This window comes from Flavobacterium lacustre (assembly GCF_027474525.2).
Taxonomy (GTDB): domain Bacteria; phylum Bacteroidota; class Bacteroidia; order Flavobacteriales; family Flavobacteriaceae; genus Flavobacterium; species Flavobacterium lacustre.
In genome coordinates, this window is sequence record NZ_CP114882.2 from 1440892 (window position 1) to 1556234 (window position 115343).

A 115343-nucleotide genomic window follows, 5' to 3' on the forward strand; every position below is an offset into this window, starting at 1 on the left:
AAAAGGAAGGTGCTAATTGTGCAATAACCACAAAGGAAACCAATCCGATGGAGACTAAAGAATAGTCTAAAATGAATATTCTATAGATGGCATACGCCAAAATTATCAACGAAAAAATACCTATTTTTCTGCTGATAACAATTCGTTTGTTGTTTTTTTCCTGAGAGGTATTTTGTAAGGAACCAATGAAGCCATATGGAATCAAAAGGTTGTTACTCAGCATGGTTGCCAATGCAATCGAGGAAACGATAATCATTGATATTGCAGCCGAAAATCCACCAAGAAAAACTATAACAGTTAGAAAATTATTATTAAAAAATTGAGGAATTAACAATGAATAGGTATCAGAATTGAGTCCTTTTCCTTCAAAAAGAATATTTCCGCCCCAAGCAATAGGAAAAACAAAAATATTGAACAGTAATAAATATAATGGAAATAACCACATCGCAGTTCGAATATGGGATTCTTTATTATTCTCTACAATTGCGGTATGAAATTGTCTTGGTAAAAGAAAAATCGCAAACATGGACAAAATACAAAGAAAAAACCAATTGATTCCGCTGCTGAGATCGCCTATTGAATTCTTTTTGTCAAAATTTTCAAGAACAGCTGCTTTGGTGTAAATATCATCAAATCCGTCGTAAACGAAATAAGTTACATAAACGCCAATGATTAAAAAGAAAACTAATTTCAATATCGATTCCATCGCCACTGCGGTTACAATTCCACGTCTTTTTTCGGAAGCATCCACATATTTTGTTCCGTAATAAGAAGCAAATAATGCCAGCGCCAGACAAACATAAGTTGTTGTATCATTGAAGATATTAGAACTCGACTGCGTTTTTGTTACAATATGAAACGTATCCGAAATTGATTTTAGTTGTAATGAAATGTAAGGTAAGATTCCGAAAATACAAATTACAGTAACCAAAGCGCCAAGAAATCGGCTGTTTCCGTATCTCAATGAAATGAAATCAGCAATACTCGAAATTTTGTTTACTCTTGAAATTCGGATAATTCTTTTAAGGATAATCATCCAAGTCGGAATGATTATTATGGGACCTAAATAAATGGGAATGTAACTTAAACCAGAGTTTGCGGCAAGACCAATGCTGCCATAATACGTCCAGGCTGTACAATATACAGCTAATGAAAAGGAATAAATGTAAGGGTTATTCGTCCATTTAGAATGACTCCTTTTTTCGGCCCAATAGGCGATGTAAAAGAGAATTGACAAATAAAGTCCTAAAATCAATAAAAGTCCTATGCTACTCATAATATTTTTTTATGATTAGGTAGGTGATGGCAATAGAAAACAGCCATGCAGAAAACAGATAGATGTATATAATCGGGAAACCAAATAATGGTTTAGAACTGTCAAATAATAGCAAAAGCGGAATGTTCAATGCTAATAACATTAGCATTGAAAGGATAACCAACTTTTGTTCATGTCTTTTTTTCATACTAAAATTCTACTTGCTTTTCAGCGGGATATGGATCGCCTTTTACTTTGTTTTTTTATCCTGGCGATTTCATGGTAATTAAAATAAGCAATCTCTACAAGTAAATGTAGAGATTGCCTATTAGAAAATTTATTTGTGACCTCTTTCGTCATAGTCGCCCATTAAGGCGTAATAACCAAAGGTTCCTAATCCTAAAACGATTAACGGTGTTAGTATAAAAAGGATGATAATCCCAAATACCAAATCGTCTTGTTTGCCCGATGCAAATTTTGGTAATCCAAATTCGAAAATGCAAAAATAAGCAGCGGCAATGGCTAAGGCTATCCAAACCAATCCTAAAACTCTTTTTATCTGATTCATATCTATATTTTTTAAATGTGAGCGTTTTTATCTTTATTCTTAATGTAAACCATTCCTACTATAAACGAAACCGATGCGATAACAATTGGATACCACAATCCTTCCAAGTAGAACTCTGCATCTCCGGCATCTTTTGCATGCGTTACAAAGTAAGTAGATATAGCTGGAAGCAATCCTCCAAAGATTCCATTTCCTACGTGATAAGGCAAAGACATCGAAGTGTATCTAATTTTTACCGGGAACATTTCTACTAAGAATGCTGCAATCGGACCGTAAACCATCGTTACAAAAATAACTTGGATGAATACTAAAAAGATAAGCATCCATTGGTCATTAGTATTAATGCTTACTGTTGTTTTAGTTTCTACTTTTGGTTTCCCATCAACAATCTTAGCTACTCCATTCTCTAAAGATACGGTTTTAACTTCAAGATATTTAGTTCCGTCAGTATACTCTTTATTCGTAGTATAAATTGAGTCCATGGTTTGTTTTTTATTCTCTTTCAGTTCAGCAACTAATTTTGTGTTCGCAACAATTTCTGTTTTGTTTTTTACATTAGTTGTTTCATACATGCTTTTGTAAATAGGTCTGTACAATAATATTGCACACAACATACCGCCCATCATAATGTATTTTCTACCTACTTTATCACTTAACCAACCAAATACAATGAAAAATGGTGTTCCAAGGATTAATGCAATCCCAAGTAATGTATCTACTTGAGAAGAATCAATAGACATTACCGTTTTTAAGAAACTCATGGCGTAAAATTGACCGGTATACCACACAACTCCTTGTCCCATTGTTGCTCCAAATAAAGCTAATAAAACGAATTTCAAGTTGTAACGGTTTCCAAAACTTTCTTTTAATGGATTAGTACTTGTTTTTCCTTCACTTTTTGCTTTGGCAAAAACAGGAGATTCATCCATGTTTTTTCTAATTAAATACGAAACACCTACCATGATAATCGAAACCCAGAACGGAACTCTCCATCCCCATTCGTCAAATTGCTCTGGTGTAAGAACATTTCTTGTGGCCAAAATAACCATCAAAGAGATGAATAATCCAACAGTTGCAGTAGTTTGAATCCATGAAGTCCAATATCCTCTTTGTCCTACCGGAGCGTGTTCTGCTACATAAGTTGCCGCTCCTCCGTATTCACCACCCAGCGCAAGACCTTGTAGTAAACGTAATATAAGCACTAACAAAGGTGCCATGAATCCTATGGTTTCGTAACTTGGTATACAACCAATCAAGAACGTGGCTCCACCCATTAAGATTAGGGTAACCATAAAAGTATATTTTCTTCCAATTAAATCTCCCAGTCTTCCGAAGAAAAGGGCTCCAAATGGTCTAACTACAAATCCGGCTGCAAACGTAGCCAATGTAGATAAAAATGCTGCTGTAGGATTGTCTGACGGGAAAAATTTAGTTGAAATTACTACGGCTAAACTTCCGAAGATGTAAAAGTCATACCATTCAATCATTGTACCCATTGAGGATGCGGAGATTACTTTCCAAATTCCTTTTGTTGATTTTTCTTTCATAAAATTATTTTTTTAATTGTTTTTGGTTTTTTATTTAAAAGGCATACACACAAGAAACCATGGCTCTAAAATTGCCAATTTCTTTTTTATTACCTCCAGCCGTTGCATTGCTTTTGATTAAATCGCCCCAAGTTGCAGCAGTGTATTCTAATTCTGGTGAAATTCTGAATTTATTTTTCTTAAAATCTATTCTGGCAGAACCTCTCCAAACATTGTCAACAATTCTTGATCCGCTGGTACCTCTCATGTAGTTTACAAAAGTGGCTGTTGTAGTATCATCGCTTGATCCGTTGTTTTTTGTGTATCCAAAGAAAAATCCTGGAGCAATTGCTTTTCCGTTACTGGCAACGTCCAACCAGAATGAAGTGGTTTTAGTTGGGTCATAAGTTTCAACTCCGCCAGCGATTGTTTTTCCTGTAAATCCGCCTAACATAACTAAGTTATTTAAGTTTCCACCCGAAATTCCATATGCTTTAATAGAAACTTTGTCATTCGAATATTTTGCATATCCAAAAACAGAAGAGCTATTTATTTTTTCATTTGAAACCAAGTTATTAGAAACAGTTAAAGGTTGTAATGATTTGTATTCTGCACCAACTCCTAATAATACAGTTTTAGTTTTGTATTGAATTTGAGCATTAAGTGAAGGTAAAGCAGCGTTTATAGCAGCTGAGTTTTGAGTTCCTGGACCAGCAGTAGTGAATTCTCTTTCTTTATAAGCTACAAATGTTGCAGAAACCTCTTTGCTTAACATTTGTTTTAATTTTACTTGAGTAGCCCAGCCAAAAGGGTTGAACATAATTCCTGTATTGAAGTTTGCAACTCCGGGAAAAACTTCAGGTATAAAAGTTGGATACCAGGTTTGTCCCATTGTCAATGATGTTTTAGACCAATCTAAGTTTACATAAGCATGTCTTAATCGGAACAATCCTATAGAAGATCCTTCGAAATTCCCAAAAAAATCAGCTTCTATAACAGAAGATGTTTTGGCTCCCCATACGTTCGGGCCTTTCGCTTTTACGCCCAATCTTGAAGTTACAGAAAGAAAATTAGATTGTCCTGCGGCATTAATATCCTTCCCGTTAGCATCTAACACTTCGTCTAAAGGATAGAGGTTTAAATTATCTTCTCTTACTTGAGCGGATTTTCGGGTATCCCAAATGTAATCGGTTCTAACAAATCCATAAATACTTACATCCCATTCTTTTTCGGGAGCAGCAGGAACCGCTGGAGCCGGAGTTTGAGAAAATCCTTTTAAGGAAACAATTCCCAGCATAAGGATTAAATAACGTTTTTTCATAATAAATTAGATTTTTGGTTGGTAATTTTGGTTGGTTTAATACCGCCAAATTCTAATTTTTTATCTAATAAAAAAATATTGATATATAAATGCGTAAAGTGGTATAGTTAATCCTTAAATCTTTCCCATTTTATAAGCATAAACTTGTCTCCAAGCTCGGTTATTATCATACCTGCACCAGAGAGTAATTGCTTGTTTTTTAAATACTCAACTAGTTCTAAATGACTAAAAATCTTATAAGTAGGATGGTAATTTGCATGAGATGGTTTTTTGATGTTAAAGGTTTTTACCCAGTTGCTGACCGTTACATGAGAAACCCCGATAATTCGCTCTATTTCACGATAACTTAAGCCTTCTAAATACAATTGTAATGCTTTGGTAACATAGTAATCGTCTATCTTTTTTCCGATTTTGTTAACCGTAAAAAAATAATTACATTTTTTACATAAGTACCTTTGTTTACTGTTGATTACGCCGCTTTTTACGATGTGTGTATCTTGGCATTTCGGACAGGATAAAATCTCCATATATATAAATTTTGCATAAATATAGTAATTTTGCAATTATATAAAAGAGAATAATATAAAAAATATGTTTAAAATTTACGAAAGCCCTATTTTTATTGAAACTTTATTGAGCTTTTGGTAAACATTGCGAATTTTTTCAAAAATGATTTTCTAAATTACAATACTTTTAGAAAAGAAGGAGTGTTGTTTTGGGCTCAACTTAATATTGTGGAGTGTTTAGGAAAGATATAAAAACAAAAAACCCGAATATTTCTATTCGGGTTTTGTGGTACCTCCAGCACCAACCAAAAACGCTGTTAAGTGCCGTAAACAAAGAGTATTTTGATATTTTTAGTTTTCTGGTAGAATACTGGTAGAAACGCCTTATTTATATTAATTCTAAGATTAAATTGATGGTTTATCGTTCTTTAGACCTTTTGTTTTGTTGCTTTTGGTTTAAACAGACAGGCTAAATTATAATAGGGGTTTTCTAAAATATGTTATATCTATTAAATAAAAAAACCACCTAAAAGGTGGTTTTACTATAGGTTTATAAAATCAACTATCCGTACCATGTACTACCCTCGATAACTTTATTTGTTGTTTTCATTTTTTTGTCTTTTTTGCGTTTTCGTTTTTTGCGTTTTTTCGTTTTTTGTTGTAGTGCTGGGTAAATATATTATTTTTTATTGATTTCTGTAAAAAAACATTGTAAATTTTTCACCCGATAATAAAACGTCTCTATTTATATATGCCATTTTATCTTTTTGGTAAGTTCCATTATGATAGAACTTATTACCATTTAAAGGTACAAATGTAATATTAATATTTTCATTATGTTCTATATTAATTGTTAAATCATCTATTATTCTTGCACTCCCGAACGTGAAAATTCTATCTAGTTCTATATTTTGTTTCATAATAGTGATACTCTCTATATGATACTCCAAATGTCCCGCCATTTTTTTTGAGAGCGTTAGTGTAGTAATATTCTTGTCTTTTGTTTCTGCAATGTTAATTTCTATGAAATCCATTTCATCATTATTCTTTGAATAAAATTTAATATCAACATTTGCGTCTGCATCCGAATTATCATAGTTCGACTTAAAATCAAATTCAAATTCTTCCTTATTTGGACGCATTATTGTAAATGACGACCTCTCGGTTACTGCTACGTATTTGTTATCTATAAGCTCAATATAATAATTTACCTGAAAATTCTTGTAATAGTATGATATGTTATTCTTTTTAAATAAATGGTTTTCAATTTTATTTTCAAGTTTATCATATAGTTCCGGAAATTCTTTCTTGTATTTACACAAAGTAACAGTTTGCCAAATCTTATCTAAATTACTTTGTTTGTTTAAATGATCTTGTGAATATGCGAGAGCATCTATTTTTGTAGTTAATAGGTTGTCAAACTCATCTGACATTATGATGCTTTTGAAATTTTTCTTAAATACATTTAGTGAATCCAAAAAATTTAATGTAGTTGTGAATATACCGGCACTGAATAATATTTTACATAAATCTTTTATAAACTCATAGTTATGAATATGCTTAAATTCTATAAAAGCAAAATCAATAAATAAAAATGATATTGCAGGAATTAAAAAAATAATAAACATGTAGTTTTTTAAATAGACTAAATATTTTCTAAAAACTGGAATGAGTTTAAAAAAGTCACTGATGAAAAATAATATAAGAATTGAAATTATTATTATAAAAAGTGTGCTTATTATATTTAATGCGGGGCTTTCAAAAGATTCTATCATAATTATTTTTTTTTCTCAATTTTATAAAAATAGTAAATTATACTAAATTTCTTCTTTTATTCGCACTTATTTATGTTTTTGGGTTGTTTTTTATTTTTACCATGACTTACTGTATGTCTCCTATAGATCGGTTCACATTGGATCAGTAAATCAGGACCAGCATATCACTCCAGCAGATAGGCCCGCATTGGATCATTAGATCAGGACCAGCATATTACTCCAGCAGATAGGCCCACATTGGATCATTAGATCAGGACCAGCATATTAATCCAGCAGATAGGCCCGCATTAGATCAGGACCAGCATATCACTCCAGCAAATTACTCCATCAGATAGGCCCGCATTGGATCATTAGATCAGGACCAGCATATTACTCCAGCAGATAGGCCCGCATTGGATCAGTATGTCAGGACCAGCAGATCACTCCAGCAAATTGGGCCGTATTGGATCAATAAATCAGGTCCAGCAGATCACTCCAGCAAATCGGACCGCATAGGATCAATAGATCAGGTCCAGCAGATCACTCCAGCAAATCACTCCAGCAAGTTGGCCCGCATTGGATCAGTATATCAGGACCAGCAGATCACTCCAGCAAATCGGACCGCATTGGATCAATAGATCAGGTCCAGCAGATCACTCCAGCAAATCACTCCAGCAAGTTGGCCCGCATTGGATTAGTATATCAGGACCAGCAGATCACTCCAGCAAGTTGGACCGTATTGGATCAATAAATCAGGTCCAGCAGATCACTCCAGCAAATCGGACCGCATTGGATCATTATATCAGGACCAGCAGATCACTCCAGCAAATCACTCCATCTGATTAAAGTTTTGGTTTTGGTCGCTTCTTGAATATCATGTCTTTTTTAATGTTTTTAATAATGCTTAACACTATTAAAATAATACTTCCAGCTTCTTTGATAAAAATTAAGGTTTCCATAATTTGAAATGTTTTAGGAAAGGTCCAAAACGCCTTAATAAATAAAAAGGACACGATTTTCAGACTTTTTTTCAAAGGTCTGAATGTGTTTTATTTTATGCTGTGACATGTAATTTACACATACTTTATGTGTCACATTTAAACTTAAATTAAAATCGTATATGATCAAATTAATGTCTGAATTTCTACCAGTTTTCTACCAACAATACAAAGAAAACATGTAAAGTGTTGATTTTATTAGTTTTACTGTATTTGTTTCAAGTCCTATACAGACCATGCCATAAAAAAACCGCCTGTTATAGCGGTTTTTGGTTGTTGTTTATCTGTGGTAGAGTTAATCTGTTTGTATTTGCTTTTGGGCTTCCAGTTCAGCTAATAACTTATTAACTGGAGTTGTTAAAATGGTGTATAGTGTAGTTCTTGAAATTGGATAAACGGGAACTATGTATTTTCTCAAAATTACGGTATCTGGAATGTCCTCCGTTTTGTGTTTATTGTATAAATCTACTATTAATTTATACCTTTTCAACTTATTGGTTTGAATCCCTATATTTTGTTTTGTGTTTCCCATTCTGTAAAAATAAATTATTTATTAATGGTTTGCAACCCGATTTTTTTTAATCATCAAAGCCCTTTATACTTGTTTTTGTTCGCTTTTCTTAAAGGAATTTGAATTTTTGAACCTAAATTTTTTAAGGTTTCATTTGTTTTTTTGTTCTTTTCGGTGGCGGTGGGTGGCGTTGGTTCAAAGTCCATAAGTTGCAAAAGTCCGTTTTCTTGATCCTGTAAACATTCATTTATTAATAGTGATAAATATTTGTTTATGGTGTTAATTCCATTTCTTACCGTGTAACCGTTTACTTTGCTTAATTGGGCTTTGCTTTGGCTTTTATTAAATGGTTGTAACCATTCGACAAATAAATTAAATCCTGTATTGTTATGGTGGAAATAAATAAACCCTCTTTGCTTTGCTATTTGGTTTAAATGGTCTTTAAACCAAAAATTTTGTGTATTTATTTTTTTAGGTACTTCAAAATATAATCTTATAGCGTTTATTATTTCGCTTTCGGGCGGTGCCGTGTGCTGTATTCCAGTACTGGCATACTCTAAATTATTATAATCAAAATCCTTATTGTTTCCATTCAAAAACAGTGTTTTGCCGTTTCTTACTGGTATTTTTTTAAAAGTTTCCAAAATTAACTTTGGCAAATTGTATGTTTTGCCGTTTATTATTGCTTTTCCTGTCTTTGTGGGGCTTATAGCATTGCCAGTGGTATAATTGTGAATCTTGCCTTTATTTGTTAAATACAGCCCTTTTATGGTTGTTTTTCTATAACCTTTGCTTTGGAGTTCTTTAATTGTCATTTTCATTTTTTGCGGTTTTAATGTAACGTGATACGGTGCTAACACTTTTATTCAAAGTAACCGCAATTTGTTTGTAACTCATTCCCGAATTAAACAGATCGTTAGCTTTATTTTTTATCGGGGTTGTTTCCCTTTGGGCTTTCCAGTTTTCGGCAACATACCATTTTTCAATTGTCCTAAATGGTGTATCCGTTATTTTTCCGATCTCTACCAAAGACAAACCTATTAAGTAATATTTTTTTGCTTTGGCTTTGTCGTCTAAGGTGTACGATTTTCTTTGTATTGGTTCGGGTTGCTTTTTTTTGATTTTTGTCATTATGGGTGTTTTTGAAGTTTATAGAATTATGGTAGTAGTATAATGGTAGTAAAATGTGTTTTTAAACTAAAAATTTGCCTGTTTTAGTTAAGGGTTGTTTTTGACTTTTTTTAATTTGTTTTTGGTTAATTATTTTTCAAATAGCCCTTTTGTTTTTTTTCTGGTGGCTTGTGCCTTGCTTATTGATTTTGAGCCCTTTTTTTAAGTAATCGTGTCTTTTTGGTGTTTTGGGTGTTGGTTTTGGCTTGTTTATCCAGTATTACAGTGATTTAAGGGTGTTTTATGAATAATTGCCGTTTTTACTACCTTTTTTACTACCATTTCAGACCTTTTTTTGTTTTAGCCTTTATTCTTTGAATTGGTAACACTTTTGTAACTCTCTAACTATTACTTAAACTCAATACTGGTGCGGGTGTGCTCCCTATCGGGAGTATATTACAAGTTTCCACAAAAAAAATATGGGAATATACGTGTGTCATTTGAACCGTTTTTTTTATCATTATGTATCATTTGAAATTTAATTTTAGTTTAAATTATTGTTTTACAGTGATTTAAAGAAGTTACACAAGTGTTACTTTTTATAAATGTGCTTTTCAATCCTTTTATTTTGTCATTAAGTATCAATTGATATTAAATTTTTATATAACTATTTGTTTTTCAGAATTATAAGCGTTTTTCCAAATGGGTACTATTTTACTGTTTTTAATGTCAAATTCGTGGCGAATAGCTTCCCAGTTGTTAATAAACTCTTTTACTGTGTAAAATTGTCGTTTAGAAAGTGCGTTGTTTTCGTACTGGCTTCTATATTGATTTAAAACACATATTTTGCCGTTATAAATAATATTCCTTATTAGATCTATTTTGCCCCGTGTTGTTCCCTTTGGGGCGGTTATGTCATTGTAAAAATTAAGGTTTTCCCATTCATTGAAAAACAAATTTTGCAACCTGATTAAATTATCTAAATTCAAAAAATCCTTTAAAAATGCTTTTTCGCAACGCCTGTGTACTGTTTCAATTCTAATTATATTTAGTCCAGTGGGGGTGCGCCTGTTTTGTTTGTCCAGCATTTCAAAAACTTTATCGTAAATCTTAAAATAAAGCCTATAATCTCGGTGTCGTTCGGTTGTTACTTGCCTATTGTCTTTGTGATTTGCATCTATTAAAAAGATTTTTTCTTTATGTTTTCCGATGCTGTGTATAGCTTCCAAAACTGTTTTGGGTTCAATGGGTAATTTTACATTTATGCCTATTTCAAAAAATGTAATTTCTACTTTATCGGGATTTATTCCAGTGTTGAAAATAAGCCTTTCAAATGTTGCTTTGGCTTGTTGCATCGTAAAGCTGTCAAAGTTTGTCAGGCTTCCAGTTTCTAAATAAGAATAGTATTTGTGTAAACTTCCAGTTATTTTTAACCGATTGTTAGGATCAATTTTTATAAACAAACCGCCTGTAAAGTTTTTAGTAGTTCGATTGTCATAATAGATTAAGCCGTTTAATGAATTACGCATTAAACGGCTGTTTTTTATGATGTTCTTTATTTCGGTTTCTGATAAATTTTTATTTACCATTGTGATATTGTCAATCATTTTATATATTTGCAAAGTGCTAAACGTTAATATTTGCGTATTTTGTTTTAGTTACAGTATAAAAGCCCCTTTCAAGGGGCTTTTTTATGCCCTACTTTCAATAAAATAACTTATATCGGCTCGCTTAATTAGTACCTTACTATACTTCTCTGACTTCATTTTAATGACACTAAAAAAGCCTTTATCTACATAGCTTTGAAATGTGTTTCTACTACATTTTAGCATTTCCATAGCTTCCTTGGGGGTTAACATTTCCTTTTGTCCTATGGTTTTCATTTCGTGCAATGATTTTGCTATACTGGTTAAATTAGTTTTCATTTCTTCCCATTCATTTAATGGCACTGTAATAACTGCTATACCCGTTTGCATATAAATTATTTTAAAGGTTATTTAAATAGATTTACGCACGTTAATTTTGGTGCAAATTTGCTGTCTTTAAAGGTTAGCAAGGTTTCAAATAAATCGTCTGGCGTAATGTTTCCCGATGTTTTTAATTCATTTATTCGTGTCATTTTTTCTGAAATTTCCTCCAGTAATTTAATGGCTTCGGTTTGCTTTTCGTTTTCTACATACAAAGAGCATTTTTCGTGTATGTGTTGTTTTACCTTTTGGCAAACTTCTAAATTATTATTATTTCCAATAACAAAACTATCAGTAAACCAGTGGTTTTGACTTGCAATTTGTTGGCTTGCTTTGTCGGTAATTATTTGGTTTATTAACTCGTCTGTTCCTACTGGCTTTTCAATTATTTCGAAAAGCTTTTCGGGGTTCATTTTTAAACCTCCAATATTAAGGCTTTCCCCGTGTGTAATTTGTTGAGTTAAAAACGCTTTAGGATTGTCAAAAAGTGGGTTTAGGTCTTTAGCTTCCAATGGCTTTAAACATAGTAAGGCGTATTTGTTTAAATACTCCTGAAAGTATTTTTGTTTAGGCAAATAAAACCCTAATTCGTTTTTAATCTGTGCATCGTTGGTGTGTAATAACACCTTTTCAAAATTTTTCATAATGGTGGTTTAAATGGATTTTTTATCTAAGTATTTAAAATACATTTCTATTTTTTGCTCTTTGGTGGCTTTTGAATTTTGGGGTGTAATTTCGGATTTAAACCAACTTATGTACTTTTCCTGTTGGCTTTGGTAATCGTTCCAAAATTTGCTTTCTTTGGCTCGGTTAACCTCGAATTTGTTAGCTTCTAAAAACTTCAAACCTTTTTGAACGGTAAGCGTTTTAAATTCCTGTTGCGTGGTTTCGAACTCCTTTAGAATGTCATTGCTAAAATTCTTTAGTAGTGCTTCCATTTCTTTGATTTTCATGTTTAAATAGTGTTTAATTTTGGGCTTGAGCAATAACTTATTACTGTATGACCAAAGAGTTTAATTCTAATTTGTGCGCCTGTAAAATCCATATTTTCATTGTGGATCAATACCTTTTCAACTGTAAATATTTGTTTCATTTTTTTGTGTGATTTTGGTTAATTATAAAAAAATCAATCATCATAAAATGTATAGGTTAAACCCTCATTTGTATTTTATATCAACATCATTTATAAAAAGCACTGAAAAAAATCGGTTTTGATAGTGTGCTTGGGGGTCTGTAATTAAATCCTATTGGCCCCCTAAATGATTGATTTTGTTTTTATAGGTCTTTTATTTTTAACGCTATGTTTTCGACTTCTTTTTCAATTAGTAGTTTATCTAAAAACTCCAGTTCAACGTCTGGAACTAATTTTTTGCCAATGGTTGCCAATCCTCCACAAGTTGCCAAATCCGCTTTATCTCCATAAAGCCCTATCGTTTCAATAGCTGAAAAAATGGCAGAAAGAGCATAACCAATTTCTGAATAATTAGAAAATGTCATTTCTTTTAAAACTGGCTCTTGCTCAAACTGACTAAATTCTAAATAAGTTGAAATATTTTTTAATGCTTCGGGGCTGTATTCTGTAATTGTTTTTGTACTCATAGTTTTTGCGTATTTTGATTTTTAATTAATTATTTATTCAATGCAATAGCATTATTTTTTTAATCGGATTTATTAGGGTTTTGTAGTTCGTTCGTTGGTGTAGCGTTCCATTTGTCGGCTTTTGATTTTGCTTTGACAATAGCATAAACCATTTCTTTGGGTTCTTTGTAATTAGGTTCTAATTGTGCCAAAATTTCTGTTTGTATAGACTGGAGACTTTCCTCTAATCCTTTTAACTCTATTTCTTTTTGTTGCTTTTCAAATAGCACTGAATTTGCTATTTTTCCCAATCGTTTGGTGTTGTGGGTTTTTTTGTCTAAAAATTCGATCCAGTGTTTCATTTTATTTAATTATTAGATTATAATCGAAGTCGCTAAATGCTTTTATTTCGTATGCCTGTACATTTTCGCCTTTTGTAAATGGGAAGCTAAACTCTTCTATTGCTATTTTGTTTATTCCCAAAAGTTCTAAAAGGGGGCAAAAAACCCAAACATCTTTTGTTACTTTCAAGAAATTTAATAAGAGTCTTAGTTGTTCTTTTGGGTAACAGTCCTCGTGCTTTCCTTTTAGTTTTTTCCCAATTAATACGCCTGTTATCGTAATTTCATAGTCTTTGGGTGCTATGCGTTGTTTTATTGTTCCGATTAATTTGTTCCCTGATGTGTCGTTAATTCTAGCAACCTTTGTTTTTCCAATTTCATTACCTCCTAAAACACTGATCAACGGCTCGTATGGAAATAACCATTGAGTACCTTTTTCCGTAAAACTAAACGACAAAGGAAAAAACTGTTGTTCTTTGCTTTGTTCGGGGTCTGCTTCCCAAATATATTTTTGTTCTGCTTGGTTAACTTCTTTAATTCCCGTTATATTTCTAAATGGTAAAAACTGAATAGGCGGAAAAACGTGTTTTGTTATTTCGTTCTCTACAATGTCAAGCCGTTCAAGTGTTTTAATGGCTTTGCTCCCCATTAATGATGCAAATAAAATATCCTGATTATTCATTTTATAATAGTTAGTTTTTTAAATCCAGTTTTTGCGGTTCGCTTTCAGTGGTATAATGCAAAATCATTGTTATTTGGGTTTTTTCCTTTGCTCTCAAATCTTTGATTTTTTGAGTTATACGCTTCAATAAGTTACTTTGTTCTTGCAAATCTTTTTTTGTTTGATCCAGTTCCAAACACGTTTTTTTGATTTTTTCAAAGTCCATTTTATAAAGTTTACAGTTAATTTATACGCTCGCAACCGCTTGCAGTTCCATTATGGCACTGGCTTTGGCTTCCTTATATTCTTTAAGGTATTGAGCCGTTACTTGCATTAAATTTAAATTCTCTTTGGTTTCTTCTCCACGGAAAAACCTTTGCACTGTGGCGTAATTAATCCCGCTACGTTTAACGATTTCTTTAACTGCGCCAAGTGGTAACTGGGTTCTAATTTGTTGAATGTCCATTTGCTTGTTTTTTAATGAATGATAAATAAAGCATAAATTACTTTTATGCACGACAAATGTATATAAAAAAACGTGCATAAAATAATTCTATGCACGTTTTTTTTAATTATTTATTAAAATAATATCTATTTAATTGTAATACAGTCTATTATGTAGTCTTGAAAAATCCACGGTTTCATTATTTTTGGGGGTAATATGTCGATGTTAGGTAATTTAAAACGAAATTTCTTTAGTACAACTTCAATATAAAAATCAATAAATGTATATTTATTTAAATTATAAACTGGATTAATATACCAATTTATTGAGTCTTTTTCTTTGTCATCTACTTCGTACAATTCAATATTTATTTTTAATAATTCCCTAATTTCTTTTACACTTCCCAAATACAATTCATTATTTATATAGTTTTTATTATTGTAAACCTCTTTTTTTAATTTTGCAAAGCAATCTAAATAATTTTCTGAATTTTGCCTTTCGTAACGTGTTTCCTGTCCTAATTTAATTCTATCGTTTGACCATTGTATAAATTCATCAAAATTCTCTAATATTGGGTATTTTGCAAATTCATAAAATTGCATAAATGTTTTTATGTCAAATGTATAGCCACATTTTTCTATTGCTTTAATTATGTTTTCACAAAAAACAATTTCCTTTTTAATCCATTCGTTTAATATATTGTCTTTTTCAATTTTTAAAAATTCGTCTTCTGTAAATGTATTTGATATTAAACTTTTTATTTTTGTGTTTTGGTTTAAGTATCTTAATAAAAAATACACTTTGTATTCATTACCAAAAGCCCCTTTTATGGGCTTTAAGTTAGTATTTAAGTAATGCTTTACGGTTATTTTACTCGTTTTACTCATTGTGTTTTTTGCGTATTTAATTACTCGGTGTTGCAAATTAACAAAAAAATGCAGTTGTTTTGTTTAAAAATTCACTGCTATTAATTCATTTTCTATTGTCTTATCCATTATGTGACCATAAATTTGAGTAGTTGCAATTTTCTTATGTCCTAAAATCTTTTGTACTGATGTAAGACTTACGCCTTTATAAAGTAAATATGTGGCGGTGGTGTGTCGGGCGGTGTGAAATGTAATTAACTTATCAATTTTAGCCAGTCCCGCCAATGTTTTTAATGTGCGGTTTGCGTACTGGTTTGTAATCTGTTCAAAACAAAATACAGTATCAAAACGATTGTATTTGTTAATAATCTCAATCGGCTTGCCGTTAAAAATTGCGTAAATTGGTATTCTCACGCTTTCGTCTGTCTTTTCCATTTTCTTGATTAACCAAGTATTCCCGCCAATGGTTACAAGTTCCCGTTTTTGCATGCTCAACACATCACTAAAACGCAACCCAGTATAAATGCTATACATAAATAAATCCTTTATGTATTGTAATTTTATATTTTCGCCTGTTAAAACTAAATCTTGCATTTGGTCTATTTCTTCGGGTGTAAGAAATATTTTTCTGCTTTCCATTTGCTTAATTTTAAATTTCCTAAATGGGTATTGTTGTACATTCATTAAATCCTTGTTAATTGCCAAATTCACATAGCTTTTCAAGTTCTTGAAATACTTAAAAATCGTGTTTTGGCTTAATTTTTTAGGCGGTAAATTTTTGTAAGTAATGTTTATTTTTCTTAAAAATGTTTCGAAGTCGTGCAGAAATTCAAAGGTTATATCTTCATAGTAAATCACTTTTTTAAATTCCTTTAGCCTTTTTAAAGTCATTTCGTGAGTTTTTCGGGTTGCACTTGAAATGGAATTATTTTTAATTTCCAGCTCCATAAACTCTGTAAAGGTTTTTATTTCGTTACCGTTCAAAAAGTCGTTTAACATTCCCAAATTAAAAGGCTTCCCCGCATTAATTTTGTCCAGTTCGTAGTTTTCAAAATCCCGCATTGTTTCGGCAATTTGTTTATTTAACTTAATGGCGTTGGGGTATTCCGTTTTAATTGTACGGTTTTTATAGTTCCAGTAGATCGGTTCTATATAAATTTGGGTAGAAAAATATTTGTTTCTCCCGTTCAAATAACACTCAATTTGTATGAGTGCTTTGCCTTGTGTATTTAACTGGTTTTTCCTGTCAAACACAGGCGTGTAGCGTGTTTTGTTCATAATATTTGCGTATTTAGATAGCAAATGTATGTAAACATTTTTGATAAATCGGGTAGAAATCGGGTAGAAAACTGGTAGAAAAAAGATTGATATTTAATGATATTCTTTTTTGTCAAAAAAATGAAAAGCCCAGTAAAATAAGGACTTTAAACAAAAAACCCACTCGTTATGAGTGGGTTTCGTGGTACCTCCAGGGATCGAACCAGGGACACATGGATTTTCAGTCCATTGCTCTACCATCTGAGCTAAGGTACCGTTCTTATTGCGGGTGCAAATATAGGATGATTTTTAATTTATCCAAAACAATTTTTAAAAAAAATCAATTCGTACCTTCGCATCGTCAAACAATAAATTATGATTCTAACAATTGATGTAGGGAATACCAGGATTAAAGGTGCTGTTTTTGAGGGGAATATCCTTGTTGAGGATTTTGTTTTCATGAAAACAGAGCACGAAAAAAAAATTCAAAATATTTTAAATAAATATAAAAAAGTAACTCATTTAGTCATTTCGTCTGTCGGATTTCTCGAAAAAGAGTCTTTTTTGCATTACAATGAGGAGTTGAATGTTCATTTTATGTCGCATAAAGATGCTTTTCCGTTTGTAAATAAATATGCAACGCCACAAACTCTCGGAATTGACCGAATGGTTCTTGCGGCGGGCGCAACGCTTCAATATCCAAACCAAAACAGATTAGTTATTGATGTAGGGACTTGCATTACCTATGATTTCATAGATGAGAACGACACCTATTTAGGAGGTGCTATTGCGCCAGGGTTGCGGTTGCGGTATGAATCACTTCATAATTATACCGCAAAACTTCCTTTATTAACATCGCAAAATCCGGATTATTTTATTGGTAAATCTACTGCGGAGTCCATTCATTCTGGAGTTGTAAATGGATTCGTCTATGAGATTGACGGTTTTATCGATGAATATAAAGCACACTATTCAAATTTTATAATAATTTTAACGGGTGGAGACACAGATTTTTTGGCTAAACGATTAAAAAATACCATATTTGCCAATTCAAATTTCCTTCTCGAAAGTTTGAACCAAACATTTCAATATAAAATCAAAAATGATTAAAAAAATTATAGTAAGCACTTGCCTGCTTTTGTCATTCGTATCTTTTGCTCAAGAAGGAACTGCGTCTCCTTATTCTTTTTTCGGAATTGGTGATGTGAGATACAAAGGAACGACTGAGGTACGTTCTATGGGAGGAGTTGCAGTTGAGCAGGACAGTATTCATATTAATTTAGATAATCCGGCAGCTTATGCCAATTTAAAATTGACCACTTTTGCCATTGGCGGAAGTTATAATGCCACAAAATTAAAAACGGAAAGCGAGTCAGCAAGTACACGAAGAACAACATTGGATTATTTGGCCGTTGGTGTGCCTTTAGGAAAATTTGGTTTTGGTTTTGGATTAATTCCTTATTCTTCGGTAGGCTACAAAATAGAATCTATTGCTGCCGATGCTTCAGAAAACAGCACTCGTTTTAAAGGATCCGGTGGTTTAAATAAAGTGTTTTTAGGTGTTGGATATAGCATTATTCCTGGTTTGAGTATTGGTGCTGATGCACATTATAATTTTGGAAAAATTGAAACTAGTAGTTTAGAGTTTGTTACAGGGATTCCAGTTGGGACTAGGGAATTAAATAAAATTGATTTATCTGGAGTTAATTTTAATGCAGGAATGATGTATCAGACTAAAATAACTAAAAAATTAACTTTTTACAGTAGTTTGAATTATACGTTAGAGAGCACTTTGACATCTACTAATACAAGAAATATTTCGACGGGATTGTTGAATTCTAATTTTGATATTACTGTAGTTGATACTACGGATGATGTTGTCTATAAATCAGATTTGACTTTGCCAAGTAAAATTACATTTGGCGCCGGTATAGGAGAGTCTAAAAAATGGCTTTTGGGAGCTCAATTTAGTACACGTGACGCGGGTAGTTTAGCAAATAACTACAATGATATGGCAAATGTCACATACGAAAAACAACAAAAATTCAGTGTTGGGGGGTATTATATTCCAAATTATAATTCATTTACAAGTTATACTAAACGAATTGTTTACCGAGCTGGTTTGAGATATGAAAAAACAGGTTTGATTGTTGACTCTGAAGCTATAAATGATATTGGATTTACTTTAGGTTTGGGAATGCCAATTACGGGTTCTTTTTCTAATGTAAATTTCGGTTTTGAATTAGGAAAAAAAGGAACTACAAATTCAAATCTTGTTCAAGAAAATTACGCTAACTTTAGTGTAAGTTTATCTCTTAACGACAAATGGTTTGAAAAGAGAAAATTCAATTAATCTCCGGAGAGCATAAATAACTCCACTTTGTTACGTTTGTATACTATGACTTTTTTTAAACAAAATATACTATTTCAAGGAATCACGGTCTTCGCCGTGATGCTTTTTTTTGGGTGTGAAAGTAATTTTAAAGAAGTACAAAAAATAAATTTTTCTGATTTTGTGCCGAGTACAGATGCGGATGATGTGAATGTAAAATATACCGATTCAGGTCGCATTACCGGAATTTTGGTAAGTTCAAAAATGTTAGATTTTTCAAGTGTGGATTTTCCGTTTACAGAGTTTCCAAAAGGAATTGATGTTACTTTATATGATAAAAAAGGAAAAAAAACATTTATCAAAGCCACTTACGCAATTTCGTATAAACCAACAGGTATTATAGATTTACAAGGAAAGGTGAAAATCACTTCGGATGACGGAAAAATTCTTGAAACCGAACAATTGTATTTCGACCAAAAAAATGATTGGTTTTATACCGAAAGAAAATTTAAATTTACGGATCCAAAAGGCGTTTCAAACGGTCAGGGAATTGATTTCAGTAAAGACTTTAAAGTTATAAATTCGCAAAGAATAACCGGCGAAATTGATTCGGCCGATTAAATTAAAAAATATAAATTATGAGTTACCTTAAGTTTACCCCTTACATTTATCTTGTTTTTGGAATTTACCTTATATATGATGGATTTACTAAAATCAGTGATCCAAACGAAAACCCTTGGTTTAGTTTTGTATTCGCAGGATTAGCCGTTTTTATGTTTTTCTTCAGAATGAAATTCGCTAAAAAATTCGAAGACCGAAATAAAAAAGCGTAATTCATGGAAATAAGTATCATATTATTGTGCTTAATACTATGTGCCTTTTTCTCGGGAATGGAGATTGCTTTTATTTCGTCAAATAAAATTTACCTCGAAATCGAAAAGAAACAAGATAGTTTTGTTTCAAAAATCCTGACTAAACTTACCGAAAAACCTTCTAAGTTTATTGTTGCAATGCTTATTGGTAATAACATAGCATTAGTTATTTATGGGTTTTTTATGGGGGAATTATTAATGCATTGGGTTGATGGGTTGGGCTATCATTTCTCTGGCGTTTTAAATTTAATTGTTCAAACCTCACTGTCTACTTTTATCGTTTTGATTACGGCAGAGTTTTTGCCTAAAGTTTTCTTTCAAATTTATGCCAATTCTTTATTGAAATTTTTTGCGCTTCCGGCGTATTTTTTTTACAGACTATTTTACTTTGTCTCAACTTTTTTTATTTGGATTTCTGATTTTGTGCTAAGAAAATTTTTCAAAACTCAGGGCGATCAGATACAATTGTATTTCAGTAAAGTAGAATTAGGGAATTATATCACCGAGCAAATGAGCACGGTGGAAGATAATGAAGAAGTCGATTCTGAAATACAAATTTTTCAAAATGCATTAGAATTTTCGGGTGTAAAAGCCAGAGATGTGATGACGCCCAGAACCGAAATTTCGGCAATAGACTTGTACGATTCGGTTTCAGAATTGAAAGAATTGTTTATAAAAACGGGTTATTCTAAAATTGTAGTGTATCAAAACTCACTCGATGACATTATTGGATACGTGCATTCTTTTGATTTATTCAAAAAACCAAAAACAATTAAAGAGATTCTGATTTCGGTTGAATTTGTGCCAGAAACCATTTATATCAAAGATGCGATGAGTTTGTTGACCAAAAAAAGAAAAAGTGTCGCAGTAGTTTTAGACGAATATGGTGGAACTTCGGGAATTATAACTATCGAAGATATTGTGGAAGAGCTTTTTGGAGAAATTGAAGACGAACACGATTCGGACGAAGAGCTGATTGAAAAAGAATTAGAGGAAGGAACTTATCTTTTTTCAACACGATTGGATGTAGAATTTTTAAACCAAACCTATAAGTTTGATATTCCCGAAAGTGATTCGTATAGTACTTTGGGAGGATTTATAGTCGATTTTACTAAAGATATCCCTCAAAAAGGCGATTTAATCACCATCGATAACTATCGATTTGTAATTGAAGAAGCCACAAATAAGAAAATAGAATTGGTTAAAATGACTGTAGTGGAGTAATTTTTTTAGAAAATTAAAATTTCTTGAAAAATAAAACGCTACTAGTATTATTATTAATTAGATAATTGTATTTTCGCAAACTGAATTTAAAATTAACAACAATAAAAATGGCAGTTTTAGCAAAAATTAGACAACGTTCCGCTTTATTGATAGCAGCTATTGCAATTGCATTATTTGCATTTATAATACAAGATCTTATTGGTAAAGGTGGCTTTAGCCAAAACACAAAAGATGTAGGAAGCATCGATGGAAAAGATATTTCATTTGAAGACTTTAGACTTAAAGTAAGCAATGTTGAAAAAAGTGGTCAAGGGATTACTTCAACAGCGGCAGCAAACAGAGTTTGGGATCAAGAAGTTTCTATTGCTTTGCTAACAGCCGAATTTGATAAATTAGGATTGAGAGTTGGAGAGAAACACATTATCGAAGTTTTGAAAGCAGATCAAAATATTGGAAAAAACCCAATGTTTTTGAACGCAGCAGGAATGTTTGATTTGGCAAAATTCAAAGATTATTTCAAAACTAATCCAGAGCAAGCTCAATATTTGAAAGACAGAGAAAAAGATGCAGAACTAAATGCTAAATTTCAAATCTACAACACACTTATCAAAGCAGGAGTTTACACAACGGAAAGCGAAGGTAAATTGAAATATGAAATGGAGTCTAACAAAGTAAACTTTGCTTATGTTGCCGGTTTATATTCTACCATCAAAGACAGTGATGTTAAAGTTACTGATGCTGAGATTGTAGATTTCATGAAGAAAAATGAAAAGAAATACAAAGCGGACGAATCTAGAGAAGTAGAATACGTTTTGATTGAAGATAAAGCTTCTAAAGAAGATGAAAATGAAGTGAAAAATAAAATCACTGCATTGTTATCAGGAAGCGTAGTTTATAACCAAGCAACAGGTAAAAATGATACATTGCAAGGGTTTAGAACAGCAACAAATACAATTGATTTTGTAAATTCAAATTCAGATGTGCCTTACGATTCGTCTTATGTTGCCAAAAAAGATTTGCCTGCAATTGATGCGGAGCAATTATATAACTTAGCTCCTGGAGCGGTTTATGGACCTTACAAGTTTGGTAGTTACTACTGTATTTCTAAATCTTTAGGAAGAAAAGCAGGCGTTAATGCGAAAGCAAGTCATATCTTGATCAGTTACCAAGGAACACAAGTTCCAAACCAAAAAGAAAATAGAACGAAAGAAGAAGCTAAAGCAAAAGCAGAGTCTATCTTAGCTCAAGTAACAGCAAATCCCGATAGTTTTTTAATGTTAGCATTTACTGCTTCTGATGATTCTTCTTCTCAACAAGGAGGTGATTTAGGTTATTTTGGTCCAAACCAAATGGTAAAACCTTTCAATGATTTTGTTTTCAATAACAGTATTGGAAAAGTAGGTTTGGTTGAAACTCCTTTTGGTTTCCACATTATCAAAATTACAGACAAACAAGACGGAATTCGTTTAGCTACTGTAGCTCAAAAAGTAGAAGCTTCTGAAGCAACTTCTGACAAGATATTTACAGAAGCAACCAAATTTGAAATGGATGCTGTTGATAAAGATTTTAATAAAGCAGCAAAAGAGATGAAATTGACTATTGCAGCTCCAGTAACTGTAAAAGCAATGGATGAAGCTTTTGGACCTCTTGGAAATCAAAGAACAATCGTAAGATGGGCTTTTGAAGATGATACTAAAGAAGGTGCTGTGAAAAGATTTGAAGTAGCTAATTTAGGTCACGTAATTGCAAAACTTAAAAAAATTGATAATTCAGGGTTAGTAGCCGTTAGTTTAGTGAGACCATATGTTGAGCCAATTCTTAAAAACAAGAAAAAAGCCGAATTGATTAAAGCTAAAATGACTGGAAGTTCTCTTGAAGCAATTGCAAAAGCTACAGGTTCAACAGTACAACAAGTGACTGGTGTAACTATGGAAAATCCGGTTTTGGCTGGAGGAGTTGGTCAAGAGCCAAAAGTAGTTGGAAATGCATTTGCATTATCAGCTAATAAATTATCAGCACCAATCGAAGGAAATACAGGCGTTTATGTTGTTAAAAATGTAAGCATAGTAAAAGCACCAGCTTTGAAAAATCATGCGCCTTATGTTGCAAAATTAAAAGCACAAAGCGCTTCTGATGCAAATAGAGTTGTTCCTGCATTGAAAGCTAATGCTACAATCGTAGATAACAGAAAACTATTTAATTACTAAAAATTGTAATTTAAAAGTTCAACAATAAAAAATCCCGATGCATTTAATGTATCGGGATTTTCTTTTATAAAGCAATTAGTAAAATAACGTAAGCAGTTTTACAGTATCATTTCGCTGTAAGGAATAATGGTTTCATATCCTTTGGAAGCAAAATAATCTTTTGGGTTTTCCTTTGAAATCGCTAAAATAAAATCGCCACCCCAAGCTCCAAGACTTTTTAGAACCCCTTTAAAATCAGGAAATAAAGCTTCTTTTACTGTTTTCATCTCGAGAATGTTACTCATGGCAATTTCATGTTTTTCTATTGCTGCGGCAAACGATTTAAGCGTCGTAGCCTCAATTACAGCTTGAGTAATTGTATTGTTTGTGGTTATATTTTTTTCTAAATGATTGTTTTTATTATTGTAATACGAAGCAATTGCCACTTTACTGCTTTGTTTTTTATTGAGATAAACGAAATATAAGTTTTCGGCAAAATCAGGGTTGAAAATTACTTTTTCAACAATTGGCTTGTCTTCTACTATAGCGTACAAAATAGGAGTGTTATTTTGCGCACAGGCGATGTCGTAGCCGCTACCGCCAAAACTATTTTTGAGTAATATAAAAGCGTCAATTTGCAGCCATTGTGCAATGTTGTTGATTAAGGTCGATGAGGTTCCTAATCCCCATTTTTTAGGAAATCCCAGTTCGGTTGTGATTAAATATCCTTCTGATTCATTGATAAACTTTGGGTTTAGTAAATAAGCTTCGTGCAAAATGGCTATTAATGTGTTTTTTACCGATTCGATTTCTGAATCTAACGGGTTTGTGATTTCAGAAAAAGTAAGGGTTTCTTTGAACCATATACTGTGGTCAACATCATAACTTTCCCAGTGTATTTCTTGGTTGTTTCCTTTTTCAATGATTAGGTTCTGACCAAATTTTGTTGGTAATGCAAAAGCTTTGGCTCCGTCAAGAACCAGATATTCGCCTGTTATTAAAAGTTTTCCGTTGCTGTAGAATGTTTGTTTCATTTGTATATTTTTAGCCCCGATGGAAACGGCATCCTCTTGTGGCGGTGTTCGCCATAAGAGATATAGTGTACAGCGGGATTAAGCTCCTGGTGGGTATTATTTTCTTAGATTTTCAATGTAGTCGACAACGGCACTATGCGAAACGACATGATGTTTGAAATGTTTCCGAATTAAAACACGTTCATCCTCATTGGCCTCAAACTGATTCAGGATGTTGTTCAGGTGCATTTTCATGTGTCCGTCTTGAATTCCTGTTGTGGTCAAGGAGCGTAATGCGGCAAAATTTTGAGCTAAACCTGCCACAGCCACGATTTGCATTAGTTCTCTAGCCGATGGTTTTTCAAGCATTTCTAACGAAAGTTTGACCAATGGATGCAAGGAAGTTAATCCGCCAACGGTGCCTAATGCTAAAGGAATTTCCATCCAGAATGTAAAAATTCCGTCTTCAATTTTGGCATGAGACAAACTGGAATATTGTCCGTTTCGCGAAGCATACGCATGGATTCCGGCTTCTACGGCTCTGAAATCATTGCCCGTTGCCAGAACCACGGCGTCAATTCCGTTCATGATTCCTTTATTGTGAGTTACAGCACGGAAAGGTTCGACTTCGGCAATTTGAACGGCTTGCACAAATTTTTCTGCGAATTCTTGCGGGTCGTTTATGTGTTTTTCTTCTAAAGCATTGATAGGACAAGAAACTTCGGCTCTAACGATGCAATTGGGAACATAATTGGAAAGGATGCTCATTACGACTTGAATGTCTTTTTCAGAAGCTGAAAACAATTCATAATCAAGTGCTTCTTCTTTTAAAGTTTTAGCAAATTGCTCTAAACACGAATTGATGAAGTTCGCGCCCATGCTGTCTTTGGTTTCAAAAGTAGCATGAAGCTGAAAATAATTGGGAATTAATTTAGTTTTGTCTTTTAGAACAATATCTAAAATTCCGCCTCCTCTTTTTTGCATATTTTTAGTGATACTTTCTGTATCAGCAAAAAATTTAGCTTTGGTTTGGTTGAAAAAGGATTCCAGTTTTAAAGCATCTCCTTTGAACATAAAATGTACTTGTCCGATTTTTTCGGTATTGATAACGGTAGTTTTAAAGCCACCGCGAGTAGACCAAAATTTTGCAGCTTTTGCGGCAGCGGCCACTACGGAACTTTCTTCAATAGCCATCGGAATGGTGCTGTATTTTCCGTTAATTAGAAAATTTGGAGCGACTCCAAGCGGAATATAGAAATTTGATATCGTGTTTTCTATAAATTCATCGTGCAGTTTTTGTATTTTTTCATCAGAATTCCAATAGTTTTTAAGCAATTGTATGGCTTCCTGTGGTGTTGAAAAGTAGGCAGTTGCAATCCAGTTTATTTTTTCTTCTTTGGATAATTTCGAAAATCCAGAAACGGCGTTATTCATTCTCAATTGATTATAAGATAATTGTTGGCAAAGATACAATTTTAGCGGTTTTGTTTTTACTGTAGGATATTCAATAAATAGTTTTGTTTGATATTGTTTTTAACATTTAACATATGAAATGTGAAATAATTGTAAATTTTTCACTAAAATTGAACGTTTTTATATTTACCATACTATCATGAAATTAAACACGTTTACGGCCTTATTTTTATTGTTGTGTTTGACTGTTACCGGACAGCAAAAAATCACAATTGAGCAAATCTACAACGGTACTTTTCGTGCCCAAGGAATGGACGAATTGCAGTCCATGAAAAATACCAACCAATATACGGTATTGAATCCGGACCGAGTTTCCAGAAGTATGCAAATTGATTTATACGATTTTGCTACTTTAAAGAAAACGGCGACACTTATTGATACTAAAAATTTCCCTGCATTATCGGATGGTATTGACAGTTATACTTTTAGTTCTGATGAGAAACTGATTTTGATTGCGAATAATTCCAATCAAATTTTCCGTCATTCCTTTACTGCCGATTATTATTTATACACGATTGAAAGTAAACAATTAACTAAATTATTTGATTTTCAGGTGCAGGAACCTACTTTTTCCCCAGACGGAAAGAAGATTGCTTACGCCAAAGAAAATAATCTTTATGTATATGATTTAGCTACAAAACAATCTACACCAGTTACAACTGACGGTAAGAAAAACAGCATCATCAACGGAATTACGGATTGGGTTTATGAAGAAGAATTTGCTTTTGTAAAAGCATTCGACTGGAGTGCTGACAGCAAAAAACTGGCCTACATTCGTTTTGACGAAAGTGAGGTTCCGGAATTTTCGATGTCTATTTTTCAAAAAGAACTGTATCCAACAGTTGAAACGTTCAAATATCCGAAAGCAGGCGAGAAAAATTCAGCCGTTTCCTTGCACATATATGATGTGAATGCTACAACTGTTAAAACAGTAAATCTAGGAAACTACAATGATTTTTATATTGCCAGAATGAAATGGACGAACGATGGCAATGTTTTATCCGCACAGGTATTGAATCGTCATCAGGATAATTTAGATTTGTTGTTTATTGATGGAAATTCCGGAGCTGCAAAAGTAGTTTTGAATGAAAAAGACAAAGCTTATGTTGATGTGACTGATAATTTGACTTTTCTAAAAAACAACAGCTTTATTTGGACCAGCGAAAAAGATGGATTCAATCATATTTATTGGTATGATAAAAATGGGAAACTAAAAAATCAAGTCACCAAAGGAAAATGGGAAGTGACTTCTTATTATGGTTTTGACGAGAAAACGAATACTATTTTTTATCAATCGGTAGAGAATGGTTCTGTTAACAGAGCTATTTACAGCATAAATTTAAACGGGAAAAACAAGTTGCTTTTGTCCAAAAACATAGGGACAAATGCCGCTACTTTCAGTCCGAATTTTGAATTTTATATCAATACGTTTTCTACGGCCAATCAGCCAACAACGTATACTTTGAATGCCGTTAAAACCGGAAAACAACTTCAGGTTATCGAAGATAATCAAGCATTGGCTTCGAAACTAAAAGATTTTAACTTGCCTTCAAAAGAGTTTTTTGTTTTAAAAACAGAAAAAGGGAATGAGTTAAATGCTTGGATTATCAAACCAAAGGATTTTGATGCTTCAAAAAAATATCCTGTTTTTATGTATCAATATTCTGGTCCAGGATCACAGCAAGTCAATAACGAATGGAACTCTGCAGATGATTATTGGTTTATGATGCTGGCGCAACAAGGCTATATCGTTGCTTGTGTGGATGGTCGTGGAACAGGTTTTAAAGGTGCCGATTTCAAGAAAGTAACGCAAAAAGAATTAGGAAAATACGAGGTGGAAGATCAAATTGATGCCGCCAAAGTAATAGGAAATTATCCGTATGTGGATAAATCCAGAATTGGAATTTGGGGTTGGAGTTACGGAGGGTTCATGGCTTCGAATTGTATTTTGAAAGGTGCTGACGTTTTCAAAATGGCAATTGCTGTAGCACCTGTAACCAATTGGCGTTTTTATGACAGTGTTTACACCGAAAGATATATGCAGACGCCACAGGAAAATGCTAGTGGTTATGACGAAAATTCACCGATAAATCATGTTGATAAATTGAAAGGGAAATTCCTGTTGATTCATGGTTCAGGAGATGATAATGTGCATGTGCAGAATTCGATGCAAATGATGGAAGCTTTAATCCAAGCTAATAAACAATTTGATTCTCAAATTTATCCGGATAAAAACCACGGAATTTATGGAGGAAAAACCAGAGTGCAATTGTACACTAAAATGACTAACTTTATCAAAGAAAATTTATAATTTAACCGTATTTAAACTAACCAACCAAAAATAAATAATATGACAGAAACTCAAGTAAAAACAGGACATCCAAAAGGACTTTGGGTATTATTTGGAACCGAAATGTGGGAACGTTTCAATTTCTATGGTATGCGAACCTTATTGGTTTTATTTCTAGTAAATTCTTTGATGATGAAGGAAGAAGATGCTTCTATCATTTACGGAGGTTTTCTAGGATTGTGTTATTTAACACCAATGTTAGGAGGTTTTATAGCAGACCGTTTTTTTGGAAATAGAAACTGTATTTTATTGGGAGGTTTGATGATGGCTGTTGGGCAATTGTTGTTGTTTACAAGTGCCACCGTATTTCCGGCTAATTTGAGTTTAGCTACTACAATTATGTATGGCGGTTTGGGGGCAATTGTTTTTGGAAACGGTTTTTTTAAGCCAAATATTTCCAGTATGGTGGGTAGTTTATACCCAAAACAAGAAAAAAGTAAATTAGATACTGCTTTCACTATTTTTTACATGGGAATCAATATTGGTGCTTTTTTAGGACAGTCAATTTGTCCTTTGCTAGGTGATGTAAAAGATACAGGTGGAATTAGAGATATTTATGCTTTCAAATGGGGATTTCTTGCCGCATCGATAGCTATGCTTATTGGAACGTTAGTTTTTTACTTTCTAAAAAATAAATATGTTGTTACTCCGGAAGGAAGACCATTAGGAGGATTGCCATCCAAAAATGTTGCAGCTGATTTTGAAGAGGGAGAAGCGCAAAAAGCTAATTTTTCTCAATTATCATTGATTATTGCTGGAATTGTGTTTCTAGTTTTAGGTGCTATCGTTCATTTTGTTTTTGAACAAAATCTAATTTACACCTTAATTTATTCCAGTGGATTAACTTTAGCAGGATTAATCATTTCAGATTCTTCTTTGACAAAAATTGAAAGAGATCGAATTATTGTAATTTATATAGTTTCCTTTTTTATCATCTTCTTTTGGGCTGCTTTTGAACAGGCAGGTTCTTCTTTAACATTTATTGCTGATAATCAAACCGACAGGAGTTTCTTTGGATGGCAAATGCCAGCTTCGATGGTTCAAATTTTCAACGGATTATTTGTGGTTGCTTTAGCGATTCCTTTCAGTGTATTATGGGATAAACTAAGAGCCAATGATAAAGAACCAATTTCTCCGGTTAAATTGGCGGTAGGTTTATTGTTAATTACAGTTAGTTTCTTTATGATTGCTACTCAAGTAAAAGATCTTGGAAATTCGGGACTTTTAGCTGTTAAGTGGTTGATATTATTGTATTTATTGAATACTTGTGCGGAACTTTGTTTGTCACCGATAGGTTTGTCGCTGGTAGGGAAATTATCTCCAAAACGTTTTTCTTCTTTATTGTATGGAGTGTTTTTCTTATCGAATGCTTCTGGCTATGCATTAGGTGGTACTTTAGGATCTATTTTGCCGGCAACGGGAGATAAGTTCAAAAAAGCATCTGATTTAGGGATTGATTTACAAGGAATTTTAGACAAAACGATAACGCCAACTGCAGCACAACTTAAAGTTTTGGCCGATAATAATATAAGTGATCATAATAATGTTTTTGCAGGATTTGAAATTCATAATTTATTCGAATTTTTTATGGTTTTTGTAGTCTTGACAGGAATTGCTGCTGTGATTTTATTCGCATTGACTCCATTTTTGAAAAAAATGATGCATGGTGTTCGTTAATCTTTTTATAGTATAAAATTAAAAAAACACTATCTTTTTGAACCTTCAAAAAAATGGTGTTTTTTGCTATTATACCCCTTTTAAATTATCTAAAATTATCAATATAAATGGAACAAAATTTAAGCATAGAAGAAATTCAAAATTTTAAAGGAAAGTATCCGAAACAATTGTGGTACCTGTTTTTTAGTGAAATGTGGGAACGTTTCAGTTTTTATGGAATGCGCGGTATGCTATATATTTTCATGGTGCATCATCTTATGATGAGTGATGTTGTTGCGAACTTACAATATGGCGCCACGCAGGCATTCGTTTATGCATTTACCTTTGTGGGAGGTTTGTTTGCAGATAAAATATTAGGATACAGAAAGTCTCTTTTTTGGGGAGGGATTTTAATGATTGTAGGAAGTTGTATTTTGGCTTTCGATCCCAAACAGTTTTTCTTTCTTGGGGTAAGTTTTACAATTATTGGTACCGGTTTTTTTAAGCCCAATATTTCTACAATGGTTGGAAAATTATATAAAGACGATGATAATCGAAGAGATGCAGGGTTTTCATTATTCTATGCGGGAGTAAATCTTGGAGCGTTAATTGGAGGTTATATTTGTATTGCTGTTGCAAAAGGAGCGATGTTAAGTTCCATAATACCTGAAAATTTGAGATGGAACGTTGCCTTTGGTTTCGCTGCGGTTGTGATGATGATTAGTTTGCTGACTTTTGTTCGAACACAAAAAAGTATGGGCGAAATAGGAATTTCTCCTTTATTAAATTTAGAAGTTAAAAAAAGAAAAACATACGAATACATCACTTATATTGGATCTCTTGCTATTATTCCGATTATTATTTTGCTGGTTTCTAATTCTGAGTATACGAATCTGTTTATGTATATCATTGGTCCTTGTTCTTTGTTATACTTGTTTTATGAAATGAGAAATTTCTCTTTAAACGAAAATAAAAAATTATTGGCTGCCTTGGTTTTTATTCTGTTTTCAGTAGTCTTTTGGGCTTTTTTCGAACAGAGCGGAGGTTCTTTGAGTGCTTTTGCAGCAAATAATTTAAATAACACGGTAGCAGGGTTGAAGTTAGACCCTAATGGTGTAAACAATTCTGCCAATTCCTTTTTTGTAATCACTTTTGCAGCTTTGGTAGGATTGGTTTGGTTTTGGATGAGCAAAAGAAAAATTGAGCCCAATACAGTTGTCAAATTTGGACTTGGATTTTTATTTCTTGCCGGTGGTTTTTACGTGTTTTATTACACTAAATTCTTCGCCGATGCTAACGGAGTTACCTCTTTAGATCTTTTTACTTTTGGTTGGTTTATAATTACTTTTGGAGAGTTGTGTTTGTCGCCAATTGGAATGTCAGCTATGACAAAATTATCTCCTCAAAAAACACAAGCCGTAATGATGGGAATGTGGTTTCTGGCCAGCGCTTACGGACAATATTTTGCGGGATTATTAGGGGCGAATATTGCAAGTGCTTCTGAAAATGCAACAAATTTTGAGAAATTAACAGTCTATGCCGATGGCTATAAACAACTGGCTATTTATGCGCTTATTGCGGGACTGATTTTAATTATTATTTCTCCTTTGGTAAAAAAATTAATGCAAGAAGTAAAATAAAACAGTATTTTAGGCCTTGTTTTTGATGAATAAAAAATAAAATTTAAAAAATATGAATAAAATTGTTCTCCTGTTCTTATTGGTTTTTGGATCAATGACAACTCAAGCGCAAGAATTAACTTGGGAAACGAATATCAATAAGGCGATTGAGGTTTCTAATAAAACGAACAAACCATTATTGTTGTTCTTCACTGGGAGCGATTGGTGTGGTTGGTGTATCCGATTGCAAAAAGAAGTACTTAAAACTCCAGAATTTACAAAATGGGCAAATGAAAATGTTGTTTTGGTAGAATTAGATTATCCTAGAAGAACGCCTCAAACAGCGGAAATCAAGAAACAAAATGCTGAGTTGCAACAAGCTTTTGGTATACAAGGATTTCCAACGGTCTTTTTTGCAAAGGCGATAACTACAGACGGAAAAACAAATTTTCAAGGATTAGGAAATACAGGTTATGTAGCTGGCGGTCCAACGGCTTGGTTGGCTGTAGCTGATGGAATTTTGAAAATGAAATAATCCTAATGTATGGTATAGAATCCCTTTTCGGCAGTAGCGTGAAAAGGGATTTTTTGTTTTAGGCATGTAGTTTTCCATAGTTTTTGAATCGTTTTGAAATTAGATGCATCAGCAATGACTATGTTCGGTTTCGTGGTTTGCAGCAATCGTTCCATATTTATTTTTGGAGATTGCCTTAGAATCAAAATATCTGGAATTGTGTTTTTTGGATATATTCCGGAACTGTCAATAATTAATATTTTATTTCCATTAAAAAAAAGAATATTTGGAACCAATTTTTTAGCACGAACACTACTGAAATTACCAACTAAGTACGACTTTAATACTTCCTCTTTTTCTACTGTTTTCAAAAGATTCTCAGTAGTATAAAGAATGACATTTTCGGCTTTTCGTTCTGCAATCAACGTATTTTTTTTAGAATTAAATAGTATCCATTCTTGCTGATTTTCAATGTTCCAATAATTTTTAAAACAGGAAAGTTGTACTGTAATAACGGAAAGTAATACCACAGCCAACTTGTTGAAACTTGGTTTTTTGAACCAAATAACAGCTGCTACAATCAACAAATAACTGCTAAGAAATAAATACGTATTAAACGGAATATCTTTAATTATAAATTGTTCCAGCGAGGCAATCCAATTGATTATTTTGTTCATATACAAAATACTCCATTCTAATATTTTTGAAAGGAAAACAGGCGTAGAATCTAATGCTGCTAAAATCATCACCAAAACCCCAAAAATCATTATGATACTCAGTAGCGGTATGATGATCAAATTAGTTACAAAGAACAATCCCGGAAATTGATGAAAGTAATACAAACTCAAAGGGAAAGTACCTATTTGTGCTGCAAAAGAAACGGTGAGAATATCCCAAATGTACCTTGCAATTTTGTTTTTTGGTATCCAAAGAGAAGCTAAAAGAGGCTGCAGCCAAATAATAAAGAACAACGCAATATAACTCAATTGAAAACCCACATCAAATAAAAACGAAGGTTGTACCAATAAAATCAGCAATATAGAAATCAATAAAGTATGGTAGATATTCACGCTTCTGCGCAAATGGGTTCCAATGGCCACAAAGGAAAACATAGTGACGGAGCGAACTACAGATGGCGCCAAACCGGCTAATATTCCAAATAAGGATAATGAAAGTAAAATGATGATTAGTTTGAGTAAAGAACCGTTTCGGGTATTGGGAAATGGCTTCAGAATGAAAGTAATAAAGAGTAAAATAAACCCGATGTGTAAACCTGAAACTGATAAAATATGTACCGCTCCCGCATATTGATAATCCCGAATGATTTCTGGAGAAATATCTTGTTGTTGCCCGAGAATTAAGGCAATTGCTACGTTTAATTCTGTTTTGTTGAAGTCATTTTTTTCTAAATTAGAGATGATTTTTGTTCGTAATTTGGAGGTATAATACCAAATATTCTTTTCAATAACAGGATTTATAGCAATCTCGTCAACATCAGCGTACAACTGTGCATAGATTTGTTTGTTCTCTAAATATTTTCCGTAATCAAATTGGTTTGGGTTTTTTGGAGCGCTATTTTTATACAAAACACCTTTGATTTGCAATTGATTTCCAATTTCAAAGGTGTGATTTAAACTGTCTTTTCGAATATTCAGGATAATTCTGCCGGATCGTTCGTGTTTATCAATGCGATTCACAAGAGCAATATAGCGTTCGTTGAATGGTGTGGTTTTTAATTTTTCTCTCAATGTTATGGTAATCAAATGATTTTTCTCAAAAATCGTTTGATGATGTACATAATTACTTTTTTGATAAAAATCGGTATGAACAATTTGGGTGCTAACACCAATCGCAAATGAAAGTAAATAGGTCGTAATACCAAAATAGATTGTTCTACTGAATTTTTTTCGCAATAAAAAGTAGGCTGTACAAAATGTACAGATAGTGATACCAAGAAAAACAAAAGCAAATTCGGGATTAGGTTTCAAGTAAAACGCTAGCAGAATGCCCAAGACAAAAACTATTGTGATTCTCGCTAAAGGAAATTGTAACACTTTCATGTTACTAAAGTACAAAATTTTAGTAAGAAATAACTTTGTTCTTTGTAGGAGGTTTTTTGTGCTACAAAAAATAAATTACTTCAAATCTGCAACAATTAACTTAGCTGTTTTCTCACTGGCGCCAATGCCGCCCAGTTTTTCTTCCAATAAGTCGTAATTAGCCAATAGTTTTTTACGGTGATTAGGCTCCAGGATTTTTTTTAATTCTTGACGAATGCGTTTTGTAGTGCAATCTTCTTGAATTAATTCGATGACCACTTCTTCATCCATAATCAGGTTTACTAATGAAATGTATTTTAGTGTAATAATGCGTTTTGCTATTTGATACGAGGCCCAACTGCCTTTATAACAAACTACTTCGGGTACTTTGAAAAGAGCGGTTTCGAGTGTTGCAGTTCCGGATGTGACTAATGCTGCAGTAGCGTTGCTTAATAAATCGTAGGTTTTATTAGAAATGAATTTTATATTTTCATTAGAAATAAAACGTTCGTAAAAGGAGAAATCTTGACTTGGAGCGCCAGCAATTACAAACTGATATTCCGGAAAATCTTTTACAACACTCAGCATAACGGATAACATTTTGGTGATTTCCTGTTTTCGGCTGCCGGGTAAAATGGCAATTATAGGTTTTTCGTTCAATTGATTTTCGCTTCTAAAAACGATTCCATCGATGGTCGGTTGGTTGTGAATGGCATCAATTAAAGGGTGCCCGACAAATGAAACGGGATAATGATGTTTGTCTTCATAAAAGCTTTTTTCGAAAGGAAGAATCACATACATTTTATCTACATCGCGTTTGATATCGGTAATTCGGCTTTCTTTCCAAGCCCAAATTTGAGGGGAAATGTAATAATGTGTTTTCATTCCCAATTCTTTCGCCCATTTTGCAATACGTAAATTAAAGCCGGGGTAATCAATAAAAACCAGAACATCAGGTTTAAATTCCAGGATGTCTTTTTTACATATTTTGATATTATTCAAAATGGTTTTTAAATTAAAAATCACTTCAATAAATCCCATGAAAGCCAATTCGCGATAATGTTTTACTAATTTGCCACCAACATTTTGCATCAAATCACCTCCCCAAAACCGAATGTCAGCTGATGGATCTTCCTTGTATAATGCCTTCATCAAATTAGATCCATGTAAATCACCGGATGCTTCACCTGCTATAATATAGTATTTCATTTTTCTTTTCTTTAGAACCTTCTGCTGCATTTAAATGTAAAAATAATTACATTTCTTATATAAACAAAGTGATAATCGTAAGTACAATAACTGCTAAAACAACGCCTCTTGCCATTAGTTCTTTATTGCGTTTGAGTAAAACAGCAAAAATAATTAAATCAAGAATGGCACCTAAAGTTATTATTTTGCCAAGATGTCCTTGTGCTTTCATTGTTTGTATTCCAGTTATAAAATCATAGTTGGTAAATCCGGTAATGAAAATAAAACTACCCAAAATACAACCCAAAATCCCGATGGTAAAACCCAATATTAAATCTGTTTTATTCATTCCATTTCCAGGTATTAAGTTGTTGCATGCTGTGATGTGCGGTTAAATCAAATTGCACTGGGACTATCGAAATATAATCATTTTCCAATGCCCATTCGTCTGTATCTTCGCCTTTATCTTGATTGACGAATTCTCCTGCAAGCCAATAATAATCTTTTCCTTGAGGTGTTTTTCTTTTGTCAAATTTCTCTACCCACATCGCTTTTGCCTGGCGGCAAACTTTTATTCCTTTGATCTCTTCTTTCTTTAGTTTAGGGAAATTTACATTCAAAAGAACGCCTTCCGGCAAGCCGTTTGTCAGGACTTCAAGACATATTTTTCTAATGAAAGATTTAATGGGTTCAAAATCGGCATTCCAATCGTAATCTAATAATGAAAAACCAATTGCTGGAATTCCTTCAATTCCTGCTTCAACAGCAGCACTCATTGTTCCGGAATAAATCACATTTATAGAGGAATTTGATCCGTGATTAATACCAGAAACACACAAGTCTGGTTTTCGTTTCAGGATTTCATTTACGGCCAGTTTGACACAATCTACTGGCGTTCCAGAGCAGCTGTATTCAGTAATAGCATCGTTTTCTTTTGAAATTTTATTCAGATACAAAGTGCTGTTTATCGTAATGGCATGTCCCATGGCACTTTGTGGTTTGTCAGGTGCTACAACTACGACGTCGCCAATTTCTGCCATAACAGCAATAAGTGCTCTGACTCCCGGAGCCGAAATCCCATCGTCATTGGTAACTAATAGTAAAGGGCGAACTTGTTTCATTATTTTTATTTTCAAAAAGATTGGTATTCTATGAATTTATTGGCAAATGTAACGACTCAAAAGAGTAATTTTCAGACAAAGAAAACAAATTTATCAACTACAAACATTAATGTTAGGACAAAAAGAACAATTTTATATCTTTAACAAAAAATTATGCAGAGCCTATAATTGTTGGCATAGTTTTTACCGTAATTTAGATTAAAAAATTGATGAATACTATTATTGACTATATGAAAAGAAATTATAAAATACTTCTGGCTGTTGTATGCCTCTCGGTAACCTTGTTTGCATTCAAAATGAATTCAGGGAATGAAAACGACGCAGATCCTGATAAAGACAAATTACTTTTGGAGTTATTGACTTTTGTTTTAGAAAAAGGACATTATAGTCCTGCGGTTATTGATGATGCTTTTTCTAAAGGAGTTTACAAAGATTTTATTCAGGCATTAGATCCTTCAAAACGATTTTTTCTACAATCGGATATTGATGAATTTGCAAAGTATGAAACCGATTTAGATGATCAATTAATCAATAAAGATTTGACTTTCTTTAATCTTGCATATGATAGATTGATGCAGAGAATGGAAGAAGGAAAATTGATTTACAAATCAGTTTTGAGCAAACCATTTGATTACACTATTGACGAAAGTTTCAATACGGATTATGAAAAAGCGCCTTATGCAAAAACTTCAGCCGAACTAAAAGATAAATGGCGTAAACAGATTAAATTATCTACACTTTCTTCATTGGTAGACCGCATGGAAATGCAAGATAATAAGAATAAAACCGGGGTTGACAAATCGGTAAAAGAACCTGTTGTACAAGTAAAAGAAGGGGAACAATTTGACCAGAGTTATTATGATAAAACTAAAAATACAGCTGTTGAAACCGGTAAAACTAAAACTTTTGTAGAATTAGAAAAAGAAACCAGAGAAAGTTCTGCTAAATCATTGGATGAGTATTTTGGTTTTATAAAAGATTTAGATCGAAATGATTGGTTTTCGGTGTATATCAATTCAATTACTGCTCGTTTTGATCCGCATACAAACTATTTAGCTCCCGAAGAAAAAGAGCGTTTTGATGTGAGTATCAGCGGAAAACTGGAAGGAATCGGGGCGCGTCTTCAAAAGAAAAATGATTATACTGAAATTTCAGAATTGATTTCCGGAGGGCCGGCTTGGAGAGGAAAACAATTAGAATCGGGTGATTTGATTATGAAAGTGGCTCAAGGCGACAAAGAACCGGTTGATGTTGTTGGAATGCGTTTAGACGATGTGGTTAAAAAAATTAAGGGACCAAAAGGTACTGAAGTTCGTCTTACTGTAAAAAAAGTAGACGGAACTATAACGGTGATTTCTATTATAAGAGACATCGTTGAAATTGAAGAAACGTATGCAAAATCAAGCATTGTTAATAAAAACGGATTAAAGTACGGCGTGATTTATTTGCCTAAATTTTATATCGATTTTGAAAATAAAGATGGAAGAGATGCCGGAAAAGACATTGCTATTGAAGTTGACAGATTGAAAAAAGCAGGTGTGAACGGAATTGTACTTGATGTTCGTGATGATGGTGGAGGATCTTTATCGACTGTGGTAGATATTGCCGGTTTATTTATTGAAGACGGACCAATTGTACAAATCAAGTCAGCCGGTAAAAATAAAGAAGTTTTATATGACAGAGATAAAAAAATCGAATGGGACGGACCGTTAGTGATAATGGTTAATAGTTTTTCTGCTTCGGCTTCAGAGATTTTAGCGGCAGCGATTCAGGATTACAAAAGAGGAATCATTATCGGAAGTAAACAAACGTATGGTAAAGGAACGGTTCAAAACGTAATTGACTTGAATCAATTTGTGCGCAGTAGTTCTGTGGGCGATTTAGGTGCTTTAAAAACTACGACTCAAAAATTTTATAGAATAAACGGTGGTTCAACACAATTAGAAGGTGTAAGCAGTGATATTGTTATGCCGGACCGTTATGCGTATTTGAAAATGGGAGAGCGTGATGTTGAAAATGCAATGCCGTGGGATAAAATTGATCAGGCCGATTATAAGGTTTGGACTAAGAACTCGAATTTTAATCAAGCGATTACCAATAGCAAAAACAGAATTGCTCAAAATCAACAATTTCAATTGGTTGAAGACAACGCAAAATGGATTGATAGCCGAAGTGAAGAGAATGTTTATAGTTTGAATATTGACAAATTTAAATTGGCTCAAACTGAAATTGAAGGAAAAGCAAAAAAATATAAACCAATATTGGATTATAAAAATGAATTGAAATTCACTTCTTTGCCTTCTGAACAAGAAATAATGGCTAAAGATGCTGCTTTAAAAGAAAAAAGAGAACGTTGGCATGAAGCTCTATCAAAAGATATTTATGTGGAAGAAGCACTCAATGTATTGGATGATTTACAAGCGAAAGGGATTGTGAAAAAAGCAATTCCAGTTAAATTTAAAAAAGATAAATTAGCTAAATCATAATTAGTTTTTCTTTAAAAGAATAGAATAACAACAAGCTAAACGCTCCATAAATTCAAATCGAATTTATGGAGCGTTTTTATTTAGAACACATTAATTTGTCTAAAATAAAGTGATTTAGGAAATTAAAAAGGCAATGGTAAAGGTGGATTGATGTGTAGCCCTGATAGCAATGGAAAGCATTTGAAGGCTCGTTTATTAGTTTTTATGTTTTTTCAAAGCGACCAAAGGAAGCTCTTGAGAAAATAATAAAAACTTTAACGAGTCAAAAAACTTGAAATGAATAGCAGGATTTAGCTCTAAAGAAAGGAAGTTAGATAGATTCTACCATTCATTTACTTTATTTGCATCCATTTTTAGGAATATAAAAAGGAGTATTGTAAAACCCCAAAGTCCGGAACCTCCATACGAAAAGAAGGGTAGTGGTACTCCAATCGTTGGAAAAATCCCCACTACCATGGCAATGTTTACAAAGAAATGAATAAATAAAATTCCTGCAACACAATAGCCATATACGCGGCTGAATTTTGTTTTTTGCCTTTCGGCCAAATAGATAACACGAAGAAATAAGCCCACAAATAGCGCAATAACGATTAAAGAGCCGATAAATCCCCATTCTTCGCCAACGGTCGTGAAGATATAATCGGTGTGTTGTTCGGGCACGAAACCGCCTTTGGTTTGTGTTCCTTCCAAAAAGCCTTTTCCAATCCAACCACCGGATCCGATGGCTATTTCAGATTGATTGGTATTGTATCCAATCCCTTTCATGTCTACCGTTTTTCCTAATAAAATATTGAAACGGTCTCTGTGATGTTGTTTGAAAACATTTTCAAATACATAATTTACCGATAAAACAAAGCTGGAAATTAAGACGAAAATGATTCCGCTCAAAACAATATTTCGATCTCCTAATCTGGATTTGAAATGAATGATAACCAATGCTAATAAAGCAATTAGAATCACATACTGAGGTTCTAATAATAGCGTCATGACAAATAAAAGAATCGTAATAAAACCCGTCCATACATACCAAGCAGGAAGACCTTCGCGGTATAAAACAATAATGAAAACACTATAAATCAATGCGCTTCCCGGATCGGGTTGAGGTAATATGAGTAATACGGGCAAAAATACAATAGCCAAAGCTTGAATTTGTCTGTTGACGTCTTTAAGATTGATTTGTGTATCACTTAAGTATTTTGCTAAAGCCAATGCGGTTGCTGCTTTTGCAAATTCTGAAGGTTGTAATGTGAAACTTCCAAAACCATACCAACAACGTTGTCCCGCAATAGTCTTTCCGAACACAAAAAGGCCGGCCAAAGATAATAATGATATTCCAAATATGATGGAGGCATATTTTTCATAGAATTTACCATCGACATAAAGTACGATCAAAATTAACGGAATAGTTAATATGATAAATATAAGCTGCTTGTCCGAAGTTCCTTCCATAGAAGAAAGTGAAGAAGAGTAAATGTTTAACCATCCTAATAGTACCAATACACTATAGATAATGACACATGTCCAGTCAAGATTATTCGTTATGCTTTGGTTTTTCATTTGAAAGAATAGCTTATTGTTGTTTTTGTTTTGTTGTGTCTATTTTTACTTTTCGAATAACAGTTTTGCTTTTCAAAATAGAATCTTGTTTTCTCATTTGTGTTTTTACAGTTTCAGAGAGACCACCGAGTTTAGCATACTCGCCTTGTAAACTTTTATTTAAGATTCTGGTTTCTAAATCGGTTCTGGTGATTTTATGTCTTAAGTATTTTTCAATCATTAAACTCGCAATCGGACCTGCAATTGTAGCTCCAAATCCACCATTTTCTACCATGATAGCGATTGCAATCTTGGGATTATCTTTTGGTGCAAAAGCTACAAATATAGAGTGGTCTTCTAGTTGTGTTCTTTTTCCATCAATTTTAGCGAAATTTTCAGCAGTTCCTGTTTTTCCACAAATATCAATTCCTTCGACTTTCAAATAATAAGCAGTTCCTAGATTATAAACATCAAATAGACCACTAATCATGGGTTTGAAATATTTTTTATCAATGGTAGTGACATGCTTTGTTGTGAACTTCTTGTCAATTTTTTCTCCCTCTATTTTTTTTATGATGTGAGGCGTATAATAATATCCTTCATTAGCAACTGTTGCCATCATATTGGCGAGTTGAATAGGTGTCATTAACACTTCTCCTTGCCCAATAGCATTAGATACAATTGTTGTGCTTCTCCAACCACCATTAGGATAAATACGTTTGTATGTTTTTGAATCTGGAACTTTTCCTTTTTTACCTGTTGGTAAGTCATAGCCCATAAATTGGCCCAGACCAAAACTTTTAACGTGATTACTCCAAACATCTACCGCATAAGCAGGTTTGGCGTATTTATTTATGGTTAACATGTATGCGCTTGCAAAATAAGTATTACAGGAATTATAAATTCCATTATGTAATTGATGTGGTCCAAAGCCGTGACATCCCATAAAACGTCCTCTGGCATAGCTAAATCCGTGATGACACATGAAAGTTGTTTGCTCGTTGACAACTCCTTCTTGTAAAGCAACCAGACCTGTTAATATTTTAAAAGGGGAACCAGGAGGATATTCGGCTAACAATCCACGATCATAAAGCGGTTTAGCAATAGAATCGCGATACAATTCAGTATAATTTTTTGATCTTTTTCGTCCTACTAATATCGAAGGGTCGTAAGAAGGAGCGGTAACAAGTGCTAATATTTCACCTGTTTTAGGTTCAATAGCAACTATTCCACCTCTTTTATTAATCATTAATTCCTCACCATATTTTTGAAGTTCGGCATCAATAGTCAGGTTTATATCTTCTCCTTGTACAGCAATTGTATCGTATTTCCCTTCCTTGAAAGAGCCGATTTCTCGGTTGTATTTGTCTTTTTGAATGTATTTAACGCCTTTTATTCCTCGCAAAATTTCTTCGTAGCTTTCTTCAACCCCTTGTTTTCCTATCAAATCACCACTGTTGTAGTATGGATTTTTTGCCACGAGTTTTTCATTAACTTGAGTGATGAAACCAAAAATGTTGGCGCCAAAATCTACTTCATAATCACGAAGCGAACGCTTTTGAAAATAGAAGCCTTCAAATTTTCTGATTTTTTCCTGAAAAGCGGCAAATTCACTTTTATTTAATTGTGGTAAAAAAACAGAAGGCAATCTTGGGCTGTAGATTTTTGCTTTTTCTATTTTTTTAATAAAATCTTCTTTAGTGATGTTTAATAATTGACAAAATTCTAAAGTATCGGTATTCTTTACTTCACGGGGAATTACCATGATGTCATAAGAAGCCTGATTCGCGACTAATAATTTTCCGTTACGATCATATATATATCCTCTTTCTGGATAATCATATTTTATTTTAATGGCATTATTGTCTGATTTTAATTTGAAGGAATCATTAATAACTTGCAAATAAAATATCCGTATCACGAGCAATGATGCTGCGATGATAATTAAGGAAGGCAGCAAGACTTTTCTCATCTTTTGTTTGGCTTAATAAGATATATTATAATGATACAAATAATAATTGTGAAAACTGTACTCAGTACCGTTCTTAGTAAAATGTCCCAGAAAAAGCTAAATTGAAAAGCTTCTAATATGAACAAAACAAGGTGATGTATGACAACGGATAGTAAAATAAACGAAAATCGCTCCGGAGTTAAAACATCGTTTAATTTTACAGTTTGGTACTCATAACTTAGACCGAAGGAGAATTTAAATAAAAAAGGTCTGAAATAAGCTAAAGCTAAACAAGCTGTAGCATGAATTCCTCCTGAATTACTAAACATATCCATGATAAGACCTAACAAAAAACTTGCCAAAAGAAGTCCTGATTTGTTTCCGTTTACAGGATATAAAATGATAAATAACACGTAAGGAAACGGACTTATGAATCCAAAAAAATTCATGTTGTTGAAAACAATAATTTGAGTTGCCAAAAGCAAAACAAACCGAAAAATATTGACTAACAATGCGCTATTCATCTTTTTCTCTCTTTTCTAAATTAATAAGTTCTTCACGATTCTTGCTCTTGATGATATATACATGACCCAGATTAGTCATGTCATTAAATAATTTAACCTCTATTTTATAATAATGAGTTTCTTCGTCTGTATAAATTCTTTCAATAGTTCCAATATTAATATTTTCAGGAAAGATAACAGATTGACCTCCAGTTACAATAGTGTCTCCTTTTCGGATGGTGGCTAATCTAGGAACATCGATTAGTTGTACATAACCGGTACTTTTTCCGTCCCAAGTTAAAGAACCAAAATGGTCTGATTTCTTAATCTTAGCGTTAATAAGGGATTTTTTATTTAAAATACTGATAACAGTAGCATAATGAGCCGAAGTATTGTCAACAATCCCTACAATTCCTAAACTATTAATCACTCCCATGTCAGGTTTTACGCCTTGTAGTTCTCCCGAATTTAAGGTTAAATAATTTTCATAAACATTATAAGAATTGTGTATCACTTTTGAAACAATAATGTCTGAAGGTTTTACTCCTTTTAAACTGTCTAATTTTTTTATTTGAGTAGTATCTTTTTTATTAAACAGAAGGCTTTTTAAATTTGCATTTTCTAAAGCAAGCGCATCATTTTGTGTTCTTAAATTTAAATATTCATTGATGTTATTTGCTTTTTCATAAACACCACCGCTCAAAAAATTAGCAGAACTAATTATTTTACTTCTGTGAAAAGAGTGGGATTGAATAGTAAGGGCTAACGAAATGCCTAAAAGCAGCAAAAACAGTAAACGATTACTGTTTTTAAAAATAAAATTAAATATTTGCTGCATTTCTTAAATGTATAATGTAAATGATTGTTGTTTTTATTTAGAATCTAATTGTTGTATTGGGCCTTAAATCTAATGCCAAACGAACTTAGAAAAACGCATTACTTAATCAAAATACTTTTAAATTTCACAATGTTTTTAAGTGCCATTCCGGTTCCTCTAACTACTGCTCTTAATGGATCTTCGGCAATGTAAACAGGTAAATCTGTTTTTTGTGAAATTCTTTTATCAAGTCCTCTTAACATTGATCCTCCACCTGCAAGATAAATTCCTGTATTGTAGATATCCGCTGCTAACTCCGGAGGTGTTTGAGATAAAGTTTCCATTACAGCATCTTCAATTCTTTGAATAGATTTGTCTAATGCTTTTGCAATTTCTCTGTATGAAACTTCAACTTGTTTTGGTTTTCCTGTCAATAAATCTCTACCTTGGACTGACATGTCTTCTGGAGGGGTTTCTAAATCTTCGATAGCAGCTCCAATTTGTATTTTTATTTTCTCAGCAGTACTTTCTCCAACAAAAAGGTTGTGTTGGGTACGCATGTAATATACAATGTCATTTGTAAATACGTCACCGGCAATTTTTACCGATTTGTCACATACAATTCCGCCTAATGCAATTACAGCAATTTCAGTTGTTCCACCACCAATATCTACAATCATGTTTCCTTTAGGTTGCATGATGTCAATACCAATACCAATAGCCGCAGCCATAGGTTCGTGTATCAAATAAACTTCTTTACCGTTTACTCTTTCACAAGACTCTTTTACAGCTCTCATTTCCACTTCGGTAATACCGGAAGGGATACAAACAACCATTCGTAATGCGGGAGTAAACATTCTTTTTTTCAATGCAGGTATGCTTTTTATAAACATACTTATCATTTTTTCGGAAGCATCAAAATCTGCAATTACACCATCTTTCAAAGGTCTTATCGTCTTAATGTTTTCATGTGTTTTACCCTGCATCATGTTGGCTTCTTTACCAACAGCAATGATTTTTCCCGAAACTCTGTCTCGGGCAACTATAGATGGGCTGTCAATTACAACTTTATCATTATGAATGATTAAAGTGTTAGCGGTACCAAGGTCTATCGCAATATCCTCGGTCATGAAATCAAAAAATCCCATAAGTCTTTTAAGGGTTTAAAAAGTTATAAATAAGTAAAGCACAAAGTTAAACAAATTAATGTTTAAAATGACGCGTTCCAGTAAATACCATTGCAAGTTTATTTTCGTTACAATAATCAATGCTTAATTGGTCTTTAATAGAACCTCCAGGCTGAATTACAGCTGTTATTCCTGCATTTTTTGCAATCTCAACACAGTCAGGGAAAGGGAAGAAGGCATCACTTGCCATTGAAGCACCATGTAAGTCAAAACCAAAAGTTTTTGCTTTTTCAATCGCTTGCAACAGAGCATCAACACGAGAAGTTTGTCCTGTTCCAGATGAAATTAAGGTTCCGTTTTTTGCAAAAACAATCGTATTCGATTTGGTGTTTTTACAAACTTTCGAAGCAAAAATCAAATCTTCAATTTCTTGTTCAGTAGGAGCTGTTATAGTAACGGTCTTTAAGTCTGCTTTATTGTCGGTGATATTGTTTCTTTCCTGAACTAAAATTCCGTTTAGGCAGGTACGAACTTGTTTTTGTGGTAAGGCTACTTCATTTTGAATTAAAATAATTCTGTTTTTCTTTTCTTCCAAAATGGCAATAGCTTCAGCATCATAAGATGGCGCGATAACTACTTCGCAGAATAATTTATTTATTTCGGTTGCTGTTGCAACATCAATTTTTGTATTTGCAATCAAAACACCACCAAAAGCTGAAGTTGGGTCACAAGCCAAAGCAGCTAAATAGGCTTCGCTAATCGTATTTCTGCTGGCTAATCCACAAGCATTGTTGTGTTTCAAAATAGCGAAAGTTGGACCGTCGTTTTTGAATTCATTAATTAAATTCACGGCAGCATCTACATCAAGTAAGTTGTTATATGATAATTCTTTTCCGTGTACTTTATTAAACATAGCTTCAAAGTCACCAAAGAAAAATCCTTTTTGATGCGGGTTTTCTCCATATCGTAAGATTTGACCATTAGCAATACTTTGTTTATAAATAGTTTCGTCTGTGTTGAAATAATTAAAGATAGCGCTGTCGTAATGAGAAGAAACATGAAAAGCTTTTGTAGCTAATAATTTTCTGTCTGCAAGAGTTGTCGCTCCGTTTTGATTGGTAATTAAGTCCAAAAGTAAACTGTATTCATCAACTGAGGCTACAATTACGGTGTCTTTAAAGTTTTTTGCGGCAGCACGAATTAAGGAAATACCACCAATATCTATTTTTTCAATAATAGCTGACTCACTTGCTCCTGAAGCAACTGTTTTTTCGAATGGGTATAAATCAACAATTACTAAATCAATCTGTGGAATGTTGTATTCCTGCATTTGTTGCACATCACTTTCGTTGTCTTGACGGTTTAATATTCCTCCAAAAACTTTTGGGTGTAATGTTTTTACTCTACCCCCAAGAATAGATGGGTAAGAAGTAACGTCTTCAACTGGGATTACAGGAATTCCTAAGTTTTTTATGAAATCTTCGGTTCCGCCAGTAGAATATAAAGTAACGTTTTGTGAATGTAGTTTTTGTACTATTGGCTCAAGACCTTCTTTTGAAAATACTGAAATTAATGCGGATTGAATTGTTTTAGTTGTACTCATCGTGTAGTTAAAATTATAAAGTGCAAAAATAGTTTTTTTTTGATTATAAAATTCAATCAATTTGTGTAACATTATTTTAAAAAATCACACCAATGTGTATGTGGATTTTTATTAGGTTTTTGAATAAAATTTATAGAAATTTACCTTAACACAAATTTAAAGTATATGTTGGTCTATCTTCGATTATTAAAAGAGAGTTTTGGTTTTGCAATGAATGCATTACGCAACAATAAATTGAGAACTTTACTTTCTTTATTAGGAGTTACCATTGGTATTTTTTCGATTATAGCAGTTTTGGCTGCAGTTGATTCTTTAGACCGAAAAATAAAAAAAGACTTGAGCAGTTTAGATAAAAACACTATTTATTTGATGCGATTTTCTTTTGGTCCTTCCGAAATTCCGCAATGGAAAAGAGAACAGTTTCCGGATGTTAAATATGATGAGTATGAATACCTGAAAAGTTCTGTTAATGATTTAGACCAAATGGCATTTCAGTTTTTTGTAAACAGAGAATCCATGAAATTTGAATCTGAATCCGTTAGTGACGTAAATATTGTTCCTGTTTCTCATGAATTTATAGAAATTCAAGGTCTTGAGTTTGAAAAAGGAAGATTTTATAACGAATCCGAGTCAAATTCCGGGGCTGCCGTAATTGTTTTGGGATACGAAATTGCCAAAGGACTTTTTGGCGAAAGCGAACCAATAGGTAAAAACATTCGGTTGTATGGACAACGGTTTACGGTTATTGGAATGTTGAAAAAGCAAGGGGCTGGAATGTTTGGCGATAGTAATGACACGTCTGTTTTTTTACCGGTTAATTTTTTAAGAAGATTATATGGAGATAATAATGATGCGATGACGCCAGTGATTCTCATAAAGCCTCAAAAAGGGATTGACATGGATGCCTTTAAAGCTGAAATTGCCCAAAAATTAAGGAATTACAGAGGAATGAAAACGGATGAAATTGACAATTTTTTCATCAATGTCTTGTCCGGATTCACTGATTTGATTGACGGTATTGTAGGGCAAATGAATTTAGTAGGATGGGTAATCAGTGGTTTTTCTTTGCTTGTAGGAGGTTTTGGGATTGCTAATATTATGTTTGTTTCTGTAAAAGAACGTACAAATTTAATAGGAATTCAAAAGTCGTTGGGTGCTAAAAATCGATTTATATTGTTTCAGTTTCTGTTCGAAGCAATAATACTTTCTGTAATTGGTGGAATTATTGGTTTGTTTTTAGTTTGGATAATCTCCGTTGTTTTGACAAAAGTATTAGATTTTGAATTTGTTTTGGGAATGGGAAATATTCTTTTAGGAACGGGATTGGCCGCTATAATAGGATTAATATCAGGAATATTACCAGCGATAACCGCTTCGAAATTAGATCCTGTTGAGGCCATCAGGACCGGAATGTAATGATATAAGAAAAATAAAAATGCTCCAGGAATACAATTTCTGGAGCATTTTTATTTTAATATTGAAACCAAAAAAAATCCCGATTGCTCGAGATTTAAATTTATCTAATATTGTTGTTTTGAATTAAATCAATATACAAGTTAATCTTGTCTTTTAATTCTTTTCTTGGTGTGATAAAGTCTAAGAAACCATGTTCAAGAAGAAACTCTGCAGTTTGAAATCCTTCCGGTAAATCTTTTCCTGTGGTATCTCTCACAACTCTAGGTCCGGCAAATCCGATTAAAGCACCAGGTTCAGAGATGTTTATGTCTCCAAGCATTGCGTAAGAAGCGGTTGTTCCTCCTGTTGTAGGGTCTGTACACAATGAAATATAAGGTAATTTAGCTTCGGCAAGTTGTGCCAACTTAACAGAGGTTTTTGCCAGTTGCATCAAAGAATTAGCAGCTTCCATCATACGAGCTCCGCCAGATTTTGAAATCATTACAAAAGGCATTTTGTTTTTGATAGCATGGTCAATTCCACGTACTATTTTTTCTCCAACAACGCCTCCTATTGAACCTCCAATAAAAGCAAAATCCATACAACAAATCACAACGTCTTTACCTTTAGATTTGCCAACTCCAGTACGCACAGCGTCTTTAAGTTTGGTTTTTTCCATGACATCTTTTAATCGATCTGCATATTTTTTGGTATCCACAAAATGCAAAGCATCTTTAGAAGTCATGTTTTTGTCTAATTCCACAAATTCATTATTGTCGAATAAAATTTCAAAATAAGTGTCACTTCCAATTCTAACATGAAAATCATCCTCAGGGCTTACATACAAATTGCGTGCAAGTTCATCGGCATCAATGATTTTTCCAGTTGGAGACTTATACCACAGACCTTTTGGAACATCCATTTTGTCTTCGGTAGCAGTAGTAATTCCTTTTTCTTTTCTTTTAAACCAAGCCATTTTTTAAATTTTAGAATGTAGATTTAGATTTTAGATTAAAAAATAGATTTCAGAACGAATCCAAAATCTATTTTTTAAAATGGATTTAAAATTTAAAGTTTGACTTCATTATAAAATCAAAACTCTAAACACTTAAATCTAAAATTATAGAGTATTTACGTTATTCAAGTCAGCAAAAGCTTGTTCAAGTCTTGCGTTGAATGTAATTTCACTTTCACGTAACCATTTTCTTGGATCGTAATATTTTTTGTTTGGAACATCAGATCCTTCTGGGTTACCAATTTGAGTTTTTAAGTACTCAATGTTTTTAACCATATAATCACGGATACCTTCAGTAAATGCAAATTGTAAGTCGGTATCAATGTTCATTTTTACAACACCGTAACCAATAGCTTCTCTAATTTCTTCTAATGTAGAACCTGATCCACCGTGGAAAACAAAATCAACTGGATTTGATCCTGTTTTGAATTTGTCTTGAACGTAATCTTGAGAATTTTTTAAGATTTTTGGAGTCAATTTTACATTTCCTGGTTTGTAAACACCGTGAACGTTTCCAAAAGAAGCTGCAATTGTAAATTTAGGACTTACTTTTGATAATTCTTCGTAAGCATAAGATACTTCAGAAGGTTGAGTGTATAATTTTGAACTGTCAACATCAGAGTTGTCAACACCATCTTCTTCACCACCTGTAATTCCAAGTTCGATTTCTAATGTCATTCCCATTTTGCTCATTCTAGCCAAATATCCTTTACAGATTTCGATATTTTCTTCGATTGGCTCTTCTGATAAATCAATCATGTGAGAAGAAAACAATGGTTTTCCTGTTTCAGCAAAATGTTTTTCAGATGCATCTAATAAACCGTCAATCCAAGGTAATAATTTTTTTGCACAGTGGTCAGTATGTAAAATTACAGTTGCTCCGTAAGCTTCTGCCAATGTGTGAATATGTAAGGCTCCAGCGATTCCACCAGCGATAGCTGCTTTTTCACCTGCATTAGAAAGTCCTTTTCCTGCATTAAATTGTGCTCCTCCGTTAGAGAATTGAATAATAACTGGAGCATTTAGTTTTGCGGCTGTTTCAAGAACACCGTTGATTGTGTTTGATCCTGTAACATTTACAGCTGGAAGTGCAAAACCTTTTTCTTTTGCATAATTGAAAATTTCCTGTACTTGGTCTCCTGTAGCTACGCCCGGTTTTATGTTGTGTGCCATTGTAATTTATTTAAATTGTTTTTTTAGTTTTTAGTTTGCAAAAATAAGAATTAATTAGCATTAGAACGGATAATTTATTCCAAAATTTAAAACTGAATGCCCAAAATTATATTCTTTAAACCATCGGTCTCCATTTTCATAGGCTGGATTGTAGGTTTTAAATCCTAAATCAAAGCGAATGACAAAAAAACTTAAATCATAGCGCAAACCAAATCCAGTTCCTAATGCGATATCTTTTAAATCTTTAAATCCTGTAAAAGTTGCTTTTTCATCCACAACATTATCAAGTACATTCCAAATATTGCCTGCATCGGCAAATAATGCTCCTTTAAGACTGCCAAAAACTTTAAATCTAAATTCTCCGCTGATAGCAATTTTCATATTAGCCTCATTAAAGTCGTTGATGGCGCCGGTACTTCCTGGACCTAAACCGTAAGGTTGCCAAGCTCTGTTGTCATTTGAACCTCCGGAATAGTAACTTCGTGAAAACGGAATATAATCTGAGTTGCCAAAAGGAATTGCAATTCCAAAAAAGGTTCTTATTGCAAATACTTTTTCTTTGGTCAAATCCCAATGTTTAATGTAATCAAATTCTGTTTTGAGGTATTCTGAATATTCTAAATTGAATATTTCATAATTCCCGTTTTGATTCTTTGGAAGGTTTCCTGTATTCGAAATTAAGGATAGTAAAGAGCCGGCTGACTCAATTTTGGTTCTAAACAAATAAAAATTATTGTCTAATAAATCTTTTTTGGTTGTTTTGGTAAAGGTGAAACTGCTGGCGAGAATAAAATCATTTTCGGAAAGTCGAATTCTTCTTTCTTCTATACTTTCTACTGATTGGTATTCTGCATCTGTTGGTTTTAAGGCTGTATTTCCTGACAAAACATCGCTTGTGAAACCTTTTGTTCCTGATTCTATAATTAAATTTTTATCATCAATGTTGTCAAAATAAAGAGCATTTTGATTGTAGGATTTTCCTATTTTGTTCAAAGCATCATAGGAAGAACTGTATACGTTGAAATAGTTTTTAGGGTTCAGATTCCTAACAAATTGAGCGTTGAAGAGGTCAAATCGGGCCGTGTTATTTCTCTTAGGATTCCAATTATACGATAATGCGCCGGTAAAATTTTCTTTATCTAAACCAATATTCCTTTGTTTGGCAAAACCGGTTGTAATGAGCGTTGACGGAATCATGCTTTTTGGAATGATTTTTTCGGTTTTGAAAGGCATAAAAATCCTAGGAAAATTTAATTTTAAATCAACTCCGTATTCTGAAACGTTAAAAAAAGTATTGTTCGGATTGGCTAAATCTTTTGAGGATCCAATATTTACACGTGTAGCAATTTCTAATGTTTCGGCTCCGTTGAATATATTTCGAACAGTTTCGGAAACACTCGCTCCGATTCCAAAATCTTGGATGTTAGAATGTGTGACGTCAAATGTGGTATTGAAGCTGTATTTTTTTCTGGGTGTTAAATATATTTTTGCAATCAGGGATTGAGCCGTTGTGTCTCTTTTATCCACTTCATATTGTATCGACGGATAATTAAAAACTTTAAGATTGTTCAAATAACGGGTTGTCAGCACCGTTTTATAATCAGCAAATAAGGTTCCTTTGGTAATAAAAATAGCGTCCGTAATAGCGTGTGGTTTGTATTTTAATTTTTCTTTGCTGTAGAGATTAAAGTTATTAAAAGTTGTGCTGTCTGTGATTTTTAAATCTTTGTCCGAAGGAGAATAATCAGTATAGATATTCACATCACTTATTTTATACATTTTAAAAGGTTCTGTTCTGCTGGAATCCCTTTCCTGATACGTATAATTGTTTATAATTAAATCAATATTAGCCTGATTCACTTTTTTGATTGTGTCAATATCAAAAGTCACATAATTGGGTTGAAAATAATAAACACCGTTGTTTCTGAAATTAGTGGTGATTCTATTTTTTTCTTCTTCAAAATCTTCTGTTTTGTACTGATTTCCGGATTTCAAAAACGTATTAGATTTATTAACTTCATACAAGGAGTCTAATACTGGAGTTGCAATAGTTGTTTTTATTGTATCTAAAGTATATGCTTTTCCGGTAGTTATAGCATATTTAATTTTTGCTTTTTTGGCACTTATCGAATCCATTTCATAATTGGTAGTGACATTAAAAAAGCCGTTGTTAAAATAATAATATTTTAATCGTAAAAGGGATTTTTCCGTTTTTGTTTGATCAATAATTACGGGAGGTTCTCCTGTTTTTTTTAGAAAATCATGAATGCCATGATAAAAAAAAGATTTCCCTAATCGATCCACTTGTTTTGATGAAAGCCATTTAGATTGACGTTCATATTTGCCAGGATTATTGGTAAATTTTGCTTGATAAGTAGAATCCGGATTTAGATTTGCCATGTTGTACATGTTCAATCGCAAACGAAATCCTAATAAGGTTCCATTCGGTTTTTGATACAACTGATTGAAAACATTTTCGTCGGTAATCTTTTTATTATTTACTGAAATTTGGTTTTTAATGAGCAGTTTTTTGCCATCAGGAACTCTTTTTACAGCATTACATGCGCAAATTAGTATTGCAATTAGAAGAAATGCTGTTATTTTTGTGGAATTCTTTTTCAAGTTTCTAAAATATTTAATTCAAAAGTACATTATTTTATGCTTAGTAAAAACCAAATAAAGTTTATATCAGGTTTACATCAAAAAAAACAGCGAATTGCCAATCAATTGTTTTTTGCTGAAGGCGTAAAGTGTATTCAAGAGTTAGTGCAATCTAACTTTGAACTGGAACATTTGTACACTATCCAAGACGATTTTGAAGAAGTTATTGCTGCCAATAAAACGTTGATTTCTGATAGTGAATTAAAAAAAATCAGTGCGTTGACAACTCCTAATTCTTGCTTGGCAATTTTTAAAATGCCACAAGAAAAAGCAATAATCGAGTCAGGATTAATCGTGGCTTTGGATAGTATTCGCGATCCGGGAAATTTAGGTACCATATTGCGGTTGTGTGATTGGTTTGGTATAGAGCAATTAATATGTTCTAAAGAAACGGTTGATATTTATAATCCAAAAGTAGTTCAAGCTACTATGGGTTCCATTACGAGAGTCAATGTAAATTATGTTGATTTGAATGGGTTTATTGCTCATGTAAAACTTCCGGTTTTTGGCACTTTTATGGATGGTGAAAACATATATAAATGTGATTTGCCTCAAGAAGGAATCATTATTATGGGGAATGAAGCCAATGGAATTTCGAGTGAATTAGAGCAATTAGTTCAAAATAGGCTTACGATTCCTCGTTTTGGAAATCTTCAAAAAACGGAAAGTTTAAATGTAGCTACAGCCACTGCAATTATTTTGAGCGAATTTAGAAGGTAATTTGCTTTTTATCAGAATAAAAAACGGTTATGAATCCTTTTAGTGAAACGTAAAATTGATAAAAATAGCCCTCGATTTCATCGATTCGATGTTGCCTGTCCAAGGACTTGCCGGATCTTTATCCCGAATTAATTCATCATTAAGTCCGAAAACACCTCTGATTGATGGTGATAAAATAAAATATTCCGAGAAAATATCAATGCCAAATCCCAACTCATAATTGGGTGTCCAGGCTTTTACTCTAAAGCGTTGCTCTAAATTATCATCTAAAGATTTTGAATTGCTGGATAAATTTAAAGTTGCCGAAAGTCCGCCTAACAAATATGGACGAACGTTTCCTGTTCTTAAAGAGGAGAATTTTAATAATAAAGGAAAATGAATATAAGTGCTGTTTACTTCTCTCAATGCATCATTTTCGGTGGTGAAATTTGGGTAAAATAAATCTCTTTTTGTGTAATAAAGTCCAGGCTCAAACCTCAAGTTGATGTATTCCTGAAGTTTCAAATCAGCAACAAGTCCTACATTAAATCCAGTTGTTTTTTTTACCTGAATATCGGGTCCAACTGTTTTGTAATCCATCTTAAAATCATAGGAATTAAATCCTAAATAAAATCCAAAATAAAGCCTTTGCTGCTGCCACGTTTCCAGATTGATAATTGGATCTTTGCTGAATATACTTTTAGTAAACTGAGCATGTCCTTTTATTGTTAAGGAAAGCAGGAGTAAAAAGACAAATTTTTTCATATTATTTCTTGGAAGCTGAATAGATTGTAGCTACGCCAAATGTTTGTGGCAACGCAATAACATCTATAAACCCAATTTTTCTCAAAATATTGTTTAAAGCTTCTCCATAAGGAAATGCAGCAGCCGATTCCGACAAATAACCATAGGCTACATTGTCTTTAGAAAATAATTTTCCAATAAGTGGAAGGATGTTTTTACTGTAAAAAGAGTATCCTTGTTTGTACGGCGTTTTATCCGGTACCGAAGTTTCAAGTATTACAAAAAGGCCGTTTGGTTTTAACACTCTTAAGATTTCAGCTAATCCCTTTTCAAGTGTTTCAAAGTTTCTAACACCAAAAGCGACAGTGATTGCATCAAAATAGTTGTCTTCAAAAGGCATTTTTTCAGAATCTCCAAGAACCATTTCTATGGTATTAGATAGGTTTTTTGCATCAATTTTTTTCTTTCCTACTTCAAGCATTCCTGCAGAAATATCTAATCCAATAATTTTTTCTGCATTAGTTTGTGCCATCAATATGGCTAAATCTCCAGTTCCGGTAGCGATATCCAAGATTGTTTTTGGATTCGTTTTAGAAACCATTTTCAAGACTTTTTTACGCCATTTTACATCAATCCCAAAAGAGATAACGCGATTTAAATTATCGTAATTTCCGGAAATGGTATCAAACATTTGAGCTACTTGCTCTTTTTTTCCTAGAGAGGAATTTTTATAGGGAGTAATTTTTTCAGACATTTTTTTTATTTGTACAAATATACTATAAACTGTATAAATTATAAATGGGTTTTGTTGCTTGGGTGCAACTTTATTTTAAATAGCAAGTAGTTGTTTTTGCGTGAAAAAAATAAAAATGAAAAATAAATGAAATATCACTAAAAGTGGGTATTGTGAGTGAAGTTTTTATTGTTCAATTTTACCACATAGAAATTTAAAAATTCTTCAATGATTAATAGGGAGTCAATAGCTCAAATCAAATGGATAGTTCTTGCGTTACTTATCTCATTTGTTCTTGTAAGCTGTTTTGAGGGTATTATTTTTATGAATAGTACTTTATTTAAAGCGCAAAATACGTTCTTAGGATTAAATTTGTTTTTGGAAATTTTAATTTTTTTCGTCTTTAGTACCTTCGTGGTATTTGGTATTAAAGGCTTCTTTGAGATGTATTCTCAAAGAGTTTCAAATCTGATAATCTTCAGTTCTGGAGTTTTATTAGTATTTGTAATTTTTATTTTATGTTATCAAATACTGTTTCAAGAGTAAGCTGATTCCCAAATCATTGTAAAAACATCCTTTAATTAGGATGTTTTTTTTATTTTCTAACGAAAGTTTCGTAGGTGTAATCATGAAGATGTTTTTCATCTTTAGCGTTAAATACAGATTCTATTATTTCCCACTCTTCAAGATTGATTTCTGGAAAAAAAGCATCGGCTTCAAAAATGCCATGTACTCTGGTAATTTCGATTTTATCTGCAAACGGAAGTCCTAATTTATAAATTTCTCCTCCGCCAATAATATAAGAAATTTCATTTTCAGGGCAAACAGCAACTGCTTTTTCCATACTTCCAACAATAATACAGCCTTCTGGATGATACTCTTTTTGTCTGGTGATTACGATATGGGTTCTGTTTGGTAATGGTTTAGGGAAACTTTCAAATGTTTTTCTTCCCATGATGATATGGTGTCCGGAGGTAAGACCTTTGAATCTTTTGAAATCATTTGGAAGGTGCCAAACTAATTCGTTATTTTTTCCCAAGGCATCATTTTCAGCAACTGCCGCAATCATTACAATCATATTCTCTTGTGTTTATATTGAAGTTTCTTCGTTTATTTTTGTTTGTAAATGGTCAATTTTTTTTTGTTGTAAAGTAACAAGGCGGTCAATTTGATCTCTTTCCCAGTTTTTATTCATAAAACGATCTGTAATATACACTTTTATAAAATGTAAAATGAATATAAAAAACCATAAGGTAATCAGCCACAGGTGCCAGTCTGAATTGATGCCAAGATCAAAAAAATTATGAGCTATAAATAAAAATAAACTCCCAATGAGTAACAAAACAAAATGAAAATAAAGTCGTTTTTTTTGTTTAATTCGTCTTCTGGCATACTCATACTGTTCGTGTTGTTCTTTTTCCATTCCTGTTATTTTAGTCTATAAAGGTAAAATTTATTTTGAAAAGACATTCTTTTGATTATTAAATATTTAGTCCGAAAAGGATTTCTTATTTCGGAAACCAAAATAATAAAGCTATAAAGTACGAATACAGCTAAAAATTAAGGAAGTTTTTGTCATTATCCTAAAACTTCTGTCGGTTCTTTGTGGGGTCAAATGATTTTGTTTCCTTTGTCCCATAAATCTAAAAATGAAATAGTTATGTCAATAAAGAAACAATTTATAAAAACAAAACCAGTTTGTAAAGTTACGTTCTCAGTAGATGCAAAGGATGCTGCCGCAGTATCTGTTGTTGGAGATTTTAATAACTGGAGTGCAGAAGCAGGAGCAATGAGCAAGTTAAAAAACGGTACTTTTAAAGTAACGTATGATTTAAACAAAGATACATCTTACGAATTTAAATATATTATAGATGGAGCTTTTGTAAATGAGCCAGAAGCAGATTCTTATATTTGGAATGATTTTGCTGGAGCAGAAAATAGTCTTTTACTATTGTAATCATAAAAAAATCCGCTGCAAAGCGGATTTTTTTTTATTAGTTATTTCGATTAATTTTTTGGATGCAATGATTATACTGCAACGCTGCCTTTAATGCCAGCATGTGGGTCATATCCTTCTAAAGTGAAATCATCAAAATCAAAATCGAAAATGTTTTTTATTTCCGGATTCAAAATCATCTTTGGAAGTGGTTTTGGTTCACGTGATAATTGTAATTCGAGTTGTTCAAAATGATTGTTGTAAATATGTGCGTCGCCAAAAGTATGGACAAATTCACCTACTTTTAACTCGCAAACTTGAGCGATCATCATTGTTAGCAGTGCATAAGAAGCGATATTAAAAGGAACTCCCAGGAAAATATCGGCACTACGTTGATACAATTGGCAGGACAATTTTCCGTCAGCCACATAAAACTGAAAGAACGCATGACACGGTGGTAAAGCAGCTTTATTATTGGCTACATTGTCATCAAATGATAGTTTGGTATCAGGCAGAACGGATGGGTTCCAAGCTGAAACCAGCATTCTTCGACTGTTTGGATTCGTTTTTAATTCGGTAATTAATTCGGTGATCTGATCAATTTCTTCACTGTTCCAATTGCGCCATTGGTGACCATAAACTGGTCCTAAATCGCCATTGGCATCAGCCCAAGCATCCCATATTTTAACGCCGTTTTCTTGAAGATACTTGATATTTGTATCACCTTTCAAGAACCAAAGCAATTCATAAATAATAGATTTTAGATGTAATTTTTTGGTGGTTACCATTGGAAAACCTTCATTTAAATCAAAACGCATTTGATAACCAAAAACACTTTTTGTTCCCGTTCCTGTCCGATCTCCTTTTTGAAAACCGTTTTGCATAACGTGTTGTACTAAGTCTAAATATTGCTTCATTTATGTTTAATCGTTAAGCTGTTTAATCGTTAAATTTATCAATTTGTTTAAGGAATAAAATTATTAAACAAATCACGGGATTAAACTATTATGATTCTCTTTTTGAAATTTCGTCTCGGATTTTTGCTGCTTTTTCGTAATCTTCATGCTCAACAGCTTGCGAAAGTAGTTCGTTCAATTCAATTAAACTGTGTTTAGAATAGGTGCTGCCAGATTCATTACTTTCTACTTCTTGTCCAAAAGTTTCAGGGTTAGAAAGCACGTCGTCAATTTCTTGAGAATCTTTATTGCTGTCGTTGAGGTTTGTTTTTAAATAAATTCCTGCTTTGTCCAATATGTTTTTATAGGTAAAAATGGGAGCATTAAATCGCAAAGCCAAAGCAATAGCGTCAGAAGTACGAGCATCTATTATTTCTTCAATTTTATCTCTTTCGCAAATGATGCTGGAATAAAAAACACCGTCTACTAATTTGTGAATAATCACTTGTTTTACTACAATATCAAACCGGTCAGCAAAATTTTTGAATAAATCATGTGTCAAAGGGCGAGGAGGTTTTATTTCTTTTTCTAACGCAATAGCAATAGACTGCGCCTCAAAAGCACCGATGACAATGGGTAATTTTCTTTCGCCGTCAACTTCGTTCAAAATCAATGCATAAGCTCCGTTTTGAGTTTGACTGTAAGAAATTCCTTTTATAGATAATTTAACTAAGCTCATGTTTTTTATATGAAAAGTATTTGGTGCTTTGTTTAGGAGTTTATGGTTTCTGAGAAAAAGTGCAATTTTAATCAAAAAACAGCAAACAAAAAAGCTACCTAAAACAAAGATACGATTATCTTCATTTTTGGCAGCTATAATTGGTAATAAAAATATTTTAAATTAAGAATGCTGAGCCTTAAATGCTTTTAATTTTTCAATTAATTTAGGCACAATTTCAAAGGCATCACCTACTATTCCGTAGTCGGCTACTTTGAAGAAAGGTGCTTCAGGATCACTGTTAATGACTACTTTTACTTTAGATGAATTCACTCCTGCAATGTGTTGTATTGCTCCTGAAATTCCTATGGCGATGTATAAATTGGTAGCCACTGGTTTTCCGGTTTGCCCAACGTGTTCTCCGTGAGGTCTCCAGCCTAAATCCGAAACTGGTTTTGAACATGCAGTTGCAGCTCCAAGTACTGATGCTAATTCTTCAATCATTCCCCAGTTTTCAGGACCTTTTAATCCGCGTCCGCCAGAAACTACAATATCTGCATCGGCAATAGAGACTTTTCCGGAACCTTTTTCTACTGATTCTACTTTTACACCAAAATCATTCTCTCCAATTGTTGGGTTGAAATCTTCCTGAGTTAAAGTAGATGCGTTTTCGAAAATACCATATGAGTTTTTGGCCAGACCAAGAATTTTTATATCGGTTGTGATTTCTGTTGTGTTAAAAGCTTTGTTTGAAAAAGCAGTTCTTTTTACCTGAAAAGGAGAAGTGCTGACTGGTAATCCAACCACGTTCGATGTAAAGCCAGCTTCTAAAGCTACTGCTACAAGTGATGAAAGGTATAAGCTATCTGTTGTTGATGACAGTAAAATTAGTTTTGAGGCTTCTTTTTGTGCTGCTTGTTTAATTACATCTGCATAAGCTTTGGCCGTAAAACCGGATAATTTATCATTATTTACTTTTAGAACTTTATCAACTCCGTATTTTGACAATTCAGAAACGTCTCCAGCATTGATGGTTACAGCTGTCACTGTTGTTCCTAAAGTTTCAGCTACTTTTTTTGCATAAGATGCTAACTCCAAAGCTACTTTTTTGAATTTTCCTTCTGCGTATTCTGCGTATATTAATATTGACATAATTTTTTATTTTAAACGTTGAATTATAAATTTTAAATGTGTTTGAGAACGTTAATTTAAAATTCATAATTTAAAATTATATTACTTTAGCTTCGTTGTGTAATAAGTTGATTAGTTCATCTAAATTGTCTGAAGATATTAACTTCACCGCTGATTTTGCGGCTGGTTTTTCAAATTTTACCGCTTTTGTGTTTACTGCAGCAGCAATAGGTTCTACTATTGAAAGTGTTTTTGTTCTAGCTGTCATAATTCCTCTCATATTCGGAATACGTAAATCTTTTTCTTCGACAAGTCCTTTTTGACAGCCAATAATTAAAGGTAAAGTAGTACTAACAGTTTCTTTTCCGCCATCTATTTCACGAACTGCTTTTACGTTTGTTCCTTCTACGGTTAGGCTTACACAAGAATTTAAAAAATTATATCCTAAGATTCCTGCTATCATACCGGGAACCATTCCTCCGTTATAATCTAAAGATTCTTTTCCGGCGATAATGATATCATATTCACCATTTTTAATGACTTCGGCTAATTGTTTTGCAACAAAAAAACCATCAGCCGGATTGGCATTTATACGAATTGCTTCATTAGCTCCAATTGCTAATGCTTTTCTTAAGGTAGGTTCAGTTTCTGGTCCTCCAACATTTATAACTGTAACTGTTGCTCCTTGTTGTTCTTGAAACCAAATGGCACGGGTTAAGCCAAATTCGTCATTGGGATTTATCACATATTGAACACCAGTGGTATCAAATTCAGAATCGCCATTGGTAAAATTGATTTTTGAAGTAGTATCAGGAACGTGACTGATGCAAACTAATATTTTCATAGATATATATTTTGATATTCATAAAATGCTTGACAAATTTAAAATAATAATTCGAATAATATACTATGCATGCATAATAATTTTAACAACTATTTCGATTTCGTAAATACTAAAATCATAACATTTTTAATTCAATTTCTATGAGTGCAGACAGATATACTCAATAGTTGAGCAGATAGCGGAATTATTTTAAAGTAATTTATGCTTTTAAGTGGTTTAAAATATTTATTTTTGCTTTTCGAAAAATACACACACTTACAATATAAATATGAGAACGATACAATTTAGAGAGGCCATTTGCGAAGCGATGAGTGAAGAAATGCGTCACGATGAGTCGATATACTTAATGGGTGAAGAAGTTGCAGAATATAACGGAGCTTATAAAGCATCTAAAGGAATGCTTGCTGAGTTTGGTGAAAAAAGAGTAATTGATACTCCAATTGCTGAACTTGGATTTACAGGTATTGCTGTAGGTTCTGCCATGAATGGATGTCGTCCGATTGTTGAATACATGACCTTCAACTTTTGTTTAGTTGGAATTGATCAAATTATTAATAATGCAGCCAAAATGCGTCAAATGACAGGAGGACAGTTTAATGTGCCTATCGTTTTTCGTGGACCAACTGCTTCTGCAGGACAATTGGGAGCAACACACTCGCAGGCTTTAGAGAATTGGTTTGCCAATACTCCAGGTCTAAAAGTAGTAGTTCCATCAACAGTTTATGATGCTAAAGGACTTTTGAAATCAGCTATTCGTGATAATGACCCTGTGATTTTCATGGAATCTGAGCAAATGTACGGTGACAAAGGTGAAGTTCCAGATGGTGAATATACAATTCCGCTTGGTGTTGCAGATATCAAACGTGAAGGAACAGATGTAACGATTGTTTCTTTTGGAAAAATTATCAAAGAAGCTTTTATTGCTGCTGATGAATTAGCAAAAGAAGGAATTTCATGTGAAATTATCGATTTGAGAACAGTTCGTCCTTTAGATTTCGAAACGATATTGACTTCGGTAAGAAAAACAAACCGTTTGGTAATTCTTGAAGAGGCTTGGCCTTTTGCAAGTGTTTCTTCGGAAATTACTTATTTAGTTCAAGAACGTGCTTTTGATTTCTTGGATGCGCCAATCCAAAGAATTACAACAGCTGATACGCCTGCGCCATACTCTCCGGTTTTATTGAAAGAATGGTTGCCTAATTCAGAAGATGTAATTAAAGCAGTTAAAAAAGTACTTTACAAAAAATAGGTGTTTGAGATTTAATTTTTGGGCTAACTTTAACAGTCTGAATCTTTAAATTTGAATAATCTAAAATATCTAATTACTATATTTGAAACTTCATCAGAATAGCTCTGATGAAGTTTTTTTTTGAATGATTATGAAAATGAAAAATGCCCCTTTATTTATATTATTTTTTTTCGTTGTCTCTGCAAATTTTCTTTTTGCACAAACCAAAGTCAGCGGTATTGTTGTTGATAAAACGAATCAGCCTATTCCGTATGCCAATGTTGTTTTTAAAGATTCTAATATAGGAATTGTCACTAACGAAGACGGTCGGTTTTACATAGAATCTGAAAAAACATTCACTTCTTTAATAATATCATCGGTAGGATTTTCTGAAAAGGAAATTGCGTTGGATAAACCCGTTAATTACAATTTCAAAATTCAGCTTAGCGAGGCAGAAACGTTAAATGAAGTTGTGGTATTTGCCGGTAAAACTTCAAAAAAGAATAATCCTGCGCTGGATATCCTTAGAAAAATATGGGAGAGAAAGCGTAAAAATGGATTGTATCTTTTTGATCAATATCAAATGGAAAAATATGAAAAAGTAGAGTTTGATATGAATACGATTGATAGTGCTTTTATGAAAAATAAGATTTTCAAAGGCATGGAATTTATCTTTAATCAAGTAGATACTTCGCGAATTACCGGTAAAACGTATTTGCCAATCTTTATCAATGAAGCTTTGTATGATGTATATGGCGATAACAAAATCAAAAAGCAGAAAGAAAACATAAAAGCGAATAAAACGTCTGGCTTTAATGGGAATCAGCAAATTTTGTCTTTTGTAAAAGATTTGTATTCGGACTATAATATTTATGATAATCACCTTACTTTTTTTGATAAAAGTTTCACCAGTCCGTTGTCAAAAACCGGTATTGATGTTTATAATTACGTTTTGAGAGACAGCGCTTACGTTGATAAAAAATGGTGTTATAATATTGTTTTTTATCCAAGACGTAAAAACGAATTGACTTTTAAAGGTGATTTTTGGGTAAATGATACCACTTATGCCATCAAGAAAATTAATATGGCTGTTACCAAAAGTGCCAATATCAACTGGATAAAAGACATTTATATTGAGCAGGAATTTGAAGTAATGAACGATTCCGTTTTTCTATTGACCCGGGATTATATGATGTCGGATTTTGCTTTAAACAAAAAAGAAAAATCAAAAGGCGTTTATGGAAAACGTACTACTTTATATAGAGACCATAAATTCAATGCCGAAAAACCTACTGCTTTTTATAAAGATGAGGTTAATTATAGCGATAATGAAGTCTACAACAAATCCGACGAATATTGGGAGAAAAACCGATTTGAAAATTTAAGTAAAGACGAATTAGGGGTTTATAAAATGCTGGATACCTTGCAAACGGTCAAGAAATTTAAACAATTATACAGCTTAGTTTCGATACTTGGCAGTGGTTATGTCGAATTTAAGAACTTTGATTATGGGCCTATATTTTCTTCTTTTGGGTTCAATGAAGTCGAAGGCGTTCGTTTGCGAGCAGGCGGAAGAACGTATTTTGGACCTAATGATCCTTGGCGAGTTCAAGCGTTCACCGCATATGGTTTTGATGATAATAAATTTAAATATGGAATTTCGGGAAAATGGATGGTCGATAAGAAAAATCGAATCATTCTTTCGGGAGGAAATAGACGCGATATCGAACAAATAGGCGCCAGTTTAACCACAACAAACGATGTCATGGGCAGGAGTTTTGCTTCCTCGGCATTATTTTCTACCGGCAGTAATGGCAAATTGACGAATATTAATTTGAGCAGTCTTACTTTCGAGATAGAACCTGTAAAAAATCTGATTTTCCAAACGGGATTCTCCTATCGAACATTGGAATCTGCTTCGCCCATTTTTAGTTTAGATTATTACACTACTTTACCAAGCACAACAAATCCTGCAGGAACGGTTAAAAGTGACGTAAAACAATCCGAAGCGAACATTCAAATTGAGTACATGCCCAACCGAAAAACAATTGGTTTTGGCGTCGAGCGCGATGTGGTAGACAGTCCATACAGTCGCTTTTTTGTGAACTACAGTCACGGATTCAAAGGAGTTTTAGATTCAGATTTTAAATATGAAAAACTGCAGTTGTATTACAAACAACCTATAATAATAGGGCCATTGGGACGTACAAATTTTATTCTTGAGGCTGGTAAAACCTTCGGGACCATTCCTTTGGGATTAATGAGCGTGATTCCAGGAAACCAAACGTATTTCAGTATCGAAAACACATTTAGCAATCTTAATTTTTATGAATTTGTAACCGATCAATACGCGACTTTGCAATGGAATCACAATTTCAACGGAAGACTTTTTTCGAGAATTCCATTTATGCGAAAATTAAATTGGCGTGAAATTATAGGAGTCAAAGGCGTTTACGGAACCATTTCGGATGCCAATCGAGCTATCAATGCGTCAGGTTTGCCGTACAACGCGCCCGAAAACGTTTATTGGGAATACAACGCCGGAATAGGAAATATTTTCAAAGTCTTTCGTATCGATTTCTCTTGGAGAGGCAGTTATTTGAATACGCCGGACACACAGAAATTTGCTATCAAAGGTTCGTTTGGTTTTTATTTCTAGGAGCTATTTCCAGCTGTACACTATATCTTTTTATTAGGCGATAAAAATCGCCTAATAAAAAGGATGCCGTTCCCATCTGGGCTAAAAAAACAGTAGTTTATGCAACAAGCTATCCATTATCTTTCGGAAAAAGACCCTATTTTTAAGACCATCGTCGAAAAATACGGATTGCCGGTCATTCCAGTTCGGCCGCAAGGTTTCGAGACTTTAGTATTGCTTATTTTAGAACAGCAAGTTTCTATCGATTCGGCGAAAGCCACTTTTTTGAAATTAAAAGCTAAGCACAATCATTTTATACCGGAAAAACTACTTGAATCCTCCGATGAAGAATTTAGGAATCTGGGAGTAAGCCGACAAAAAACGTCTTATATCAAAGCTTTGGCGACAGCCTTGTTAAATAAAGACCTTGATTTAGAAAGTTTGCCAACTAAATCAGCACAAGAAGTTCGGGAAGAGCTCATTAAAATCAAAGGAATTGGACATTGGACGATTGATATTTATTTAATGTTTTGTTTACAAGCACCAGATTTAATTCCACTTGGCGATATAGCTGTAATAAACACCATAAAAGAATTGCTGAATATTCATGACAAAGAGGAAATGGAAAGGTATGCTCTGCAATGGAGTCCGCATCGTTCCGTGGCTACTTTTTTGCTTTGGCATTATTATTTAAAGCAAAGAAACAGAACCGTTGTGTATTAATAAAATCAAGAAAAAACTTAATAAAGAGATAACCTGCGTTTTTAATTGTAAAAACGTATAGATTTCTTATTTTTGCAAACAAATTATAGAAAAGACTAAACAAAAATGACTGCAGACAAATTAAAAACTTTCGATGTATTAATCGAAATACCAAGAGGAAGTAGAAACAAATACGAATACGATTTTGCAATAAAAAGAATGCGTTTTGACAGAATGTTATTCTCATCGATGATGTATCCCGCAGATTACGGCTTTATTCCTGAAACTTTAGCATTAGATGGAGATCCATTAGATGTTTTGGTATTGGTAAACGAACCAACTTTTCCTGGATGTGTGATGGAAGTGAAGCCAATTGGAGTTTTCCACATGGCAGATGACAAAGGACCAGACGAAAAAGTAATTTGTGTACCGGTTTCAGACCCAATTTGGAATTCATTAGAAAATTTATCAGACATCAATCCTCACTTGTTAAAAGAGATTGAGCATTTCTTTCAAGTATACAAAGATTTGGAAAACAAGGTAGTAGATGTTGAAGGTTGGGGAGATGTAAATGAGGCATATGCTATTATTAAAGAATGCACGGAGCGTTTCAATGAAATTGAAAACAAACCGGAAGGATTATTTAGCATAAAATAAATTTTACCCATATATTTTTACAAAAAAAGCAATATTCTACAATGAGTATTGCTTTTTTTGCTTAAATTCGTTACATAACATTATAGTAATACTAATCAAAACCAAAATTTTTTTATGAATACAATTATGATTTATTTGCCAATTGTAATGGCAATTATTGGACTTTTGTTCATGTGGGTTAAAAGAGCTTGGGTACTCAAACAAGACGCCGGAGATGGTAAAATGAAAGAGATTTCAGATTATATATATGAAGGTGCTTTGGCTTTCCTAAAAGCAGAATATAGGTTACTTGCTTTCTTCGTAGTAGGAGCGAGCATCGTATTGGCAGGAATTTCATTCGTTGTTCCTACAACACATATTTTAATAGTTGTTGCTTTTGTATTTGGAGCATTTTTCTCGGCTTTAGCAGGGAATATGGGAATGAAAATCGCAACAAAAACAAACGTTAGAACTACACAGGCGGCTCGTACGAGTTTGCCGCAAGCGTTGAAAGTTTCTTTTAGCGGGGGTACCGTGATGGGATTGGGAGTTGCTGGTTTAGCCGTTTTAGGGTTAACAGGATTCTTTATTGTTTTCTTTCAGTTTTTTATGAATGGAGTTTGGACTTCTTCAGAGGATATGACTAAAGTATTAGAAACATTAGCAGGATTTTCTCTTGGAGCAGAATCTATTGCTTTGTTTGCCCGTGTTGGTGGTGGAATTTATACTAAAGCTGCCGATGTTGGTGCTGATTTAGTAGGTAAAGTAGAGGCTGGAATTCCAGAAGATGATCCACGTAATCCAGCTACAATTGCTGATAACGTAGGGGATAATGTAGGGGATGTTGCCGGTATGGGTGCCGATTTATTTGGTTCTTATGTAGCGACAGTTTTGGCTGCAATGGTTTTAGGAAATTATGTAATCAAAGATATGGGTGGAAGCATTCAGGATATTTTTGGTGGAATCGGACCTATTTTATTGCCAATGGCGATTGCCGGTTTCGGAATTCTATTCTCTATCATTGGAACTTTACTGGTAAAAATATCTGATGATAATGCTAAAGAGGCACAAGTTCAAAAAGCGCTAAACATTGGGAACTGGGTTTCTATTGCTTTAACTGCGATTGCTTGTTATTTTTTAGTTCAATATATGTTGCCGGAAACAATGAAAATGAGTTTCTTCGGTGAAGGAGCTAAAGATATTTCATCAATGCGCGTTTTCTACGCAACATTAGTAGGTCTGATTGTTGGAGGAGCTATTTCTTCAGTAACCGAATATTATACAGGATTAGGAACAAAACCAGTTATGGCTATTGTACAAAAATCAAGTACTGGTGCGGGAACGAATGTAATTGCAGGATTGGCAACAGGAATGATTTCTACTTTCCCAACAGTACTTTTATTTGCTGCTGCGATTTGGACATCTTATGCATTAGCAGGATTCTACGGAGTTGCTTTGGCTGCTTCAGCGATGATGGCAACTACAGCAATGCAATTAGCAATTGATGCTTTTGGACCAATATCAGATAACGCAGGTGGAATTGCAGAAATGAGCGAATTACCTAAAGAAGTGCGTACCAGAACCGATATTTTAGATTCTGTTGGAAACACAACTGCTGCTACCGGAAAAGGTTTTGCAATTGCTTCTGCAGCATTAACTTCATTGGCTTTATTTGCAGCTTATGTGACTTTTACAGGAATTGACGGAATCAATATTTTCAAAGCACCAGTTTTAGCGATGTTATTTGTGGGCGGAATGATACCGGTGGTTTTCTCTGCATTAGCAATGAATTCTGTGGGAAAAGCAGCTATGGATATGGTATATGAAGTGCGTCGTCAGTTTAGAGAAATTCCAGGAATTATGGAAGGAACCGGAAAACCGGAATACGCAAAATGTGTTGATATTTCTACTAAAGCCGCATTACGCGAAATGATGTTGCCAGGAATTATGACGATTGGTTTCCCAATTGCTATTGTTCTTTTGGGGAAATTAGTATACGGAGACAATAACCAATTAATTGCAGAAATGTTAGGAGGGTACATGGCCGGAGTTACTGTTTCTGGTGTACTTTGGGCAGTTTTTCAAAATAATGCCGGAGGTGCTTGGGATAATGCAAAAAAATCTTTTGAAGCTGGAGTATTAATCAACGGAGAGATGACTTACAAAGGTTCTGATGCACACAAAGCTGCCGTAACCGGAGATACAGTTGGAGATCCATTCAAAGATACTTCTGGACCATCTATGAATATTTTGATTAAATTAACTTGTTTGATTGGTTTGGTAATTGCACCAATTTTAGGAAATGGCAATCATGATTCAGTGTCGGGTATGAAAGCGGGCGTGAAAATGGAATGCTCAGCAGGAAATATGATGGGTAAATGTGATATGACCAAATGTGCCACCATGACCAAAGACGAATGTGCTAAAATGTGCGATGAAAAAGGATGCACTCCTGAGCAAAAAGAAATATGTATGTCTCATTATGATGCAGACGGAAAATTTATTGAGCCAAAAGGAATGTCTTGTTGTGCTAAAAAAGGCGAACTCAAAAAAGAAGTTAAAGTTCAAATTATCAATAGTGACGGAAAAGCAAAAGCTACTGTAACTACCTCAGAAAACGGAAATGAAAACACGCAAGTTTTTGAAGGTTCACTTGAAGAAGTAAAAGCTAAAGTTGAAGCTTTGAAATAATAGTTTTAACCTTTGCCAAAGTTTCTAATTTTGGTAAAGGTTCATAAAAAAAATGCCTCATGAAAATGAGGCATTTTTTTTGCTTTATATTTTTTCTAAAATAATCCGTTTAATTCGGCATCAATTCTATTGAGAATAGTTCCTAAATCCTCTGGATTATCAACGAAATTTATATTGTCAACATCAATAATTAATAATTTTCCTTTGCTGTAAGTATGAATCCAAGCTTCATAACGTTCATTTAAACGGCTTAAATAATCGATAGAAATGGAGTTTTCATATTCACGGCCTCTTTTATGAATTTGCCCTACTAAATTAGGAATAGAACTTCTTAAATAAATCAATAAATCCGGTGGTTTTACTAAGGATTCCATCAATTCAAAAAGAGAAGAATAATTCTGAAAATCACGGTTAGTCATCAAACCCATTGCGTACAAATTAGGTGCAAAAATATGGGCATCTTCATAAATCGTTCGATCTTGAATGATTTTTTTGCCGCTTTCGCGAATTTGCATCACTTGACGAAAGCGACTGTTCAAGAAATAAATTTGTAAGTTAAAAGACCAACGTTCCATTTGATGGTAGAAATCATCTAAATACGGATTGTCAACTACGTCTTCAAAATGGGGTTCCCATTTGAAATGTTTAGCCAATAAACGTGTTAATGTTGTTTTTCCTGAACCTATGTTTCCTGCTACTGCTATGTGCATTACGGTGTTGTGATTTTATAATTTGTAATTCCTTCAGATGTAAAAATAGATAAAATTTGGTCTTTGAAGCAGAATTTTTCAAACGTTTTTTCTAAAACATCAATTTCAAATTTCAAATCTTTTTCTAAGTCTTCAAAAACGAGTATGTTATTTTTGCTGTAAATAAATTGATGGTCATTATTGATTGCTATCTGATCAAAATCAGGAATTATTCCTTTCAACGTAATTTTTCCAAATACATCACAGGAATACCAATTATTCGCTTGGTCTATCCAATAAAAAGTATTGAAGTCAGATTGGTAATATTCAATACTTTCCGGAAATGAAGTGGAAATAGATTTATAACTGTTTTTTAAATAATCATAAAGTCCAATTTGCTGATTTAAGCTGTCGTAAATCCACAACTTATTTTGTGCTGCAATTCCTGTTTTTGAAACCATGATTGGAATCTCATTTTCTGAAAAGTTTATTTTTTGAGCTTCATTTAATTGATTGTCTAATAAAACAACGCTATTAAAATTTTCGTAGAACACAACAATCTTAAGCGGATTCTGCAAATCTACCTTTGTGATTTCTCCCAAAGAAGGATTTTTGTATTCAAAGGATTCTTTGTCTTTTATTTTTGATAAAGCATTATTTTTTACCGAATAATAAAAACCAAATTGATCGTATCCTAAAAATTGATCACCATTAATAGTTACGCTATTAATTCTTAAAACAGGTAACTTTTGGTGTTGTCCAAATGCAATCGAAATTGTAGTGAAGAAGAAAAATAGAATTAGCTTTCCCATAATTTTAGCAAATTACAAAAAAAGTGCAAAACTATTAGTCTTTGATAGTAGTTGTTTCTTTCTGGTTTCTGCGTTTGTTGGTATCGCAAAAAATAAAAACCCAGTTCAATCTGATTGAGCTGGGTTTTAAGACAAATAAAAAATTTATTTTTTACAATCCAAAAGCAGTTTTAACCTGCTCTACAAAATCTAATTTTTCCCAAGTAAACAATTCAACAGTAACCGTTTTTTCGTTTCCACCTGGAGCAGAAAAAGTTTTAGTAACCGTTTCTGGTGTACGTCCCATGTGTCCGTAAGCTGCTGTTTCGCTGTAAATAGGATTTCTCAATTTCAAACGTTGTTCGATAAAGTAAGGACGCATATCAAAAATAGCTTCTACTTTCTTAGCAATTTCACCATTAGTCAAATTCACTTTTGATGTTCCGTAAGTATCAATAAAAATACCCATTGGTTTAGCCACACCAATTGCATATGAAACTTGAACTAAAATCTCATCGGCAATTCCTGCTGCAACAAGATTTTTGGCAATATGACGTGTAGCATAAGCTGCACTTCTGTCTACTTTACTTGGATCTTTTCCTGAGAAAGCACCACCACCGTGAGCTCCTTTTCCACCGTAAGTATCTACAATAATTTTTCTTCCTGTCAATCCTGTGTCTCCGTGAGGTCCTCCAATTACGAATTTTCCTGTTGGGTTGATATGGTATTGAATTGCATCGTTGAATAGATGAGCGTGAGTTGGATTTTTTGCAATGATTCTTGGAATCAATATTTCGATGATGTCTTTTTTGATTTTTGCAAGCATAGCTGCCTCTTCGTCAAAATCATCATGTTGCGTTGAGATAACAATCGCGTCAATACGAGTTGGTTTGTTATCGTCGCTGTATTCTAATGTTACCTGCGATTTTGCATCCGGACGTAAATACGTAATTTCGTTGTTTTCACGTCTCAAAATAGCTAATTCTTGCAATAATTTATGAGATAAATCAAGTGCCAATGGCATATAATTCTCTGTTTCATTAGTGGCATAACCAAACATCATTCCTTGATCACCCGCACCTTGCTCTTCAGGATTTGCTCTGTCAACACCTTGGTTAATATCGGCTGATTGTTCGTGTATAGCTGAAAGAATTCCGCAAGAATTGGCTTCAAACATGTATTCGCTTTTCGTGTAACCAATTTTTCTGATTACATCACGAGCGATTTGTTGTACATCTAAATAAGTATTTGATTTTACTTCACCTGCCAATATTACTTGACCAGTAGTTACCAAAGTTTCGCAAGCTACTTTCGAATCCGCATCAAATGCTAAAAAGTTATCAATTAATGCATCCGAAATTTGATCTGCAATTTTGTCTGGATGTCCTTCGCTTACAGATTCTGACGTAAATAAATAGGCCATAATAATTATAGTTTTAAAATTAAGCGAGGAAAAATTGCTGGAAAATAAACTAAAGGAGAGTTTCTGCTTTAGCATTTTTTCTACTGAAAAATTTTCAGCATCCATAATGAATTAGTTTCATTATGAAGAGGTTGCAATCAGTTCAAATTTTTCCTCTTGTATTCGGGTGCAAATGTATGAAACCATTTTGAATTGCAAATTAATCTTAACTTTTTTTTGGTGTTAAAAATTAGAATCATCTCATGAAGAATTAAATTGTTGTTTTAAAATCGATTTTTTTTAAATTATTTTTCTGAATTTGATTTGGAAAATAAAAAAATAATTAGCATATTTGTTCTATCAAAAAGTAAAAAAATGAATTTTAATGTATGCAATATGATGTCTAAAGCCATTCAGGAAAAATCCTGTGGGTTGTTTATTGCTTAAATTAAAATCAAAATAATATAGCAAAAGCCTCCCACAAAATGGGAGGCTTTTTTTTATAAACATATTAATCACAAACAATACTTAAAATGAACAATCTAAAACAAAAACAAATGAACACGTGTAATGTCAAATCGATGATTTGTGCAAAAGCCATGATGTGTATTTGTGTCTGTTGATTCCGAAAGTATAAGTTTATAACACAACTTAAAACCCTTTTGGATACGTTTCTAAAAGGGTTTTTTGTTTTTATATTCCGAAATTCGGGATGTTTCAGAATCAGGAAATCAACAATTTAAAAATAAAGGAACTGAAACGAATTCAGTTTAAAATATAAATTCAATTATCTAAAAATTAAAAAAATTATGAGCACTCAAAAATTTGCCACAAATGCATTACACGCAGGACACGACGTTACAAAAACAGCAGGAACCAGAGCGGTACCTATTTATCAAACCAGTTCTTATGTATTTAATAACTCGGATCATGCAGCCAATTTATTCGGTCTTGCTGAAGCTGGATTTATTTACACTCGATTAAATAATCCAACAAACGATATTCTGGAACAACGATTGGCAGCTCTCGAAGGAGGAATTGCCGCTGTGGTTACTGCTTCAGGAACGGCAGCCATCGCTACTTCATTATTAGTGTTGCTAAAAACAGGAGATCACATCGTTGCCTCCAATAGTTTATACGGTGGAACTTATAATTTATTGAGTGTCACTTTGCCAAGATTGGGAATCACGACGACGTTTGTAGATCCATCTGATGCTTCCAATTTTACTAAAGCTGCCAATGAAAATACGAAAGTGTTTTTTGCAGAAACTTTAGGAAATCCAAAATTAGATGTCTTGGATTTGAAAGCCATTTCGGCGGAAGCCAAAGCATTAAAAGTTCCATTTATTGTGGATAATACCGTTCCTTCTCCTTATTTGTTAAACCCAATTGAATATGGAGCCAATATTGTGATTCATTCCTTGACTAAATATATTGCAGGAAACGGAACGTCGCTTGGTGGTGCAGTTATTGATGCAGGAACATTTGATTGGAGTAGTGGAAAGTTTCCTGAATTTACGGAACCATCAGCAGCGTATCACGGATTGGTTTATCATGAAGCGCTAGGAAATGCCGCTTTTATTGCTAAAGTTCGAATTGAAGGATTGCGGGATTATGGAGCAGCTTTGAGTCCGTTTAATGCGTTTCAGATTATTCAGGGACTAGAAACCTTACCCATTCGCGTCCAGAAGCACAGCGAAAACGGATTGGCTTTAGCGCAATGGTTAGAAAAACAAGATGCGGTTGCTTGGGTGAATTATCCAGGATTGAAGTCCAGTAAATATTACGATTTGGCAATACAGTATTTACCTAAAGGGCAAAACGGTTTGTTAACTTTCGGTCTAAAAGGAGGTTTTGAAGCCGCCAAGAAAGTGGCCGATGAAACGAAATTATTTTCGCTTTTGGCCAATATTGGAGATACAAAATCATTGATTATTCATCCGGCGAGTACCACGCATCAGCAGTTATCAGATGCAGAACAGGTCGCAACTGGTGTGACCAAAGATTTAATCAGACTATCGGTTGGGCTGGAAGATATCGAAGATTTGAAAGCCGATTTACAAGCCGTTTTCGAAAATTTAAAAGTATAAGCAGAAACATATTTGAACTTAGGGAAACTGAATTCAATATGTTTTATAAAAAAGTAGAACATCTAAAAATAAAACATCATGAAAACATTAAAATATATTTCAAAAGCAATTCAGTTTCTTACAAGTTGGAATGGAAAAACAAAAGCAAATGCTGCAGATCAACCTCACTTTGAAATAACACGTACAAGGTTTGGCATCAATCTAAAACAAGCTTCGGCTCCTGATAAAGTATCTAATTCTTTGTTTTTTCACATGTATTCTGAAGAAAATGAAGCGTTATTTATCTAAAAAATTAGATTAGAAAATAACTAAATTTAAAAAAAAACAGCAACGGATAGCGTCTGTTTATAAGCGCTTTTCGATGCTGTTTTTAATTTTAAATAAAAAACCAACAGCTGTAAAATTTGGTTGTTTAAAAAAATAGTGGTTAATTTGTGCCTTTAAGTTCAGAAACGTATTGAAATGTTATAAAGAAAGGCAGAGGGATTAGACCCGATGAAGCCTTAGCAACCCTTCGGTAAATCGAAGAAGGTGCTGCATTCTACCTTTATTTTGATTTTTTTCAGAAACTAAAGGAAAGATAACTCACAAGAATTCTTCTAGTTCACTTCTAGCTTTCTTTCTAATATTTCCAGACACAAATCAAAAATCACAAAAGATTTGAAATTGGAAAATAAACCAACTCATATTGCCTTACAAAATTTCACTACCGAAAGTGGTGCTTTTTATGCTACCGTAAACTTAAGTTTTCAAGTTTTTGGACAGGCATTACATACAGCTCCGATAGTTTTGGTCAATCACGCCTTGACGGGTAACTCACAAGTAGTGGGCGCAACCGGCTGGTGGAATGATTTAATTGGCGAAAATAAAACTATCGATACCCAAAAATATACCATTTTAGCTTTTAATGTTCCAGGAAACGGATTTGATGGTTTTCTAATAGAAAAGTATGCAGATTTTACCGCCAGAGATATTGCCAGAATTTTTATTGATGGAATAAAATGTCTTAAAATTAGACAACTTTATGCTATTATTGGTGGTTCTGTAGGAGGAGGGATTGCTTGGGAAATGGCCGCATTAGAACCAAGAATTACCCAACATTTAATACCAATTGCAACCGATTGGAAATCGACAGATTGGCTGATTGCTAATTGTTTTTTGCAGGAGCAAATACTCAATAATTCTTTAAAACCTATTGAAGACGCCCGCATTCACGCCATGTTGTGTTACCGAACTCCAGAATCTTTCAAAGCAAAATTTCAAAGAACAACGAATGAAGAATTAGCCATTTTTAATATAGAAAGTTGGTTGGGGCATCACGGAAATAAATTGCAAAAACGGTTTCAACTTTCCTCTTATAAACTGATGAATCAATTGTTGAAGACTATAGATATTACAAGAAATAAAGGCACTTTTGAAGAAATAGCTGCTAAAATTGAAGCCAATATCCATATTATAGCCATTGATTCTGATTTGTTTTTTACAGCACAGGAGAACAAAGCAACTTATGAAGAGTTGAAAAAATATAAAAATAATGTTTCGTATCAAGAAATAAAATCCATTCATGGACATGATGCTTTTTTGATAGAATATAAACAATTAGATAATTTGTTGTCGGCTATTTTTTAGTCACAACCTTATAAAAGACACAAAATGAAAGTATTAAAATTTGGCGGTAAATCGTTATCCAACGGAGAAGGTTTAAATAAAGTGATTACGATTATTACGGATAAAGTAAATCAAGGTGAAGAAATTGCTATTGTAGTTTCGGCAAGAGGAAATGCAACGGATGAATTAGAAGAAATTTTAGGAATTGCAGCTATAAACGGGGATTACAAACCGTTATTTGAAGATTTTAAAACCTACCAACAATCCGATTTTACTGAGGTAGATTTGTCTAAAGAATTCAGTGTATTAGAAAAACTTTTTGAAGGAGTAAGCCTGATTGGAGATTACAGTAAAAAAATAAAAGACCAAATTTTATCGAAAGGGGAATTGATTTCTGCAAAATTGCTAACGGCTATTTTAATAAAAAATGGAGTAAATGCTAAATTTGCCGATTCAAGAGAATTGATAAAAACCGATTCTAAATTTGGAGATGCACAGCCATTAGAACAAATTTCGAAGAAAAACGTGATTCAGTTTTTCAAGCAAAATAATGAAACTGTAAATATAATCACTGGATTTATTGGTTCAAATACCAATAATGATACCACAACTTTAGGAAGAAACGGAAGTAATTATACGGCTTCTTTGATCGCTAATTACCTTGACGCCGAAGAGCTTCAAAATTATACACACGTTGACGGCATTTATACCGCAAATCCGGAATTAGTAACCGACGCTAAAAAAATTGATTTTTTATCTTTTAATGAAGCGAATGAAATAGCTAATTTTGGTGCGACCATTTTGCACGCCAAAACGATTATTCCTTTATTGGAAAAAAATATTCCGCTTCGTATTTTAAACACATTCAATCATGAAAACAAAGGAACATTAATTCGTTCTAATGCCAGTAAAGAAGGAATCAAAACGCTTTCGGTTCTCGAAAATGTTTCTTTGGTAAATTTAGAAGGACGAGGATTGTTAGGAAAAACTGGTGTTGACGCCCGTATTTTCCGTGTGATGGGAGATAATAATATTAGTGTAAGTATCATTTCGCAAGGTTCTTCCGAAAGAGGAATTGGCTTAGTAGTTGACGCTGACAAAGCCACTTTAGCGATGATTGAATTAGAGAAAGAGTTTGAAAATGACTTTTATTCTAAAGATGTAAATAGAATTACAATTACCGATGATGTTTCGGTAATTTCTATTATCGGTCAGGATTTGAGCACTTTTCATAAGCCATACACCGCCTTAATTAAAAATAAAATTGTTCCAATTCTTTTCAATAATACTGTAACAGGTAAAAACGTGAGTTTGGTGGTGAAAAAATCACAATTAAACAGAGCGTTAAATGTAATTCATGGAGAGATTTTTGGAGTTTCAAAGAAAATAAACATTGCTATTTTTGGACACGGTTTAGTGGGCGGAACTTTGATTAATCAAATCTTAGAATCAGCGGCGACTATCGAAAAAAGAAAAGATATTAAGTTGAATGTTTTTGCGATAGCCAATTCTAAAAACGTGTTGTTGAATAAAAATGGAGTAACACCAAATTGGAGAAATGAAATTCAAAATAATGGTTTCTCTTATACAATAGAAGATGTAATTGCTTACGCCAATGAACACCATTTAGAGAATTTAATTGCAATTGATAATACAGCAAGCGCCACTTTTGTTGAGAATTATATTCCTTTAATAGAAAGCAGTTTCGATTTGATTTCGTCTAATAAAGTAGCCAATACATTAAGCTATAGTTTTTATAAAAAATTACGAAAAGTACTAGCCGATAATCAAAAGAGCTATTTATATGAAACGAATGTGGGTGCAGGATTGCCATTGATTGACACAATAAAATTATTGCATCTTTCAGGTGAAAATATCACGAAGATTAAAGGAGTTTTCTCCGGAACATTGAGTTATTTGTTTAATAATTTCTCTGCAAAAGACGTTCCGTTTAGTGACATTTTAAAAGAAGCTATTGATAACGGATATACGGAACCAGATCCAAGAGAAGACCTTTGTGGGAATGATGTAGGTCGAAAATTATTAATTTTGGCAAGAGAATTAGATTTGCAAAATGAATTTGAGGAAATCGAAATTCAGAATTTAATCCCGGAACATTTACGTGAAGGAAGCGCTTCGGAATTTTTGACAAAATTGAAGGAATTTGATCCTATTTATACTGCTATAAAAGAAAATCAAGCGCCTAATCACGTGTTGCGTTACATTGGTGAATTATCCGGAGATTTACAAGGAGATAAAGGAAATCTAGAAGTGAAATTAGTTTCAGTGCCATCAGATACCGCTTTAGGCGGATTAAAAGGTTCTGATTCATTCTTCGAAATTTATACGGAATCGTATGGCGACAGACCAATCGTAATTCAAGGTGCCGGTGCCGGTTCTGCTGTAACCGCGAGAGGTGTTTTTGGAGATATCTTGAGGTTGTCAGATAAAGGGTAAGGATTTTAGATTTAAAAAAAAAACAATAATGAAAATAACATTAGACAGAGTAAACGAAAATTTCCATTTTCAATTAAAAAATGAGCGTGGACATATTGTAAATGTAGATGCCAGACCTGATTTTGGAGGGAATGATATGGGACCAAGCCCAATGGAATTAATTTTAATGGGAGTTGCTGGTTGCAGCGGAATTGATATGATTTCAATTTTAAAGAAGCAACGCCAGGAAATCACTTCTTTCAAAGCTGATGTTGAAGGAGAGCGCGTGCAAGTTGGAGAAGCAAAACCTTTTAAAGATATTTATGTGGTTTTTTCTCTGGAAGGAAATATTAAAGAAGATAAAGCAGCAAAAGCGGCCCAACTTTCTTTCGAAAAATACTGCTCAGTTTCAAAAACATTAGAACCAACGGCAACAATACATTATAAAGTAGTTTTGAATGGAGTGGAATTAGCCAAAATCTAATTTCATTATTTTAAATCTTATACTTTACACTTTTTAATAAAAAAAAATGAACGAACAAGAATTTGGTTTTGAAACCCTAGCTATACGCAATCAATTAGAACGCACTCAATATTTAGAGCATTCCGTGCCTTTGTACTTAACTTCTAGTTTTGTATTTGAAGATGCCGAAGACATGCGTGCTTCATTTGCTGAAGAGAAAGACAGGAATATTTATTCCCGTTACAGCAACCCGAATACGAACGAGTTTATCGATAAAGTTTGCCAAATGGAAGGGGCAGAATCTGGTTTTGCTTTTGCATCCGGAATGGCAGCAGTATATTCTACCTTGGCTGCATTGTTAAACTCGGGAGATCATATCGTTTCTGCAGGAAGCGTTTTTGGTGCAACACACTCTTTGTTTGTTAATTATTTTCCAAAATGGGGGATTGAAACCACTTATTTTGATATTAATAAACCCGAAACTATTGAAAGTTGTATCAAACCAAATACTAAAATTCTTTTTGCTGAATCGCCTACGAATCCAGCAATAGATATTATTGATTTGGAATTACTAGGAGCTATTGCTAAAAAACACAATCTGATTTTGGTTATCGACAACTGTTTTGCAACACCTTATTTGCAACAACCTATTAAATGGGGAGCGCATTTGGTAGTGCATTCAGCAACAAAATTAATGGATGGTCAAGGTAGAGTTCTAGGCGGAATAACTGTTGGTGATGCTGAATTGATTCAAAAAATCTATTTATTTTCTCGACTTACGGGTCCTTCTTTATCACCGTTTAATGCCTGGGTATTGTCTAAAAGTTTAGAAACTTTGGCAATTCGTTTAGACAGACATTGTGAAAATGCGATGAAAGTAGCTGAGTTTTTAGAACAACATCCTAACGTAAATAAGGTAAAATATCCGTTCTTGAAATCTCACCCACAATATACAATTGCTCAAAAACAAATGAAATTGGGTGGTAATATTGTTGCTTTCGAAATCAAAGGTGGTCTTGAAGCAGGAAGAGCTTTCTTGGATAAAATAAAACTGTGTTCGTTGTCACCTAATTTAGGAGATAGCAGAACTATTGTAACACATCCCGCATCTACTACACACAGTAAATTATCTGTTGAAGAACGTTTGGCAGTTAGTATTACCGATGGATTGGTTCGTGTTTCAGTAGGTTTAGAAACCGTAAAAGATGTAATTGCTGATTTGGAACAAGCACTTTCATAAAAATTCAAATTTCAGAATACCGATTTTTGATTGTAAATTTGATGTCAATTAAAAATCGGTATTTTTTTTATATCATTTATAAATCTTTTTTTAAAATGCTCTCAAAGAAAACAAAATATGGAATAAAAGCATTGAGTTTTTTGGCTCGCCAAGAAGACCAAACTCCTGTGCAAATTGCTGAAATTGCAAAAGCAGAACATATTTCGATTAAGTTTTTAGAAAGTATTTTATTGCTGTTGCGCCACTCTGGTTTTTTGGGAGCCAAAAAAGGAAAAGGCGGAGGCTACTATTTGATAAAAGATCCAAAAGAAATTAATATGGCCCATGTCTATCGAATTCTCGAAGGACCAATTGCATTATTGCCTTGTGTGAGTCATAATTTTTATGAAAAATGTGACGATTGTGCAGATGAGGTGAATTGTTCGGTACATAAATTAATGACAGAAGTGCGTGATAATACCTTAATGATATTAGAAAATAATACTCTTGCAGACATCTCTTTTAAGCAATAAATTTAAAATTAAGTTTTGTAGTTAGTAAAAAAGTATTATTTTTGCACTTTAATCCACTATCCCGATAGGGTAATAGATTTAAAAATAAATTAATTAGTTGAAATTAAAAAAAATGAGCAAAGAATTGAAGGAGAATAATATTGCAATAAAAACGCAAACGACTTTTGCAGAACGTTTGTGGGTTTTAATCCCTGTAGTTTTGTTAGTAGGATTGTTATCAACACTAGTATTTAACCATTATGATGAGTTTTCTTGGAGTGGATTTATAAGCGGATTTAATCAGGAATTTTTAATCTTTTTCTGTATCGGTGTTTTTGCTCAATTAGTTGACGGAACTTTAGGAATGGGATATGGAGCGACTTCAACTTCGTTTTTATTGGCATATGGAGTGCCTCCGGTTATTAGTAGTACGGGTGTTCACGTTGCCGAAATGTTTACTACAGGAGCTTCTGCTCTTTCGCATCACAGATTTGGAAACATCAACAAAAAATTGGTGAAACACCTTTTGATTCCGGGTGTTTTAGGTTCTATAACAGGAGCTTATTTGTTATCGGATGTGATTGACGGAGATGTGATTAAGCCATTTATAGCCGTATATATGATTGTTTTGGCGGTGATTATCATGAAGAAAGCATTAAAAAAGAATATCGTTAAAAAGAAAACTAAAAGTTTAGATCTTTTAGCTTCTTTCGGTGGATTTATGGATGCTGTTGGCGGTGGCGGATGGGGGCCAATTGTAACGTCTACTTTATTAGGACGTGGACGAAATCCTCGTTATACAATTGGGTCTGTAAATGCAGCAGAATTTGCGGTTTCTTTTGCAAGTGGAATCACATTTATGCTTTTTGGTGGAATCCACGGATGGCAGGTAATTATTGGTTTGATTTTAGGAGGAGTTATAGCGGCGCCACTTGGGGCTTATTTAGTAAACAGAATCCCAAGAAAACCAATGATGATTGCAGTTGGGGTACTAATTATCATTTTGAGTTTAAAAACCTTATCTAAATTATTATAATGAGCACAGCAATTGTAAATACTTTATTAGAAAAAACAGCTGCTTTCAGTATTGAGGAAACGCTTTCGTTTTTAGCTAATGAATACAAAGATAAAGTAGTTTTTTCGACTTCTTTTGGACAGGAAGATCAGGTGATTACGGCGTTGATAGGTCAGAATAATTTACCGATTACTATTTTCACATTGGATACCGGAAGATTATTTCAAGAGACTTATGATGTTTTTCATAAGACGTTGAAAAAGTATAAAACAAATATTAAAACCTATTTTCCAGACACAACAGCTGTGGAGGAATTATTGAATAAAAAAGGTCCAAACAGTTTCTATGAATCGGTTGAGAACAGAAAAGAATGTTGTTTTATCCGAAAAGTGGCGCCTTTGACTAAAGCGTTGAAAGGAAATGCGATTTGGATTACCGGTTTGAGAGCGGAACAATCAGAAAACAGAAGTGATTTAGCTTTTTTTGAATATGATGCCCATTTTGATATCATCAAATTCAATCCCTTATTAAAATGGACTTTAGAAGAGGTTCAAAAATATATAGACGATAATAATGTACCACAAAATACCTTGCACAAGAAAGGTTTCGTGAGCATTGGTTGCGCGCCTTGTACTAGAGCAATCGCTCCCGGAGAGGATATTCGAGCAGGAAGATGGTCATGGGAATCGAGTCATAAAGAATGTGGTTTACACCAAAAATAAAAGTTTAATCGTTTAGACGAAAACAGATTAACAAAAAAACAAATTACCAAAAAAACAAAGAATGATGAGTTCAATATTGAAAACAAATGCTTTAGAAAGCGAAGCGATATACATTTTTAGAGAAGTAATTTCTCAATTTGACAAACCAGTATTGCTTTTTTCTGGTGGAAAAGATTCGATTACTTTAGTACGCTTAGCGCAAAAAGCATTTTTTCCTGCTAAAATCCCTTTTCCATTGTTGCATGTAGACACGGGACATAACTTTCCGGAAACTATTGAATTTAGAGACAAATTAGTTGCTGAATTAGGATTGGAATTAATCGTTCGTAATGTTCAGGATGCTATTGACGAAGGTAAGGTAGTTGAAGAATCTGGGAAATATTCCAGCAGAAACAGTTTGCAAACAACTACACTTTTGGATGCCATCGAAGAATTCAAATTTGATGCTTGTATTGGTGGTGCGCGTCGTGATGAAGAAAAAGCAAGAGCTAAAGAACGTATTTTTTCCGTTCGTGATGATTTTGGTCAATGGGATGAGAAAAACCAACGTCCGGAATTATTCGATATTTTAAACGGAAAAATCGAAAATGGTCAAAACGTTCGTGTTTTCCCAATTTCGAACTGGACAGAGCTTGATGTTTGGAGTTATATTGAGCAAGAGCAAATCGAAATTCCATCGATTTACTTTTCACACAAACGTAAAGTATTCTTGAGAGACGGTATGATTTGGTCCCATTCACCATTTGTGTACCAAGAAGAAGATGAAGAAATCGAAGAACGAATTGTTCGTTTTAGAACTGTTGGAGATATGAGCTGTACAGCAGCTGTTGATTCTTATGCGGCAACGATTCAAGAGGTGGTTGGCGAAATCAGATCTTCAACTATTTCAGAAAGAGGAGCCAGAATTGATGACAAACGTTCTGAAGCCGCGATGGAGAAAAGAAAACAACAAGGGTATTTTTAGAATTTGATTTTAGAAATTAATAAATAAGTATAAAACATAAGAAGTTGACAAGCATAGCTTTAAACTTTAAACTCAAAATAAAAATGGAAGTTTTAAAAATAGCAACAGCAGGAAGTGTAGATGACGGAAAGAGTACCTTAATCGGGAGATTATTATACGATACAAAATCATTGACTACGGATAAGATTGAAGCAATAGAAAAAAGCAGCAAACAAAAAGGATACGATTACTTAGATTTTTCATTAGCTACCGATGGGTTGGTTGCTGAGAGAGAACAAGGAATTACGATTGATGTGGCGCATATTTATTTTTCGACAGCCAAGAAAAGTTACATTATTGCCGATACTCCGGGTCACGTAGAATATACACGTAACATGGTTACGGGAGCTTCGACTTCGCAGGTTTCGATCATTTTGATTGATGCTCGTAAAGGAGTTATTGAGCAAACTTACAGACACTTTTTTATCAATAATTTATTGAGAGTAAAAGAAGTGATTGTTGCGGTAAACAAAATGGATTTGGTTGATTATTCGGAAGAAGTTTACAACAAAATCAAAGCTGATTTTCAAGCGTTGAACAGCAAAAGTTCATTCAAAGAGCAAAACGTAAGTTATATTCCGTTGAGTGCTATTAATGGAGGAAACGTTGCTGATAAATCAGAAAATATGCCTTGGTATACAGGACAAACTGTATTAGAGCATTTAGAAGCTTTAGAGCCAGAAGATGTTTTTGAAACAGGAAAAGTGCGTTTCCCGGTTCAAACAGTCATCAGACCAAAAACGGAAGAGTACCATGATTTTAGAGGATATGCCGGAAAATTATACGGGAACAATATCAAAGTTGGTGATGCGGTAACGGTTCTTCCTTCTTTGACAGAATCTAAAGTGACTAATATTCACTTTTTTGATCAGCAATTTGATGAAGCGACAGCAGGTTCTTCGATTACTTTGGAACTGGAAAATGATATCAATGTGACAAGAGGCGACATGATTGTAAAATCGAATGAGCTTCCTAAAATCGAAAAAGACATCAATACAACGATTTGTTGGATGGACAGCAAAAAATTAGTTGCTGGCACAAAATATTTGGTACAACACAATACCAACAGAGTTTTGGCAAAAATTGAAAGCGTGAAAAACGTAATCGCTACAGATTATTCTGGAGTTACACCAGCAACTCAATTGGCTATAAATGAAATAGGCGAAGTAAATATTAAATTAAGCAAAGCTTTGTATTTTGATGCCTACAATGACAACAAATCAAACGGCGCTTTTATTTTAATTGATGCTGCAACCAACACAACTGCTGGAGTTGGATTTATAAACTAAATCTAACTTTTGCCAAAAACAACACACAGATGGAAAGTTTTAGAACCGAAATAGAAAACCCGATTGTCCAAAAAGACATTATCGATTTAGAAAGAAAAATTGCTTTATTCCGTGACGGAAAAATTGATGACGAACGTTTCCGCAGCCTTCGTTTGGCGAGAGGAGTTTACGGTCAACGTCAGGAAGGCGTACAAATGATTCGTATCAAATTGCCTTTTGGTAAAGTGACCAGCGAACAATTGTTGCGTATTACTAAAGTTTCTGATGAATATTCAACCGGACGTTTGCACATTACAACGCGCCAGGATATCCAAATTCACTATGTAAGTTTGGACAGAACACCGCAACTTTGGGCTGAATTAGAGAAAGATGATGTTACTTTGAGAGAAGCTTGTGGAAATACCGTGAGAAACATTACGGCTAGCGAAACAGCAGGAATTGATTCAGAAGAACCTTTTGATGTGTCGCCTTACGCGCACGCTATGTTTCAGTTTTTCTTGAGAAATCCGGTTTGTCAGGAAATGGGACGTAAATTCAAAATGTCATTTTCGTCTTCAGATAAAGATACGGCATTGAGTTATTTACACGATTTAGGATTTATTCCAAGAATTGTAAATGGCGAAAGAGGTTTTAAAGTTATGCTAGGTGGAGGATTAGGTTCTCAACCAAGTCATGCCGAATTATTATCAGAATTTATTCCGGTAAACCAAATTATACCAACAACCGAAGGCGTTTTGAGAATTTTTGACCGCTACGGCGAAAGAGCAAAGCGTTTGAAAGCACGTATGAAATTCTTAATCAAAGATTTGGGAAGAGACGAGTTTTTAAGATTGGTGGAAGAAGAGAAAAAAGCGTTGTCTTACCAAACAGTTGAAATAGATACAACAGCTTTTGATGCTGAAATTCCAGCTACTTTATTGGAAGTTCCAAAAGTAGTAATCGAAGATACAGCTGCTTTCGAAGCTTGGAAAAAATCAAATGTAATCGCGCAAAAACAAGCCGGTTATGTAGCGATTGGAATCAAAGTTTTATTGGGTGATTTTTATACAGATAAAGCGAGATTATTAGCTGATTTGATCAAAAATTATGCAGCGAATGAATTGCGTTTTTCTTTGAGACAAGACATATTAATTCGTCACGTAAAAGAAGAAAATTTACCTTTTTTCTACCAAGAATTAGCCAAATTAGATTTTGTGGCTTTGGGTTACAATACCATTTCAGATATTACAGCTTGTCCGGGAACAGATACTTGTAATTTAGGAATTGCAAGCAGCACCGGAATCGCAGTAGAACTGGAAAGAGTTTTAGAAACAGAATATCCACAATACAGCAACAATCAAGAAATCACGATTAAAATCAGTGGTTGTATGAATGCTTGTGGACAACATAATATGGCCGAAATTGGTTTTCAGGGAATGTCAATTAATTCAGGAAAATTAGTGGCGCCAGCATTACAAGTATTATTGGGCGGAGGAAATTTAGGAAATGGAAACGGAAGATTTTCGGATAAAGTAATCAAAATTCCAAGTAGAAGAGGACCTGATGCCTTGAGATTGATTTTAAATGATTTTGAAGCAAACGGAAACGGACAATCATTCTTGAATTATTATGATGCCAAAGGCGAAAAATATTTCTACGAATTTTTGAAACCATTAGCTGATTTGACTAATCTTACCGAAGCTGATTTTGTAGATTGGGGAAATGCAGATAATTACGTAAAAGCAGTTGGAGTAGGAGAATGCGCCGGAGTGGTTATTGATTTAGTGGCTACTTTAATCTTTGAAGCCAAAGATAAAATGACTTTCGCACAAGAAGCTTTCGAAGAAGGAAAATGGTCAGATGCAATTTATTTGGCGTATGCCGGATTTGTAAACGGAGCTAAAGCATTATTGCTTGCAGAAAACCAAAAAACAAATCACCATGCGGGAATCATCGATTTATTTGATACGGTTTTTATCGAAAGCAATAAAATCGAGTTGGATTCAACATTCAAAGATTTAGTGTACCAAATTAAAGCGAATGAGCCTTCTGAAGCGTTTGCACAAAAATACATTCAAGAAGGAATCGCCTTTTTTCAAAATATAGAAAAATACAGAGCAAAAGATTTAGCTGATGCATAAAACAATTCAACCCAAAGTAACTTTAGTAGGCGCTGGTCCTGGCGATCCGGATTTGATTACTCTGAAAGGAGTAAAAGCACTTGCTGAAGCAAATGTGGTTTTGTATGATGCTTTGGCCAATGAGGAAATAATGAATCATGCACCAAAAACGGCCATAAAAATATTTGTTGGTAAACGAAAAGGATGTCATGAATATACGCAAGACCAAATTAATCAATTGATTGTTGATAATGCGCTTACGTATGGAAATGTTGTTCGATTGAAAGGTGGCGATCCGTTTATTTTTGGTCGTGGAAGTGAAGAAATTGAATACGCAGAAAGTTTTGGAATCCCTACATTTGTAGTGCCTGGAATTTCATCTTCGATTGCAGTTCCCGCTTATCAAGGAATTTCTTTGACAAAAAGAGGAACTTCCGAAAGTTTTTGGGTAATTACGGGTACAACATCTGATAGAAAATTGTCAAATGATGTGGCGTTAGCTGCTCAATCATCCGCAACTGTTGTGATTTTGATGGGAATGAGCAAATTATCACAAATTGTTTCATTATTCCAAAAAGAATCCAAAGGAGAAACGCCTGTTGCAATTATTCAAAATGGAACCACTGCAAACGAGAAAATTGGAGTTGGAACTATAAATAATATTCAAAAAGTTGTTGCCGAAAATAATTTGAGTTCACCAGCAATAATAGTTATTGGAGAAGTTGTTAAAGAAAGCAATAAGTTGAAAGGATTTTACGAAGAATTTCTTTCAAACGAAATACGATTATAATGGAAAGAAATGAATTATATCCTGTTTTTTTGAAACTACAAAACCTGAATGTGTTGATTGTAGGCGGAGGAAACGTGGGTTTAGAAAAATTATCTTTCATGTTGAAATCGAGTCCAAATGCAAATGTTGAGGTCGTGGCGCCCAGGTTTTTACCAGAACTGGAAAGCTTGGCTGAAAAACATCCTTCGGTACAATTGACCTATAAAAAGTTCAATCGCTGGATGCTTCGCAAACGCCACATGGTAATTGCCTGCACTGATGATTTGAAAGTAAATAAAAGAGTATTCGACTTGTGTCGAAAAAGACATTTGATTTGTAACATTGCCGATACACCAGATTTGTGTGATTATTATTTGGGCGGAATTGTAACCAAAGGGAATGTGAAAATTGCTATTTCAACCAACGGAAAATCACCAACAACTGCCAAAAGATTACGGGAATTTTTTGAAGAAATCATTCCGGACGATATTAATAAAATGGTCGAAAACCTAAATGAATATCGCAAAACGCTAAAAGGGAATTTCGAAGAAAAAGTTCAAAAGATGAACGAAATCACCGAAGCATTAAAAAACAAAGAATAAAGACCTAATAGTATAGACGAGTGATATTTATCACTTAATGAAACAAAAATCATTCGTTCATTTGCGGGTAATAAAAGATAAAGCATAATTATAAAAGAGTAAAATTAAAAATAATGGTTAAAACAGACATACTTATAATAGGAGCAGGTCCGACTGGATTATTTGCCGTTTTTGAAGCAGGATTATTAAAATTAAAATGTCACATTTTGGATGCCTTACCACAACCGGGAGGACAACTTTCAGAATTGTATCCAAAAAAACCAATCTATGATATTCCTGGTTTTCCAGAAGTATTAGCAGGGGATTTGGTTGACAATTTAATGGAACAAATCAAGCAATTCGAGCCAGGATTTACTCTTGGAGAACGTGCTGAAACTATTGAAAAACAAGAAGACGGAACTTTTATAGTAACTTCAAATAAAGGGAAAAAATTCCATGCGCCAGTAATCGCTATTGCCGGTGGATTAGGAAGTTTTGAACCAAGAAAACCACTTATTGAAGATATTGAGTTTTATGAAAATAAAGGAATCAAATACTTTATCAAAAACCCGGAAAAATTCAGAGACAAAAGAGTAGTAATTGCCGGAGGTGGTGATTCTGCTTTAGACTGGAGTATTTTCTTGTCTAATGTAGCTTCAGAAGTAACTTTGATTCACCGTAGAAACGAATTTAGAGGCGCTTTAGATTCTGTAGAAAAAGTACAAGAATTAAAATCAGCCGGAAAAATCAAAATGATTACTCCTGGAGAAGTCGTAGGAATAAATGGAGCAGAACATATAGAATCTGTTGTTGTAGCTGATGACAATGGAGCAAAAAGAACCATTGAAACAGATTATTTCATTCCGCTTTTTGGATTAACTCCAAAATTAGGACCTATCGGAGACTGGGGATTAGAGATTGAAAAAAATGCAATCAAAGTAAATAACGCTTTAGATTATCAAACCAATATTCCGGGAATTTTTGCCATTGGAGACGTAAATACCTATCCAGGAAAACTAAAATTGATTCTTTGTGGATTCCACGAAGCGACCATAATGTGCCAGGCAGCCTACCAAATCATCAATCCAGGAAAAAAATATGTACTAAAATACACAACAGTTTCTGGTGTAGACGGATTTGACGGAACTCGTAAAGAGGCTCCAAAAGCGGTTGTGAAAGCTATCGTATAACAACTTATACTAAAAGTAATCAAAAAATGTAGCGCTAATACTTGCAAGTATTAGCGCTATGTGTTTACTTTGCACTGTTCCTATTTGTATTGAACGTTATCACGAAAGGCGGAGGGAAAGACCCGATGAAACCTTAGCAACCCTTTACCTTAAAGAAGGTGCTACATTCTACTTTATTCCAAATTCATTTCGGAAACAAAAGATAGATAACACAAGAATACTGTCGAAGTATTTCTTAACCCTTTTTCTGACAACATTTTAATATTTATATGCTGAATTTATTTCAGTATCAGAAGCGAATAATTTGGCATTTTTTTTGCCGAAAATTTTCCTGCTGTACGCTATATCTTTCATGCCAAACACTGGCATAAAAGGATATCTCTTCCATCAGGGCTAAAAGTAAAAATTTGTGATTTTTTGGTTTGATTTTAATCATCAACACACAACAATTCAAAAATATAATATGTCAACAATTCAAGAAGCCATCAAAAAAAACATACTCGTACTCGATGGAGCTATGGGGACCATGTTGCAACGCTACAATTTCTCGGAAGAAGATTTTCGTGGCGAACGTTTCAAGGATTTTCCACATTCTCTAAAAGGGAATAACGATTTATTATCACTTACCCAGCCAGAAGCTATCAAAGCAGTGCATGCCGCTTATTTTGAAGCTGGATCCGATATTGTAGAAACCAATACATTCTCCGGTACCACAATCGGAATGGCTGATTATCACTTGGAAGATTTAGTTTACGAACTCAACTACGAATCGGCAAAATTAGCCCGTGAAGTAGCCGATGAATTCACCGCAAAAAATCCCGAAAAACCGCGTTTTGTAGCCGGTTCAATCGGACCAACAAACAGAACAGCAAGTATGTCGCCAGATGTAAACGATCCAGGGTACAGAGCCGTAACTTTTGATGATTTGCGTATTGCATACAAACAACAAGTCGAAGCCTTAATGGACGGTGGTTGCGATTTATTATTGGTAGAAACTATTTTTGACACTTTAAATGCCAAAGCAGCACTTTTTGCCATCGAAGAAGTCAAAGACGAACGTAATATTGATATTCCAATCATGGTTTCGGGAACCATTACCGATGCTTCAGGAAGAACACTTTCCGGGCAAACAGTAGAGGCGTTTTTGGTTTCGGTTTCACATATTCCTTTGTTGAGTGTAGGTTTTAATTGCGCTTTGGGAGCAGATTTATTGAAGCCTTATTTACAAACTTTGGCACACAATACTTCCTTTAATGTTTCGGCACATCCGAATGCAGGATTGCCAAATGCTTTTGGAGAATACGATGAAACACCAGAACAGATGCAGGTATTTATCAAAGAATATTTAGACGATAATTTAATAAATATAATAGGCGGTTGTTGCGGAACAACTCCGGAACACATCAAGTTGATTGCGGATATTGCAAAGGATTACAAACCGAGAGTTTCAACAGCAACGATGTAGCAATTTATTGCATCTAAATTACAGCTGTAAATTTATAAGAGATAGATTTTACAGCAAAAAAATAAAAATAAAATGGCACAAGCAGAAACGAGAAGAAACCTTGTATTATCGGGATTAGAACCTTTAATCATTACGCCGGACAGCGTATTTGTAAACATTGGTGAACGTACGAATGTAACAGGTTCTAGAAAATTCCTTCGATTAATCAAGGAAGAAAAATACGACGAAGCTCTTGATATTGCAAGACAACAAGTAGAAGGAGGCGCACAAATCATCGATATTAATATGGATGAAGGAATGCTTGATGGTGAATATGCCATGACAAAATTTCTGAATTTGATTGCTGCTGAACCTGATATTTCAAGAGTGCCAATTATGATTGACAGCTCGAAATGGGAAATCATCGAAGCAGGTTTGAAAGTGGTGCAGGGAAAAAGTGTTGTGAATTCTATTTCTTTAAAAGAAGGAGAAGAACGATTCATTCATCATGCTAAATTAATCAAACGTTATGGAGCTGCTGTAATTGTAATGGCTTTTGATGAATTGGGTCAAGCCGATAATTACGAAAGACGTGTTGAAATTTGTCAGCGTTCGTATGATATTTTGGTGAATAAAGTAGATTTTGCTCCCCAAGATATTATTTTCGATTTAAATATATTTCCAGTAGCAACAGGTATGGAAGAACACCGCCTGAATGCGCTGGATTTCTTCAGAGGGACAAAATGGGTTCGTGAAAATTTACCACATGCCCACATCAGTGGAGGTGTAAGTAATGTTTCTTTCTCTTTCAGAGGAAATGATACGGTTCGGGAAGCGATGCATTCGGTTTTCTTGTATCACGCCATTCAAAACGGAATGACGATGGGAATTGTAAACCCTGAAATGCTTTCTATTTACGACGAAATTCCAAAGGATTTATTAGAACATGTTGAAGATGTAATTCTAAATCGTCGTGATGATGCCACCGAACGATTGTTGGACTTTGCCGAGAATGTAAAAGGCGATGTAAAGAGCAATGAAAAAGCGGTTCAAGAATGGCGTTCAGGAACGATTCAGGAACGATTAACGCATTCCTTGGTAAAAGGAGTGGATGAATTTATAGAAATTGATGTTGAAGAAGCTCGACAAGCAGCAGGAAGACCAATTGAAGTAATCGAAATCAACCTGATGGCCGGAATGAATGTAGTAGGAGATTTGTTTGGATCCGGAAAAATGTTCTTACCTCAGGTAGTAAAATCAGCACGTGTAATGAAAAAAGCCGTAGCGTATTTATTGCCGTTTATTGAAGCTGAAAAAGATGGAGTTTCGAGTTTTGCAGGTCGTATTTTAATGGCAACAGTAAAAGGCGATGTACACGATATTGGGAAAAATATTGTTTCGGTAGTTTTGGCCTGTAACAATTATGAAATCATAGATTTAGGTGTAATGGTTCCGCCTGAAAAAATTATCGCTGCAGCTATAGAACACAATGTTGATATTATTGGATTGAGCGGATTAATTACACCTTCGCTTGACGAAATGGTTTATCTCGCCAAAGAATTAGACAAACGCGATATAAAAATCCCAATTATGATTGGTGGTGCGACCACATCGCGCGCGCATACTGCCGTGAAAATTGCGCCACAATACAGAGAAACGGTGATTCATGTTAATGATGCTTCGAGAGCCGTAACGGTTGCCGGAAACTTATTAGACCATAATAATAAAATATACGCCAGCGATATTAGAGCTGAATATGATGCGTTTAGAGAAACATTTTTGAACCGTTCGCGTGACAAAAACTTCCTGACCATTGAGCAAGCTCGTGTGAATAAACTGAAATTAGATTGGGAAAATTACAATCCCACTAAACCTAATTTTATCGGAACAAAAACAATCGAAGTCGCTCTTGATGTTTTGGTTCCTTATATCGACTGGACGCCGTTTTTCAGAACTTGGGAATTGTTCGGGAAATATCCGGCGATTTTAACGGACGAGGTAGTTGGAGAACAAGCCACTTCTGTTTTTGCAGATGCACAAGCTATGTTGAGCGTTATTTTGGCAGAAAAGAAATTGACAGCCAAAGGAATTTACGGGATTTTCCCTGCGAATCAAATCAATGATGATGATATTGAATTGCGCGATGAAAGCGGAAAAGTACTAGAGAAATTTTTGACGCTTCGTCAACAAGCCCAAAAAACAAAAGGAGCTCCAAACATCGCATTATCGGATTTTATAGCGCCAAAAGATTCAGGAAAAACGGATTATATGGGTGCATTTTGTGTGACTACCGGTTTTGGTGTTGATGAATGGGCGGCTGAATTCGAAAAGGATTTAGACGATTATAATTCGATTATGGTAAAAGCATTAGCGGATCGTTTTGCAGAAGCTTTTGCAGAATATTTACACGAAAAAGTACGTAAAGAAATCTGGGGTTATGCTTCGGATGAATCTTTAAGTGCAGAAGCAATGATTGCCGAAGATTACAAAGGAATTCGTCCTGCACCGGGTTATCCAGCTTGTCCTGACCATTTAGAAAAACCAACCATTTGGAAATTACTAAACGTAGCGGAAGAAATTGGAGTGACCTTGACAGAGAGTATGGCAATGTGGCCGGCTTCATCTGTTTCGGGTTATTATTTTGGAAATCCGGAAAGTAAGTATTTTGGACTTGGAAAAATAAAAGAAGATCAGGTTATAGATTATGCCAAACGTAGAAGTATTTCTACTGATAAAGCAATGAAATGGCTGAATCCTAATATAGCAGATTAATAAAAGGTGTGAGGTGCAAGGTTTGCCCAAAACCTAAAACCTAAAACCCAAAACCAAAAAAAATGAAAGTAACACAACATATAGAAGACGCAAAAGGTAATACCTTATTCTCTTTTGAAATTGTTCCGCCACAAAAAGGGAAAAGTATTCAGGAATTATACGATAATATTGATCCGTTGATGGAGTTCAAACCTCCTTTTATTGATGTGACTACATCTCGTGAAGAGTATATTTATGTGGATAAAGGAAATGGTTTATTGAATAAGCAGTTAACCAGAATGCGTCCCGGAACTTTAGGGATTTGTGCATCTATCAAGCATAAATATCAAGTAGATACCGTACCGCATTTAATTTGTGGGGGTTTTACCAGAGAAGAAACGGAATACATGTTAGTAGATTGTCATTATTTGGGCATTAATAATGTGATGGCACTTCGCGGAGATGCGATGAAAGACGAACAATCTTTTGTCCCTAAAGTGGGAGGAAATAAATTTGCTGTTGATTTAGTGGATCAAATCTACCAACTCAATCAAGGTAAATATTTACACGACGTGATGGACATCGACAATAAAGCAGATTTTTGTGTGGGTGTTGCCGGTTATCCCGAAAAGCATTTGGAATCTCCTTCTTTGATTTCGGATTTGAAAAGGTTGAAAGAAAAAGTAGATGCCGGAGCGGATTATGTAGTAACCCAAATGTTTTTTGATAACGCTAAATACTTTGAATTTGTAGCCAAAGCAAGAGAAATTGGGATTACAGTTCCAATTATTCCTGGAATTAAACCTATCGCAGTTCAAAGACATTTGCAAATATTACCTCAAATATTTAGAATTGATTTACCTGAAGATTTGATAAATGCGATTGAAAAATGCAAAACACCTGCAGACATCAGACAAGTAGGAATAGAATGGGCGATTCAACAATCCTTAGAATTGAAAGCGGCAGGAGTTCCTGTGCTGCATTATTATTCGATGGGAAAATCAGAAAATATTAGACAAATAGCGAGTCAAGTTTTTTAACTAAACTTCATAAAATAAAAAAAGCTTCCATTGGAAGCTTTTTTATTTGTAATGCTATTTTGTAATCTCTCTAAAAACCGCTTCTAAATTCTTATTCTTCTGATTCAGCTGAAGTGTTTTCAATCCATTTGCTGCAGCAAAATCAAAAACGGCTGGGCGCATGTCTTTATCTGTTTTGAAAGTCAATTCCCAAATCATGTCATGCGTATTTTTATAAGAAGCCAAATTTTCGATTTTGGCAATCAGCTGTTCTTCGACTTTATAATCAAACTCTACTTCAATAACCTGTTCGTTATTTTCAGAAATTAAGTTGTCTAATTTTTTATCAGTAACAATTTTGCCGTTGTTAATGATAATCACGCGGTCGCAAATGGCTTCAACTTCCTGCATAATGTGCGTAGAAAGAAAAACCGTTTTGTCTTTCCCCACGTTTTTAATCACATTGCGTATTTCCATTAATTGGTTCGGATCCAAGCCGGTTGTTGGTTCATCAAGAATCAAAACATCCGGATTGTGTAATAAAGCATTGGCCAAACCTACCCGTTGGCGATACCCTTTAGACAATTGCGCAATTTTTTTATGACTTTCGGTTGTCAAACCCGTGAGTTGAATCACTTCTTCAATTCGGGATTTGGCCACTTTGTACACATCGGCATTAAAAGCTAGATATTCTCTCACATATAAATCTAAATACAACGGATTGTGTTCCGGTAAATAGCCAATAGACAGTTGAACTGCTTTTTGTTGTGTATTCACATCATTTCCATTCACTATTGCAACACCTTCATCGGCATTGATATATGTGGTCAATATTTTCATCAAAGTCGACTTTCCGGCTCCGTTTGGACCCAGAAAACCAACGATTTCCCCTTTATTAATCGAAAAAGAGATATTGTCTAATGCTTTTTGCGCACCATAACTTTTGGAGATATTATTTACTTCTATTGACATGGAATTTTATTTGTTGCAAAAGTAAACAGAAAAAGTTTTGATTTGTTGTTTCTTCAGTCCCGAATTGACAAATTATTTTTTAGATTTTTAATTCTAATAATTCGTTGTTAACAATAGATTACAATTGCAAATCAAAATTTAGATTTATACATTTACCATTATTCTATCACTTAAAATTAGATTAAAATATGAAAAAAGGAAGTGTGTTATTGTTTTTCTTTCTGGGACTTTTTGTTCATGCCCAAGAAAAACCGATGTTTGATCAACAGGAAGTTGTACGAATTGAAACAGAATTGGCTTCGGATAAAATGGAGGGAAGAGCTATTTTCACTGCTGGAATTGATTCGGCTTCCGTTTTTATCGAAAGAGAATTCAAAAATATTGGACTTACTTATTTTAAAGATTTAAAAACGTATCGCCAAGAATTTGTTGCCAAAGGGAAAAACGCCAATAATGTAATAGGAATAGTTCCAGGAAAATCAAAACCGAATGAATATGTTATTTTTTCGGCTCATTATGATCATTTGGGACTTGCAGAAAGCGGAACCGATAAAATTTACAACGGTGCAAATGATGATGCTTCGGGAACTACGGCTGTCATTGCTTTGGCAAAATATTTTAAAGAATTAAATCAAAACGAAAGAACCTTGATTTTTGTTGCGTTTACCGGTGAGGAAGTTGGCGGTTTTGGAGCTTCTTACTTTTCTAAAAATATAGATGCTAAAACAGTTGTTGCGATGTTTAATATTGAAATGATTGGAACAGAGAGCAAGTGGGGTAAAAATTCGGCTTACATTACGGGTTTTGAAAAATCGGATTTTGGAACCATATTACAAAAGAACTTAGCAAATTCTAATTTCAGTTTCAATGCTGATCCGTATCCTCAGGAACAACTTTTTTACCGTTCGGATAATGCCAGATTAGCGGCTTTGGGAGTGCCAGCGCATACCATTTCTACCTCAAAAATGGATGTGGAGCCCAATTATCATAAATTAAGTGATGCTGTTTCAACTTTGGATTTAGCCAATATGACCGAAATTATTGAGGCAATCGCTATCAGTTCGCAAAGTATTGTAAACGGTAAGGACACTCCTTCAAGAGTGAAATAAGCAAAACAGAATACTATTTTATAAAAATTGATTTTCAAATTAATAATAAACAGGTTTTTAGTAATGTGTTTTTTGTGTATTATACAACAAAAAACAGTTTTAACAAAGAATTCCTTTTTTGTTAGATAAAATCAAATGTTTTTTTTGGTCGACTTAAAATAAGTTATACATTTGCATAGAAAATATTAAAAATCAGAGCATATCATGTCTAATAACCGTTTTTATTTTAGCAACACATTTTATTTCTTCTTTAGGAAGTAAGGGATTGTGCTATGGTTATTTGAAAAACAAACAAACAAATAAAACTAATATACAATCCTGATGAAAATCAGGATTTTTTTTTGATTAAATGAGAACAAAAATTGCAATACAAGGTATAAAAGGCTCTTTCCATCATCAGGTGGCACAAGAATACTACTATCAGAATGTAGAAGTTGACGAATGTTTGTCTTTTGAAGAATTAGTAGACAGTTTAATATCTGGTAAATCAGACCAAGCGGTTATGGCAATTGAAAATTCTATTGCAGGACCAATTATTCCAAATTATGCTTTAATTGATAAAAATAATTTACACATTATTGGAGAGCATTATTTAGATATTCATCAGAATTTAATGGCTTTGAAAGGTCAAAAAATGGAGGATATCCATGAAGTTCATTCTCATCCGATGGCCTTGTTACAATGTATGGAATTTTTGAAAAAATATCCAAACATAAAATTAGTAGAAGATAAAGATACTGCTGAAACAGCCCGAAGAATTCATGAAAAACAATTGACAGGAATTGCTGCAATTGCCAGTAAAACGGCTTCTGGAATGTATGATTTAGAGATTTTGGCACCAGAAATTCAAACCATTAATAACAACATGACTCGTTTTGTGATTATTAATAAAGAAGAATCATTTGTTGACAAAAATGAAATAAACAGAGCTTCTATTAAATTTGAATTGGATCATAAACGAGGAAGTTTGGCGGCAGTTTTGAATGTAATGAGCGATTGTAAGTTGAATTTAACAAAAATTCAATCGTTACCAAAAATAGAAACTCCTTGGAAATATTCGTTTTTTGTGGATGTTACTTTCGAAAAATACGACGATTATGCCAAAGCAAAATCATTATTAGAGATTATGGCCGAATATTTCAAAGTATTAGGTGAATATAAAAATACTAAGCCTTAATTAGTCATAAAGTTGAAGGTTAAAAAGTCAAAAGAATTTTAAAATACAAAAATGATTGCAACAGCGAAACGTCTGGATATAATTGAAGAATATTATTTTTCATCAAAACTGAGAGAAGTACGACAATTGGCTTCCGAAGGGAAACCAATTATTAATATGGGAATTGGCAGCCCAGATTTAAAGCCTTCTCAAGCTGTTATTGACGCAGTGGTTTTGGCGATGAATGAAGAAAATGCACATCAATATCAAAGTTATCAAGGTTTGCCGGAATTGAGAACAGGAATGGCTGATTTTTATCAAAATAACTACGATGTTGCTTTAAATCCGAATACTGAAATTTTGCCTTTGATGGGTTCCAAAGAAGGGATTATGCATATTTCATTGGCTTTTTTGAATGAAGGCGACCACGTTTTGATTCCAAATCCAGGATATCCAACCTACACTTCAGTAACGAATTTAGTAGGAGCCGTGCCAGTTTATTACGATTTGAAAGAAGCCAATAATTGGGAACCTGATTTTGAAGCTTTGGAAAAATTAGATTTATCGAAAGTAAAAATCATGTGGATTGGTTATCCTCACATGCCAACAGGTGCGAGAGGAAGTCTTGATTTGTTCAAAAATTTAGTGGCTTTCGCCAAAAAACATAACATTTTGTTAGTTAATGACAATCCGTATAGCTTTGTTTTGAATGACAATCCGATGAGTTTGTTGCAAGTGGAAGGTGCAAAAGATGTGGCGTTAGAGCTAAACTCGTTGTCGAAAACCTTCAATATGGCAGGTTGGAGAGTGGGAATGGTGTTAGGAAATGCAGCATGCATCGATGCGGTTTTGAAAGTAAAAAGTAATATGGACAGCGGAATGTTCTTTGGGATTCAAAAAGGAGCAATTGAAGCTTTAAAAAGTGACAAATCTTGGTTTGATTCGATGAATGCCGTTTATCAAAAAAGAAGAGTTTTAACAGAACAATTGGCCGAGAAGTTAGGTTGTGAAGTGTACAAAGAAGGAGTTGGATTATTTGTTTGGGCAAAATTGCCAGCAGGAATCACATCCGCAGAAGATTTTATTGATAAGATATTATACGAAAAATCGATTTTCATTACGCCGGGAACTATTTTTGGTTCCAATGGAGAAGGATACATTCGATTTGCACTTTGTGTAAAAGAAGAGAAAGTTCAAGAAGCAATTGATAGATTTTAACAAATGAAAGTATTCGTAATAGGAATTGGTTTAATAGGAGGTTCGATGGTTTTGGACATCAAATCATTGCATCCCGAAGCGACTATTTATGGGATTGATGCGAACGAAAGACATTTGGCGGAAGCCTTAGCTTTAGGAGTTATTGATAAAGCAGCGACATTTGAAGATTTAGCCGATGCTGATTTTGTAATTGTATCTGTTCCTGTAGATATTGCGCTTACAGTTTTGCCAAAAGTTCTGGATGTTATTGGTGAGCATACAATTGTTTTTGAAGTAGGTTCTACTAAAACACCTATTTGCGAAGCGGTTGGAAATCATTCAAGAAGAAGGAATTTTATAGCTACACATCCTATTGCGGGAACTGAATTTTCTGGGCCTTCGGCAGCTATAAAAGGTTTGTTTCAGGGGAAAACCAACATCATTTGCGAAGTCGAAAAAACGACTTTCAAGTTACAGGAAAAAGCCTTGGATTTGTTTAAAGAAATGGGAATGAGAATCCGTTATATGGATCCCAAATCGCATGATAAACATATTGCTTATGTATCGCATTTGTCACATATCAGTTCGTTTATGTTAGGTAAAACAGTAATTGACAAAGAAAAAGACGAGCAAGATATTTTTGACATGGCCGGTTCCGGTTTTGAAAGTACGGTGCGTTTAGCTAAAAGTTCACCAGCCATGTGGACACCTATTTTTAAACAAAACAGAAAACAAGTAGTCAAAACATTGGAAGAATACATCTCTAATTTATCTAATTTCAAAACGTTATTAGAAAGCGAAGATTACGAGGCAATTTACAATGAAATGCAAAGTGTCAATAAAATAAAAGAGATATTAAACGGAATGAAAAAATAAGCAATTGATTGCATAAAGAAGAACAACACAGAATAAAATAATAAAAAATAAAATTTAGAAAAGATGGAAAACAAGAAAGAAATGAGAAATTGGTTGAATGAATTCAATTTGACTCATCCATTTGTGATCGCAGGACCTTGTAGTGCTGAAACAGAAGAACAAGTATTGAAAATAGCTCATGAATTGAAAGATTCAGATGTAAGTGTATTTAGAGCAGGAATCTGGAAACCAAGAACACGTCCAGGAGGATTTGAAGGTGTTGGTGAAATTGGATTGAAATGGTTGAAAAAAGCAAAAGCGGAAACAGGATTGCTAATGGGAACTGAAGTTGCTACAGCTGCACACTGTAAACTAGCTTTAGAAAATGATATTGATGTATTATGGGTTGGTGCTCGTACAACTGCAAACCCTTTTGCAGTTCAAGAGATTGCTGATACGTTAAAAGGAACAGATAAAATTGTATTGATCAAAAACCCGGTAAATCCAGATATGGCTTTATGGTTAGGTGGTGTGGAACGTTTGTATGCTGCGGGAATCAAAAACCTTGGAGTAATTCACAGAGGTTTTTCTACTTACGAAAAAACAAAATACAGAAACATTCCAGAATGGCAAATTGCTATCGAATTGCAAAATAAATTCCCTGATTTACCTTTAATTATTGATCCATCTCACATTACAGGAAACCGTGATATGATTCTTGAAGTAACGCAAGAGGCATTAGATTTGAATTATGACGGTATGATTATCGAAACGCATAATGATCCTGATAATGCATGGTCTGATGCTGCTCAACAAGTTACTCCAGATGCGTTGAAACAAATTTTCAAAGATTTGAAAGTTAGAAAAGTAAGCGGTGATACGGATGAGTTTGCAAGCAAAATGACAAAATTGAGAGCTAATATTGATGTTTTGGACGCTAATTTATTAGAGTTGTTAGGAAAACGTATGAAAGTAGCTGACGAAATTGGTCAAGTGAAAAAAGATGCTAACGTTGCTGTTCTTCAAAACAACCGTTGGAACGAAATTCAGGCAAAAATGGTTGCTGAAGGTGCTAAAAAAGGATTGACAGAAGAATTTATCGTTAAATTATTCAAAGGAATTCACCAAGAAAGTATTGAACACCAAGAAAAAATCTTGAATTCTTAATTCTTGTTTAAATAAATAGAATCCTCACAGTTGAATAAATTGTGAGGATTTTTTATTTATTAGGTAATTGTAAAAACTTTAGACTTTAAACTTTAAACTTGAAACAAAATTTTACCTTTGCAGCATGACAGGACTAGTTTACAAATCTACAGGGAGTTGGTACACCGTAAAATCAGAAAAAGGGGATTTTATTGAGTGTAGAATGAAAGGGAAATTCCGAATCAAAGGAATTAAAAGTACAAACCCAATTGCTGTGGGAGATATTGTAGATTATGAACTCGAAGAAACTTCGGATGCCGTTACCGGTACGATTCATAAAATACACGACAGAAAAAACTATATTGTTCGAAAATCAGTTAATTTATCTCATCAGATGCATATTATTGCATCGAATATTGATCGCGTTTTCCTGCTGGTGACCATCAATAATCCACCAACTACTTTTAATTTTATTGACCGTTTTCTAGTCACTGCCGAAGCATATGGTATCGAAACGATATTGGTTTTTAATAAAATTGATACTTTTGATGATGCGACTTTAGACGAGCAGTTGTACATGCAACATGTGTATCAGGAAATTGGATACCAATGCCTGCGTGTTTCTTCTACTGAAATGAAAGGAATTGATGCCTTAAAAGAAATGATGATTGGTAAAGTAAGTATGTTCTCAGGGCATTCCGGAGTTGGTAAATCAACTTTGGTTAATGCGATGGAACCTAATTTACATTTAAAAACAAAAACAATTTCTGAGGCCAGTAAGCAAGGGCAACATACTACAACTTTTGCAGAAATGTATGATTTGTCTTTTGACGCTAAAATTATTGACACACCCGGAATCAAAGGCTTTGGAATTGTTGATATGGAAAAAGAAGAGATAAGCGGCTATTTTCCGGAGTTTTTCAAGTTGAAAGACCAATGTAAATTCAATAATTGCCTGCATAAAGAAGAACCTCATTGTGCTATTAAAGCGGCATTGGAAAAAGATGAAATTGCTTGGTCTCGTTACCGAAGTTACCTCAAAATTCTGGAAGGTGACGATGAGAATTATCGAACCGATATTCACAATGAAGACCGAATAATCAGCGATAAAACAAGGGAATAATTTATAATTCACCATTATTTTGAAAGTAGTAATTCAAAGAGTTTCCTCCGCCTCTGTAACCATTGACAATAAAATTGTAGCCGATATTCAAAAAGGGCTTCTTGTTTTAGTTGGGATTGAAGAGACAGACACACAAGAAGATATTGATTGGTTAGTGGGTAAAATTACCCAGATTCGTATTTTTGGAGATGAGAATGAGGTAATGAATTTGTCGATTCAAGATATCGACGGTGATATTATTGTGGTAAGCCAATTTACGCTGCATGCTTCTACCAAAAAAGGCAATCGTCCATCTTATATAAAAGCTGCAAAACCAGAAATTGCTATTCCTATTTATGAAGATTTTGTAAAAAGTTTAGAATTTAAAATGAATAAAAAAGTGCAGACAGGCGTGTTTGGCGCGGACATGAAAGTACTTCTTTTGAATGATGGTCCGGTAACGATACAAATGGATAGTAAAAATCGGAATTAAGTTTCTTTTAATCGAAAAATTCTTATATTTTTGGTAAAAAGAATTCGATATGGTTTCAAAGTATTTTTGCCTTTTAGTTTTACTTTCTACAACTTTACTTTCTGCTCAAAAAACAGCATATACTTCACTTGCAATATCCGACAGTTTAAAGGATAATGCCAATGCTGTGGTTCGTTTGAATCAGATTGACATTGATATTACTTCACAACGAAACATGACCGTCAAGACCAAAAGAGTCGTTACCGTTTTTAACGAAAAAGGACTTGGTGCTGTAGATGCCGTAGAAAGTTATGATAAAAGAACTTCTATTCGAGCAATTGAAGCGACCGTTTTTGACTCTGAAGGCAAAGAAATCAAAAAAATTAAACGAAAAGATTTTAAAGATCAAAGTGCGGCAGATGGAGTCACCATTTTTTCGGATAATCGCTATCTCTATTTAGATTATACGCCTATTCAATACCCGTTTACAATAATTTTTGATAGTGAAATTGAAACTTCTACAACGGCTTTTATACCGCAATGGTTTCCTTTAACGGATTATTTTGTAAGTGTTGAAAAAAGCATTTTGAATGTCAATTATCCGGATAATTTGGGTTTTAGAAAAATGGAATTCAATTTTTCAACCTTTAAAATAAAAAAAAATGCCGATACTGCTACGCAACTTTCTTACACGGCAACTACTATTCCGGCTCAAAAAAGCGAAGATTATAGCCCTGCTTTTAGTACTATTTTTCCAAAAGTAATGATGGGATTAGAGTTGTTTCATCTGGAGGGAGTTGACGGAAATGCAAAAACTTGGAAAGAATTTGGACAATGGTACTCCGATAAAATTTTGTCTGGTACTACTGAGTTGTCTGAGGAAACTAAAACAAAAGTAAAAACGCTTATTGGAGCTGAAAAAGACCCAATAAAAAAAGCAAAAAAAGTTTATAAATATGTTCAAGAAAAGGTAAGATATATTAGTATTCAAGTTGGTATTGGAGGCTGGAAACCAATGTTAGCATCAGATGTTGATCGATTAGGATATGGCGATTGTAAAGCTTTGACAAATTATACCAAGGCATTGCTTACTGCTGTTAATGTTCCTTCTTATTATACCATTTTATACGGAGACAGAAAAAAAACAGATATTCAGTCTGATTTTGTTTCCATGCAAGGAAATCACATTATTTTGGCTATTCCTATAGGCAGCGGCTATACTTGGCTGGAATGTACGAGTCAGGATGATCCTTTTGGCTATCAAGGAACTTTTACAGATGACAGAACCGTTCTAGTGGTTAAGCCAAGCGGAGGCGAAATTGTTCGAACAAAAGTATATGATGACGAGGGAAATTCACAAGTAGATACAGGAACTTATAGCTTGTCTGAAAAAGGAGATTTGTCCGGAAAAATTACGATTGTTTCTCAAGGTTCACAATACAGTAGCAAAGCACCGATTCAAAGTTGGAATCCTATAGATAAAGATTCTCATTACAAAGAATACTGGGATAATATCAATAATTTGAAATTAGGGAAAATAGCCTTTTCGGATGATAAGGAAAATGTAAAATTATCCGAAAATATTGAGATAAGTGCTGTAAATTATGGAACAATCACCAACGGGAAAATGATGTTTGCCATAAATGCTTTTAATCAATATACGGGGAACGTAAAAAGAATTAGAAACCGTAAAAATCCTTTTGAAATACAAAGAGGATACATCGATACAGATGAGATAAATGTTGTGCTTCCGCCGGAATTTTCTATTGAATTTTTACCGGCTAATTTTGAACTCAACAGTAAATACGGAGTGTATAAAACCGAGATTGTAAAAAAAGACGCCTCCAATTTAATCTATAAAAGGACCTTGTTTGTAAAAAAAGGATTGTATTCCAGTAAAGAATATGATGAATACCGTCTTTTTATAGAGCAAATTTCAAAAAATGATAATGCCAAAATTATTCTAACCCTAAATTAATACAGATATGTCACTCAAAAAAACACTGCTTTTTTTATTGTTATTCGTTTCGTTTTTAAAAAGTACCGCACAAAATTTCGAATTGGGTAAAGTGTCTATTGCCGAACTTGAACAAAAAGTACATCCAACAGATACAGCTGCCGTAGCCGCTATTTTATTCGAAAAAGGGAGGAATACTTATGAGTATTCTAAGGACAATGGTTTTGTTATGATTACCGAGGTTAAAACTCGTATTAAAATATATAAAAAAGAGGGGTATGATTGGGCTAACAAAAAAGTGCAATACTACATAGGAGATAATTCAAAAGAAACTATTTCTTATTCTGATGCGATAACCTATAATTTGGTAGGCGGAAAGATAGAAAAGACTAAATTGAAAAGTGACGGAGAGTTTGATGAAAAAATCAATAGATATTGGGGGCGAAAAAAAATAACGATGCCTAATGTAAAAGAAGGATCGGTTATAGAGTTTAAATATACAGTGCGATCCTTTAGCATAGGAAGTCCAAGGGAATGGAATTTTCAAACGAGTATTCCGGTAAATTATTCAGAATATAAAACCTATATACCGGAATATTATGTTTATAATACCAATCAAAAAGGATATATTTTTCCTAAAGTAACGGAAGAAAAAAAACAGAAAATTGTTTCATTGTCAAGCCTAGAGAGATCTGGCGGTCAAGGAATGTCTGCTGTAACCAGCACCTTTGTTCAAGACAAATTTGAATATCAGGAAACGATTACTACTTATGTTGCTGAGAATTTGCCTGCCATGCGAGATGAGGGCTATATTAATAACATAGATAATTATACCTCAAGTTTGGTTCAGGAATTGTCGATGACTAAATATCCTAATCAGCCTTTAAAGCCGTATTCAACAGATTGGAATGCGGTAGTGAAAACCATTTATGACTACGATGATTTTGGTCCTGAACTAGGCAAAACAGGTTATTTTGAAGAGGATCTAAAAGGTATTATTGCTGGACTTACGACTCCTGAAGACAAAATTAATACTATATTTAATTTTGTAAAAAACAGAGTGAAATGGAATGATTACAACGGATATAGTTGTAACGACGGTGTTAAAAAAGCCTATAAAGATAAAACCGGAAATATTGCCGAAATTAACTTGATGCTTACTGCAATGTTGCGTTATGCAGGATTAACTGCGAACCCGGTTCTGGTAAGTACCCGATCTAACGGGGTAGCTTTGTTTCCGAATAGAAATGCGTTTAATTATGTAATTGCAGCTGTCGAAAACGGAACTGATTTGACCTTGCTAGATGCTTCGGATGCTTACTCAACTCCAAATGTTTTGCCTTTTAGAGCCTTAAACTGGGTGGGGAGATTGATCCGAAAAGATGGTACTTCAACAGAAGTTGATTTAATGCCAAAGTCACCCTCTAATGATATAGTTTCAATGAATTATGCGATTGATGCAAGAGGATTGATTTCCGGTAAGTTGAGACGTCAAAGAACCGACCATAATGCCATGATTTTTAGAAAAAAAGTGGAAGACTTAAAAGAGGAATCCTATTTAGAAAAATTAGAAAACGACAATGATAAGATTGAAATAAACGAGTATTCCAGAACCAATGAGAAAGAGCTGAAATTGCCGGCAATAGAAACATTCTCGTTTGTTGGCTCTAATTTAGACGAGAGTATCGGTGGTAAAATCTATGTGAATCCAATGTTGTTTTACACCGAAAAACAAAATCCTTTTAAACAAGAAGTAAGGGAATACCCAGTAGATTATGGATTTCCGTTTATGGATAAATATTCCATAAATATTCAAATTCCCGAAGGATACAAAGTAGAGACGCTTCCTGCAGTTACTATTTTATCGATGCAGGATAATTTAGGGACGTTTAAATACATGACTAATGCTTCAGGAAATACGATACAAATATCAATTGTGTACCAAATAAATGCAGCCATTATTTCATCAGAATATTACCCGATGCTAAAAGAGTTTTATCAAAAAATGATCGAAAAACAAAATGAGAAAATCATTCTAACAAAAATTTAAAAAATAATGTTTCACAATAAATTATTTTTTGTTTTAATACTGTTCACCTTTTTTGCAAAAGTAGGAGCTCAGGATTTAAAATTAGCTAAAGTAACTATTAGCGAACTTGAGGAAAAACAACATCCTAAAGATAGCTCGGCTGTTGCCGCTATATTATATAAAAAAGGAAAAACATTTTTTACGTATACCCTGAATAGTGGTTTTGTGATGAATCATGAATTTACCTATAGAATTAAAATATATAAAAAAGAAGGATTAGATTGGGCAACTTTTGAAGTGCCAATTTATACCGGTTACAATGATATTAATGATGATTATGTAAGATTTAATGATGCAGTAACTTATAATATCGAAAATGGCTCAGTTGTTAAGACAAAATTAGATAGCGAAGGAAGTTTTAAAACTAAAGTTAATGAAAACTGGAAGAAAGCATCCATTTCCTTACCGAATGTAAAAGCGGGTTCCATAATCGAATTTAGTTATGTTTTAAAATCAGAAAATATATTATTTTTTCCAGTTTATGATATTCAATACGATATTCCTGTAAATTATTCCGAATACAGAACAGAAATACCTAATTTTTTCTACTACAAGACACTCCTCAAAGGTTATTTAGATGTTAAAACAGATTCAAAAGTCCAAAGTGGTTCAATGAACTATACTGATGAACACAATCAAATGTCCGATATAACTTTTCGGTCAATTAACACTACTTATGTAGCCAAAGATGTCCCTGCTATTAAGGAAGAGGCGTTTGTTGACAACTCAAAAAATTACCAGGCTTCAATTCATAATGAATTAGAGAAAACAGCATTCCCTGGCAAGGAGGTTAAGGATTATTCCTCAACATGGGAAGGAGTTGCAAAAACTATTTTTAAGAGTGATGATTTTGGAAAAGAATTAAAAGAGATAGATTATTTTATTCCTGATTTAAAAAAATTAATTGAAAACATCAAATCAGAGAAAGAAAGGCTTAGTGCGGTTTTTAAGTTTGTCCAAGAAAAAATGAATTGGAATGGTGATTATGGTTATTATACTGATAAAGGAGTTAAAAAAGCTTATTTAGATAGAACTGGAAATGTCGCCGAAATCAATTTTATTTTAATTTCTATGTTAAGACTTACGGGGATAAAAGTAGATCCTGTTCTAGTGAGTACTATCGAAAATGGCATACCTGTATTTCCTAATCGTACCGTTTTTAACTATGTTATTGCTTCAGCTGAAATTAATGGAGAACAAATTTTATTAGATGCAACTAATAAATATACAACTCAAAATATTTTGCCATTAAATACATTAAATTGGGTTGGTCGCCTGATAAAAGCAGATGGAACATCTGTTGAGGTGAGTTTGATTCCTAAAGTTCCCTCATTAATTAGCTCTTCTTTAAGTCTAAAAATAGATTCTCAAAGAAAAATTTCAGGGACTTATAGTAGTAGAAAAACAAATCATGATGCCTATGATTTTAGAAGTAAATATGCTGATACTAGTACAGATAATTATTCAGATAAACTCGAGGGAAATTACGGAGGAATTGAAATTAGCGATTACAGTATAAAAAACAAGAGTGATTTAATGAGTCCAATTGATGAGTATTTCGTGTTTCAATCCGATAATCATTTGGAAGTGATGGGGAGTGAAATGTATTTAAAACCGATGCTTTTTTTTACTCTAAATAATAATCCATTTATACAGGAGGATAGAAAAACACCTATTTATTTTGGATATCCAAAAATTAAAAGATATAGTATTGTAATTGATATTCCAGAGGATTATGAAGTTGAGTCAATGCCAAAGTCAATAAATTTGTCATCTGGTGACGGGTCGTTAATTTTTAAATATTTGTTAGAGCAAAAGGATAGAAAAATTCAATTATTAGTGCATTCTGAAACGAAGTTGTCCACTATGTTGCCTGAAGATTATCAAATGGTAAAAGAATTTTATCAAAAAATTGTGGATAAACAAAAAGAGAATATAGTATTTAAAAAAATATAAAAATGAATCTAAAAAATGCCCAATTAGACGTGGATACTTGGATCAAGGAACACGGTGTACGTTACTTTAATGAATTGACCAATATGGCGCAACTTACGGAAGAAGTAGGTGAAGTAGCCCGAATTATAGCCCGTCGTTATGGCGAACAATCCGAGAAAGAAAGCGATAAAAATAAAGATTTAGGAGAAGAATTAGCCGATGTGGTTTTTGTGGTTTTGTGCTTGGCCAATCAAACCGGAATCGATTTGCAAGCCGCTTTTGATAAGAAAATGGACTTGAAATCAGTACGTGATAAAGACCGCCATAAAAACAACGAGAAATTAAAATAATGTTATAAGTCAAAGGAAAGCTTTGGTACATCCTTTTTTTAAAATAAATTTGCCGCCAATTACCAATCAACCAAGCTAAAATGAATTTACTGTTACAAACTTCCCAATCTGATTTACAAGCGCAAATTGCAGTTACCGGCTCAAAGAGTGAAACCAACAGACTATTACTGTTACAGGCTTTGTTCCCTAATATTACTTTGGCCAACACTTCCAATTCTGATGATAGCGAAGTAATGCAAAAAGCCTTGAAAGGGAATGACGAAATAGTGGATATTCATCACGCTGGAACGGCAATGCGATTTTTGACAGCCTATTTTGCCGTAAACGAAGGTCGCGAAGTAGTTTTGACAGGTTCCCCAAGAATGAAGGAACGACCAATAAAAGTTTTGGTTGAAACCTTGCAACAATTAGGAGCGCAAATTTCTTATGAAAATGAGGAAGGCTATCCGCCGATTCGAATCAAGGGACAAAAAATAACAAATAACAAAGTTAGTATTCCGGCAAATGTAAGCAGTCAATATATCTCTGCATTATTATTGGTCGCGCCAAAACTGGAAAACGGTATCGAATTGACTTTGGTGGGCGAAATTACGTCAATTCCTTATATCAAAATGACCTTAGCTTTATTGAATGACTTACAAATTCAAACCAGCTTTGAAGGCAATGTAATCAAAGTCTATCCGAAACCCGAAGTAGCACCGAAAGTGATGACCGTGGAATCCGATTGGAGTTCTGCATCTTACTTTTTTAGTTTAGTCGCCTTATCTGATACAGCCAAAATTGCATTGAGCAGTTATAAAGGAACCAGCTTGCAAGGGGATTCGGCTTTGGTCGAAATTTATGCTGAAATAGGTGTGGAGACGCATTTTGAAGAAAATAAAATGACATTAACCAAAATTAAAAATTTTAATTTTGAGGACGTGAAATTTGATTTGAATAATACGCCAGACATCGCCCAAACTATTGTCGTGACTTGCCTTGGACTAGGAATTGGTTGTCATTTAACCGGTTTGCATACATTGAAAATCAAAGAAACAGATCGTTTGGAAGCCTTAAGGATTGAAATGACAAAATTGGGTGCTAATATCAAAGTGACTAATGACAGCTTAACATTAGCAGCCTCAAATCACATCAATTCGAATGTGTCAATTGCAACTTATAATGACCACAGAATGGCTATGGCATTTGCACCATTAGCATTGAAAGTACCAATAATTATTGATAATGCCGAAGTAGTTTCTAAATCTTATCCTGATTTTTGGGAGGATTTAAAAACTTTAGGTTTCAAAATTTCAGAATAAATCCTACAATTCATTGGTTGTAAGGCTGTTTTTCTCTTCCCTTTCGTTTGGAGACGGTTGGGCAGAGGAAAAATAAACAGTAAAACACTTGACAACGCCTATCTCACCATCGTATATTTGCACCCTAAATAATAGACTACATGAAATTATCTCATTTTCAATTCAATTTACCAAAAGAACTTCTCGCTGAATATCCTGCCGAAAACAGAGACGAGTCTCGTTTGATGGTAATTGACCGTAAAAAACAAACCATAGAACACAAAATGTTCAAAGATGTTATCGATTATTTTGATGATGGAGATGTTTTAATCTTGAATAATACTAAAGTTTTCCCGGCACGTTTGTACGGAAACAAAGAAAAAACAGGAGCTAGAATCGAAGTATTCTTATTGAGAGAACTAAATGCTGAACAAAGACTTTGGGATGTATTAGTTGATCCAGCTCGTAAAATCAGAATTGGTAACAAATTATATTTTGGTGATGACGATTCGTTGGTTGCTGAAGTAATTGATAATACAACTTCTCGTGGAAGAACTTTGCGTTTCCTTTACGATGGTTCTTATGAAGAGTTCAGAAATAAATTAACGGAATTGGGTGAAACTCCAATCCCAAAATACATCAGTAGAGACGTAACTCCGGAAGATGCGGAACGTTACCAAACGATTTATGCCAAAGAAGAAGGAGCTGTAGCTGCACCAACTGCAGGGTTGCATTTCTCTAAACATTTGTTGAAAAAACTGGAAATTAAAGGAATCAAGTTTGCCGAAGTAACGCTTCACGTTGGTTTAGGAACTTTCAATCCAGTTGAGGTTGAGGATTTATCAAAACATAAAATGGATTCTGAAGAGTTAAAAATTACTCAAGAAGCCTGTGATATTGTAAACAACGCAAAGTTAAACAAGAAACGTATTTGTACCGTGGGAACTACTTCTATGCGTGCTGTAGAAAGTTCTGTTTCATCACAACAAACCTTAAACCCGTTTGATGGTTGGACAAACAAGTTTGTTTTTCCTCCTCACGATTTTAGCGTAGCGACTTGTATGATTACAAATTTTCATACTCCAAAATCAACTTTGTTAATGATGGTATCTGCATTTTGTGGTCATGATTTAATGAAAAGAGCTTACGAAGAAGCAATCAAAGAAGAATACAAGTTCTATTCTTACGGAGATGCTATGTTGATCATTTAATCTGAATATATTTCAGATTTTCTTATAAAAAAATCTCGTCATTAATGGCGAGATTTTTTGTTTTTTGACTTTGTATAACGCAATCTGTACTTGATTCCTAATCTACTTGGTATACTAATCGTACAGTAATATTAGCCGTTTTATTTTTAGATTGTGTGTTAAATGAACCTCCATATGAAAAATCTTCCGACGAGTTTTGACCTGTAATCTGGAAAACACCCATATCCGATTTTTTTAAATTCCCCAAACTCGCATTGGCATTTTCTGCGATGCTTTTGGCTCTTGTGCTGGCATCTTTAGTAGCCTCGGCAATCATTTTTATTTTTAGTTCCGCTAATTTGGTGTAATAATACTCAGGTGCATTTGAATAAAATTCTACGCCGGAATTAATTAATTCACTGGATTGTCTCGAAATTTCTTCGATTTTGTTTACTTCTTTCGATTGAATACTTACACTTTGGGTTAAGGTAAATCCAGTAAAAATTTGCTGCTTTGTTGTCCCATTTTCATTATAAGTTGTTTCAAAATCCTTACTGAAATTAACTGCCGAAAACACCATTTCATCAGGCCCGATTCCTTTGCCGGATAAATAGGTTTTTATTTTTTCACGGTCGCTGTCTAAGGCTGCATAAGCTTCTTTGAGGGTCAAACTTTTTTTAGAAAAAGAGCCGCTCCAAACTATCAAATCCGAAACAAAATCCTTTTTGCCTAAACCCGTTACGCTGATGGTATCATTACTTTTATTTCGATTCTGAAACGCATTCGAAAATAAATAGGCCGAAACAATAACAGCAAAAGCAATTATAAGGACATTCAAATTATTTTTAAGCATCATTAAGTGTTTTAAATTCAATCAAATGTACTCAAATATTGGGTTTGTTTTGAATTAAGTGTGAATTTTGAAACTTTGTTTTTGTCTCTATTTCATACAAGTAGTTCGTCTGGACAGCTCAAAAGTCTTTTATAGAATCGCTCCTTTTTTTATTACTTTTACTAAACTAAATCTAAACAATGACTTTCGAAAATACTCGTGAATTTGCACAACAACTTGATGCGCAAGATGCATTACATAAATATCAGGAAGAGTTTATTTTTCCGCAAGTCAATGGAAAAATGGTAATTTATTTTACTGGAAATTCTTTGGGCTTACAACCCAAACGCACTAAAGCTTATGTAGACGAGGTGATGAATGATTGGGGAAATCTAGCTGTAGAAGGGCATTTCTATGCCGAAAAACCTTGGTGGGATTACCACGAAAGATTTGCAGGTCCGTTGAGTAAAATAGTTGGTGCTTTGCCTGCCGAAGTTACAGTAATGAATACGCTGACCGTGAATCTTCATTTATTGATGGTTTCGTTTTACCGACCAACAACAACCCGATACAAAATTATTTGTGAGGAAAAAGCATTTCCTTCCGACCAATATATGTTTCAAAGTCAGGTTCATTTTCATGGCTATAAACCAGAAGACGCCATTGTTGAAATCAAGCGTCGTGAAGGGGAACATAACATTCGTTTAGAAGATATTTTGGCTAAAATTGCCGAAGTAGGCGAGGAGTTGGCATTAGTTTTAATAGGCGGTGTCAATTATTATACCGGGCAGGTTTTTGATATGAAAACAATAACCGAAGCCGGTCATAAAGCGGGTGCTTATGTAGGTTGGGATTTAGCGCATGCAGCCGGAAATATAAAACTAGAACTTCATGATTGGAATGTTGATTTTGCTGCTTGGTGCAGTTATAAATACATGAATTCAGGACCCGGAAATGCTTCGGGATGTTTTGTTCACGAAAAGCATCATACTAACCCAGACTTGCCAAGATTTGCCGGTTGGTGGGGACACAATAAGGAACGTCGTTTCAAAATGGAACCTAATTTTGATCCCGTTCATGGTGCCGATGGTTGGCAAATCAGTAATTTACCTATTCTGTCCTTGGCTCCTTATTTAGCTTCTGTAACACTGTTTGATGAAATAGGAATGGATGCTTTAATTCAAAAAAGAGATACCATCACTTCGTATTTAGAGTTTATTCTTCACGAAATTGACAAAGAAGTTAATAGTAATTTTGAAATTATTACACCTTCAAATCCTACAGAGAGAGCTTCCCAATTATCGGTTTTTCTTCATGGAGAAGGACGCTCTTTGTTTGATTATTTAATGAAAAATGGTGTAATTACAGATTGGCGGGAACCTAACGTGATCCGATTAGCTCCGGTTCCCTTGTATAGTTCTTTTGAAGATATGTATGATTTTGGACAAATTTTAAAACAAGGGATTGTTGCGAAATAATAGGCTTGAATTAATCATTTTTTTTGAAAATAACACTAACATAAAAGTCGGCTTGAAATTTTCAAGCCGACTTTTACTACACTAATTCAAACCATTTAATGGTCTACGACAAAATACAATTTCGCTCAAAAACTAATTCATAAACTTTTGTATTCACCTTAATAGTGCTTAACCTCTTAGATTTTTACCAGTATAATTAAGAATTAAGCCTGTTAAGTTGTATCATATTTTGTCGTTTACCAAATCGATTGTCAATCATGGGATTGACTATTTTTTATGCCAATTCTAATTTTGGAATTTCAATTTTCGTTAACTCCATTTTATAATTATCAAGTTGTTTTTTAATTTCTTTCACTCCATTTTCAAAATAATGTGCATCTGAAAACAAGTTTTCATAATATGAAATACCGTCTAACATATTATTTTTAAACGCTTGCAATTTTTTTATTTGAGGTGAAGTGATTTCAGATGCGGCTTCTTTTATTTCGTTTTTGAAATAATCCATATACATTTTCAGTTCTTTCACAAATAGATTCGGACGATCTGTAACTCTTAATACAGAAGCATTTCCGTAGATGTGTTGCACCATTTTAGCGAGTGAAACTTCTTGGTCAAAATAAGCCATATTGGGCCCAGGACAAATGACAACACCTTGTGCCTGTCCTTTTATTTTAATATCATTTTCTAAATACGAAGCATTTGCTAAGCCTACACAAAGACAAGATTTTTCGGTAATGCTGTCTTTAGTTTTAGCATAGTTTTCGGCAGTTACAGTGTCTTTTTTGTCTTCTAATTCTTGAAGTTTACTGTCTTGGTATTTTTTCGAAGCGGTACAAATTGCATTTCCATCGGCATCTTTGTTTAAGGCTAGGAATTTTTTTGGACAAGAACTTCCGGCTTTACTATCTTGAATTCTTTTTTGTTTGAACATTTCGTTCGTAGTTCCTCTCAAAGTATTGAACGGAATTCCTAAAGGTGAAATGTGACTCAAATACAAATCGTTTTCTTTGGCGTTCATCAATAATTTTCGAGTTGCTTTGTCTACCGAAGTAGCTTCTGGAACTAACAAAAATGGAGAGCCCCAACCCACTGAATCTACATTATATTGGTCTAATAAAAAATCATGCTCTTCGGCAGTTCCTACGCCACCTTGAACGGTTATTTTTAAATCCAATTGAGTTTCGGGAATGTGTAATTCTTTTTGTCCAAGCGCTTTAACCATCAAATCATGGGCAGATTGAATCAATTGGTCTTTCTTTTGTTTGAATTCTTCCAAAATTGGACCTAATAAAAATCCATCGGTTGCAAAAGCATGTCCGCCACAATTTAATCCGGATTCGATTCTATATTCTGAAACCCAAAGTCCTTTTTTGGCTAAAAAATTACCTTGAATCATTGCAGAACGAAAATCGCTTACTTTCAATGTAATTTTCTTTTTCAAGTTGTTATTTGCATCCGGAAAAAAGACTGGGAAATTTTCAAAATAGCTGTACAATCTAGGATTCATTCCCGCCGAAAGGACTACGGAAGATTCTAATGTACTATTGGCAAAACCACGTAATGCAGCATGTGCATCATTAAAAGCAACTGGTAATTGCTCGTCTTTTATAAAATTATCCTTATCGAGTTTCGTCATGATATTCACGTCGATATCGCCGGAGGAAAGGTTGTTTTCTAAATAGCTTTTGATATTTTCTTTAAAAGCAATTCCGTCTTCCATCAAATTTTGCAATCCTTTTTTAATTTCGGATTTGTTAGGCAACATGGCGATGTAACTTTCTAATGCCAATTTGCTTTCAGCCAATTCGATTTTGAAATTTTCGAATTTATCTTTTACTATTTTGTCGACCAAATTCAAGTAAGAAGTAATACGTTCTGCACGATAATCATGCATTTTTTGAGTTATTTCTTGGTAAGGAATATCGAATTTTTGATGATAAAAAGTATTCATTTTTTCTATCAATTCATCATCTGCAATAGAAATCACAGAAGATATACCATATTGTGCGACACGAATCGGACTATCTATTGTATAAGCCAATCCCATAACCGGAATATGAAAAGTATGTAATGGTTTTGTTGTTGTCATGTAAATGAAATCGTTTTAATATGATGCAAAGATTATAAAAAGCATTCATTTATAAACTGATAAATATCATATGGGATTTTTTTTTACTGTTGACATAGAAATAATCAATATTTTGAATCTGATTATAGTATTGCAATAGCTGCAGGAAAATGATATTACTGTAAAAATTTCTTAATTATTTTATTTAAACTAATACCCGTCTGGATTAGTAATAATTTCATTCGCTTTGATTTTAATTTGATACAAGTCTTCGGGTTTCATTTTTTTTAGTAAATTAAGCATCATTGCCATTCGTTGATTTCCTTTGAAATAATCCTTTTTTTCGTCGAGAAAATTCCAGTATAACGAGTTGAACGGACAGGCATTGTCGCCAATTTTTTCTTTTACATTGTAGGAACATTTGAGGCAATAGTTGCTCATTTTGTTGATGTAACTCCCGGAGGAAATATAGGGTTTGGTAGCGATGATTCCGCCATCAGCATATTGAGACATGCCTCGTGTATTGGGCATTTCAACCCATTCTATCGCATCGATGTAAACGCCAAGATACCATGCGTCAACTTCGTTTGGGTGAATTTGGGTTAGTAAAGTAAAGTTGCCAATGACCATCAGTCGTTGTATGTGATGTGCATATGCTTGGTTTAAACTTTGATCTATAGCATGTTTGACACAATTCATTTTGGTGTTACCATTCCAGAAAAAATCCGGTAATTTATTATAGTTTTCTAAGACATTCATTTGTGCGTAATGAGGCATTTCTTTCCAGTAAATTCCTCTGATGTATTCGCGCCAGCCTAAAATTTGGCGGACAAAGCCTTCTACTTGTGAAATCGAAATTTTTGCCTCGTTATTGTGATAACAGGCGATGACGGTTTCGATTACTTCTTTTGGCGACAGCATTTTGCTGTTTAGGGCGAAGGATAAGCGG

The 115343-nt window shown here is 33.8% G+C and carries 102 protein-coding genes, 1 tRNA gene and 2 riboswitches (2 of these 105 only partly in view); of the genes, 51 read left to right on the top strand and 52 right to left on the bottom strand.

Annotated features, from left to right (window positions below; genetic code table 11):
* From O6P34_RS06360 to O6P34_RS06465, 22 genes are all read right to left on the bottom strand, one after another.
* A protein-coding gene (locus O6P34_RS06360; protein WP_269686488.1) for a sensor histidine kinase crosses the window boundary here: on the bottom strand, nucleotides 1-1276 show its 5' portion. 1430 nt of this gene lie to the left of the window's left edge; 1276 of the gene's 2706 nt are visible here — the first part of the coding sequence; it begins with the start codon at nucleotides 1274-1276; its stop codon lies off the left edge, out of view.
* Nucleotides 1269-1463 (bottom strand): hypothetical protein, encoded by a 195-nt coding sequence (locus tag O6P34_RS06365; RefSeq protein ID WP_269686489.1) that lies wholly within the window; start codon nucleotides 1461-1463, stop codon nucleotides 1269-1271. Before O6P34_RS06365 ends, O6P34_RS06360 begins: the two co-directional genes overlap by 8 nt.
* Nucleotides 1464-1592: 129 nt before the next feature.
* Nucleotides 1593-1823 (bottom strand): DUF6814 family protein, encoded by a 231-nt coding sequence (locus O6P34_RS06370; protein ID WP_269686490.1) that lies wholly within the window; start codon nucleotides 1821-1823, stop codon nucleotides 1593-1595.
* A gap of 11 nt (nucleotides 1824-1834) precedes the next feature.
* Nucleotides 1835-3370: an MFS transporter gene (locus O6P34_RS06375; protein ID WP_269686491.1), complete on the bottom strand. Its 1536-nt coding sequence runs from the start codon at nucleotides 3368-3370 to the stop codon at nucleotides 1835-1837.
* 34 nt (nucleotides 3371-3404) lie between these two features.
* Nucleotides 3405-4670 carry a DcaP family trimeric outer membrane transporter gene (locus O6P34_RS06380; protein WP_269686492.1) on the bottom strand — a complete coding sequence of 422 codons (1266 nt, stop codon included), beginning with the start codon at nucleotides 4668-4670 and terminating at the stop codon, nucleotides 3405-3407.
* Between the two features lie 107 nt (nucleotides 4671-4777).
* Nucleotides 4778-5197 carry an IS1/IS1595 family N-terminal zinc-binding domain-containing protein gene (locus tag O6P34_RS06385; protein ID WP_269686493.1) on the bottom strand — a complete coding sequence of 140 codons (420 nt, stop codon included), beginning with the start codon at nucleotides 5195-5197 and terminating at the stop codon, nucleotides 4778-4780.
* A gap of 665 nt (nucleotides 5198-5862) precedes the next feature.
* On the bottom strand, nucleotides 5863-6951 hold the full coding sequence (locus tag O6P34_RS06390) for a hypothetical protein (protein WP_269686494.1): 1089 nt from the start codon (nucleotides 6949-6951) through the stop codon (nucleotides 5863-5865).
* Between the two features lie 1272 nt (nucleotides 6952-8223).
* Nucleotides 8224-8460 carry a hypothetical protein gene (locus tag O6P34_RS06395; RefSeq protein ID WP_269686495.1) on the bottom strand — a complete coding sequence of 79 codons (237 nt, stop codon included), beginning with the start codon at nucleotides 8458-8460 and terminating at the stop codon, nucleotides 8224-8226.
* A gap of 53 nt (nucleotides 8461-8513) precedes the next feature.
* The gene (locus tag O6P34_RS06400) at nucleotides 8514-9254 is read right to left on the bottom strand and encodes a hypothetical protein (protein WP_269686496.1); all 741 of its coding nucleotides are present in this window, start codon (nucleotides 9252-9254) and stop codon (nucleotides 8514-8516) included.
* Nucleotides 9244-9570 carry a helix-turn-helix domain-containing protein gene (locus tag O6P34_RS06405; RefSeq protein ID WP_269686497.1) on the bottom strand — a complete coding sequence of 109 codons (327 nt, stop codon included), beginning with the start codon at nucleotides 9568-9570 and terminating at the stop codon, nucleotides 9244-9246. The genes O6P34_RS06400 and O6P34_RS06405 overlap by 11 nt, the downstream gene beginning before the upstream one ends.
* 638 nt (nucleotides 9571-10208) lie before the next feature.
* Complete coding sequence (locus O6P34_RS06410) at nucleotides 10209-11156, bottom strand: hypothetical protein (RefSeq protein WP_269686498.1); 948 nt, start codon at nucleotides 11154-11156, stop codon at nucleotides 10209-10211.
* A gap of 84 nt (nucleotides 11157-11240) precedes the next feature.
* Nucleotides 11241-11525, bottom strand: a complete 285-nt coding sequence (locus tag O6P34_RS06415) for a helix-turn-helix domain-containing protein (protein WP_269686499.1) — start codon at nucleotides 11523-11525, stop codon at nucleotides 11241-11243.
* A 17-nt stretch (nucleotides 11526-11542) separates the two neighbouring features.
* Entirely contained in the window at nucleotides 11543-12160 is a 618-nt protein-coding gene (locus O6P34_RS06420; RefSeq protein WP_269686500.1) for a hypothetical protein, read from the bottom strand.
* A 9-nt stretch (nucleotides 12161-12169) separates the two neighbouring features.
* A complete protein-coding gene (locus O6P34_RS06425; RefSeq protein ID WP_269686501.1) occupies nucleotides 12170-12469 on the bottom strand; it encodes a hypothetical protein in 300 nt (99 codons plus the stop codon).
* A gap of 322 nt (nucleotides 12470-12791) precedes the next feature.
* On the bottom strand, nucleotides 12792-13115 hold the full coding sequence (locus O6P34_RS06430) for a hypothetical protein (protein WP_269686502.1): 324 nt from the start codon (nucleotides 13113-13115) through the stop codon (nucleotides 12792-12794).
* A gap of 59 nt (nucleotides 13116-13174) precedes the next feature.
* Nucleotides 13175-13456: a hypothetical protein gene (locus O6P34_RS06435; protein ID WP_269686503.1), complete on the bottom strand. Its 282-nt coding sequence runs from the start codon at nucleotides 13454-13456 to the stop codon at nucleotides 13175-13177.
* Between the two features lies 1 nt (nucleotide 13457).
* A complete protein-coding gene (locus O6P34_RS06440; RefSeq protein WP_269686504.1) occupies nucleotides 13458-14117 on the bottom strand; it encodes a DUF6046 domain-containing protein in 660 nt (219 codons plus the stop codon).
* Between the two features lie 10 nt (nucleotides 14118-14127).
* Nucleotides 14128-14322 (bottom strand): hypothetical protein, encoded by a 195-nt coding sequence (locus O6P34_RS06445; RefSeq protein ID WP_269686505.1) that lies wholly within the window; start codon nucleotides 14320-14322, stop codon nucleotides 14128-14130.
* A 21-nt stretch (nucleotides 14323-14343) separates the two neighbouring features.
* Nucleotides 14344-14562, bottom strand: a complete 219-nt coding sequence (locus O6P34_RS06450) for a hypothetical protein (RefSeq protein ID WP_269686506.1) — start codon at nucleotides 14560-14562, stop codon at nucleotides 14344-14346.
* Nucleotides 14563-14687: 125 nt separating this feature from the next.
* On the bottom strand, nucleotides 14688-15428 hold the full coding sequence (locus O6P34_RS06455; RefSeq protein ID WP_269686507.1) for a hypothetical protein: 741 nt from the start codon (nucleotides 15426-15428) through the stop codon (nucleotides 14688-14690).
* Between the two features lie 63 nt (nucleotides 15429-15491).
* Nucleotides 15492-16685: a tyrosine-type recombinase/integrase gene (locus O6P34_RS06460; protein ID WP_349293442.1), complete on the bottom strand. Its 1194-nt coding sequence runs from the start codon at nucleotides 16683-16685 to the stop codon at nucleotides 15492-15494.
* 182 nt (nucleotides 16686-16867) lie between these two features.
* Nucleotides 16868-16940, bottom strand: a tRNA-Phe gene (locus O6P34_RS06465).
* A 99-nt stretch (nucleotides 16941-17039) separates the two neighbouring features.
* Here O6P34_RS06465 and O6P34_RS06470 point away from each other — a divergent pair.
* The 6 genes from O6P34_RS06470 (at nucleotide 17040) to O6P34_RS06495 (ending at nucleotide 23299) form a co-directional block, all read left to right on the top strand.
* On the top strand, nucleotides 17040-17774 hold the full coding sequence (locus O6P34_RS06470; RefSeq protein ID WP_269686508.1) for a type III pantothenate kinase: 735 nt from the start codon (nucleotides 17040-17042) through the stop codon (nucleotides 17772-17774).
* Nucleotides 17767-19017: a BamG family beta-barrel-assembly machinery protein gene (gene bamG / locus O6P34_RS06475; protein WP_269686509.1), complete on the top strand. Its 1251-nt coding sequence runs from the start codon at nucleotides 17767-17769 to the stop codon at nucleotides 19015-19017. The genes O6P34_RS06470 and bamG overlap by 8 nt, the downstream gene beginning before the upstream one ends.
* 45 nt (nucleotides 19018-19062) lie before the next feature.
* A complete protein-coding gene (lptC, locus tag O6P34_RS06480; RefSeq protein ID WP_269686510.1) occupies nucleotides 19063-19617 on the top strand; it encodes an LPS export ABC transporter periplasmic protein LptC in 555 nt (184 codons plus the stop codon).
* A 17-nt stretch (nucleotides 19618-19634) separates the two neighbouring features.
* Complete coding sequence (locus O6P34_RS06485; RefSeq protein WP_269686511.1) at nucleotides 19635-19829, top strand: hypothetical protein; 195 nt, start codon at nucleotides 19635-19637, stop codon at nucleotides 19827-19829.
* Between the two features lie 3 nt (nucleotides 19830-19832).
* A complete protein-coding gene (locus O6P34_RS06490; protein WP_269686512.1) occupies nucleotides 19833-21092 on the top strand; it encodes a hemolysin family protein in 1260 nt (419 codons plus the stop codon).
* A 107-nt stretch (nucleotides 21093-21199) separates the two neighbouring features.
* The gene (locus O6P34_RS06495) at nucleotides 21200-23299 is read left to right on the top strand and encodes a peptidylprolyl isomerase (protein WP_269686513.1); all 2100 of its coding nucleotides are present in this window, start codon (nucleotides 21200-21202) and stop codon (nucleotides 23297-23299) included.
* A gap of 98 nt (nucleotides 23300-23397) precedes the next feature.
* On the opposite strand, the gene O6P34_RS06500 is transcribed toward O6P34_RS06495, so the two are convergent.
* Nucleotides 23398-24312, bottom strand: a complete 915-nt coding sequence (locus O6P34_RS06500) for a GYDIA family GHMP kinase (RefSeq protein ID WP_269686514.1) — start codon at nucleotides 24310-24312, stop codon at nucleotides 23398-23400.
* Nucleotides 24313-24408: 96 nt separating this feature from the next.
* Entirely contained in the window at nucleotides 24409-25725 is a 1317-nt protein-coding gene (locus O6P34_RS06505) for a hydroxymethylglutaryl-CoA reductase, degradative (protein WP_269686515.1), read from the bottom strand.
* A gap of 178 nt (nucleotides 25726-25903) precedes the next feature.
* On the opposite strand from O6P34_RS06505, the gene O6P34_RS06510 reads away from it, so the two are divergent.
* From O6P34_RS06510 to O6P34_RS06525, 4 genes are all read left to right on the top strand, one after another.
* The gene (locus O6P34_RS06510) at nucleotides 25904-28075 is read left to right on the top strand and encodes a S9 family peptidase (RefSeq protein WP_269686516.1); all 2172 of its coding nucleotides are present in this window, start codon (nucleotides 25904-25906) and stop codon (nucleotides 28073-28075) included.
* Between the two features lie 39 nt (nucleotides 28076-28114).
* Nucleotides 28115-29791, top strand: a complete 1677-nt coding sequence (locus O6P34_RS06515; RefSeq protein ID WP_269686517.1) for a peptide MFS transporter — start codon at nucleotides 28115-28117, stop codon at nucleotides 29789-29791.
* Nucleotides 29792-29898: 107 nt separating this feature from the next.
* Nucleotides 29899-31410 (top strand): peptide MFS transporter, encoded by a 1512-nt coding sequence (locus O6P34_RS06520; RefSeq protein ID WP_269686518.1) that lies wholly within the window; start codon nucleotides 29899-29901, stop codon nucleotides 31408-31410.
* A gap of 52 nt (nucleotides 31411-31462) precedes the next feature.
* The gene (locus O6P34_RS06525; protein ID WP_269686519.1) at nucleotides 31463-31924 is read left to right on the top strand and encodes a thioredoxin family protein; all 462 of its coding nucleotides are present in this window, start codon (nucleotides 31463-31465) and stop codon (nucleotides 31922-31924) included.
* 2 nt (nucleotides 31925-31926) lie between these two features.
* Here the strand turns inward: O6P34_RS06525 and O6P34_RS06530 are convergent, their stop codons facing one another.
* The 4 genes from O6P34_RS06530 to surE form a co-directional block, all read right to left on the bottom strand.
* On the bottom strand, nucleotides 31927-33963 hold the full coding sequence (locus tag O6P34_RS06530) for a ComEC/Rec2 family competence protein (RefSeq protein WP_269686520.1): 2037 nt from the start codon (nucleotides 33961-33963) through the stop codon (nucleotides 31927-31929).
* A gap of 75 nt (nucleotides 33964-34038) precedes the next feature.
* The gene (gene lpxB, locus O6P34_RS06535) at nucleotides 34039-35151 is read right to left on the bottom strand and encodes a lipid-A-disaccharide synthase (protein ID WP_269686521.1); all 1113 of its coding nucleotides are present in this window, start codon (nucleotides 35149-35151) and stop codon (nucleotides 34039-34041) included.
* A 55-nt stretch (nucleotides 35152-35206) separates the two neighbouring features.
* Nucleotides 35207-35479, bottom strand: coding sequence for a hypothetical protein (locus O6P34_RS06540; protein WP_269686522.1), 273 nt, complete (start codon nucleotides 35477-35479; stop codon nucleotides 35207-35209).
* The gene (gene surE / locus O6P34_RS06545) at nucleotides 35472-36251 is read right to left on the bottom strand and encodes a 5'/3'-nucleotidase SurE (protein WP_269686523.1); all 780 of its coding nucleotides are present in this window, start codon (nucleotides 36249-36251) and stop codon (nucleotides 35472-35474) included. The genes O6P34_RS06540 and surE overlap by 8 nt, the downstream gene beginning before the upstream one ends.
* Before the next feature lie 209 nt (nucleotides 36252-36460).
* Between surE and O6P34_RS06550 the strand changes: the two genes are divergently transcribed.
* A complete protein-coding gene (locus O6P34_RS06550; RefSeq protein WP_269686524.1) occupies nucleotides 36461-38737 on the top strand; it encodes a carboxy terminal-processing peptidase in 2277 nt (758 codons plus the stop codon).
* Between the two features lie 321 nt (nucleotides 38738-39058).
* On the opposite strand, the gene rodA is transcribed toward O6P34_RS06550, so the two are convergent.
* The 6 genes from rodA to purH form a co-directional block, all read right to left on the bottom strand.
* Entirely contained in the window at nucleotides 39059-40294 is a 1236-nt protein-coding gene (gene rodA / locus O6P34_RS06555) for a rod shape-determining protein RodA (protein ID WP_269686525.1), read from the bottom strand.
* Between the two features lie 13 nt (nucleotides 40295-40307).
* On the bottom strand, nucleotides 40308-42245 hold the full coding sequence (mrdA, locus tag O6P34_RS06560; RefSeq protein ID WP_269686526.1) for a penicillin-binding protein 2: 1938 nt from the start codon (nucleotides 42243-42245) through the stop codon (nucleotides 40308-40310).
* Entirely contained in the window at nucleotides 42242-42748 is a 507-nt protein-coding gene (locus O6P34_RS06565) for a rod shape-determining protein MreD (RefSeq protein WP_269686527.1), read from the bottom strand. The genes mrdA and O6P34_RS06565 overlap by 4 nt, the downstream gene beginning before the upstream one ends.
* The gene (gene mreC, locus O6P34_RS06570) at nucleotides 42741-43565 is read right to left on the bottom strand and encodes a rod shape-determining protein MreC (RefSeq protein ID WP_269686528.1); all 825 of its coding nucleotides are present in this window, start codon (nucleotides 43563-43565) and stop codon (nucleotides 42741-42743) included. Before mreC ends, O6P34_RS06565 begins: the two co-directional genes overlap by 8 nt.
* A gap of 98 nt (nucleotides 43566-43663) precedes the next feature.
* Nucleotides 43664-44692: a rod shape-determining protein gene (locus O6P34_RS06575; RefSeq protein ID WP_269686529.1), complete on the bottom strand. Its 1029-nt coding sequence runs from the start codon at nucleotides 44690-44692 to the stop codon at nucleotides 43664-43666.
* Between the two features lie 55 nt (nucleotides 44693-44747).
* Nucleotides 44748-46274: a bifunctional phosphoribosylaminoimidazolecarboxamide formyltransferase/IMP cyclohydrolase gene (gene purH / locus O6P34_RS06580; protein WP_269686530.1), complete on the bottom strand. Its 1527-nt coding sequence runs from the start codon at nucleotides 46272-46274 to the stop codon at nucleotides 44748-44750.
* Between the two features lie 165 nt (nucleotides 46275-46439).
* On the opposite strand from purH, the gene O6P34_RS06585 reads away from it, so the two are divergent.
* On the top strand, nucleotides 46440-47690 hold the full coding sequence (locus O6P34_RS06585; protein ID WP_269686531.1) for an ABC transporter permease: 1251 nt from the start codon (nucleotides 46440-46442) through the stop codon (nucleotides 47688-47690).
* A 100-nt stretch (nucleotides 47691-47790) separates the two neighbouring features.
* Here the strand turns inward: O6P34_RS06585 and accD are convergent, their stop codons facing one another.
* The 3 genes from accD to tamL form a co-directional block, all read right to left on the bottom strand.
* Entirely contained in the window at nucleotides 47791-48645 is an 855-nt protein-coding gene (gene accD / locus O6P34_RS06590) for an acetyl-CoA carboxylase, carboxyltransferase subunit beta (RefSeq protein WP_269686532.1), read from the bottom strand.
* 144 nt (nucleotides 48646-48789) lie between these two features.
* Nucleotides 48790-49857 (bottom strand): class II fructose-bisphosphate aldolase, encoded by a 1068-nt coding sequence (gene fbaA, locus O6P34_RS06595; protein WP_269686533.1) that lies wholly within the window; start codon nucleotides 49855-49857, stop codon nucleotides 48790-48792.
* A 60-nt stretch (nucleotides 49858-49917) separates the two neighbouring features.
* Nucleotides 49918-52479, bottom strand: a complete 2562-nt coding sequence (gene tamL / locus O6P34_RS06600) for a translocation and assembly module lipoprotein TamL (RefSeq protein ID WP_269686534.1) — start codon at nucleotides 52477-52479, stop codon at nucleotides 49918-49920.
* A gap of 36 nt (nucleotides 52480-52515) precedes the next feature.
* On the opposite strand from tamL, the gene O6P34_RS06605 reads away from it, so the two are divergent.
* Complete coding sequence (locus O6P34_RS06605) at nucleotides 52516-53238, top strand: TrmH family RNA methyltransferase (RefSeq protein WP_269686535.1); 723 nt, start codon at nucleotides 52516-52518, stop codon at nucleotides 53236-53238.
* A gap of 39 nt (nucleotides 53239-53277) precedes the next feature.
* Here O6P34_RS06605 and porT read toward each other — a convergent pair whose 3' ends face one another.
* From porT to O6P34_RS06625, 4 genes are all read right to left on the bottom strand, one after another.
* Nucleotides 53278-53982 (bottom strand): type IX secretion/gliding motility protein PorT/SprT, encoded by a 705-nt coding sequence (gene porT / locus O6P34_RS06610; RefSeq protein ID WP_269686536.1) that lies wholly within the window; start codon nucleotides 53980-53982, stop codon nucleotides 53278-53280.
* A gap of 1 nt (nucleotide 53983) precedes the next feature.
* Entirely contained in the window at nucleotides 53984-54715 is a 732-nt protein-coding gene (ubiE, locus tag O6P34_RS06615) for a bifunctional demethylmenaquinone methyltransferase/2-methoxy-6-polyprenyl-1,4-benzoquinol methylase UbiE (protein WP_269686537.1), read from the bottom strand.
* A 574-nt stretch (nucleotides 54716-55289) separates the two neighbouring features.
* Nucleotides 55290-55772 carry a dihydrofolate reductase gene (locus O6P34_RS06620; protein ID WP_269686538.1) on the bottom strand — a complete coding sequence of 161 codons (483 nt, stop codon included), beginning with the start codon at nucleotides 55770-55772 and terminating at the stop codon, nucleotides 55290-55292.
* Between the two features lie 12 nt (nucleotides 55773-55784).
* Nucleotides 55785-56117, bottom strand: coding sequence for a 2TM domain-containing protein (locus O6P34_RS06625; protein WP_269686539.1), 333 nt, complete (start codon nucleotides 56115-56117; stop codon nucleotides 55785-55787).
* Nucleotides 56118-56354: 237 nt separating this feature from the next.
* On the opposite strand from O6P34_RS06625, the gene O6P34_RS06630 reads away from it, so the two are divergent.
* The gene (locus O6P34_RS06630; protein ID WP_269686540.1) at nucleotides 56355-56651 is read left to right on the top strand and encodes an isoamylase early set domain-containing protein; all 297 of its coding nucleotides are present in this window, start codon (nucleotides 56355-56357) and stop codon (nucleotides 56649-56651) included.
* A gap of 71 nt (nucleotides 56652-56722) precedes the next feature.
* On the opposite strand, the gene O6P34_RS06635 is transcribed toward O6P34_RS06630, so the two are convergent.
* The 4 genes from O6P34_RS06635 to O6P34_RS06650 form a co-directional block, all read right to left on the bottom strand.
* Nucleotides 56723-57547: a thymidylate synthase gene (locus tag O6P34_RS06635; protein WP_269686541.1), complete on the bottom strand. Its 825-nt coding sequence runs from the start codon at nucleotides 57545-57547 to the stop codon at nucleotides 56723-56725.
* An 88-nt stretch (nucleotides 57548-57635) separates the two neighbouring features.
* The gene (locus O6P34_RS06640; RefSeq protein ID WP_269686542.1) at nucleotides 57636-58265 is read right to left on the bottom strand and encodes a bifunctional nuclease family protein; all 630 of its coding nucleotides are present in this window, start codon (nucleotides 58263-58265) and stop codon (nucleotides 57636-57638) included.
* Between the two features lie 162 nt (nucleotides 58266-58427).
* Complete coding sequence (locus O6P34_RS06645) at nucleotides 58428-59396, bottom strand: electron transfer flavoprotein subunit alpha/FixB family protein (RefSeq protein ID WP_269686543.1); 969 nt, start codon at nucleotides 59394-59396, stop codon at nucleotides 58428-58430.
* 76 nt (nucleotides 59397-59472) lie between these two features.
* The gene (locus tag O6P34_RS06650) at nucleotides 59473-60219 is read right to left on the bottom strand and encodes an electron transfer flavoprotein subunit beta/FixA family protein (RefSeq protein ID WP_269686544.1); all 747 of its coding nucleotides are present in this window, start codon (nucleotides 60217-60219) and stop codon (nucleotides 59473-59475) included.
* A gap of 268 nt (nucleotides 60220-60487) precedes the next feature.
* Here O6P34_RS06650 and O6P34_RS06655 point away from each other — a divergent pair, with 268 nt between their 5' ends.
* The 5 genes from O6P34_RS06655 (at nucleotide 60488) to O6P34_RS06675 (ending at nucleotide 68114) form a co-directional block, all read left to right on the top strand.
* Nucleotides 60488-61468 carry a pyruvate dehydrogenase complex E1 component subunit beta gene (locus O6P34_RS06655; RefSeq protein ID WP_269686545.1) on the top strand — a complete coding sequence of 327 codons (981 nt, stop codon included), beginning with the start codon at nucleotides 60488-60490 and terminating at the stop codon, nucleotides 61466-61468.
* Between the two features lie 136 nt (nucleotides 61469-61604).
* On the top strand, nucleotides 61605-64106 hold the full coding sequence (locus O6P34_RS06660; protein ID WP_269686546.1) for a DUF5686 and carboxypeptidase-like regulatory domain-containing protein: 2502 nt from the start codon (nucleotides 61605-61607) through the stop codon (nucleotides 64104-64106).
* Between the two features lie 99 nt (nucleotides 64107-64205).
* Nucleotides 64206-64808 carry a DNA-3-methyladenine glycosylase family protein gene (locus O6P34_RS06665; RefSeq protein WP_269686547.1) on the top strand — a complete coding sequence of 201 codons (603 nt, stop codon included), beginning with the start codon at nucleotides 64206-64208 and terminating at the stop codon, nucleotides 64806-64808.
* 105 nt (nucleotides 64809-64913) lie between these two features.
* Nucleotides 64914-65444, top strand: a complete 531-nt coding sequence (locus O6P34_RS06670) for an inorganic diphosphatase (protein WP_269686548.1) — start codon at nucleotides 64914-64916, stop codon at nucleotides 65442-65444.
* Nucleotides 65445-65558: 114 nt separating this feature from the next.
* Complete coding sequence (locus O6P34_RS06675) at nucleotides 65559-68114, top strand: sodium-translocating pyrophosphatase (protein ID WP_269686549.1); 2556 nt, start codon at nucleotides 65559-65561, stop codon at nucleotides 68112-68114.
* Nucleotides 68115-68209: 95 nt separating this feature from the next.
* Here the strand turns inward: O6P34_RS06675 and O6P34_RS06680 are convergent, their stop codons facing one another.
* The 3 genes from O6P34_RS06680 to metK form a co-directional block, all read right to left on the bottom strand.
* On the bottom strand, nucleotides 68210-68824 hold the full coding sequence (locus O6P34_RS06680; protein ID WP_269686550.1) for a deoxynucleoside kinase: 615 nt from the start codon (nucleotides 68822-68824) through the stop codon (nucleotides 68210-68212).
* Nucleotides 68824-69615 (bottom strand): hypothetical protein, encoded by a 792-nt coding sequence (locus O6P34_RS06685; RefSeq protein WP_269686551.1) that lies wholly within the window; start codon nucleotides 69613-69615, stop codon nucleotides 68824-68826. Before O6P34_RS06685 ends, O6P34_RS06680 begins: the two co-directional genes overlap by 1 nt.
* Nucleotides 69616-69766: 151 nt before the next feature.
* Nucleotides 69767-71017 carry a methionine adenosyltransferase gene (gene metK / locus O6P34_RS06690; protein ID WP_269686552.1) on the bottom strand — a complete coding sequence of 417 codons (1251 nt, stop codon included), beginning with the start codon at nucleotides 71015-71017 and terminating at the stop codon, nucleotides 69767-69769.
* A 788-nt stretch (nucleotides 71018-71805) separates the two neighbouring features.
* On the opposite strand from metK, the gene O6P34_RS06695 reads away from it, so the two are divergent.
* From O6P34_RS06695 to metF, 18 genes are all read left to right on the top strand, one after another.
* A complete protein-coding gene (locus tag O6P34_RS06695) occupies nucleotides 71806-73086 on the top strand; it encodes an O-acetylhomoserine aminocarboxypropyltransferase/cysteine synthase family protein (RefSeq protein WP_269686553.1) in 1281 nt (426 codons plus the stop codon).
* Between the two features lie 78 nt (nucleotides 73087-73164).
* Nucleotides 73165-73374: a hypothetical protein gene (locus tag O6P34_RS06700; protein ID WP_269686554.1), complete on the top strand. Its 210-nt coding sequence runs from the start codon at nucleotides 73165-73167 to the stop codon at nucleotides 73372-73374.
* A 174-nt stretch (nucleotides 73375-73548) separates the two neighbouring features.
* Nucleotides 73549-73673, top strand: a riboswitch (SAM riboswitch).
* A gap of 79 nt (nucleotides 73674-73752) precedes the next feature.
* On the top strand, nucleotides 73753-74715 hold the full coding sequence (locus O6P34_RS06705) for an alpha/beta fold hydrolase (RefSeq protein WP_349293443.1): 963 nt from the start codon (nucleotides 73753-73755) through the stop codon (nucleotides 74713-74715).
* Nucleotides 74716-74739: 24 nt separating this feature from the next.
* A complete protein-coding gene (gene thrA / locus O6P34_RS06710; RefSeq protein ID WP_269686556.1) occupies nucleotides 74740-77151 on the top strand; it encodes a bifunctional aspartate kinase/homoserine dehydrogenase I in 2412 nt (803 codons plus the stop codon).
* Between the two features lie 28 nt (nucleotides 77152-77179).
* Nucleotides 77180-77614, top strand: a complete 435-nt coding sequence (locus tag O6P34_RS06715) for an OsmC family protein (RefSeq protein ID WP_269686557.1) — start codon at nucleotides 77180-77182, stop codon at nucleotides 77612-77614.
* A 46-nt stretch (nucleotides 77615-77660) separates the two neighbouring features.
* Nucleotides 77661-78833, top strand: a complete 1173-nt coding sequence (locus O6P34_RS06720; RefSeq protein WP_269686558.1) for a trans-sulfuration enzyme family protein — start codon at nucleotides 77661-77663, stop codon at nucleotides 78831-78833.
* A gap of 95 nt (nucleotides 78834-78928) precedes the next feature.
* Complete coding sequence (locus O6P34_RS06725) at nucleotides 78929-79345, top strand: RrF2 family transcriptional regulator (protein WP_269686559.1); 417 nt, start codon at nucleotides 78929-78931, stop codon at nucleotides 79343-79345.
* A 112-nt stretch (nucleotides 79346-79457) separates the two neighbouring features.
* Nucleotides 79458-80360: a sulfite exporter TauE/SafE family protein gene (locus O6P34_RS06730; RefSeq protein ID WP_269686560.1), complete on the top strand. Its 903-nt coding sequence runs from the start codon at nucleotides 79458-79460 to the stop codon at nucleotides 80358-80360.
* Nucleotides 80360-81061: a phosphoadenylyl-sulfate reductase gene (locus tag O6P34_RS06735; protein ID WP_269686561.1), complete on the top strand. Its 702-nt coding sequence runs from the start codon at nucleotides 80360-80362 to the stop codon at nucleotides 81059-81061. Before O6P34_RS06730 ends, O6P34_RS06735 begins: the two co-directional genes overlap by 1 nt.
* A 64-nt stretch (nucleotides 81062-81125) precedes the next feature.
* Nucleotides 81126-82025, top strand: a complete 900-nt coding sequence (gene cysD, locus O6P34_RS06740; RefSeq protein ID WP_269686738.1) for a sulfate adenylyltransferase subunit CysD — start codon at nucleotides 81126-81128, stop codon at nucleotides 82023-82025.
* An 83-nt stretch (nucleotides 82026-82108) separates the two neighbouring features.
* Nucleotides 82109-83353 (top strand): sulfate adenylyltransferase subunit 1, encoded by a 1245-nt coding sequence (locus tag O6P34_RS06745; RefSeq protein WP_269686562.1) that lies wholly within the window; start codon nucleotides 82109-82111, stop codon nucleotides 83351-83353.
* A 29-nt stretch (nucleotides 83354-83382) separates the two neighbouring features.
* Entirely contained in the window at nucleotides 83383-85473 is a 2091-nt protein-coding gene (locus O6P34_RS06750; protein WP_269686563.1) for a HEPN domain-containing protein, read from the top strand.
* Entirely contained in the window at nucleotides 85466-86242 is a 777-nt protein-coding gene (cobA, locus tag O6P34_RS06755; protein ID WP_269686564.1) for a uroporphyrinogen-III C-methyltransferase, read from the top strand. Before O6P34_RS06750 ends, cobA begins: the two co-directional genes overlap by 8 nt.
* Entirely contained in the window at nucleotides 86242-86823 is a 582-nt protein-coding gene (locus tag O6P34_RS06760; protein WP_269686565.1) for a precorrin-2 dehydrogenase/sirohydrochlorin ferrochelatase family protein, read from the top strand. Before cobA ends, O6P34_RS06760 begins: the two co-directional genes overlap by 1 nt.
* A 113-nt stretch (nucleotides 86824-86936) precedes the next feature.
* Nucleotides 86937-87992 carry an NAD(P)/FAD-dependent oxidoreductase gene (locus tag O6P34_RS06765; RefSeq protein WP_269686566.1) on the top strand — a complete coding sequence of 352 codons (1056 nt, stop codon included), beginning with the start codon at nucleotides 86937-86939 and terminating at the stop codon, nucleotides 87990-87992.
* Nucleotides 87993-88085: 93 nt separating this feature from the next.
* Nucleotides 88086-88205: riboswitch (SAM riboswitch) on the top strand.
* A gap of 250 nt (nucleotides 88206-88455) precedes the next feature.
* Entirely contained in the window at nucleotides 88456-89457 is a 1002-nt protein-coding gene (locus tag O6P34_RS06770; RefSeq protein ID WP_269686567.1) for a homocysteine S-methyltransferase family protein, read from the top strand.
* A gap of 72 nt (nucleotides 89458-89529) precedes the next feature.
* Complete coding sequence (gene metH, locus O6P34_RS06775) at nucleotides 89530-92208, top strand: methionine synthase (RefSeq protein ID WP_269686568.1); 2679 nt, start codon at nucleotides 89530-89532, stop codon at nucleotides 92206-92208.
* A 62-nt stretch (nucleotides 92209-92270) separates the two neighbouring features.
* Nucleotides 92271-93227, top strand: a complete 957-nt coding sequence (gene metF, locus O6P34_RS06780) for a methylenetetrahydrofolate reductase [NAD(P)H] (protein WP_269686569.1) — start codon at nucleotides 92271-92273, stop codon at nucleotides 93225-93227.
* A gap of 54 nt (nucleotides 93228-93281) precedes the next feature.
* On the opposite strand, the gene gldA is transcribed toward metF, so the two are convergent.
* Nucleotides 93282-94178, bottom strand: coding sequence for a gliding motility-associated ABC transporter ATP-binding subunit GldA (gldA, locus tag O6P34_RS06785; protein WP_269686570.1), 897 nt, complete (start codon nucleotides 94176-94178; stop codon nucleotides 93282-93284).
* 188 nt (nucleotides 94179-94366) lie between these two features.
* Here gldA and O6P34_RS06790 point away from each other — a divergent pair, with 188 nt between their 5' ends.
* The 13 genes from O6P34_RS06790 to queA all read left to right on the top strand — a co-directional run bounded on the left by O6P34_RS06790 (nucleotide 94367) and on the right by queA (nucleotide 110037).
* On the top strand, nucleotides 94367-95287 hold the full coding sequence (locus O6P34_RS06790; protein WP_269686571.1) for a M28 family metallopeptidase: 921 nt from the start codon (nucleotides 94367-94369) through the stop codon (nucleotides 95285-95287).
* A 349-nt stretch (nucleotides 95288-95636) separates the two neighbouring features.
* On the top strand, nucleotides 95637-96464 hold the full coding sequence (locus O6P34_RS06795) for a prephenate dehydratase (protein ID WP_269686572.1): 828 nt from the start codon (nucleotides 95637-95639) through the stop codon (nucleotides 96462-96464).
* 51 nt (nucleotides 96465-96515) lie between these two features.
* Nucleotides 96516-97661 carry a pyridoxal phosphate-dependent aminotransferase gene (locus O6P34_RS06800; protein ID WP_269686573.1) on the top strand — a complete coding sequence of 382 codons (1146 nt, stop codon included), beginning with the start codon at nucleotides 96516-96518 and terminating at the stop codon, nucleotides 97659-97661.
* A 3-nt stretch (nucleotides 97662-97664) separates the two neighbouring features.
* The gene (locus O6P34_RS06805) at nucleotides 97665-98516 is read left to right on the top strand and encodes a prephenate dehydrogenase (RefSeq protein WP_269686574.1); all 852 of its coding nucleotides are present in this window, start codon (nucleotides 97665-97667) and stop codon (nucleotides 98514-98516) included.
* Between the two features lie 63 nt (nucleotides 98517-98579).
* Nucleotides 98580-99662, top strand: coding sequence for a bifunctional 3-deoxy-7-phosphoheptulonate synthase/chorismate mutase type II (locus tag O6P34_RS06810; protein WP_269686575.1), 1083 nt, complete (start codon nucleotides 98580-98582; stop codon nucleotides 99660-99662).
* Nucleotides 99663-99786: 124 nt separating this feature from the next.
* Nucleotides 99787-100764, top strand: a complete 978-nt coding sequence (gene rsgA / locus O6P34_RS06815) for a ribosome small subunit-dependent GTPase A (RefSeq protein WP_269686576.1) — start codon at nucleotides 99787-99789, stop codon at nucleotides 100762-100764.
* A 19-nt stretch (nucleotides 100765-100783) separates the two neighbouring features.
* A complete protein-coding gene (gene dtd, locus O6P34_RS06820; RefSeq protein WP_269686577.1) occupies nucleotides 100784-101236 on the top strand; it encodes a D-aminoacyl-tRNA deacylase in 453 nt (150 codons plus the stop codon).
* Between the two features lie 49 nt (nucleotides 101237-101285).
* Nucleotides 101286-103193, top strand: a complete 1908-nt coding sequence (locus tag O6P34_RS06825; RefSeq protein WP_269686578.1) for a DUF3857 domain-containing protein — start codon at nucleotides 101286-101288, stop codon at nucleotides 103191-103193.
* 7 nt (nucleotides 103194-103200) lie between these two features.
* Nucleotides 103201-105222: a transglutaminase family protein gene (locus O6P34_RS06830; RefSeq protein ID WP_269686579.1), complete on the top strand. Its 2022-nt coding sequence runs from the start codon at nucleotides 103201-103203 to the stop codon at nucleotides 105220-105222.
* Between the two features lie 6 nt (nucleotides 105223-105228).
* Entirely contained in the window at nucleotides 105229-107217 is a 1989-nt protein-coding gene (locus O6P34_RS06835; RefSeq protein ID WP_269686580.1) for a DUF3858 domain-containing protein, read from the top strand.
* Between the two features lie 2 nt (nucleotides 107218-107219).
* A complete protein-coding gene (locus tag O6P34_RS06840; protein WP_035661076.1) occupies nucleotides 107220-107546 on the top strand; it encodes a nucleotide pyrophosphohydrolase in 327 nt (108 codons plus the stop codon).
* An 80-nt stretch (nucleotides 107547-107626) separates the two neighbouring features.
* On the top strand, nucleotides 107627-108847 hold the full coding sequence (locus O6P34_RS06845; RefSeq protein ID WP_269686581.1) for a 3-phosphoshikimate 1-carboxyvinyltransferase: 1221 nt from the start codon (nucleotides 107627-107629) through the stop codon (nucleotides 108845-108847).
* Nucleotides 108848-108987: 140 nt separating this feature from the next.
* Nucleotides 108988-110037: a tRNA preQ1(34) S-adenosylmethionine ribosyltransferase-isomerase QueA gene (queA, locus tag O6P34_RS06850; protein WP_269686582.1), complete on the top strand. Its 1050-nt coding sequence runs from the start codon at nucleotides 108988-108990 to the stop codon at nucleotides 110035-110037.
* Between the two features lie 97 nt (nucleotides 110038-110134).
* On the opposite strand, the gene O6P34_RS06855 is transcribed toward queA, so the two are convergent.
* Nucleotides 110135-110869 carry an SIMPL domain-containing protein gene (locus tag O6P34_RS06855; RefSeq protein WP_269686583.1) on the bottom strand — a complete coding sequence of 245 codons (735 nt, stop codon included), beginning with the start codon at nucleotides 110867-110869 and terminating at the stop codon, nucleotides 110135-110137.
* Nucleotides 110870-111048: 179 nt separating this feature from the next.
* Here O6P34_RS06855 and kynU point away from each other — a divergent pair, with 179 nt between their 5' ends.
* Nucleotides 111049-112326 carry a kynureninase gene (gene kynU, locus O6P34_RS06860; protein WP_269686584.1) on the top strand — a complete coding sequence of 426 codons (1278 nt, stop codon included), beginning with the start codon at nucleotides 111049-111051 and terminating at the stop codon, nucleotides 112324-112326.
* Between the two features lie 274 nt (nucleotides 112327-112600).
* Here the strand turns inward: kynU and O6P34_RS06865 are convergent, their stop codons facing one another.
* Both O6P34_RS06865 and O6P34_RS06870 read right to left on the bottom strand, forming a co-directional pair.
* Entirely contained in the window at nucleotides 112601-114415 is a 1815-nt protein-coding gene (locus tag O6P34_RS06865) for a hypothetical protein (RefSeq protein ID WP_269686585.1), read from the bottom strand.
* A gap of 189 nt (nucleotides 114416-114604) precedes the next feature.
* Nucleotides 114605-115343, bottom strand: the final stretch of a protein-coding gene (locus O6P34_RS06870; protein WP_269686586.1) for a cryptochrome/photolyase family protein. Its footprint extends 794 nt past the window's final position; the window shows 739 of its 1533 coding nt (coding positions 795-1533); its start codon lies off the right edge, out of view; its stop codon occupies nucleotides 114605-114607.

Coding starts and splice junctions, on each gene's coding strand:
- O6P34_RS06365 (WP_269686489.1), bottom strand. CDS start 1,463: ATGAAAAAAAGACATGAACAAAAGTTGGTTATCCTTTCAATGCTAATG.
- O6P34_RS06370 (WP_269686490.1), bottom strand. CDS start 1,823: ATGAATCAGATAAAAAGAGTTTTAGGATTGGTTTGGATAGCCTTAGCC.
- O6P34_RS06375 (WP_269686491.1), bottom strand. CDS start 3,370: ATGAAAGAAAAATCAACAAAAGGAATTTGGAAAGTAATCTCCGCATCC.
- O6P34_RS06380 (WP_269686492.1), bottom strand. CDS start 4,670: ATGAAAAAACGTTATTTAATCCTTATGCTGGGAATTGTTTCCTTAAAA.
- O6P34_RS06385 (WP_269686493.1), bottom strand. CDS start 5,197: ATGGAGATTTTATCCTGTCCGAAATGCCAAGATACACACATCGTAAAA.
- O6P34_RS06390 (WP_269686494.1), bottom strand. CDS start 6,951: ATGATAGAATCTTTTGAAAGCCCCGCATTAAATATAATAAGCACACTT.
- O6P34_RS06395 (WP_269686495.1), bottom strand. CDS start 8,460: ATGGGAAACACAAAACAAAATATAGGGATTCAAACCAATAAGTTGAAA.
- O6P34_RS06400 (WP_269686496.1), bottom strand. CDS start 9,254: ATGACAATTAAAGAACTCCAAAGCAAAGGTTATAGAAAAACAACCATA.
- O6P34_RS06405 (WP_269686497.1), bottom strand. CDS start 9,570: ATGACAAAAATCAAAAAAAAGCAACCCGAACCAATACAAAGAAAATCG.
- O6P34_RS06410 (WP_269686498.1), bottom strand. CDS start 11,156: ATGATTGACAATATCACAATGGTAAATAAAAATTTATCAGAAACCGAA.
- O6P34_RS06415 (WP_269686499.1), bottom strand. CDS start 11,525: ATGCAAACGGGTATAGCAGTTATTACAGTGCCATTAAATGAATGGGAA.
- O6P34_RS06420 (WP_269686500.1), bottom strand. CDS start 12,160: ATGAAAAATTTTGAAAAGGTGTTATTACACACCAACGATGCACAGATT.
- O6P34_RS06425 (WP_269686501.1), bottom strand. CDS start 12,469: ATGAAAATCAAAGAAATGGAAGCACTACTAAAGAATTTTAGCAATGAC.
- O6P34_RS06430 (WP_269686502.1), bottom strand. CDS start 13,115: ATGAGTACAAAAACAATTACAGAATACAGCCCCGAAGCATTAAAAAAT.
- O6P34_RS06435 (WP_269686503.1), bottom strand. CDS start 13,456: ATGAAACACTGGATCGAATTTTTAGACAAAAAAACCCACAACACCAAA.
- O6P34_RS06440 (WP_269686504.1), bottom strand. CDS start 14,117: ATGAATAATCAGGATATTTTATTTGCATCATTAATGGGGAGCAAAGCC.
- O6P34_RS06445 (WP_269686505.1), bottom strand. CDS start 14,322: ATGGACTTTGAAAAAATCAAAAAAACGTGTTTGGAACTGGATCAAACA.
- O6P34_RS06450 (WP_269686506.1), bottom strand. CDS start 14,562: ATGGACATTCAACAAATTAGAACCCAGTTACCACTTGGCGCAGTTAAA.
- O6P34_RS06455 (WP_269686507.1), bottom strand. CDS start 15,428: ATGAGTAAAACGAGTAAAATAACCGTAAAGCATTACTTAAATACTAAC.
- O6P34_RS06460 (WP_349293442.1), bottom strand. CDS start 16,685: ATGAACAAAACACGCTACACGCCTGTGTTTGACAGGAAAAACCAGTTA.
- O6P34_RS06470 (WP_269686508.1), top strand. CDS start 17,040: ATGATTCTAACAATTGATGTAGGGAATACCAGGATTAAAGGTGCTGTT.
- bamG (WP_269686509.1), top strand. CDS start 17,767: ATGATTAAAAAAATTATAGTAAGCACTTGCCTGCTTTTGTCATTCGTA.
- lptC (WP_269686510.1), top strand. CDS start 19,063: ATGACTTTTTTTAAACAAAATATACTATTTCAAGGAATCACGGTCTTC.
- O6P34_RS06485 (WP_269686511.1), top strand. CDS start 19,635: ATGAGTTACCTTAAGTTTACCCCTTACATTTATCTTGTTTTTGGAATT.
- O6P34_RS06490 (WP_269686512.1), top strand. CDS start 19,833: ATGGAAATAAGTATCATATTATTGTGCTTAATACTATGTGCCTTTTTC.
- O6P34_RS06495 (WP_269686513.1), top strand. CDS start 21,200: ATGGCAGTTTTAGCAAAAATTAGACAACGTTCCGCTTTATTGATAGCA.
- O6P34_RS06500 (WP_269686514.1), bottom strand. CDS start 24,312: ATGAAACAAACATTCTACAGCAACGGAAAACTTTTAATAACAGGCGAA.
- O6P34_RS06505 (WP_269686515.1), bottom strand. CDS start 25,725: ATGAATAACGCCGTTTCTGGATTTTCGAAATTATCCAAAGAAGAAAAA.
- O6P34_RS06510 (WP_269686516.1), top strand. CDS start 25,904: ATGAAATTAAACACGTTTACGGCCTTATTTTTATTGTTGTGTTTGACT.
- O6P34_RS06515 (WP_269686517.1), top strand. CDS start 28,115: ATGACAGAAACTCAAGTAAAAACAGGACATCCAAAAGGACTTTGGGTA.
- O6P34_RS06520 (WP_269686518.1), top strand. CDS start 29,899: ATGGAACAAAATTTAAGCATAGAAGAAATTCAAAATTTTAAAGGAAAG.
- O6P34_RS06525 (WP_269686519.1), top strand. CDS start 31,463: ATGAATAAAATTGTTCTCCTGTTCTTATTGGTTTTTGGATCAATGACA.
- O6P34_RS06530 (WP_269686520.1), bottom strand. CDS start 33,963: ATGAAAGTGTTACAATTTCCTTTAGCGAGAATCACAATAGTTTTTGTC.
- lpxB (WP_269686521.1), bottom strand. CDS start 35,151: ATGAAATACTATATTATAGCAGGTGAAGCATCCGGTGATTTACATGGA.
- O6P34_RS06540 (WP_269686522.1), bottom strand. CDS start 35,479: ATGAATAAAACAGATTTAATATTGGGTTTTACCATCGGGATTTTGGGT.
- surE (WP_269686523.1), bottom strand. CDS start 36,251: ATGAAACAAGTTCGCCCTTTACTATTAGTTACCAATGACGATGGGATT.
- O6P34_RS06550 (WP_269686524.1), top strand. CDS start 36,461: ATGAATACTATTATTGACTATATGAAAAGAAATTATAAAATACTTCTG.
- rodA (WP_269686525.1), bottom strand. CDS start 40,294: ATGAAAAACCAAAGCATAACGAATAATCTTGACTGGACATGTGTCATT.
- mrdA (WP_269686526.1), bottom strand. CDS start 42,245: ATGAGAAAAGTCTTGCTGCCTTCCTTAATTATCATCGCAGCATCATTG.
- O6P34_RS06565 (WP_269686527.1), bottom strand. CDS start 42,748: ATGAATAGCGCATTGTTAGTCAATATTTTTCGGTTTGTTTTGCTTTTG.
- mreC (WP_269686528.1), bottom strand. CDS start 43,565: ATGCAGCAAATATTTAATTTTATTTTTAAAAACAGTAATCGTTTACTG.
- O6P34_RS06575 (WP_269686529.1), bottom strand. CDS start 44,692: ATGGGATTTTTTGATTTCATGACCGAGGATATTGCGATAGACCTTGGT.
- purH (WP_269686530.1), bottom strand. CDS start 46,274: ATGAGTACAACTAAAACAATTCAATCCGCATTAATTTCAGTATTTTCA.
- O6P34_RS06585 (WP_269686531.1), top strand. CDS start 46,440: ATGTTGGTCTATCTTCGATTATTAAAAGAGAGTTTTGGTTTTGCAATG.
- accD (WP_269686532.1), bottom strand. CDS start 48,645: ATGGCTTGGTTTAAAAGAAAAGAAAAAGGAATTACTACTGCTACCGAA.
- fbaA (WP_269686533.1), bottom strand. CDS start 49,857: ATGGCACACAACATAAAACCGGGCGTAGCTACAGGAGACCAAGTACAG.
- O6P34_RS06605 (WP_269686535.1), top strand. CDS start 52,516: ATGCTTAGTAAAAACCAAATAAAGTTTATATCAGGTTTACATCAAAAA.
- porT (WP_269686536.1), bottom strand. CDS start 53,982: ATGAAAAAATTTGTCTTTTTACTCCTGCTTTCCTTAACAATAAAAGGA.
- ubiE (WP_269686537.1), bottom strand. CDS start 54,715: ATGTCTGAAAAAATTACTCCCTATAAAAATTCCTCTCTAGGAAAAAAA.
- O6P34_RS06620 (WP_269686538.1), bottom strand. CDS start 55,772: ATGATTGTAATGATTGCGGCAGTTGCTGAAAATGATGCCTTGGGAAAA.
- O6P34_RS06625 (WP_269686539.1), bottom strand. CDS start 56,117: ATGGAAAAAGAACAACACGAACAGTATGAGTATGCCAGAAGACGAATT.
- O6P34_RS06630 (WP_269686540.1), top strand. CDS start 56,355: ATGTCAATAAAGAAACAATTTATAAAAACAAAACCAGTTTGTAAAGTT.
- O6P34_RS06635 (WP_269686541.1), bottom strand. CDS start 57,547: ATGAAGCAATATTTAGACTTAGTACAACACGTTATGCAAAACGGTTTT.
- O6P34_RS06640 (WP_269686542.1), bottom strand. CDS start 58,265: ATGAGCTTAGTTAAATTATCTATAAAAGGAATTTCTTACAGTCAAACT.
- O6P34_RS06645 (WP_269686543.1), bottom strand. CDS start 59,396: ATGTCAATATTAATATACGCAGAATACGCAGAAGGAAAATTCAAAAAA.
- O6P34_RS06650 (WP_269686544.1), bottom strand. CDS start 60,219: ATGAAAATATTAGTTTGCATCAGTCACGTTCCTGATACTACTTCAAAA.
- O6P34_RS06655 (WP_269686545.1), top strand. CDS start 60,488: ATGAGAACGATACAATTTAGAGAGGCCATTTGCGAAGCGATGAGTGAA.
- O6P34_RS06660 (WP_269686546.1), top strand. CDS start 61,605: ATGAAAAATGCCCCTTTATTTATATTATTTTTTTTCGTTGTCTCTGCA.
- O6P34_RS06665 (WP_269686547.1), top strand. CDS start 64,206: ATGCAACAAGCTATCCATTATCTTTCGGAAAAAGACCCTATTTTTAAG.
- O6P34_RS06670 (WP_269686548.1), top strand. CDS start 64,914: ATGACTGCAGACAAATTAAAAACTTTCGATGTATTAATCGAAATACCA.
- O6P34_RS06675 (WP_269686549.1), top strand. CDS start 65,559: ATGAATACAATTATGATTTATTTGCCAATTGTAATGGCAATTATTGGA.
- O6P34_RS06680 (WP_269686550.1), bottom strand. CDS start 68,824: ATGCACATAGCAGTAGCAGGAAACATAGGTTCAGGAAAAACAACATTA.
- O6P34_RS06685 (WP_269686551.1), bottom strand. CDS start 69,615: ATGGGAAAGCTAATTCTATTTTTCTTCTTCACTACAATTTCGATTGCA.
- metK (WP_269686552.1), bottom strand. CDS start 71,017: ATGGCCTATTTATTTACGTCAGAATCTGTAAGCGAAGGACATCCAGAC.
- O6P34_RS06695 (WP_269686553.1), top strand. CDS start 71,806: ATGAGCACTCAAAAATTTGCCACAAATGCATTACACGCAGGACACGAC.
- O6P34_RS06700 (WP_269686554.1), top strand. CDS start 73,165: ATGAAAACATTAAAATATATTTCAAAAGCAATTCAGTTTCTTACAAGT.
- thrA (WP_269686556.1), top strand. CDS start 74,740: ATGAAAGTATTAAAATTTGGCGGTAAATCGTTATCCAACGGAGAAGGT.
- O6P34_RS06715 (WP_269686557.1), top strand. CDS start 77,180: ATGAAAATAACATTAGACAGAGTAAACGAAAATTTCCATTTTCAATTA.
- O6P34_RS06720 (WP_269686558.1), top strand. CDS start 77,661: ATGAACGAACAAGAATTTGGTTTTGAAACCCTAGCTATACGCAATCAA.
- O6P34_RS06725 (WP_269686559.1), top strand. CDS start 78,929: ATGCTCTCAAAGAAAACAAAATATGGAATAAAAGCATTGAGTTTTTTG.
- O6P34_RS06730 (WP_269686560.1), top strand. CDS start 79,458: ATGAGCAAAGAATTGAAGGAGAATAATATTGCAATAAAAACGCAAACG.
- O6P34_RS06735 (WP_269686561.1), top strand. CDS start 80,360: ATGAGCACAGCAATTGTAAATACTTTATTAGAAAAAACAGCTGCTTTC.
- cysD (WP_269686738.1), top strand. CDS start 81,126: ATGAGTTCAATATTGAAAACAAATGCTTTAGAAAGCGAAGCGATATAC.
- O6P34_RS06745 (WP_269686562.1), top strand. CDS start 82,109: ATGGAAGTTTTAAAAATAGCAACAGCAGGAAGTGTAGATGACGGAAAG.
- O6P34_RS06750 (WP_269686563.1), top strand. CDS start 83,383: ATGGAAAGTTTTAGAACCGAAATAGAAAACCCGATTGTCCAAAAAGAC.
- cobA (WP_269686564.1), top strand. CDS start 85,466: ATGCATAAAACAATTCAACCCAAAGTAACTTTAGTAGGCGCTGGTCCT.
- O6P34_RS06760 (WP_269686565.1), top strand. CDS start 86,242: ATGGAAAGAAATGAATTATATCCTGTTTTTTTGAAACTACAAAACCTG.
- O6P34_RS06765 (WP_269686566.1), top strand. CDS start 86,937: ATGGTTAAAACAGACATACTTATAATAGGAGCAGGTCCGACTGGATTA.
- O6P34_RS06770 (WP_269686567.1), top strand. CDS start 88,456: ATGTCAACAATTCAAGAAGCCATCAAAAAAAACATACTCGTACTCGAT.
- metH (WP_269686568.1), top strand. CDS start 89,530: ATGGCACAAGCAGAAACGAGAAGAAACCTTGTATTATCGGGATTAGAA.
- metF (WP_269686569.1), top strand. CDS start 92,271: ATGAAAGTAACACAACATATAGAAGACGCAAAAGGTAATACCTTATTC.
- gldA (WP_269686570.1), bottom strand. CDS start 94,178: ATGTCAATAGAAGTAAATAATATCTCCAAAAGTTATGGTGCGCAAAAA.
- O6P34_RS06790 (WP_269686571.1), top strand. CDS start 94,367: ATGAAAAAAGGAAGTGTGTTATTGTTTTTCTTTCTGGGACTTTTTGTT.
- O6P34_RS06795 (WP_269686572.1), top strand. CDS start 95,637: ATGAGAACAAAAATTGCAATACAAGGTATAAAAGGCTCTTTCCATCAT.
- O6P34_RS06800 (WP_269686573.1), top strand. CDS start 96,516: ATGATTGCAACAGCGAAACGTCTGGATATAATTGAAGAATATTATTTT.
- O6P34_RS06805 (WP_269686574.1), top strand. CDS start 97,665: ATGAAAGTATTCGTAATAGGAATTGGTTTAATAGGAGGTTCGATGGTT.
- O6P34_RS06810 (WP_269686575.1), top strand. CDS start 98,580: ATGGAAAACAAGAAAGAAATGAGAAATTGGTTGAATGAATTCAATTTG.
- rsgA (WP_269686576.1), top strand. CDS start 99,787: ATGACAGGACTAGTTTACAAATCTACAGGGAGTTGGTACACCGTAAAA.
- O6P34_RS06825 (WP_269686578.1), top strand. CDS start 101,286: ATGGTTTCAAAGTATTTTTGCCTTTTAGTTTTACTTTCTACAACTTTA.
- O6P34_RS06830 (WP_269686579.1), top strand. CDS start 103,201: ATGTCACTCAAAAAAACACTGCTTTTTTTATTGTTATTCGTTTCGTTT.
- O6P34_RS06835 (WP_269686580.1), top strand. CDS start 105,229: ATGTTTCACAATAAATTATTTTTTGTTTTAATACTGTTCACCTTTTTT.
- O6P34_RS06840 (WP_035661076.1), top strand. CDS start 107,220: ATGAATCTAAAAAATGCCCAATTAGACGTGGATACTTGGATCAAGGAA.
- O6P34_RS06845 (WP_269686581.1), top strand. CDS start 107,627: ATGAATTTACTGTTACAAACTTCCCAATCTGATTTACAAGCGCAAATT.
- queA (WP_269686582.1), top strand. CDS start 108,988: ATGAAATTATCTCATTTTCAATTCAATTTACCAAAAGAACTTCTCGCT.
- O6P34_RS06855 (WP_269686583.1), bottom strand. CDS start 110,869: ATGCTTAAAAATAATTTGAATGTCCTTATAATTGCTTTTGCTGTTATT.
- kynU (WP_269686584.1), top strand. CDS start 111,049: ATGACTTTCGAAAATACTCGTGAATTTGCACAACAACTTGATGCGCAA.
- O6P34_RS06865 (WP_269686585.1), bottom strand. CDS start 114,415: ATGACAACAACAAAACCATTACATACTTTTCATATTCCGGTTATGGGA.